The 115,343-nt window shown below is 49.2% G+C and carries 115 protein-coding genes, 3 pseudogenes, 1 CRISPR repeat array and 1 riboswitch (1 of these 120 cut by a window edge); of the genes and pseudogenes, 19 read left to right on the top strand and 99 right to left on the bottom strand.

What is annotated here, in order from left to right; translation table 11 throughout:
- On the top strand, positions 1 to 974 hold the 3' portion of the coding sequence (locus FD25_RS07385; protein ID WP_057803007.1) for an adenine deaminase C-terminal domain-containing protein. 799 nt of this gene lie to the left of the window's left edge; only the last 974 of its 1,773 coding nucleotides appear in the window; the start codon falls outside the window, past its left edge; the stop codon is at positions 972 to 974.
- 142 nt (positions 975 to 1,116) lie between these two features.
- Here the strand turns inward: FD25_RS07385 and FD25_RS07380 are convergent, their stop codons facing one another.
- From FD25_RS07380 to FD25_RS07345, 8 genes are all read right to left on the bottom strand, one after another.
- Positions 1,117 to 1,965, bottom strand: coding sequence for a hypothetical protein (locus tag FD25_RS07380; RefSeq protein ID WP_057803006.1), 849 nt, complete (start codon positions 1,963 to 1,965; stop codon positions 1,117 to 1,119).
- 191 nt (positions 1,966 to 2,156) lie between these two features.
- Positions 2,157 to 5,912, bottom strand: a complete 3,756-nt coding sequence (locus tag FD25_RS07375) for a MucBP domain-containing protein (RefSeq protein WP_225428581.1) — start codon at positions 5,910 to 5,912, stop codon at positions 2,157 to 2,159.
- Positions 5,913 to 6,386: 474 nt separating this feature from the next.
- Entirely contained in the window at positions 6,387 to 6,809 is a 423-nt protein-coding gene (locus tag FD25_RS07370) for a hypothetical protein (protein WP_057803004.1), read from the bottom strand.
- Between the two features lie 163 nt (positions 6,810 to 6,972).
- Positions 6,973 to 7,644, bottom strand: coding sequence for a Fic family protein (locus FD25_RS07365; protein WP_057803003.1), 672 nt, complete (start codon positions 7,642 to 7,644; stop codon positions 6,973 to 6,975).
- Positions 7,645 to 7,756: 112 nt separating this feature from the next.
- Positions 7,757 to 8,065: a nucleoside triphosphate pyrophosphohydrolase family protein gene (locus FD25_RS07360; RefSeq protein ID WP_225428582.1), complete on the bottom strand. Its 309-nt coding sequence runs from the start codon at positions 8,063 to 8,065 to the stop codon at positions 7,757 to 7,759.
- 78 nt (positions 8,066 to 8,143) lie between these two features.
- Positions 8,144 to 8,773: a DUF2812 domain-containing protein gene (locus FD25_RS07355; RefSeq protein ID WP_057803001.1), complete on the bottom strand. Its 630-nt coding sequence runs from the start codon at positions 8,771 to 8,773 to the stop codon at positions 8,144 to 8,146.
- A 14-nt stretch (positions 8,774 to 8,787) separates the two neighbouring features.
- Positions 8,788 to 9,099, bottom strand: coding sequence for a PadR family transcriptional regulator (locus tag FD25_RS07350; RefSeq protein WP_057803000.1), 312 nt, complete (start codon positions 9,097 to 9,099; stop codon positions 8,788 to 8,790).
- A gap of 188 nt (positions 9,100 to 9,287) precedes the next feature.
- Positions 9,288 to 9,677, bottom strand: coding sequence for a winged helix-turn-helix transcriptional regulator (locus FD25_RS07345; RefSeq protein ID WP_057802999.1), 390 nt, complete (start codon positions 9,675 to 9,677; stop codon positions 9,288 to 9,290).
- A 130-nt stretch (positions 9,678 to 9,807) separates the two neighbouring features.
- Here FD25_RS07345 and FD25_RS07340 point away from each other — a divergent pair, with 130 nt between their 5' ends.
- Entirely contained in the window at positions 9,808 to 10,098 is a 291-nt protein-coding gene (locus FD25_RS07340) for a hypothetical protein (protein ID WP_057802998.1), read from the top strand.
- Positions 10,099 to 10,238: 140 nt separating this feature from the next.
- On the opposite strand, the gene FD25_RS14390 is transcribed toward FD25_RS07340, so the two are convergent.
- From FD25_RS14390 to FD25_RS07320, 6 genes and pseudogenes are all read right to left on the bottom strand, one after another.
- Complete coding sequence (locus FD25_RS14390; protein ID WP_263862340.1) at positions 10,239 to 10,358, bottom strand: DUF3781 domain-containing protein; 120 nt, start codon at positions 10,356 to 10,358, stop codon at positions 10,239 to 10,241.
- Entirely contained in the window at positions 10,312 to 10,500 is a 189-nt protein-coding gene (locus tag FD25_RS07335) for a DUF3781 domain-containing protein (RefSeq protein WP_057802997.1), read from the bottom strand. Before FD25_RS07335 ends, FD25_RS14390 begins: the two co-directional genes overlap by 47 nt.
- A complete protein-coding gene (locus FD25_RS07330; RefSeq protein WP_057803037.1) occupies positions 10,490 to 10,747 on the bottom strand; it encodes a hypothetical protein in 258 nt (85 codons plus the stop codon). The genes FD25_RS07335 and FD25_RS07330 overlap by 11 nt, the downstream gene beginning before the upstream one ends.
- 47 nt (positions 10,748 to 10,794) lie before the next feature.
- Positions 10,795 to 11,004, bottom strand: a complete 210-nt coding sequence (locus FD25_RS07325) for a hypothetical protein (RefSeq protein WP_057802996.1) — start codon at positions 11,002 to 11,004, stop codon at positions 10,795 to 10,797.
- Between the two features lie 263 nt (positions 11,005 to 11,267).
- A pseudogene (locus FD25_RS13895) lies at positions 11,268 to 11,484 on the bottom strand (2,3-bisphosphoglycerate-dependent phosphoglycerate mutase); the annotation flags it as partial.
- Between the two features lie 105 nt (positions 11,485 to 11,589).
- The gene (locus FD25_RS07320; protein WP_162256265.1) at positions 11,590 to 12,165 is read right to left on the bottom strand and encodes a TetR/AcrR family transcriptional regulator; all 576 of its coding nucleotides are present in this window, start codon (positions 12,163 to 12,165) and stop codon (positions 11,590 to 11,592) included.
- Between the two features lie 230 nt (positions 12,166 to 12,395).
- Here FD25_RS07320 and FD25_RS07315 point away from each other — a divergent pair, with 230 nt between their 5' ends.
- Positions 12,396 to 14,306: an ABC transporter ATP-binding protein/permease gene (locus FD25_RS07315; protein ID WP_057802994.1), complete on the top strand. Its 1,911-nt coding sequence runs from the start codon at positions 12,396 to 12,398 to the stop codon at positions 14,304 to 14,306.
- A 102-nt stretch (positions 14,307 to 14,408) separates the two neighbouring features.
- On the opposite strand, the gene FD25_RS07310 is transcribed toward FD25_RS07315, so the two are convergent.
- From FD25_RS07310 to FD25_RS07170, 32 genes and pseudogenes are all read right to left on the bottom strand, one after another.
- Complete coding sequence (locus FD25_RS07310) at positions 14,409 to 14,819, bottom strand: hypothetical protein (protein WP_186811164.1); 411 nt, start codon at positions 14,817 to 14,819, stop codon at positions 14,409 to 14,411.
- Positions 14,770 to 15,144, bottom strand: coding sequence for a hypothetical protein (locus FD25_RS14085; RefSeq protein ID WP_146999958.1), 375 nt, complete (start codon positions 15,142 to 15,144; stop codon positions 14,770 to 14,772). Before FD25_RS14085 ends, FD25_RS07310 begins: the two co-directional genes overlap by 50 nt.
- A gap of 303 nt (positions 15,145 to 15,447) precedes the next feature.
- A complete protein-coding gene (locus tag FD25_RS07305; RefSeq protein WP_057802992.1) occupies positions 15,448 to 15,672 on the bottom strand; it encodes a DUF3781 domain-containing protein in 225 nt (74 codons plus the stop codon).
- Positions 15,662 to 15,919 (bottom strand): hypothetical protein, encoded by a 258-nt coding sequence (locus FD25_RS07300; RefSeq protein WP_057802991.1) that lies wholly within the window; start codon positions 15,917 to 15,919, stop codon positions 15,662 to 15,664. The genes FD25_RS07305 and FD25_RS07300 overlap by 11 nt, the downstream gene beginning before the upstream one ends.
- Positions 15,920 to 15,967: 48 nt before the next feature.
- Complete coding sequence (locus tag FD25_RS07295) at positions 15,968 to 16,186, bottom strand: hypothetical protein (protein WP_057802990.1); 219 nt, start codon at positions 16,184 to 16,186, stop codon at positions 15,968 to 15,970.
- 262 nt (positions 16,187 to 16,448) lie between these two features.
- A pseudogene (locus tag FD25_RS07290) lies at positions 16,449 to 16,661 on the bottom strand (2,3-bisphosphoglycerate-dependent phosphoglycerate mutase); the annotation flags it as partial.
- Between the two features lie 174 nt (positions 16,662 to 16,835).
- Entirely contained in the window at positions 16,836 to 17,930 is a 1,095-nt protein-coding gene (locus tag FD25_RS07285) for a hypothetical protein (protein WP_146999972.1), read from the bottom strand.
- A gap of 131 nt (positions 17,931 to 18,061) precedes the next feature.
- The gene (locus FD25_RS07280; protein ID WP_146999973.1) at positions 18,062 to 19,435 is read right to left on the bottom strand and encodes a hypothetical protein; all 1,374 of its coding nucleotides are present in this window, start codon (positions 19,433 to 19,435) and stop codon (positions 18,062 to 18,064) included.
- A 338-nt stretch (positions 19,436 to 19,773) separates the two neighbouring features.
- The gene (locus FD25_RS07275; protein WP_057802986.1) at positions 19,774 to 20,082 is read right to left on the bottom strand and encodes a hypothetical protein; all 309 of its coding nucleotides are present in this window, start codon (positions 20,080 to 20,082) and stop codon (positions 19,774 to 19,776) included.
- Positions 20,083 to 20,157: 75 nt separating this feature from the next.
- Positions 20,158 to 20,484 (bottom strand): hypothetical protein, encoded by a 327-nt coding sequence (locus tag FD25_RS07270; protein ID WP_057802985.1) that lies wholly within the window; start codon positions 20,482 to 20,484, stop codon positions 20,158 to 20,160.
- A gap of 74 nt (positions 20,485 to 20,558) precedes the next feature.
- A complete protein-coding gene (locus tag FD25_RS14315; RefSeq protein WP_225428589.1) occupies positions 20,559 to 20,822 on the bottom strand; it encodes a hypothetical protein in 264 nt (87 codons plus the stop codon).
- Positions 20,823 to 20,859: 37 nt separating this feature from the next.
- On the bottom strand, positions 20,860 to 21,156 hold the full coding sequence (locus FD25_RS14310; protein WP_225428590.1) for a hypothetical protein: 297 nt from the start codon (positions 21,154 to 21,156) through the stop codon (positions 20,860 to 20,862).
- 3 nt (positions 21,157 to 21,159) lie between these two features.
- Entirely contained in the window at positions 21,160 to 21,693 is a 534-nt protein-coding gene (locus FD25_RS07260) for a zinc-ribbon domain-containing protein (protein ID WP_057802984.1), read from the bottom strand.
- 19 nt (positions 21,694 to 21,712) lie between these two features.
- Positions 21,713 to 21,976: a Mor transcription activator family protein gene (locus tag FD25_RS07255; protein ID WP_015825998.1), complete on the bottom strand. Its 264-nt coding sequence runs from the start codon at positions 21,974 to 21,976 to the stop codon at positions 21,713 to 21,715.
- Between the two features lie 112 nt (positions 21,977 to 22,088).
- On the bottom strand, positions 22,089 to 23,222 hold the full coding sequence (locus FD25_RS07250; protein WP_057802983.1) for a tyrosine-type recombinase/integrase: 1,134 nt from the start codon (positions 23,220 to 23,222) through the stop codon (positions 22,089 to 22,091).
- A complete protein-coding gene (locus FD25_RS07245; protein ID WP_057802982.1) occupies positions 23,219 to 23,782 on the bottom strand; it encodes a DUF1643 domain-containing protein in 564 nt (187 codons plus the stop codon). The genes FD25_RS07250 and FD25_RS07245 overlap by 4 nt, the downstream gene beginning before the upstream one ends.
- Before the next feature lie 179 nt (positions 23,783 to 23,961).
- A complete protein-coding gene (locus FD25_RS07240; RefSeq protein WP_057802981.1) occupies positions 23,962 to 25,098 on the bottom strand; it encodes a tyrosine-type recombinase/integrase in 1,137 nt (378 codons plus the stop codon).
- A gap of 72 nt (positions 25,099 to 25,170) precedes the next feature.
- Positions 25,171 to 25,347, bottom strand: coding sequence for a MerR family transcriptional regulator (locus FD25_RS14080; protein WP_146999974.1), 177 nt, complete (start codon positions 25,345 to 25,347; stop codon positions 25,171 to 25,173).
- Complete coding sequence (locus tag FD25_RS07235; protein WP_057802980.1) at positions 25,325 to 26,941, bottom strand: DNA primase family protein; 1,617 nt, start codon at positions 26,939 to 26,941, stop codon at positions 25,325 to 25,327. Before FD25_RS07235 ends, FD25_RS14080 begins: the two co-directional genes overlap by 23 nt.
- Positions 26,942 to 26,957: 16 nt before the next feature.
- Positions 26,958 to 27,314 (bottom strand): hypothetical protein, encoded by a 357-nt coding sequence (locus FD25_RS07230; RefSeq protein ID WP_057802979.1) that lies wholly within the window; start codon positions 27,312 to 27,314, stop codon positions 26,958 to 26,960.
- Between the two features lie 2 nt (positions 27,315 to 27,316).
- Positions 27,317 to 28,519: a DNA polymerase gene (locus tag FD25_RS07225; protein ID WP_057802978.1), complete on the bottom strand. Its 1,203-nt coding sequence runs from the start codon at positions 28,517 to 28,519 to the stop codon at positions 27,317 to 27,319.
- Between the two features lie 552 nt (positions 28,520 to 29,071).
- A complete protein-coding gene (locus tag FD25_RS07220) occupies positions 29,072 to 29,977 on the bottom strand; it encodes a hypothetical protein (RefSeq protein WP_057802977.1) in 906 nt (301 codons plus the stop codon).
- A 126-nt stretch (positions 29,978 to 30,103) separates the two neighbouring features.
- Positions 30,104 to 31,579, bottom strand: a complete 1,476-nt coding sequence (locus FD25_RS07215) for a hypothetical protein (RefSeq protein WP_057802976.1) — start codon at positions 31,577 to 31,579, stop codon at positions 30,104 to 30,106.
- A 414-nt stretch (positions 31,580 to 31,993) separates the two neighbouring features.
- The gene (locus FD25_RS07210; protein ID WP_057802975.1) at positions 31,994 to 32,254 is read right to left on the bottom strand and encodes a DUF3781 domain-containing protein; all 261 of its coding nucleotides are present in this window, start codon (positions 32,252 to 32,254) and stop codon (positions 31,994 to 31,996) included.
- On the bottom strand, positions 32,244 to 32,501 hold the full coding sequence (locus FD25_RS07205) for a hypothetical protein (RefSeq protein ID WP_057802974.1): 258 nt from the start codon (positions 32,499 to 32,501) through the stop codon (positions 32,244 to 32,246). The genes FD25_RS07210 and FD25_RS07205 overlap by 11 nt, the downstream gene beginning before the upstream one ends.
- 48 nt (positions 32,502 to 32,549) lie before the next feature.
- Positions 32,550 to 32,771 (bottom strand): hypothetical protein, encoded by a 222-nt coding sequence (locus tag FD25_RS07200; protein WP_057802973.1) that lies wholly within the window; start codon positions 32,769 to 32,771, stop codon positions 32,550 to 32,552.
- Positions 32,772 to 32,907: 136 nt separating this feature from the next.
- Complete coding sequence (locus tag FD25_RS07195; RefSeq protein WP_057802972.1) at positions 32,908 to 33,600, bottom strand: 2,3-diphosphoglycerate-dependent phosphoglycerate mutase; 693 nt, start codon at positions 33,598 to 33,600, stop codon at positions 32,908 to 32,910.
- A 167-nt stretch (positions 33,601 to 33,767) separates the two neighbouring features.
- Entirely contained in the window at positions 33,768 to 35,402 is a 1,635-nt protein-coding gene (locus tag FD25_RS07190) for an LPXTG cell wall anchor domain-containing protein (RefSeq protein ID WP_083484114.1), read from the bottom strand.
- 245 nt (positions 35,403 to 35,647) lie between these two features.
- Positions 35,648 to 36,766: an AI-2E family transporter gene (locus FD25_RS07185; protein WP_057802970.1), complete on the bottom strand. Its 1,119-nt coding sequence runs from the start codon at positions 36,764 to 36,766 to the stop codon at positions 35,648 to 35,650.
- 85 nt (positions 36,767 to 36,851) lie between these two features.
- A complete protein-coding gene (locus tag FD25_RS07180) occupies positions 36,852 to 37,052 on the bottom strand; it encodes a hypothetical protein (protein WP_057802969.1) in 201 nt (66 codons plus the stop codon).
- Between the two features lie 246 nt (positions 37,053 to 37,298).
- Positions 37,299 to 38,462 carry an ROK family protein gene (locus FD25_RS07175; protein WP_235807920.1) on the bottom strand — a complete coding sequence of 388 codons (1,164 nt, stop codon included), beginning with the start codon at positions 38,460 to 38,462 and terminating at the stop codon, positions 37,299 to 37,301.
- A 522-nt stretch (positions 38,463 to 38,984) separates the two neighbouring features.
- A complete protein-coding gene (locus FD25_RS07170) occupies positions 38,985 to 39,911 on the bottom strand; it encodes a hypothetical protein (RefSeq protein WP_057802968.1) in 927 nt (308 codons plus the stop codon).
- A gap of 194 nt (positions 39,912 to 40,105) precedes the next feature.
- On the opposite strand from FD25_RS07170, the gene FD25_RS07165 reads away from it, so the two are divergent.
- The gene (locus FD25_RS07165; protein ID WP_057802967.1) at positions 40,106 to 41,299 is read left to right on the top strand and encodes a class I SAM-dependent methyltransferase; all 1,194 of its coding nucleotides are present in this window, start codon (positions 40,106 to 40,108) and stop codon (positions 41,297 to 41,299) included.
- A 177-nt stretch (positions 41,300 to 41,476) separates the two neighbouring features.
- Positions 41,477 to 42,360: a CRISPR direct-repeat array (repeat unit 29 nt; unit sequence GGAATCACCCCCACACGTGTGGGGAATAC).
- 201 nt (positions 42,361 to 42,561) lie between these two features.
- Here FD25_RS07165 and FD25_RS07160 read toward each other — a convergent pair.
- From FD25_RS07160 to croR, 6 genes are all read right to left on the bottom strand, one after another.
- The gene (locus FD25_RS07160; RefSeq protein WP_057802966.1) at positions 42,562 to 42,906 is read right to left on the bottom strand and encodes an AzlD domain-containing protein; all 345 of its coding nucleotides are present in this window, start codon (positions 42,904 to 42,906) and stop codon (positions 42,562 to 42,564) included.
- An 18-nt stretch (positions 42,907 to 42,924) separates the two neighbouring features.
- A complete protein-coding gene (locus FD25_RS07155; RefSeq protein WP_057802965.1) occupies positions 42,925 to 43,728 on the bottom strand; it encodes an AzlC family ABC transporter permease in 804 nt (267 codons plus the stop codon).
- Positions 43,729 to 43,980: 252 nt separating this feature from the next.
- Entirely contained in the window at positions 43,981 to 47,283 is a 3,303-nt protein-coding gene (locus FD25_RS07150; RefSeq protein WP_057802964.1) for a YhgE/Pip domain-containing protein, read from the bottom strand.
- A 330-nt stretch (positions 47,284 to 47,613) separates the two neighbouring features.
- The gene (locus FD25_RS07145; RefSeq protein WP_057802963.1) at positions 47,614 to 48,945 is read right to left on the bottom strand and encodes a D-alanyl-D-alanine carboxypeptidase family protein; all 1,332 of its coding nucleotides are present in this window, start codon (positions 48,943 to 48,945) and stop codon (positions 47,614 to 47,616) included.
- Between the two features lie 50 nt (positions 48,946 to 48,995).
- On the bottom strand, positions 48,996 to 50,171 hold the full coding sequence (locus FD25_RS07140) for a sensor histidine kinase (protein ID WP_057803035.1): 1,176 nt from the start codon (positions 50,169 to 50,171) through the stop codon (positions 48,996 to 48,998).
- Positions 50,172 to 50,181: 10 nt separating this feature from the next.
- The gene (croR, locus tag FD25_RS07135) at positions 50,182 to 50,871 is read right to left on the bottom strand and encodes a response regulator transcription factor CroR (RefSeq protein ID WP_057733546.1); all 690 of its coding nucleotides are present in this window, start codon (positions 50,869 to 50,871) and stop codon (positions 50,182 to 50,184) included.
- 695 nt (positions 50,872 to 51,566) lie between these two features.
- Here croR and FD25_RS07130 point away from each other — a divergent pair.
- Entirely contained in the window at positions 51,567 to 52,136 is a 570-nt protein-coding gene (locus FD25_RS07130; RefSeq protein WP_057802962.1) for a matrixin family metalloprotease, read from the top strand.
- A gap of 152 nt (positions 52,137 to 52,288) precedes the next feature.
- Here the strand turns inward: FD25_RS07130 and guaB are convergent, their stop codons facing one another.
- From guaB to FD25_RS07010, 24 genes are all read right to left on the bottom strand, one after another.
- Positions 52,289 to 53,428, bottom strand: coding sequence for an IMP dehydrogenase (guaB, locus tag FD25_RS07125; protein WP_057802961.1), 1,140 nt, complete (start codon positions 53,426 to 53,428; stop codon positions 52,289 to 52,291).
- A 254-nt stretch (positions 53,429 to 53,682) separates the two neighbouring features.
- Complete coding sequence (locus FD25_RS07120; protein ID WP_057802960.1) at positions 53,683 to 55,392, bottom strand: glycosyltransferase family protein; 1,710 nt, start codon at positions 55,390 to 55,392, stop codon at positions 53,683 to 53,685.
- Between the two features lie 45 nt (positions 55,393 to 55,437).
- Positions 55,438 to 57,090 (bottom strand): ArnT family glycosyltransferase, encoded by a 1,653-nt coding sequence (locus tag FD25_RS07115; RefSeq protein WP_057802959.1) that lies wholly within the window; start codon positions 57,088 to 57,090, stop codon positions 55,438 to 55,440.
- A gap of 167 nt (positions 57,091 to 57,257) precedes the next feature.
- The gene (locus FD25_RS07110) at positions 57,258 to 57,647 is read right to left on the bottom strand and encodes a hypothetical protein (protein WP_057802958.1); all 390 of its coding nucleotides are present in this window, start codon (positions 57,645 to 57,647) and stop codon (positions 57,258 to 57,260) included.
- A 189-nt stretch (positions 57,648 to 57,836) separates the two neighbouring features.
- Positions 57,837 to 58,421: a hypothetical protein gene (locus FD25_RS07105; protein WP_057802957.1), complete on the bottom strand. Its 585-nt coding sequence runs from the start codon at positions 58,419 to 58,421 to the stop codon at positions 57,837 to 57,839.
- 336 nt (positions 58,422 to 58,757) lie between these two features.
- Positions 58,758 to 59,132, bottom strand: coding sequence for a hypothetical protein (locus FD25_RS07100; protein ID WP_057802956.1), 375 nt, complete (start codon positions 59,130 to 59,132; stop codon positions 58,758 to 58,760).
- Between the two features lie 262 nt (positions 59,133 to 59,394).
- Positions 59,395 to 59,595 carry a hypothetical protein gene (locus FD25_RS07095; protein ID WP_057802955.1) on the bottom strand — a complete coding sequence of 67 codons (201 nt, stop codon included), beginning with the start codon at positions 59,593 to 59,595 and terminating at the stop codon, positions 59,395 to 59,397.
- 268 nt (positions 59,596 to 59,863) lie between these two features.
- Entirely contained in the window at positions 59,864 to 60,364 is a 501-nt protein-coding gene (locus FD25_RS07090; RefSeq protein WP_057802954.1) for a hypothetical protein, read from the bottom strand.
- A gap of 291 nt (positions 60,365 to 60,655) precedes the next feature.
- Positions 60,656 to 61,393 (bottom strand): DUF1129 domain-containing protein, encoded by a 738-nt coding sequence (locus tag FD25_RS07085; RefSeq protein WP_057802953.1) that lies wholly within the window; start codon positions 61,391 to 61,393, stop codon positions 60,656 to 60,658.
- 13 nt (positions 61,394 to 61,406) lie between these two features.
- Positions 61,407 to 62,507, bottom strand: a complete 1,101-nt coding sequence (gene ychF, locus FD25_RS07080) for a redox-regulated ATPase YchF (RefSeq protein WP_057802952.1) — start codon at positions 62,505 to 62,507, stop codon at positions 61,407 to 61,409.
- Between the two features lie 5 nt (positions 62,508 to 62,512).
- Entirely contained in the window at positions 62,513 to 62,722 is a 210-nt protein-coding gene (locus FD25_RS07075) for a DUF951 domain-containing protein (protein WP_024747235.1), read from the bottom strand.
- 12 nt (positions 62,723 to 62,734) lie between these two features.
- Positions 62,735 to 63,619, bottom strand: coding sequence for a ParB/RepB/Spo0J family partition protein (locus tag FD25_RS07070; protein ID WP_057802951.1), 885 nt, complete (start codon positions 63,617 to 63,619; stop codon positions 62,735 to 62,737).
- The gene (locus tag FD25_RS07065) at positions 63,609 to 64,376 is read right to left on the bottom strand and encodes a ParA family protein (RefSeq protein WP_057733520.1); all 768 of its coding nucleotides are present in this window, start codon (positions 64,374 to 64,376) and stop codon (positions 63,609 to 63,611) included. Before FD25_RS07065 ends, FD25_RS07070 begins: the two co-directional genes overlap by 11 nt.
- 14 nt (positions 64,377 to 64,390) lie before the next feature.
- A complete protein-coding gene (gene noc / locus FD25_RS07060) occupies positions 64,391 to 65,227 on the bottom strand; it encodes a nucleoid occlusion protein (protein ID WP_057802950.1) in 837 nt (278 codons plus the stop codon).
- 20 nt (positions 65,228 to 65,247) lie between these two features.
- Positions 65,248 to 65,976, bottom strand: coding sequence for a 16S rRNA (guanine(527)-N(7))-methyltransferase RsmG (gene rsmG / locus FD25_RS07055; protein WP_057802949.1), 729 nt, complete (start codon positions 65,974 to 65,976; stop codon positions 65,248 to 65,250).
- A 216-nt stretch (positions 65,977 to 66,192) separates the two neighbouring features.
- A complete protein-coding gene (locus FD25_RS07050) occupies positions 66,193 to 67,044 on the bottom strand; it encodes a metallophosphoesterase family protein (RefSeq protein WP_057802948.1) in 852 nt (283 codons plus the stop codon).
- Positions 67,045 to 67,489: 445 nt separating this feature from the next.
- Positions 67,490 to 68,026 (bottom strand): TetR/AcrR family transcriptional regulator, encoded by a 537-nt coding sequence (locus tag FD25_RS07045; RefSeq protein ID WP_225428559.1) that lies wholly within the window; start codon positions 68,024 to 68,026, stop codon positions 67,490 to 67,492.
- Positions 68,027 to 68,072: 46 nt separating this feature from the next.
- Positions 68,073 to 68,711 (bottom strand): nitroreductase, encoded by a 639-nt coding sequence (locus FD25_RS07040; RefSeq protein ID WP_057802947.1) that lies wholly within the window; start codon positions 68,709 to 68,711, stop codon positions 68,073 to 68,075.
- Between the two features lie 204 nt (positions 68,712 to 68,915).
- The gene (gene rihC, locus FD25_RS07035) at positions 68,916 to 69,830 is read right to left on the bottom strand and encodes a ribonucleoside hydrolase RihC (RefSeq protein WP_057802946.1); all 915 of its coding nucleotides are present in this window, start codon (positions 69,828 to 69,830) and stop codon (positions 68,916 to 68,918) included.
- Positions 69,831 to 69,905: 75 nt separating this feature from the next.
- The gene (locus tag FD25_RS07030) at positions 69,906 to 71,240 is read right to left on the bottom strand and encodes an NCS2 family permease (RefSeq protein ID WP_057802945.1); all 1,335 of its coding nucleotides are present in this window, start codon (positions 71,238 to 71,240) and stop codon (positions 69,906 to 69,908) included.
- Between the two features lie 243 nt (positions 71,241 to 71,483).
- Positions 71,484 to 72,755, bottom strand: coding sequence for a NupC/NupG family nucleoside CNT transporter (locus FD25_RS07025; protein WP_057802944.1), 1,272 nt, complete (start codon positions 72,753 to 72,755; stop codon positions 71,484 to 71,486).
- Positions 72,756 to 72,998: 243 nt separating this feature from the next.
- Positions 72,999 to 73,826 (bottom strand): alkaline phosphatase family protein, encoded by an 828-nt coding sequence (locus FD25_RS07020; RefSeq protein ID WP_057802943.1) that lies wholly within the window; start codon positions 73,824 to 73,826, stop codon positions 72,999 to 73,001.
- A 1,249-nt stretch (positions 73,827 to 75,075) separates the two neighbouring features.
- A complete protein-coding gene (locus tag FD25_RS07015; protein ID WP_057802942.1) occupies positions 75,076 to 75,717 on the bottom strand; it encodes an SDR family oxidoreductase in 642 nt (213 codons plus the stop codon).
- 171 nt (positions 75,718 to 75,888) lie between these two features.
- Positions 75,889 to 76,155, bottom strand: a complete 267-nt coding sequence (locus FD25_RS07010) for a hypothetical protein (RefSeq protein ID WP_057802941.1) — start codon at positions 76,153 to 76,155, stop codon at positions 75,889 to 75,891.
- A 328-nt stretch (positions 76,156 to 76,483) separates the two neighbouring features.
- Between FD25_RS07010 and FD25_RS07005 the strand changes: the two genes are divergently transcribed.
- Together FD25_RS07005 and FD25_RS07000 are read left to right on the top strand one after the other, a co-directional pair.
- Positions 76,484 to 77,050 carry a hypothetical protein gene (locus FD25_RS07005; RefSeq protein WP_057802940.1) on the top strand — a complete coding sequence of 189 codons (567 nt, stop codon included), beginning with the start codon at positions 76,484 to 76,486 and terminating at the stop codon, positions 77,048 to 77,050.
- Positions 77,051 to 77,181: 131 nt separating this feature from the next.
- On the top strand, positions 77,182 to 77,442 hold the full coding sequence (locus FD25_RS07000; protein WP_057802939.1) for a hypothetical protein: 261 nt from the start codon (positions 77,182 to 77,184) through the stop codon (positions 77,440 to 77,442).
- 62 nt (positions 77,443 to 77,504) lie between these two features.
- On the opposite strand, the gene FD25_RS06995 is transcribed toward FD25_RS07000, so the two are convergent.
- Both FD25_RS06995 and FD25_RS06990 read right to left on the bottom strand, forming a co-directional pair.
- Entirely contained in the window at positions 77,505 to 77,894 is a 390-nt protein-coding gene (locus tag FD25_RS06995) for a MarR family winged helix-turn-helix transcriptional regulator (protein WP_057733498.1), read from the bottom strand.
- Between the two features lie 185 nt (positions 77,895 to 78,079).
- Positions 78,080 to 78,910, bottom strand: a complete 831-nt coding sequence (locus tag FD25_RS06990) for a hypothetical protein (protein ID WP_057802938.1) — start codon at positions 78,908 to 78,910, stop codon at positions 78,080 to 78,082.
- 348 nt (positions 78,911 to 79,258) lie between these two features.
- Here FD25_RS06990 and FD25_RS06985 point away from each other — a divergent pair, with 348 nt between their 5' ends.
- The gene (locus FD25_RS06985) at positions 79,259 to 79,888 is read left to right on the top strand and encodes a hypothetical protein (protein WP_057802937.1); all 630 of its coding nucleotides are present in this window, start codon (positions 79,259 to 79,261) and stop codon (positions 79,886 to 79,888) included.
- A gap of 59 nt (positions 79,889 to 79,947) precedes the next feature.
- Here the strand turns inward: FD25_RS06985 and FD25_RS06980 are convergent, their stop codons facing one another.
- The 3 genes from FD25_RS06980 to FD25_RS06970 all read right to left on the bottom strand — a co-directional run bounded on the left by FD25_RS06980 (position 79,948) and on the right by FD25_RS06970 (position 83,891).
- Entirely contained in the window at positions 79,948 to 80,688 is a 741-nt protein-coding gene (locus FD25_RS06980) for a MucBP domain-containing protein (protein ID WP_057802936.1), read from the bottom strand.
- 256 nt (positions 80,689 to 80,944) lie between these two features.
- Positions 80,945 to 82,309, bottom strand: a complete 1,365-nt coding sequence (locus tag FD25_RS14450) for a hypothetical protein (RefSeq protein ID WP_057802935.1) — start codon at positions 82,307 to 82,309, stop codon at positions 80,945 to 80,947.
- A 178-nt stretch (positions 82,310 to 82,487) separates the two neighbouring features.
- Positions 82,488 to 83,891: a hypothetical protein gene (locus tag FD25_RS06970; protein WP_057802934.1), complete on the bottom strand. Its 1,404-nt coding sequence runs from the start codon at positions 83,889 to 83,891 to the stop codon at positions 82,488 to 82,490.
- A 374-nt stretch (positions 83,892 to 84,265) separates the two neighbouring features.
- Here FD25_RS06970 and FD25_RS06965 point away from each other — a divergent pair.
- Positions 84,266 to 85,488: pseudogene (locus tag FD25_RS06965) on the top strand (ISL3 family transposase).
- Positions 85,489 to 85,610: 122 nt separating this feature from the next.
- Here FD25_RS06965 and FD25_RS06960 read toward each other — a convergent pair.
- Positions 85,611 to 86,981: a hypothetical protein gene (locus tag FD25_RS06960; protein ID WP_057802933.1), complete on the bottom strand. Its 1,371-nt coding sequence runs from the start codon at positions 86,979 to 86,981 to the stop codon at positions 85,611 to 85,613.
- Positions 86,982 to 87,645: 664 nt separating this feature from the next.
- On the opposite strand from FD25_RS06960, the gene FD25_RS06955 reads away from it, so the two are divergent.
- Both FD25_RS06955 and FD25_RS06950 read left to right on the top strand, forming a co-directional pair.
- Positions 87,646 to 87,876, top strand: coding sequence for a hypothetical protein (locus tag FD25_RS06955; RefSeq protein ID WP_057802932.1), 231 nt, complete (start codon positions 87,646 to 87,648; stop codon positions 87,874 to 87,876).
- 346 nt (positions 87,877 to 88,222) lie between these two features.
- Positions 88,223 to 89,131, top strand: coding sequence for a LysR family transcriptional regulator (locus FD25_RS06950; RefSeq protein WP_057802931.1), 909 nt, complete (start codon positions 88,223 to 88,225; stop codon positions 89,129 to 89,131).
- Positions 89,132 to 89,206: 75 nt separating this feature from the next.
- Here the strand turns inward: FD25_RS06950 and FD25_RS06945 are convergent, their stop codons facing one another.
- From FD25_RS06945 to FD25_RS06935, 3 genes are all read right to left on the bottom strand, one after another.
- Positions 89,207 to 89,431: a DUF2922 domain-containing protein gene (locus FD25_RS06945; RefSeq protein WP_057802930.1), complete on the bottom strand. Its 225-nt coding sequence runs from the start codon at positions 89,429 to 89,431 to the stop codon at positions 89,207 to 89,209.
- Positions 89,432 to 89,456: 25 nt separating this feature from the next.
- On the bottom strand, positions 89,457 to 89,654 hold the full coding sequence (locus FD25_RS06940; RefSeq protein WP_057802929.1) for a hypothetical protein: 198 nt from the start codon (positions 89,652 to 89,654) through the stop codon (positions 89,457 to 89,459).
- Between the two features lie 93 nt (positions 89,655 to 89,747).
- On the bottom strand, positions 89,748 to 90,299 hold the full coding sequence (locus tag FD25_RS06935; protein ID WP_057802928.1) for an RNA polymerase sigma factor: 552 nt from the start codon (positions 90,297 to 90,299) through the stop codon (positions 89,748 to 89,750).
- 305 nt (positions 90,300 to 90,604) lie between these two features.
- On the opposite strand from FD25_RS06935, the gene FD25_RS06930 reads away from it, so the two are divergent.
- Positions 90,605 to 91,657 carry a hypothetical protein gene (locus FD25_RS06930; RefSeq protein WP_057802927.1) on the top strand — a complete coding sequence of 351 codons (1,053 nt, stop codon included), beginning with the start codon at positions 90,605 to 90,607 and terminating at the stop codon, positions 91,655 to 91,657.
- Positions 91,658 to 92,180: 523 nt separating this feature from the next.
- Here the strand turns inward: FD25_RS06930 and FD25_RS06925 are convergent.
- The 6 genes from FD25_RS06925 to FD25_RS06900 all read right to left on the bottom strand — a co-directional run bounded on the left by FD25_RS06925 (position 92,181) and on the right by FD25_RS06900 (position 100,245).
- On the bottom strand, positions 92,181 to 94,376 hold the full coding sequence (locus FD25_RS06925) for an amidase family protein (RefSeq protein WP_083484112.1): 2,196 nt from the start codon (positions 94,374 to 94,376) through the stop codon (positions 92,181 to 92,183).
- A 481-nt stretch (positions 94,377 to 94,857) separates the two neighbouring features.
- Positions 94,858 to 96,783: an ABC transporter ATP-binding protein/permease gene (locus FD25_RS06920; protein WP_057802926.1), complete on the bottom strand. Its 1,926-nt coding sequence runs from the start codon at positions 96,781 to 96,783 to the stop codon at positions 94,858 to 94,860.
- Positions 96,784 to 96,845: 62 nt separating this feature from the next.
- On the bottom strand, positions 96,846 to 97,508 hold the full coding sequence (gene thiE, locus FD25_RS06915; protein ID WP_057802925.1) for a thiamine phosphate synthase: 663 nt from the start codon (positions 97,506 to 97,508) through the stop codon (positions 96,846 to 96,848).
- Positions 97,508 to 98,323 (bottom strand): bifunctional hydroxymethylpyrimidine kinase/phosphomethylpyrimidine kinase, encoded by an 816-nt coding sequence (gene thiD, locus FD25_RS06910; RefSeq protein ID WP_057802924.1) that lies wholly within the window; start codon positions 98,321 to 98,323, stop codon positions 97,508 to 97,510. Before thiD ends, thiE begins: the two co-directional genes overlap by 1 nt.
- A gap of 20 nt (positions 98,324 to 98,343) precedes the next feature.
- Complete coding sequence (thiM, locus tag FD25_RS06905) at positions 98,344 to 99,132, bottom strand: hydroxyethylthiazole kinase (RefSeq protein WP_057802923.1); 789 nt, start codon at positions 99,130 to 99,132, stop codon at positions 98,344 to 98,346.
- A gap of 125 nt (positions 99,133 to 99,257) precedes the next feature.
- Positions 99,258 to 99,363: riboswitch (TPP riboswitch) on the bottom strand.
- A gap of 45 nt (positions 99,364 to 99,408) precedes the next feature.
- Entirely contained in the window at positions 99,409 to 100,245 is an 837-nt protein-coding gene (locus FD25_RS06900) for an oxidoreductase (RefSeq protein ID WP_057802922.1), read from the bottom strand.
- 527 nt (positions 100,246 to 100,772) lie between these two features.
- Between FD25_RS06900 and rlmD the strand changes: the two genes are divergently transcribed.
- From rlmD to FD25_RS06885, 3 genes are all read left to right on the top strand, one after another.
- Positions 100,773 to 102,218 (top strand): 23S rRNA (uracil(1939)-C(5))-methyltransferase RlmD, encoded by a 1,446-nt coding sequence (gene rlmD, locus FD25_RS06895; RefSeq protein WP_057802921.1) that lies wholly within the window; start codon positions 100,773 to 100,775, stop codon positions 102,216 to 102,218.
- Positions 102,219 to 102,289: 71 nt separating this feature from the next.
- Positions 102,290 to 102,730 carry a DUF2628 domain-containing protein gene (locus FD25_RS06890; RefSeq protein WP_057802920.1) on the top strand — a complete coding sequence of 147 codons (441 nt, stop codon included), beginning with the start codon at positions 102,290 to 102,292 and terminating at the stop codon, positions 102,728 to 102,730.
- A 157-nt stretch (positions 102,731 to 102,887) separates the two neighbouring features.
- Positions 102,888 to 103,742, top strand: coding sequence for a DUF368 domain-containing protein (locus tag FD25_RS06885; RefSeq protein WP_057802919.1), 855 nt, complete (start codon positions 102,888 to 102,890; stop codon positions 103,740 to 103,742).
- 49 nt (positions 103,743 to 103,791) lie between these two features.
- Here FD25_RS06885 and FD25_RS06880 read toward each other — a convergent pair whose 3' ends face one another.
- The 5 genes from FD25_RS06880 to FD25_RS06860 all read right to left on the bottom strand — a co-directional run bounded on the left by FD25_RS06880 (position 103,792) and on the right by FD25_RS06860 (position 108,119).
- Entirely contained in the window at positions 103,792 to 104,628 is an 837-nt protein-coding gene (locus tag FD25_RS06880) for a hypothetical protein (protein ID WP_057802918.1), read from the bottom strand.
- Between the two features lie 117 nt (positions 104,629 to 104,745).
- The gene (locus FD25_RS06875; RefSeq protein ID WP_057802917.1) at positions 104,746 to 105,024 is read right to left on the bottom strand and encodes a type II toxin-antitoxin system Phd/YefM family antitoxin; all 279 of its coding nucleotides are present in this window, start codon (positions 105,022 to 105,024) and stop codon (positions 104,746 to 104,748) included.
- Between the two features lie 36 nt (positions 105,025 to 105,060).
- Complete coding sequence (glpK, locus tag FD25_RS06870) at positions 105,061 to 106,566, bottom strand: glycerol kinase GlpK (protein ID WP_057802916.1); 1,506 nt, start codon at positions 106,564 to 106,566, stop codon at positions 105,061 to 105,063.
- 132 nt (positions 106,567 to 106,698) lie between these two features.
- Positions 106,699 to 107,346 carry an endonuclease III domain-containing protein gene (locus FD25_RS06865; RefSeq protein ID WP_057802915.1) on the bottom strand — a complete coding sequence of 216 codons (648 nt, stop codon included), beginning with the start codon at positions 107,344 to 107,346 and terminating at the stop codon, positions 106,699 to 106,701.
- Positions 107,347 to 107,873: 527 nt separating this feature from the next.
- The gene (locus tag FD25_RS06860; protein WP_057802914.1) at positions 107,874 to 108,119 is read right to left on the bottom strand and encodes a hypothetical protein; all 246 of its coding nucleotides are present in this window, start codon (positions 108,117 to 108,119) and stop codon (positions 107,874 to 107,876) included.
- Between the two features lie 183 nt (positions 108,120 to 108,302).
- Here FD25_RS06860 and FD25_RS06855 point away from each other — a divergent pair, with 183 nt between their 5' ends.
- Positions 108,303 to 108,959, top strand: a complete 657-nt coding sequence (locus tag FD25_RS06855; RefSeq protein WP_057802913.1) for a DUF6198 family protein — start codon at positions 108,303 to 108,305, stop codon at positions 108,957 to 108,959.
- 73 nt (positions 108,960 to 109,032) lie between these two features.
- Here the strand turns inward: FD25_RS06855 and FD25_RS06850 are convergent, their stop codons facing one another.
- The 3 genes from FD25_RS06850 to FD25_RS06840 all read right to left on the bottom strand — a co-directional run bounded on the left by FD25_RS06850 (position 109,033) and on the right by FD25_RS06840 (position 110,932).
- On the bottom strand, positions 109,033 to 109,320 hold the full coding sequence (locus tag FD25_RS06850; RefSeq protein WP_057802912.1) for a helix-turn-helix domain-containing protein: 288 nt from the start codon (positions 109,318 to 109,320) through the stop codon (positions 109,033 to 109,035).
- Complete coding sequence (locus FD25_RS06845; RefSeq protein WP_057802911.1) at positions 109,313 to 109,669, bottom strand: type II toxin-antitoxin system RelE/ParE family toxin; 357 nt, start codon at positions 109,667 to 109,669, stop codon at positions 109,313 to 109,315. The genes FD25_RS06850 and FD25_RS06845 overlap by 8 nt, the downstream gene beginning before the upstream one ends.
- 369 nt (positions 109,670 to 110,038) lie before the next feature.
- The gene (locus FD25_RS06840) at positions 110,039 to 110,932 is read right to left on the bottom strand and encodes an alpha/beta hydrolase fold domain-containing protein (protein ID WP_057802910.1); all 894 of its coding nucleotides are present in this window, start codon (positions 110,930 to 110,932) and stop codon (positions 110,039 to 110,041) included.
- Positions 110,933 to 111,098: 166 nt separating this feature from the next.
- Between FD25_RS06840 and FD25_RS06835 the strand changes: the two genes are divergently transcribed.
- The 3 genes from FD25_RS06835 to FD25_RS14235 form a co-directional block, all read left to right on the top strand.
- Positions 111,099 to 111,893, top strand: coding sequence for a tyrosine-protein phosphatase (locus tag FD25_RS06835; protein WP_057802909.1), 795 nt, complete (start codon positions 111,099 to 111,101; stop codon positions 111,891 to 111,893).
- Between the two features lie 118 nt (positions 111,894 to 112,011).
- Positions 112,012 to 112,959 carry an alpha/beta hydrolase gene (locus FD25_RS06830; protein ID WP_057802908.1) on the top strand — a complete coding sequence of 316 codons (948 nt, stop codon included), beginning with the start codon at positions 112,012 to 112,014 and terminating at the stop codon, positions 112,957 to 112,959.
- 467 nt (positions 112,960 to 113,426) lie between these two features.
- A partial coding sequence (locus FD25_RS14235) for a superantigen-like protein SSL4 (protein ID WP_202814013.1) occupies positions 113,427 to 115,343 on the top strand: 1,917 nt, incomplete at its 3' end.

Genomic DNA, 115,343 nt, shown 5'->3' with positions numbered 1-115,343 from the left:
GGGTGGCCCGCCACATCAGCTTCTGTACCGACGACGTGAACGCGCGCGACGTCTTGGCTCACGGTCACCTCGACCACATGGTCCGCTTGGCGATTCAAGCCGGCGTCGCCCCGATGACCGCCATCCAAATGGCGAGTCTCAACGGGGCGGAAGCCTACCACGTCGACGATACCGTGGGGTCCATCGCTCCCGGTAAGGACGCCGACATTTTGCTGGTCGACCGCCCCGGCGCTTTTCACGTCGAGACCGTCATCAGTAAGGGCCAACTGGTCACCGAAAACCAGCAACCAGTACTGACCTTCACGCCACCGCGGCGGAGTGCGGCTCTACAAGGACAGCTAAAACACCCCCTACTAAAGCCGGCCGACTTCGCTTATCCGGTCGATACGTCTGCTGGGACGGCGCGGGTCCGCACGATTCACAGCGTCGGACCGTTCGTTCGTAAGGCCAAGGACGTCACGTTGACCATTCACGACGGCCAGGTGCAACCGGACGCTGCTCAGGACGTTGCGGCCGTGTCGGTGATTGAACGGCACGGTGTCAACCAGAACCACGCCCGTGGCTTTATCTCGGGCTGGTCGATCACCCACGGGGCCATCGCCACGTCGGCGGCCCCCGATGACAATAACCTGGTGGTGGCTGGGGTCGATCTCGCGGATATGGCGTTAGCCGCCAATACGTTGATTGACTGTGGCGGCGGTCAGGTGGTCGTGGATCACGGTCAGGTCATCGCTCTGTTGAAGTTGCCGCTAGCCGGAATCGCGACGGACCTAACGCCGCAAGAATTGGCAGCTAAGGAAATTGAGCTGAAACACGCTGCGGAACAACTCGGTAGCACCTTGCCCGACCCGTTGTTCTACCTGTCCTTCCTGCCCATCACGGCCATCCCCGACCTGGCGATTACCGACGGGGGTAACGTGGACTACACGCAATTAACCTACTTTGATCCGATTTTGAAGCTTTCTAACTCATAAAAAGAAAACACCGCTACCGGAACTTTGCCTGTGCAAGGCCCCGGTAGCGGTGTTTTTCTTTCATTTTACTAATTTAAACGAGCCACCAAAAAGGGACAACCAGTCAAACTCTCCTGGTTATCCCGTTTCTAGTCAATTATCGTTAGTCTAACCCATTTTCCATGTTCCCGACAAAGTACGCCTTGCCGTTCACCTTGTAATTCTGCCAAGTTCCCTGTGAATCGTAGGTGTCATCAACGGGGAAGAAGCTCTGACTGCGTTTCTGGTTGAGGTCTTTGATGGTCAACCGGTAGTGGTGTTTGGCCACCTTTTTGTTCGGCAACCCCTGGACCGGCGTGCGGTAATCGACGGTCGTGGTCCGCCCCTTGACCGTCACCTTCGACACCTTCGCGGCGCTAGTCGGCTTCCAGACGCTGTTGGCCGTCATCCGCCACTCACCACCGTTTGGCGCAAACTTCGCCATCGCGTTGCCACTATAGGCCTGCAGGTAATTATCCAACGTCAGGTAAAAGGCCGCTGGCGTGGTCAAGCCCATGTCATTGGTTTTGAAGCCGGTACCCTTTTGGAATAGCAAGGTCCGCACGGGAGCCTTTAATTTGACGTTTTTGAAGTTTTTCTTGGTAAATGGCACGGAGATCATCCCGTGATAGGTCAGCTGCTTCAACCGTTGGTAATGCACGGCGCCCGAGGTAAAGGCCGCCCGAATCACGATGTTGCCCTTTTTATCCTTATCGGTTTGTGACCCGCCAACTCCGGCCACGGCCAACAGGGATCCCTTCTTCTTGATCAGCGGCTTAGACGTCTTGCCCGACTTTTGAGAGATTCCTACGTCCATGGTCTTTTTTAACCGCACGTAGCCGGTCGTGTTCCGTAAGTAATCGCTCTTCGCCGTTCCCGGTAGCACACTGGCTTGGGCGGCTTGTCCGTTGCCTAACGCTAGTCCCAGGACCCCCGCCGTAACGGCTAAGGCACCCATTACTACTTTTTGCATATGTCTTCATCCTCCTCTATCAATGAGCAATTTTACACTAGCAATAGTTAATTGCAGTTTTCAATTTGGTTACAAATGAATCCCCTTAGCTTTCTAGTGTCTCAAAAAGCGGTCACCACCGGCTCCTAGGAGTCGTCAATGATCGCTTTTTAACGCGTTTCACTTAAATCGTTTAGTGGTTGCCGTGAGGCTTACTTTTCCGTCTTTCGTTTCCACCCGACAACGCCGCCAAGTAAGGCCAGCAGGGCTAAGCCCCACCAATCATTGATCGTTGGCTCGTTAGTCTGGGGTAACTTGGCCGCCGTGGCCGCTGACTGTCCAGACTGCAAGTTAGCCGGTGCGGTCAACTTTGTCGGTGTCTTAGTGCTAGTGGTCGTCACCGTTGGCCGTTCCGTAGCGCTTTGGGTTGGCACGGCAGCGGCCGGTGCCTTGCTGGTTACCCGGTCGGCTTGGTTGCCTTGGGTAACTAGTTGCGGCTTAGTCACCGTTGGCTTAGGCGTTGGCGTGACCTTGTCCGGTTTAGTCGGTTCCGTGGTGCCTTGGTCGCCGCTATTGCCGCTTTCCGCCGTCTTCGCGTAAACGTAGGTCACCGTGCCATCAGTGTCGCCAAACGTGCCCGTGGCGTTCGCCGGTGTGGCCGTTAAGGTGTACCCGTCAACGGTGATTGGCGCCGTCGTGTAGGTGTCCCCCTGCTTCCCCGAAATCAGTACGTCGGGGCCTAACGGTTGGCCATCGGTGGTCTGATGATGAACCGTAATCGTCACCGTTGGCGTTGGCGTCACGATTGGTGGCGTGACGATGGCGTCCTTGGTGTAAACGTACGTAATGGTTTGCGGCGCGGTCGTAAACTGACCCGTGGCGTTCGTTGGCGTGCTGGTCAACGTGTAGCCATCAATGGTTTTGGCCTGAGTCGCATACGCGGTCCCCACTTGACCGGCCACCGTTTCGGCGGGCGCTAAAGTGTTGCCCTGGTCGTCTTGGTAGTTGACCACGATGGACGACATGTCCTTCGTGTAAACGTACGTGATGGTCTGGGGGGCTTCGGTAAAGTTCCCCGTTGCATTAGCGGGCGTCGTGGTTAATTTGTAACCTTTAAAAGTCTTGGCCCGGGTCGTGTAGGCGGTTCCTACTTGGCCCGGCACCGTTTCAGCAGGGGCTAAAGCGTTGCCCTGGTCATCCTGGTAATTGACCACGATGGACGACATCGCCTTGGTGTAAACGTACGTGATGGTTTGCGGGGCTTCCGTAAACTGTCCCGTGGCGTTCGTTGGCGTGGTCGTTAGCCGGTAACCCTTGACCGTTTTGGCCTGCGTCGTGTAGGTCGTACCGACTTGACCCGGCACCGTTTCGGCGGGCGCTAAGGTGTTCCCCTGATCATCCTGGTAACGAACCACGATGGACGACATGTCTTTCGTGTAAACGTACGTGATGGTCTGGGGGGCTTCGGTGAAGTTCCCCATCGCATTGGCGGGCGTTGCGGTTAATTTATATCCCTTGAAGGTCTTGGCTTGTGTCGTATAGGCGGTTCCGACTTGACCCGGTACCGTTTCGGCAGGCGCTAAAACGTTGCCTTGGTCGTCCTGGTAGTTGACTACGATGGACGACATCGACTTTTCGTAAATAAAGGTGATTGGTTGGGCGTTGGCGGCGAACTTGCCCGTAGCGTTAGCCGGAGTGGTAACCAGCTTATAGCCCGGAATGGTCTTTCCTTGAACCGTGTAGTCCTGGCCAACCTGCCCCGTCAGCGTTTCGGCAGGAAGCAGAGCGTTACCTTGGGCGTCTTGATAGTTGATCACGATGGCCGTCATGTCCTTAGCATAGACGAACGTCACCGTTTGGGGCGTTGCCGTAAACTGGCCCGTGGCATTGGCCGGCGTGGTCACTAATTTGTAACCCAGGAAGGTCTTGGTCGGTGCCGTGTAATCGGTCCCCACTTGACCCGGTACCGTTACAGCGGAAGTCAATGCATTCCCCTGCTCATCTTGATAGTGCACCGTAATCGACGACATCGCCTTTTCATAGACAAACATTACGGCTTGCGGTGCCAACGTGAAGGTCCCCTGGACGTTTCCTTGAACTTCCTTTAGTTGGTACCCGGTAATCGTCGGTTGAGGGACTGTGTAGGCGTCACCGTATTTCCCGGTTAGCGTGGTGCTAGGGCTCAATTCAGCCCCCGTCTCGTCCACGTAAGTTACGGTAATTGACACCCCGTCGGCCTGATTATACACGTAAGTAACCGTGATGGCGTCCTTGCCAAACGTCCCCGTGGCGTTTGTTGGTAACTGGGTTTGATCCAAATCATAGCCCGTAACCGACTTAGGCGTCGTGGTATACGTTTGACCCACGGCCCCCTGATCTAAGACATCGTCGGGCGCAATGGTGTTGCCCTTTTGATCCTGGTAGTGGACCGTTACCGCGGCGGCCGCTTCGGCATCCGTGATGTAGGGGGTGTAGTAGGTGGTAATTCGTATCCCATTCTGGTCGTAATAACCGGCTACTAAATAATAGGTATAGGCTTGCCGATGAACCCAAATTCCGGACCCGGCTGATGTACTGGTCGTTGGACCAGGCGTGACCTGCTTCTTAACAATCGTGTACTGAACCTGGGTGTCATTCAGTGCCGTTGCATTAGCTCCTCGGCGATAGACGTTTATTAAATTGGGATTACGTGAATACCAGCTCCAGTAATCGTCCCCACCAATCGACGTCCAGGATAGTTCTTTATAGGTTCCCTCTGTCGCGCCGTAGTTCTGCGGTAATTTCAAGCCCATGTTCGACAAGGTGACCGTATCCTCACCCGGCTTTAAATACACCGGATCACGGAAAATATCCTGGCCAGTGATGTTCAAACTATCCGTAAATTGCGCCACATTCAGCATTGAAAAATCACTAATCGAGTTATTAATGGCTGATAAGTACGTAAGTTTCTTCATATTTGCTAATGCACTAATGTCACTTACCCGGTTATTGGAAATCTGTAACGACGTTAGGTTCGTTAAGTTCTTAATTGGCGAAATATCCGTCAAATCACCGTGTTGATACCCCGGTGTTTTCCCATTATTCGTGGCGTTTAAGGTGTTTAATAGATCCAAGTCTTGTAGATTCGTTGCGTATTGTAACCCATCGATCGAATAAGACGTCTTACCGTCAATATACGTCGAAAATTGCGTTTGTAACGCAAATCCTTTGAGCAACAGCATGTCGCTCTTGGTAATATCCGCTACCGAATGCCAAACCTTGGCCCCCGGCTTAGAATCGTAATCTGCATCTAAAAAGTCTTGATTTCGTGCGGACCACCGCGTGTTCTGGAAGGTTGCTAACAAAGCGTTTTGCAGCGCCTTGTTCGGCATCCATTCATCAATTGGCGCGTCATCGTACACTAACTTATCATTCGTCTGGTCCGCCTTTACGGCCAACGCAGCTGGGGCGGCCTTCTTCGTCGATAATTGATCACTTTCCGTCTCGGCAGTCGGTTTCGTATCCTTGACCGTGGTGTCAACCGGAGCCTCTTTAGTTGTCGCATCCGTACCGACGACGGTGTCCGTTGTCGTGTCCCCCTTAGTGTTTGGCTGTGGCGTAGCAGCCGGGGTCGTCACCTTTTCTGAAGGTGCGGGAGCAGGCGTGGTGGTCGGTGCCGGAGTCGTGGTCTTCGGGACTTCAACTGAACTTTCCGCAGATTCAGGTGCCGGTTGGGACGTCGCAGTCGGTGCTGAAGATGACGCGGTTGGGGCCTTCGGTGCAGGCGTTGGCGTGGTAGTCGTCAATTTAACCGTTTTTTCCGTGGTCGTCGTTGATTCGGCCGTCGCCGTCGTTTCAGCATCGGACTGTGGGGTAGTATCCGCATGAGCCTGCTCCATCGTCCCAAACGTTAACGTCGCCGTAAAGATCCCGGCAGCAATCCAAAATTTTCCTTTTTTATACATTTTATAATGCGATTGTGAATTCATTGGTTTAAACATGATACCCATCCCTCCAAAACTAGGAATCCTGATTTCACTAAGCATCGTGACCCCTCAAAGACCCACTATGTAAACTAAAAAGTAAATATTATTTATAATTCTATTGTAATCTCAATATGTAGTAGTGTCCATCAATGCCTACCAAGAATAAGGGGATTGATTTTATGTAGCATCAAAGTAGGCATTGTCATATCAACGATTTGGGCTTGGCCAAAGATTAATTGAAATCGTTTCATAACAGCAATTTTTCGGATGACTAATCGCTATTATGAATAATTCATTAATTAGCGTTTCACCGTTGGCGTCATTATTGTAAATGTGTCCCAGTGTTTTTCATCAATTGAATTTCTTAACACGCAGACAAAAAGCCCCCCAGTCTGACCAACTGAGGGGTTTTTAAATTTGTTTAACTGATTGAACTTAATTTCCCCTGAACTTAGCAGCTACTAGGTAACTGCCGGCCTAGGCCCACCCGTTGTGACTCACCACCAGCTTACCGGTTTTTAGGTTCACGTAGGCCGTTTTACTATTGAAGGCCGCCTCAACGTATGCCGAGCGAAATCCGGCGTATGTGCCGTGAGCCGTGACGAACATGGGTAGCTTCGTTTCCCGCCGAATTGATGGGTTCCGCTGAATTCCCACGTATTGATTCCGAACGACGTGGTTAAAGACGTCCTTAGAAACCTTGAAGGTTTGGCGCTGATACGTCAAATGATACTTATACCGTATTTGACGAACAGTGTACTTGGACTGGTAGTGCTTTCCTTGGAACTTGATGATGGCGGCGTGGGCCGTGACCTCCTGAAACGGGTTAACTTGGCCGTTCACGGCTATTCCTAAGCCTAGACCGGTGGCGGCCACCGCTAAAATAATCCCCTTAGACATTTTCCTAGATCTCCCCTACATTCAATTAAATCATTGTCATAACAATTAACCATCATACCTTTATTGTTTTTGACTCGCAACCGTTTTTTGATCACCTCGCCACAACTGATCTAGCCAACTAAAAAATAACCGCCATTCATTACAGAACGACGGTTACTTCCGGTTACCCCTCATCACGGGTCAACGGACCATTTAACGGTGAGTACTTATTCTGATGAAAATGTTGTGGCTGTTCAACTGCCCGGTACCCCGGCGCCCCCCAAACCGCGTTGCGATATAACCACTGCTTGATGACCAAACCGCGACCAGTGCGCTGGTAATCTTCTAACTGAACGCGATACCAGTCTAGTCTCTCCGCCGGAATCGCCAGTACCCCCGCACCGGCGTCGATCATCAGGGCGTTGGCGGCCACCAGCGCCGTACGTTGATTTCCGGCCGTAAAAAGCTGGTAGCGTGACAGGTAAAGGGCGACTTCCATCGCCTTTTCCGTGGTCGATTTCTGAGTGGTTAGAATGGCGGTAAGGTCCCGCAAGTTTCGGTCAGTATCCGGAATCGGAGGCGTCCAACTAGTGGATGTCGCTGACGCCGCCGTGGACCGTAACCGACCGGCACCGGATGTTCCGGCACACACAATCTGGTTAAGGGTCACCACATCTGCCGCCACTAAGGGTGTGTTCCGGGATAGTAAGCCCTGGTAGGCTCGCTGAAGATTTTGTTCGGACGTCACCGGGGCCTCATCCAACTGGCTCGTCGCCGTGACTAACTGTGCTAAATGTTTCTCGACAAATTTACCGATTGCGGCTCGATCAAACACATATTGATTCGCAAAGTTCATCCTAAAACTCTCCTCACTCGTGGCATCCTCGGCATTTACGCGCCCAACGACTACCCCGTTTTTCTATCCTCGTCATCGTACGCGCCCCACCGGTCATCCACAAGTAAAACGGTTACTTTTTCAGTTGGATTTCTTTCGTTTCTAAGAAGTGAGCCGTGGCCTGTTCAATATCGATGCCATTTTCCTGTGCCAAAATTGTCAACCACCAAATAGACTCGCCAAGTTTATCTCTCAATAGTTGCCCATCACCATCTGCCGGCCAGCTTCCCGTACGGGCTATGATCTGACGCCCAACGAGACCGGCGTCCGTTAAGAAAGCTAAGGCATCCTGTTCCGTCGTCCAGGTATGCCCGTCTTGCTTAAGTTCCAGTTGGTGATAGCGTTCCCGAATCGCTTGTGATCGCCGTGCGACGTCTTTCATATCCAAAATAAGGTCTCCCATCATGATTTAACTAATCCGCTTAGTTTACCGCTTATTAACGCCTTAACACTCGGTTTGCTAACGTTTACGCCGTTTTTGCGGCCAGTTCACCATCACCCGAATTAGATAAAAGAGTCCTAATATCAAGAACACGTAGGCCGGCACTGCCCGGAGTACAGCCACCGGCGTTTCAATCAACATCGCCCGCCAGAATTGACCCCCGTGCATCTGCCAAATTCCCGGCGTCAGGTACCAACTCTTCACGTGCCACAGGCCGCTCCAACCAGCGGTCGAATTGTGCACACTAACCCCGGCGTACATAAAAAATAGAATCATAAACGTCAGACTAAACTGTAAATAGCGTTGCCGACTCTGGGCGCGCGACTGGCTATCCGAAAAAATGTCGTGATCCGCGGACGCCGTAGTTTGTTGAAAATACTGCGTTCCCCCGTGGCGACTGCCGGTGATCAAGCGCCAGCCGCTATCGGCAAACAATTGGCAATAATCCGCGTAATTACGTTGTGACATCGCCTTATTACGAAAATCGATGCGCGTATACGGATTGACCGGTGCCGTTTTCGTCAGCGGCGTAAACGTGTAGAGGGCTAACCACCGCGTCACGTGACTTAGCCGGTAACCGCCCGCCTGCACCGTGTTGATCCAGGATTCCTCAGCATCCAACGTAAAAAACAGATGAACCTTTTTCATGACCTTACTCCCCCTTAGTAACCAACCTGTGTCGCCAAGTTCCCCAACTGGCGTAACCGTTGAACCTCTTGTTGCAAAATATCTCGACCCTTGGCGGTTAATTCGTAGACCCGTCGGCGTTTATCCGCACTGGGCACCTCATGAATCCACTCCAATTTTAATAGATTCTCAATCGCCCCGTACATGGTCCCCGCCGCCACCTTCACGGCTCCGTTACTCAACTCAGCAATTCTTTGAATAGCGCCGTACCCGTGAAGGGGCTGGGTCAGCGCCAGCAAGACGTAGGTCGTGGTCTCGGTCAAGGGCAAATGACTGTTGCGTGTCATTCGACTCATTCCTTCTTTCCTTATATAGCATAACTATATATTGTTAAACTGTATATAGTCTAACTGCTTAGTTTTTGAAAAACAAGCGCTCGGGTAAAAGTTGGTATTACGATGCTTATAAAAGAGCAAAAGAATAGCGCCACCAAGCGATTAGACTTGATGACGCCATTTTGATCAATACCACTAATTTAATGGTTTTTCAAATCGAATAAACAGTTTGCGGTTCCACAACCACACTTAACTTGGCCCCATTCCGGATTAAACGTCTGCGTCCATTGACAAATCGCGCTTAACATTGGAATGGCCGCCCTGCCCTTTTTCGTTAAATTGTATTCCACTCGTAACGGGATTTCGTTATATTGAATCCGATTGATAATTTGGTCAGCCGTGAGCTCCTTCAGGGTCGTCGTTAAAACGGCGTCGGTAATGTTGCCCATTGCAGATTTTAACGCAGAATAACGCAAGTTCGGGGTCTGGGTCAACGCACAAATTACCCGCGTTTTCCACTTGCCCTCAAAACTAGCTAACCCAGCTTCCAGTGGATTTCTAATATCTTTTTCTAACTTTGGTACGTACATGGTCATCCTCCAATATCACGACTACGTCAAGTTCTATCAAATTTATGTGTGACTTATTAATTAGCAAGTATCTTTATTCTGTCAGCAAGCCCTCGTATCATAACACTTGTAATGAAGGAGGATACTAACGATGCAAGTTAAAGCATATTTACAAATCACCATGCAAATTGATGATCAAAACCGCCCGGCAGCGGCTAAAGTTTACACTGATTATAAAGCGCCATTTTTGGAAACCATCAAGGGCGCTTTAACCAAGGACCTGCTAATTCGTCAAGAGGACGTTCAGGTGTTGCACGGCTTCGACAGCGTTGCCAATGCACAGAACTATCTTAACACAGGACTATTCCAAAACAAGGTATTCAAGGGCTTACAGCCGTTATGGAATGCCGACCCCGAAGTTAGGATTTTTAGCGTTCAGTGAAGCTAAAAATGGGACTTATATTGGCCTGTAAAGTGACCCCCTGCGCTGGATTTACGCCGACACAGGGGGAGTCACTATAAAGAGGTCATTCAGCTATTTTTAGCCGAATGACCTCTTTTAATTTTCTAGCCCACTGCCTATTAAAGAAGGTCTACCGTAATCAATCGAAAATTAAACGAATTGATTGTTAGCCCAGTACCGTAGGCTAAACCACTAACGTAATAGTTCTTCCCCCGTTTTTTCAACGGTCGTCTGATCATCACCTAAGATACCCTGTACCAGTTTTTCAATCTCCGTCCGCGATAAATTGACCTTTAACTTCTTATTAACGCGCTCATAAACTAAATCCGTGTAACAAACTTGGTGCTTAATTGACGCGAGTAGTTCCAAATTAGCTGGCATCCGCGTCCTGTCCCTCTTGGACGAATGTATGCTTGTCATCCAACACATACTGGAACTGCACCGCATTCAACATCAGACTAGCCCGGAACAACGCCTTGATACCTTGTTCATTACTCATGACCACAAAGAATTCACGGTCGGTGCCACTGACCCGCTGGAAGTCCTCATATTCTCCCTTGAAACCTTCTTTACGGAACAGTGCGATAATCTTCATCATTTCAACTTGCGTAACTTCTTTAGTAGCCAAATTCAATCTCTTTTCTTCTCTTATAGTTGTGTTTAAACGGTGCCTGTTTAGTGGTCATTTTTCAACTCAATTAGTTTGTCTTCAATCAATTGGTTAGCTATCCCGAATGCCTTCAACCGTCGTTTAGCTAAGGTCAATTGAGACTTATACCGACTAGGGTTCTCTTTCGCTTCAAAGGTCTTAATAACCTCCCGAATCTTATGCAACGTTGAGTCAATCTGACGCTTAGCCTCTAATAATTCGTCAACATCATACATGAAAGGCGTCCTCCTTTGAACGGTCCCAAGCAACTCAAATCCAACGACCAGAAGTGACCAATTAGTGACCACTGGTGTCGAAACGTGCACCTACCGGGCAGCCAGCTCCGCTTAACCCCATTAGCCAAATAATCCAAGCCCAGGATTATCCGCCTAATGACGTTAATGCTCGCTGACTAACCGCCCTTCGGCGCACTCTTTTACATTTTTCCCCACGAAAAAGCCGACCCTGCGTAAGCCGGATCGGCCATGGTCACTGGGAATTACTTGCCCAACTTAACCTTGTTAGTCATGTTCAACTTATCATCGAAGTCGTCCACCACTGGTGATCCGCCAGCAGCCTTCAAGATCCATGATATCTTCATCAGAGATCCGTTCGATGTACTTGGAAAGTGCCCGGAGTGAGTTACCGTGGGCTGCGATGATGACGTTCTTGCCATCCAGCAACTTAGGAGCAATTTGGTCTTCCCAGAATGGCACGTTAATAGCTGAGTGAAGTTATATAAAACCATCAATACCAACGTTTACGCTAGTCTGCTCGGGTCATTCTAGTGACAAGATAATTCATTAAATCTAGTGATTCCATCACCCATTTTTAGATTGTACCCGAATCCCCGCAAAGATTAGATTCAATCCATATTGAAAAGAATCATCTGGATCTGCCATATTAATTGGACTCTTAAATTGGCTTTCATCGAATGTCGAGGAATCGACACGCGAAAAATATTGTTCGTCGGAAACAAACGATAAAACGTAATTATTTAATAGATTACCTGCCGTTGCCGTGAACTGCTGAGGAACCCCGAGTTGTTGCAGGTGGTCCAATGAAAACTGAATAAGTCGTGTTCGATACGGCGTGAATGGCGCCGTATTCGAAAAAATTTGTGGTGAATCCTGAATTCGTTTGAGCTCTGCCCGAAAAACATCCATTAAGCGCTGGAGATCTGGTTCATCCACCCGATTTAGTTTCTCAAAAACACGCTGAGAAATTCCTTCTGATATCTGTTCAAATAAATCATTTTTATTTTTAATATGGAAGTACAACGAGGCCGCTTTAACATCTAAATTCGCAGCAATTGCTCGCATTGACAAAGCAGCAATCCCCTTAGTATTCAAGATTTCCGTTGCGGCTTTCAAAATAGCTTGTTGATCTATTTTCATCATTAACCGCCTACTTTCTAACTTTGTTAGTTGCATCATACCACAGGAATTTATATTTTTAAATCTCTTGACACAAAAAACTAACGATGTTAGATTGTACATAATCTAACATCGTTAGCTTATACTAATAGAGCTCCTCTATCAGCGATAAACCGAACGCCTTTTCAGTAAGCTTTTATCGCCAAATTCTAACATCGTTAGTCTACTTAATTCAAAAGGAGATTTTTAATATGCCTGTTTTAGCAATCCATCAGTTACAAAAAAGCTACCAATTGGCTGAAGGTGGCCAATTAGCCGTTTTAAAGGGAATCAACGTTTCGTTTGACCGCGGTGATTTCGTCTCAATTCTTGGCGAATCCGGTGGCGGAAAAACCACCTTCATGAATATTATCGCCGGACTCGATAGTCAATACAGTGGCAATGTTGTTTTCAATAATCATGACTTACGCACGATGACGACTAAGCAACTTGATCAATACCGTCGGGAAAACATCGGCTTTATTTTTCAATCATTTAACCTCATCAGTCACCTCACGATTTTGGAAAACGTTTTGGTTGGGCTAGAAATGACCGATTTTCCCAAGTCACAGCAATTAGAGATTGCTAAACGACTCTTGCAACGGGTCGGCCTAGGACAAAAACTAAAAGCCTATCCTAACCAATTATCTGGTGGTCAGAAACAACGGGTCGCAATTGCCCGGGCCCTTGCGAACGATCCAGATATCATTATTGCCGACGAACCCACTGGCGCCCTAGATGCCGCCAATACCACCGAAATCCTTGAATTACTGGAAGAAATTGCTAAAGATGGTAAGTTGGTCATTGCCGTCACCCACTCCCAAACAGTGGCTGACTACGGGACCCGCGTTGTTCATCTGGACAATGGCATTCTTGACCGTGACGAACGGTTAAAACCAGCCTTCACAACGACACCGAATAAACTAGCCTATCATTCAAAACAACTGGGTTTTATGGCAACCTTCCATATGGCATTAAAGCATATGCGGCATAACCTAGGAAGCAACGCACTGATTATTTTTGGCGGAATTGTCGGCATCTTTAGTGTTTTGCTGATGCTCTCACTTGGGAGTGGTGTTAACGGCTTTATACAACACGAAATTGCCGGTAACTTAAATCCCACTTCAATTTCCGTTACCAAAAAAGTCAAAGATAATGATATTTCGTCAATTGCGATGAATCAATCAGATATCAAAAAGATGCGTGCCATTAAGCACGTTGCCCACGTTGAGAAAGCCTACTATGCGCCGAGTGTTCAGGTTAAATATCATCAAAAGAACGTGACGACTTCCTATTTTCAAACTCAAAATCGTAGCTTTTTAACGAAGAATCTCAGTGCTGGGCGCAATGCCACGGGCTTAAATGAGATCATTATCAGTAAGGACTTAGCTAAGAAGTATTCAAATCAAGCCCCCAAATCGATGATTGGTCGGCACGTTACCTTCTACATCAATACCTATGACAATCAGCATCGTCCCGTCTTATTATCACGATCACTTAAAGTTGTCGGTATTATGAAAACCGCTAAGAGTGCCACTGCTAGTTGGGCAACTGTAGCTAGCATGGCCCGCGCCAAAGGTATTAACTTGAAAGCCTCACTCCTGGTCGTGACCATTGACCGCTTAGCCAACGTTAAAACGGTTCAGAACAAAGTAAAGGCTGCCCACTATCAACTAACTGGTGTTGGTTCCATGCTCGACACGATTAACAACTACGTCAAATTAGCCTCGTACCTTTTAGCGGGAATTGCGGGCATTTCCTTATTAGTCTCGGCAATCATGATCATTGTGGTGTTATATATTGGTGTCGGCGCCCGGACTAAAGAAATTGGGATTCTCCGCGCATTAGGTGCCAGCCGTGCAGACATTCGATCTTTGTTCTTCTCAGAATCCCTGATTCTGGGGACGCTATTCAGCAGTTTAGGAGCACTTGTTGCTTGGGGTGCTACGTTAGGCATCAATGCGGCGTCATCCGGCTTCGTTCACTACGACATTGCTCACCTGAATATTGGATTTGTGGTTTTTGGCGTGACAGTTGGCATCTTAATTAGTCTAATTGCCGCTCTGGCGCCTTCTTGGAAGGCCGCTCGGTTGGACCCAGTGACCGCGTTAAGCGTTGAATAAATTCAAATCTTAAGACTAACAGGTGGTAAGTGAGACTGAGTGCTCACCTACCACCTTTTTTCTATAATCTTAAGTGTCATCGTCCCATCAACTTATACTGAACTAAGAAATGTTAGGACTTACAATTGTTTTCTCAAAACATGTCTGATAATCAGTTGCACTACGCTTATATGAAACTTCAAAACCCAGTTCCTTACAAATTTCCATATTCTGTTTTGGAGATACACACACTTTCTCTTCGTAATCATATTGAAAAACGTAGTATCTAACTTTATAAATTCCTATTTTCTTAGCAAACTTTACTACTTGTTGTAACAACATTAAATGAAATTTTTTGAGCTCCTCTGCTGTCGTATCAATTCGATTATTAATTACATCAAAGTTAATCAAATCCAGTTCAGAAAGGCCTCTAGTATAAATCCTAAAATTACCGTCCAAATACATACGTCTATTTTGTGCATATCTAGTGGTAACATTCATTGCGTGATTTTGTGAATAAACTTGATAGTTCAATTCCAATTGTTAACATTTCTTCACTTAATTTCTTAAGACAATCCTGTGTAAATCCTCGTGGATCATCATGCAGACATACCTCCATATTAGGACACCATGTTACCAACTCATCATGCGATACGTTTAACAATACTTGCAATATGTGTGAAGTACTTTCTTTCATGCCACCATAATGAGGATCAGCTGCAATCTTATATACTAATGCACGTGACAATCCCCGATTGACTGCATATTTAACAAAATCTTCAAGCCGAATGTGTTTTCTATTTAAAATTTCTTGTAAATGATTCGTAACGGTATCGTCTACAGATATCTTTCTTTGCATAACTTATCGCCCCTTGAACTCACTTTAGCAAGCCATATTACAGACTTCAATACTCATTTAGCAATCTAAAATAATAGATTGAATTAGGTAAAGAAACACTATGTAATCAGCATATATAAAACAACTGAAGGTATAGACCACCACAAAAATTATAAACCTACGTCATTTATTTTTTATATTCTCATCAATTATCACGTTATTGTACATATATAAAAAATCAACAATCAGGCAATTAAGCCTAGTCGTTGATTTCTAAATTACCATTTTTTAAATGTAATCTGCCGTAATCAGTCGAAAGTTAAACTAATTAATCGTCAGTCGGGTACTAAAATTTAAACCACTAACGTAGTAGTTCTTCCCCCGCTTTTCAACGGTCGTCTGGTCATCACTCAAGATATCCTGGACTAACTTTTTAATCTCAGGCAGTGCCAAATCGACCTTCAGCTTCTTATTAACCCGTTCATAGACTAAATTCGTATAACAAACTTGGTTCTTAATCGACGCAAGTAATTCCGGATTAGCTGGCATCGGCGCCCTGTCCCTCTTGGACGAACGTATGCTTGTCGTCCAACACATACTGAAACTGCACCGCATTCAGCATCAGACTAGCCCGGAACAAGGCCTTAACTCCCTGTTCGTTAGACATTACTACAAAGAACTCGCGATCAGTACCACTAACCCGTTGGAAGTCTTCGTACTCACCCTTGAACCCTTCCTTACGGAACAACGCGATAATCTTCATCATTTCAACTTGCGTAACTTCTTTAACTGCCAAATTCAATCTCTTTTCTGCTCTTATAGTTGTGTATAGCATAGTATCTGTTTAGTGCTCGTCATGGTCATTCTTTAGCTCGAACAGTTTATCCTCAATCAGCTGATTAGCTATCCCGAAAGCCTTCAATCGCCGTTTCGCTAAGGTCAGTTGGGACTTATACCGGCTAGGGTTCTCTTTAGCTTCAAAGGTCTTCACGACCTCCCGAATCTTATGCAACGTTGAGTCAATTTGACGCTTAGCTTCTAATAATTCGTCAACCTCATACATTAAAAGAATCCTCCTTCGAACGGTCCCAAGCAACTCAAATCCAACGACCAAAAGTGACCAATTAGTGACCACTGGTGTCGAAACGTGCACCTACCGGGCAGCCAGCTCCGCTTAACCCCATTAGGCCAATTAGCCAAGCCCCGGCTAATCACCCTAATGACGTTAATGCTCGCTGACTAACCGCCCTTCGGCACACTCTTTTACATTTTCCCCACGAAAAAGCCGACCCTGCCTAAGCCGGATCGGCCTTAACTAATTTGGACTACTTGCCCAACTTAGTCTTGTTAGTCATGTTTAACTTGTCATCGAAGTCGTAAACCACTGGTTCACCAGTAGCCATTTCAAGATTCATGATGTCGTCATCAGAAATCCGTTCGATGTACTTGCTTAAAGCACGTAATGAGTTACCGTGGGCTGCAATGATGACGTTCTTGCCATCCAGCAACTTAGGGGCGATTTGGTCTTCCCAGAATGGAGCCTTAATGCCCGCATGAAGATATATAAAGTCATCAATACCAAGGCTTATGCTAGTACGTTCGGGTCATCCTAGTGACAAAATAATTACCTAAATATCATTAGTTCTAACCAAACTCAGTTCACCCAAAACCGCATTTTTACTAGTCTTTACCCATATAAAATATTATGATTTTTACCTTTTGTTAAACTTAGTAGAAAAAATGCCATCGATTCCTTCAAAAAAGTTAACGACACTAAGAATGCATACCAAAACATGATTTACATCAACGTCATTTGAAAACTCATGATACTCAAAGTTATATCCCATAGGATATCGAAAAAAATCTCCCTTACGGTCTATGGAGTCCAATTCCACTATTACATTTTCAACATTATCCAACAGAACTGAATTACCCATACTGCCTTCAATGGCTGGCCTCAGTCGCATCCATAAATCTTTATACAATCTATGACTTTTACTTTTAATTCTCTTTACTAGAATATCAGAAAGATCGTACTCAGCAAATCGGGTTAGTTCTAGCTCCAACAAGTGTCTTAGAGAAAACATTACTGGAAATAAGAAGTAATCTTGCTTTCTTCGCTCCTCAACAGAAACCAGGAACTCGCTTACCTCAGAGTATCCTTCAATAACATTATAGAATCTTTCAGGGTTAAATCCCCATCCAATCCTAAAATTACCTATTCCAGTATCACTAAATGAAAAGAATTCAGTTGTCTGTTGTAATTCTGACAGATTATACTCTATTTTCTTTGCAGATTTAAATGAGTTATAAACGATTGAAAAAGCTAACAACATTCGATTTGCAATTTTACGAATATCCAAAAACGTACCTGAGTAAATTTTCAAGAATCCTGTATTGAGCGGGTATCTGAAGAACTCAGATTTTTCATCAATACGTTCCACACTAACGAAATATTCCTTTAGCCACTGTAACTCTGTAGCTGAAAATTCATTGCCGCCTTCTCGAAGAACTAGCTCTAAAACTTCAGTCAGGTTATGCGCGTTACTTCTAAACTCTGCTTGAATAAGCTGGTTCTCAGTAATTACTTCACATGCTTTTGCTTTAAGAATCAACTCAATGGACTGTCGTAACATAAAACTTCCAGCAAGAAACCAGGTATCTTCCTTACTATTGTCATGACCAGAATTAATAATTTCGTTTAAGACATCTACCCCAGCCATTTTGTATTGTAATGCTAAGTTAAGATAATCATTCCGATAATTATGCTCCCACTGAATCCCCCTTGTCGGGAAATCTGTAGACACTTTCCACAAATCAAGTTTTTCATCCGGCCATAGCATCTCTAAATCAATACCTTTCGTTTGTACCCTTTCTGCCTTCGCTAGTCCGGTTTAATTATATATACGCCAATGCTATTTCACAAACGCTCAATAGCCTAATTAGCGAACTGCATATCTTGATAAAAGTCATCTAATATTTCATCCTTAGACACCTTTGCTTGTTGAGCTAACAGAGTATCGGAGACCATAAATTTATGGCTCTCTAGTGTCCACATTCCAAACTGCTGCAACTCATCAACATTTAAATCCACATAGTAGTTCCCCACTTGATAAAACACCGATTTTCTAGCCTTACTTTCAAATCGCTTTTTCGAGACATGCGTTTTATCCGTCATTTGTCTTTCACGCTCTGAAATATACTTGGTTACTTCTCCTAAGCTAAAGTCATGCCTAGAGTAGTGAGACCTTTTGAATGACTCGAATGCTATCAGTTGTAGATTACGTCTAGTATCAGAATCATTCACTGTAGCTCCCCTATACGTCAAAACGTTCAGCAAATCTTGACTACTATTTACATCATTAAAACTACCTGGATATCCTAGTTTGCTAATCACTACTTCAGATGGTACGTCGATTACAAATGTTTTGTTATCAAACATTGTTGTAATGGTAATACCACTATTCCCTCTAACACCAAAGTGTAAATCATTCCATTTTGAATTCATCCCATTAACATATTGCACTAGAAACGGATGAAACTTTATACGTGAGGCAATATTTTTATCAATCTCTCCATTATTTTCAGAGATACTGTTAATAATCCTTTTACCACCTGCTTGTAAATTGATGATTTGTTTGGCCCAATCACTTGAAATATTTTTAACCGGATTTGATCTTTGAATGAAGTTTTTAATTCTGACTGAAACCTTATTTATCTCGGAATATATATCTTCCAATTTCGAGTTGGAATCAGAACCACTAATAACATGATATTTGACATATTTACGAATTTCAGAAAGAACGTTCGCTTCATGATCCATGATGTATTTTGGTAGGATATAAAGTGCATTATCTGATAACTTATCACTCACAAAAGAAATAATTTCTGGATTTTCGCGCTTAAATAATTCAAATTTTCTTGCCTGTTCTTGATTGTAGCCAGCCCCTAGTAGGCCTTCCACATTGTTGATAATTTTTTCAAAACAGTCAGCACCAATCCATAGTATCTCGTCAGTGTAACTATTCTTCACTCGATATTTTTTACTTGATAACTTTTGATGACACATTTGACAATGTGTTTCTGGATCATCCTTTTTTATTTTAACCGGATTATGACGCCCAAATTTAGACCATTCTTTTCGACATTGAGTAATCCACATCTCAAAATTATCATCAATTCGTGTATTTTCGTCAGTTGTCAATATTTTACGGTAATCATCTTTTAATAATTTTTTTCGGATGCACTCATTTTCCTTAGGCGACCTTAGGTAATTACTTTTTATGAAAAGTCCACGAGCACTACGATCCATCCTTTTTCTCATATGAACACCCTCTCGTAAAATACAGCTAGCTATTTAAGAAAACGATTATGTTTTTTGACCCAAATACTATAGAAAACCATCAATTAGGGTAAATCTTATGATCTCATAACTGATTTACAGCAGCACCATATATAGTACCTCACATCAAATTCATATACAACATAGATGAACCGCTAAAAAAAACACCGGAAGCATTATTGCTCCCAGTATTTTAGGTTATCCTTTCTTGGCTGCCTTGGCCCGTTGATCCACAACTCGCACCAGTTCAACAATAATAGCTGCGCCCATCTTCAACACAATTCGCTTCAGCAAGTATACATTCACCTTCATTCAGATTCACCACCAATCTGTGACCAGCGAAGTTCACCATCCACAACAACACCTGCCAAGTAGAGGACATCTAACTCGACACTACTAATCACGTATCCCAAAACATCCAGGCTCCCATTGCTGTAAGTGTAAACAACAACTTGTCGAGGCCAATCAGTCATATCCACTTCTTTGGGAAGTAATGTTGTATCTAGTTCGGACAACTCTAACAACGTGGCTTCACTACCTAATTGACCCAACTTCTGTCCACTGACTTTAGCCATCTGATGACGTATCCAGTCATACCACATCTTTTCATCAGTCATCGATAATAACCTCCCTACCGGATCATAGGAACATAGAAAAAGCCCACCAACTCTACTAAGAGTCAGTGAACTTTCTCAGTTCTTCACCAATACCGCCGATTCCCATACCCACTTTTTCAGGTTACTGTCCCAGCCAATCGCATCAATTTCATGCTTTTCCGGTGAAACAGTACCATACCAGATATGCCAAATTCGACAGTTCTTAAAGACTGCGGTGGTAATCGTAAATAGTTGTGGTTCGAGTTGTTCTAGCCAACTGGTACCCTCTTGTTCAACCACATCAATCTGGCTAACCTTATTAGGATACGAATTCTCAAAAATTCCAATCACCTTAGACGCTAACCACTCAGAATTATCATCATTCAGCGGAAAACTCTTAATCTTAACCTCTTGTAATTCCATGACACATCACCTCCAAATTAAAAAGAAGGGTATCAACCATCTCAGGCTGATACCCTTCTTTCATGCAATAAGTGCTAGTACTCTGTAACAGATAATTCAATTGGACCACCGTCACCGGCTACCCGTACCCAGTAACTCCCATCGTCGGCGCCACCAGAGGTAATATCAAAATCATATCGCCCTGGAAAGAGGCCACTGCTTAACTGACTCTTCGTGATGGTCTGGTTCTTACCACCACTCGTCATCTTGATGGTCATGTCATTCCCATACCCCGTATAATTTGTCACTTGGATTGGGGACTTCCGCGTCGTCAAATAGTAACTTGTAAAGAGACCCATGACCTTTTTGCTCTCAACCTTAAAAGTATAATCAACCTTAGTTCCAGCAACGACCATCAGTGATAATCTTACCGATCTCGCTAGTCGGGTCTGTCGCATTATCATGCATATCTTTGACAACACTCTGAGCCCCAATATCGCTAAACTTAATATCTTGATTATCCTTGGAGAATTGCTTGAGAAAGAGTGCGCCATCCTTATTTTGAACAGCCTTAGTGATGTTACTTGCCAACCGGTTCTCTGACACGGCGACCCGGGTCTTAATGAACAGACCACCACCTATCAGAACAACGACAACGGCAATTACTAAGGCAACAATATCCTTTTTCTTCATCTTCTATTCCGCCTTCTTATCAAAAAGCATTAACACCAACGGCCAAGCATAAATGGCTGGAACGACCATTAACCAACCTAATTTGGGATTTTGACCAATATAGGTTAATCGCCGCATGGTTGCTGAGATTAGTAACACATCGGCCGCCCAACCTAGTAACCACCCAATTCCAGGAATTAGAATAACCACACAATCAAAAATCATAACTGCCAAAGCTGCCCACCAGAAAACTGACTTTCGACTTTCTGGAACATCACCGTTGAACTCAAACGCGTGCTTTAAGACATACTGAACACTACCGACGAAACCTAACTGTTGTTGATTCACCTGGTCATTTTGAGATTCACGATGTTCTTCATAACTATTTTCAGTTTTGTTATCGTTGCTATCTACGGTAGTCTCAGCTGCTACCTCTGGTTGTTCAACTGATGCTTTCTTACTAGCTTGGTCGCTCTCTGTGGTTAGTTGAGCGCCACATGCTGGACAGAACTTCGCACCTTCCTCTAATTGATGACCACAATTTGGACAAAACTTCATACTAAACACTCCTCAAAAATTATTTTTTATTATGTTGATGAATGACCCGCTGAATCCATTTTTGCGAGTAACCGTACTTACGCGCTAAGGCCTGCTGATTACTACCGTTGTATTCAGTTAGAACTTTCTTAGCCGTTAACTCTCGATCATACAAATGCGTCGGAATCGTCATTTGCATCCCCTTATATTGCTGATAGATGGTTAACATCGCCTCCTCCCCAACTAATTCATCCAATTCTCGATAGAATCGGTGCAGCACCGTCACGTCCACCTTGCTATCCATCTCATCATCACCACCTTTAGTCTTAATATTAGTGAATACGCTTGCCATCCGGAACAGCACTAGAACTAGACCTTATAAAGGAATACGGGTGGACGTTTAACCATGAAATTATCTATTGGTTAATTACAGCTAATACCTGTTGGCGACCAACCGTCTCTTGTTCAGGCAAAAGTCCTATATAATATTTTTCGGTAATCATGGTACTTGCATGCCCAAGGTACCGGGAAATGTAACTGATTGAGATGTCCTTTTCAGTAATCATCATGCTCGCTAATGTGTGCCGGAGTGTGTGGGTACTGTACTTCGGTGTAATTCCCAGTCGAATTTGCAACTGATGGTACGACGTGTTCACATTGCCTGCGACTGGTAATCGACCACGGCGATTCAGTAACAGAAAGTGTTGGGGATTGGCTATCCCTAATTTGAATAGTGTCGCCCGATGATACCCAATCCACTGTCTTAAAATCGCTAAGGCCTTGGCCGATAACGGCAACGTCCTTTTAGCATGCTCCGTCTTGGGTTCCTTTAGGTACTGGTGCTTACTATCCCAGGACTCATCAACTCGGACAGTCCCGTGTAAGAAGTCAACGTCGTCATACTTTAGGGCTAAGCACTCTCCTACTCGTAATGCCGTCTGGGAAATAATCATTAAGGCTAGACGATTGACGTCGTTCATGTCGTAGTTATAGTCCAACAAGAAATCGCGAACTTTACGATAGTCCGCGATAGCCATAAATTTCTTATCATCTGATTTAGTCTTAGCGGGATCAGCAATGATTCGAATACTACCAGTCGCCGCATTACGCATAAGTACCCCGTCGCTGACCGCGTCGCGCAAACATGAACGAATATGGATTAGATCCTTACGCGATGTTTCGTGACTCATATCAAGCTGATTGAAGTACTTTTGAATAAGATTTCTAGTTAGGTCCTCTAGTCGAACGCCCGCGAAGAACTCCTGAAAGTGTTGGTAACTGATCGTGTAAGTGTACAGTGTATTCGGCGTTACAAATGGCTTCTTGTAGATTTCAACCCAGTGCTTGTAATAATCCAAAAACGTCCACCTCGCCATATCAAAAGTTGTTCCACGGTCGGAGGCTAATTCAAGTTCATGTAACCACGTCTTAGCCGACCGCAACTCTGAAAAGGTCTTCGACTTACGTAGTCGGTCTTTACCTGAGCCCATTGTAAAAATAGCCTTATAAGACTTCCCACTCTTCAGTCGATTAGTGACGATTTCACTCATTGCTTACTTTCTCCTTTCATCCAATCTGCATTCCATCCTGTAAATTGCCAGGGTTCATTACGAATCGCCAAGGGGTGGACTGCCTTACCCTTACCGTTCACCAAGATTGTTACTCGCTTTTCTAGGTGTTCCTGCTTACAATGATTCCAGAATTCACCCATTCGGGCCTGAGCGACTAACGAACGACTAGGTAACGATCCCGTTGCGATAATGATCCGGTCAGCCTCTTTTGCGGCCTTTACCAGTTCAACCATCCCATCTTCGGCATAGGCGACCGATAAGCTTTTGTCTGATGGATATTTCACTGGTCGGGTAAACAGATTAGCGATTATCAGACCACCAAATCGGCCCATCTCGACTACACTATTGCGAATCAACATTCCCGTCAGGTCACCCTTTAGTAGGTTCGCGTCTGTGGGGTAGTTGGCTAATACTAAGACTAACGGCTTCGATTCATCCCAGACCTGTTTGGACCAATAGGTGTCTTCACCCTTTAGCTTTACTTCCAATTGAACTTGCAACTTTTCAACGTGCTTTCTAACATCAACTTCGTTTGCCATAACTATCTAGCTCCTCTTCATTTCCATTTTTGAAATGGCCACTTTAGCCACCCAAGGTCACCCAAGACAAAAAATCCCCCATGATCATTACGACCATGAGGGATTCGTCTTCAAATTAATAATATATGCTTATGCTTTTGCAAATTTCGGTAGTGCTTGGGTGGCCTAAGTGACCGAAACTAGATATTTTCAATTGCCTGCCGAGCCGCTGTACGTTGTTCCTGCATCTCATCCGGGATAACTCCAAGGTAAAACTTCTGCGTAATCCCTGGATTACTGTGTCCGAGCATTTTTGACACGTACAGCATTGAAACTGCACCACTCACAATTAGCTGTGATCCAATGAAGTGCCGTAACTTATGCACACTGTAGACTTGCGTAAAGCCCAATCGTTCTTGTAATAACTGGAAGTACCGATTGACCCCCGTTGCGCGCGGTAACCGTCCCTTTTCATTCATGAACAGGTACCCTTTAGAGTTGACAACGTCTTTACTTATTAACGCCTTCTGCCGTTTGACCGACCAGGTCTGTAAGATGGCATTCACCTCTGGGGTGATGGGAACATCTCGAATGGCGTTTGGTGTCTTGGGTTGATGAACTTCATTGGCCACGGCATCGTAACTCTTATTTACGTGTACGGTACCGTTCTTCAAATCCGTGGCAGTCAACGCCAAGGCTTCGCCTACTCGTAATCCGGTCACCGCAATTAAAAGTAGCACCATATATTCAATCCGCTCAGCGCTGGGTGCCATCTTCATTAACTCATTAAACACAGCCTTATATTGCGTCTTAGGCATAAACTTTGCTGACCGCAATTGGGTGCGCTCTGGGGTGGCAGTTAATTGCAACCGTTGAGCCGGATTAACCCGGATAACCCCATCAAGAACAGCGTCCTTCAAGGCAGCCCTCAAATGGGTCAGATCTTTGCGTAGTGTTTCGGTCGAATGATCACGACCTAGACAGTTTAAATATGATTGAAGTATCGGTCGACTAAGGTCAGCCAATGTTGTTGCTGGTAAATACCGCTTCACGTGATTGTAAGTTGCTTGGTAGGTTATTGCAGTGGCTCGGGCGACCGTCTTTTGCTTGTACAAACGAAACCATAATTGATAGAAGTCGTAAAACTTCATCTGCGGGTTGTAATACAACGATGTCGAGTACGACAGGTTCATCTTGGCTAGCCATTCTTCGGCTGCTCGCTTGCTGTCAAAGTTCTTCTTGACCCGGTAACGAGACTTACCGCTACCACTACTAAACTGTGCCTGCCAGGGCATGGCTGTTTTACCTGTGTAATCGTTTCTAACGACCTTACTCATGTTCTCATCCTCCTAAAAAGGAACGGTTCCATAAAATAAGAACCGTTCCAACAACTAATCATTATCTGTGAATTAGTACTTGTACCAATTCAAGCTACGACCTTTCACGTAATCCAGAAGTAGGTCTTGGGGAATGCGGATGGTGCCGCCGTTGTTAAACACCATCCGTGGACAGCCAGGATCTTGCAATAGCTGATTGACCAGGTCTCGACTGATTCCCAGAAATTTAGCCGTTGTGGCTATCGTCATGAGCTTGTGGTTGCTCTGATTGGCCAGACTTTCCTTTGGATTCACTGCCGGACGGCTTTCCGAGGTGGTGGTCATCTTCTCCTTCCTCCTTCCAAGCTACATCTAGGACAAAGTCGTAGCCGTTAACCATGACTTTACTGTAACTAACGTTTAATGCCGATTGCCAATACTGCTGAGCGTCCTTCCAGAAGGCTCGTAACGGCTCCGTTGTATCTTCCTGCCGACACCAATCTGTAAAAACTTTGTAGATGTCCGATCGCCGAATCCGATTACCAGGTGATTGTTGCATTCGGTCCAACAGAAACCGCATTGCTTGGGAACGCCCCTTATTAAGGTATTCTTCTTTAGCCAGCTTCATAACGGGTGATTCGACAAAACGATACGAGTTATTCCGCAAAGATTGAAGCGCCTTAATTGCCTTAAAGGCCACACCACCAGCCTCTGACAACAACTGCTGAGGTAATTCCTTATTCGCCGTGTTTCCCAGAAAGACGTGCTTAAAGGGTAGGACTAGAAGCCGACGGGAAAAACCAATTGTAGCTTCCGCAGGTGGTAACGTGTTAACCGCAAAGGTCAGCTTAATGGGTAATTTCACTTCAACTTGCGGCTTATTTTTAATATCTACAGTCATTGGAGCCCCAGTGGTAAGAGCTTTTACGATATCAAATGGGAAGTCTTCCTCGCTACTCTCGTCTGCCAAAAGCGAGGTCTTCCCCAATAACGGTTGTCTTCCAAACTGGGAGCCTAATGATTGCAAGCGTTCACTAGTACAGTTACGTGGTCCAACAATCTGTCTAATGATATTAATAAGGCTGGATTTTCCACCAGCACCGCTTGAAACCATAAATAAGAAGGTCTCCCCGGCCACTTCCCGGTCGATTTGGTAGCCGACCCAACTAATCACAAATTCCCTGGTTACGTCGTCGTCAAAGGTCGACTGCATAAACTGGTCGAAGATTGGAGTGTCGATATCTACCGGATTGACAGGCGATTTTTTCGTTGTTAGCTGATCCGGCGAGAAGGGAACCAATTTCAAGGTATCCAAGTCTAAGGCCGAGTCCTTAAATGCATAAAACTTAGCATCAAGTTTATCATCATCAACAACTCGGGCTTTCCGCTCAAGCAACCCCAAAACAGACGTTTCCATTGATCTAGACCAGACGTTGCCACCAGCATAATTCAGCAAATGAGCCAAAATTCGGCCAAGAGTATTTTCTGCAGGTTCATAAACGCCGTCATCGTAATTAAAGATTAACAGTTCATTTGCGCTTTTAGTTACGATTAACTTTGTGTGGGCTAATAGAAAAGCATTAAGCCTTTCGTTATTAACGCTGCTATCTTTGATGCCTAAGAGATGGCACAATTCCTCTCTAAGACCCGTCTCATGGTCAGTTGCATCGATAGTAAACGATAGCTGAGGACCACGAAGACACTCCAGAATAATCTTGCCTAACTGGCCAAGACGAATGATTGGAAAGTTAAAATCACGTTCTGTGTGTCCACCCGAATAGTTGTTCGCAAATGTTTTGTTCACTCGTAGGTACGGATTCAATTCCTTACGAAGTGTATCTATTGACACCTCATCGATTTTCATCGTTTGTCTCCTCCTTTTACGGCTTCTGTGGGTTAGGTAAACTTGGTGCCGCTGCGAGTTTTCGGAAATTTTGCAAGTTAATGAAACCCTTTTTGTTACGATAGACGTTTACTCGACCATTAAACCCCACGAGGTCTTTTTCCTCACTAACCCCAGCGGCCTCAAAGAGTGATACGTAAGGCGAGTCAGCATCATATGAAACAAACAAGTTGACTGTTTCTACTTTTGTTAGCCCACGGGGGTCTGTAAGTTCTACAAACAGACGAAGCGTTTCATCTCCAGTACTTTCTAACTCGTCTGGGTCTGCCTTTAAGATTTTGCAGTTGACGTCTCCCCACTGAAAACGTTTAATTTTACTACGGTCAAATGACATAATTAAAATCCTCCTTTTAATGTAACGTTCAAAATACCTTCGGTTTCAAGGGCAGGCCAAACATGGTTAAGTGTCGCCTCAACTACTTGGGTCACTTCTTGTTCAAAAATGCTAGCCTCAGAATCCTTGACTTCAAAAATCAACTCGTCGTGTACCCCAAGGCGGATTTTTGCCGATTTAACCTGCTCATAACATGCAACTAAACACTGCTTGTAGAGGATTGCCCCACACATTTGCACCGGCAAGTTCACCATTTGGGTCTTTTTCAAGCCCACATTAATAGGCGCATCGCCAAAAGGAGTGTGCAACGTCTGTGAGTCATTTGGCATGAGCAAGGACACGAACTCGGGATATTGCTTCAAAAATAGTTGCTTAACATGCCAAGGACCATTCCAGTCAATTTCATGACCCACTAAATCCTCGATGGATTCTAATACCCGGCGTTCACTGCCACCGTACATCAACGTAAAGGCAACAATTTTGCCTAATTTATGACAGTCCCGTGGGTCTAAATCCAAGTGAAGCTCTTGGTTGAACATATCACCGTTGTATGAGTGAACGTCTACCCCACGTTTAAAAAACTCTTGCATTGCCCCACACCCAGTCAATGCGGCTGCCACACGCAATTCAAAGTTTGCCAAATCAGCTGAATAATACGAGTATCCATCTTCAAGTGGGGAAAGGTCTTCCCACATCAACTTTGGTAGAGCCATCATGGGCAGCTGTCGACAGTTGAATCGTCCTGAATTCGTGCCGTACATTTCCCAATTTCCAGTAATTCTAACCTTGTCAGCAGAACCTGGAATTGCTTGACTAAGGCGAAAAAGTTTATCACCAAACGTCAGAACCAGGCGTCTCTCCTCCTGGTATTCTTTGTAAAGATCCAGGGGTAAGGCCCCAGAGTCAAGCACGTGTTTGTATCCATCAGCAGACTTCTTATGGAAGGAGATTTCATTCTCCCAACTCGATTTATTAAGGATCAAGCCATTTCGCTCCATCTGTTGAACCACGGGGAGTGCCTGACACTCTAGCTTGAATAACATTTGAAAGAGTGGGAACTGTGAAAAGTATTCATTCGCCCGCCCCAAGCTCTGTTGGTTTAATACCGTGGGTACCACCCAGAGAAGCATGTGGCAGATGCTGTCCCACGAGAACGTATGACCTGCATCGTCTGTGACTGTGTTGGTGCTTTTGATTCGTAACATTGTAACTTACCTCCGTGTTCGTAATTTTCGACCTTCCTAGGTATCGAAAGCTGGATGCCCCATGACTGGCTTCCCTTGCGCTGACCAGAAACTCCTGGCAAACTTGATTAGCTTTACTGCCTCTCAAGCTATGTACACATCATAAGCCGAAATCAGACTTCTAAATACTGACTAAGTTTTGCAGACCCAACAAAAAGACATACTAAGATTGAGCCAAGTAATTAATACCGAACGTGGTACCTGAATTGTCCTACCAGTGGCTATTAGTTGAATCATCGTTCCAATTCGATGGATTCATTTGCAGGACGCTTACCTGCGTGGTTTCATAAGCGAACTTAGCTGTGCTCTTCGCCAAACGACAATGCTGATGTAGTACCGACAGCAGCAAGTGTTTCACTAGGCGCGCAACGCGCCTTAGGGCTTGAACTCATAATTGTGTTCCCAAGCCATTTGTGCTTTGCCATGTTAAATGACGTGTTAATTTTTCTGAAAAAAATGAAATTTAAATAAAAAAAGAGAACTCAGTATCGAGTTCTCTAAATGAATTTCTAATTACATGTCTTTATAGGCTTGGGCAAAGTCTGCCGGTACTTTTATTCCTTTGACCTTTGTCATATATTGCAAAGCTTGAGATCCGCCACCAGGAAGTGTGATATAAGTAACGCCACCGTCACCCTTCTTGGGATGAGAAAGTTGATTTGTTTTATTGATAGCGCTTACAGATACAGTTTTTCCACACGAGATGTTGAGCTCTGTTAAGTCCGTCCATTCTCCAAAATCATCAAAATATCGGATGATGCTTAGTTTTGTCGGTAAGTTCTTATAAGGCTTTTGATATAGAATCGCTCCTTTTGATTCGACCCCTGTGAATAAAGCTGGAATGATTTTACCTGTAGCAGTTTTAACTTTGAAAGGCACAACGTTATCATATTTTCCAAACCACCCATACATCCCTGCATATGTATGGTATACAGTTGCGCCGTATTCAGTTGCATATTTATTGTGGCCGTGATTCCAGGTATATATAACATCTGGATTGTCTTGTGACCCCATCGACACCTTAGAGAAATCAATCTGTTTTGGTACTTTAAGATATTTATTATTAGCCTTACTGGTTTTCCAAGTAGTTTTGGTTATTGTTTGCCATAGCGTTTCCCCGTTATACCAATGGCCTCTAATCTTTTTTGGATTGACTTTAATAGATTTATCTTTGTACTTACCAGCAGTATGTCCTACTAAATATTTTCCATTGTCGTCAGGGCCTTTAAATGTTTTTGATCCTATCTGCATTTCAGTTATTGTGTCATTGTCATAAGGGTGCTTCCAATTTAACTTCGCCACGCGAGATCGGTATAGTTTTGTTTTGCTTGATGCCGCGTTTGCAACTGTCGTTGAGCTGAAAACTAAGCCCGCACTTATTAAAGCGAGTCCAAAAATCAGACTAGTATGTAATTTCATAATGTCTCCTCCTTAACTGGTTTCAGTATACTTGATGGGATCATATAATCAATCAATGATTACTTATGACTGAATCCAAGTGTGATTGGTCATAGTTAACCCGCAGGCTTAAGCCAGCATCTTGTATCAATCGAGTAAAGTCGCTAAATCAACCTCGTAATCCTCCCACCAGATAGTGAAGCCCGTCTGACCCATTGATATAATATCACGTGTTTCTTCTATATTACATTCGATTTTCCGAATCATTTGGACATCATCTGAAGGTAGGTTACTCAAATCAAGCGATATTTGAATTCCCTTTTTTTCTACTTCCCCCCACTTCTTTCTCCATTTTCGCGTGTTAATGTTTATTGCCCTGAACTTATTCTTCAGAGATTTTAGGCTATCTACATCTTGTACATTATTACCTGCTGCACATCTGTGAAGCTCCCTTAGCCTCTTAACTAATTTACGTAGAGTGTCATCGTTGACCCTTGCTAGTTCAAGAGCACCGCCTTTATTTTCCAATGGCCGCGCCAAAGTGTTCAGCATACCATAAGAAATCTGATAATTTGGCCTAGCCTCAATATCAACCGAGGATATACCGCCGCGTAACATACAAATGTAACTTCTCATAAGGGGGCTTTCCAGTGCTAGTCGCTTAGAATGGTCCTTATAGTCTAACTCTAACTTGCGCCTCAATTTTTCCTGTGATTGTGGATACAGCATGGCAACGAGCTGGAACAACAAACTGGAAGAATCATTTACATTTTGAGTGTGCTTAAGAGAAACTTCACTCTCAATGCTAAACACTCCCTGTAAACTTTCAAAATCTTTCATGGTATCCTCAGTTATTTCTTTATTAAAAAGACTGTCCAACCAGACAAATTGTAGAAAGGGATTCGGGACACTTACTCTGTCCTCCTCTTTTGACATCCGTATAATATTATCGACACCGACCTGAGGATAGGTATTTACACTTAAACTAAAGAAATTTATTTTTTTGTCAAACCGTTTATGATCAACCGAAGAATATCCATATAGAAAATCAAAGAAATTACGCCACTCCAGTTCGATGTCACTTAATTCGTAATTTGCTCTTAACCGTCTGAGTGTTAAATCATTAACTTCCTTAATTGGAGTATTCGCCACTACTTTTTTCTCTGCAGTACAATTATCCAAATTATCATAAAACCCTGTAGCAAGTTTCCGCCGAGAGGTTCGCTTCCCATATTTTAGATTATCAGCCCCTAATAATGAAGATTTGCCACTCCATTTTGGGTATGTGGATGCAACCACTATTAATATCACAACATCCATGTACCAAAAATCAAATTCTTTTTTAAAATCTAGTTCATCATTTCCATCTAGTCCTTGATTCGGATACAAACTATTATAGCGTCTCCACGTTGTAGTCTTACTCAATAATCGAAGACTTTTTTGTAAGATATTCCGCTTCATTTTTAGTTGGGACACTTGGTTTAAAGGCGTGATATTCGGACGAAATTTATTATATTCAAACCCATCTGTCCAAACATACGGAACAATCCTAGCTATTTCATTAAAACTCGTTGTTACAGTTTCACAATTATCATAACTCACACCGCTAGTAGCCATTTTCATCTAAGTATTTCTCCTTCGTTTACACGCAATTCTATCATTAAATGTTCATTTCAAAAAGTAAATATACGAGCCCTTTTCTCCGTAATTAGATACTTTTCTTCTAGGTAGGTATAGATGACTGAGTGCGCATAAAAGTAGGGACAGCAAGACCAGATTACCTAGTTACTTTTATCTATAATTTCATTTGTAGACACCTCACTAATAATTACTCGCTTACAAATTAAGAGTATCCGAATACATCAGTTACTCAAGAGCCCTTGTACTGGACACTTTCCTTGTAAGTGGGTATGGGTGACTAAAGTGATTGTAAAAAAGTAGAGCATCCAGGCTTAATCGCTTGGATGCTCTATTTGGTATTCACATATTCAGTGAGTCTGAAACGAAATCCACCATTGTTCACTACCCATTGCCTTATTATAGACGATCTGCCGCAATCAATCGGAAGTTAAAAGAATTAATCGTCAGTCTCGTGCTATAAGCCAAACCACTAACGTAATAGTTCTTTCCCTGCTTTTCAACGGTTGTTTGATCATCACTCAAGATATCCTGGACTAGCTTTTCAATCTCAGACCGCGAAAAATCGACCTTTAACTTCTTATTAACTCGCTGATAGACTAAATCCGTATAACAAACTTGGTTCTTAATTGACGCAAGCAGCTCTGGATTAGCTGGCATCCGCGTCCTGCCCCTCTTGGACGAACGTATGCTTGTCATCTAGTACATACTGAAACTGCACGGCGTTCAACATCAGACTAGCCCGAAACAGGGCCTTCACACCTTGTTCATTAGCCATGACCACGAAGAACTCGCGATCCGTACCGCTGACTCGTTGGAAATCTTCATATTCTCCCTTGAAGCCCTCTTTACGGAACAACGCGATAATCTTCATCATTTCAACTTGCGTAACTTCTTTAGTCGCCAAATTCAAATCTCTTTTCTGCTCTTATAGTTGTGTTCAGATAATGCCCATTTAGTGTCCACTACGGTCACTCTCTAATTCAGATAGCTTATCCTCAATCAGTTGATTAGCTATCCCAAATGCCTTCAACCGTCGCTTAGCCAGGGTCAGTTGGGACTTGTACCGACTAGGATTCTCTTTAGCTTCAAAGGTCTTAATAACCTCCCGAATCTTATGCAACGTTGAGTCAATCTGACGCTTAGCTTCAAGTAGTTCGTCACCATCATACATCAAAAGAAGTCCTCCTTCGAACGGCCCCAAGCAACCTAAATCGAACGACCAGAAGTGACCAATTAGTGACCACTGGTGTCATTTTTTCCCACGAAAAAGCCGACCCTGCCTAAGCCGGATCGGCCTTAACTAATTTGGACTACTTGCCCAACTTAGTCTTGTTAGTCATGTTTAACTTGTCATCGAAGTCGTAAACCACTGGTTCACCAGTAGCCATTTCAAGATTCATGATGTCGTCATCAGAAATCCGTTCGATGTACTTGGAAAGTGCCCGGAGTGAGTTACCGTGGGCTGCGATGATGACGTTCTTGCCATCCAGCAACTTAGGAGCAATCTGGTCTTCCCAGAATGGCATAACCCGTTCCAAGGTAACCTTCAAGTTTTCCCCACCAGGAACGATGTTAGGGTCCAAGTCAGCGTAACGACGGTCGTTCACGGCGGAACCTTCGTCATCAGCACTCAGCAGTGGTGGCAAAACATCGTAGGACCGACGCCAGATGTGGACTTGGTCGTCACCGTACTTTTCAGCGGTTTCCTTCTTGTTCAAGCCTTGTAATGCGCCATAGTGCCGTTCGTTCAAACGCCACGTCTTAGTTTCTGGAATCCAAAGTTGGTCGGATTCTTCCAAAACGTAGTGTAACGTCTTGATGGCCCGCGTGAGGACAGAAGTGTAAGCGTAGTCGAATTCCAAGCCGGCTTCCTTAACTTTCTTCCCAGCAGCCTTTGCTTCTTCAACACCCTTTTCACTCAAGTCAACGTCAACCCAGCCGGTGAACTTGTTTGCAAGGTTCCATTCACTTTGACCGTGGCGAATCAGTACTAATTTTGCCATTATTTAGACCTCTTTCTTCATAGTTTTACCTTGTTATTTTACACCATCTCCCCGGAAATTTCAGCATTATTCACGTTTTAACCCCCGTGATCATTAGGTAACCGTTTTCTTAATGAACCCGAAAAAAAAGCCGGATTGACATCGCCAATCCAGCTTATTTTTCTAAATCATGGTTGTTTACGACTGATGAATGCTAGGCCTAACCCAATTAACATCAATCCCCCAAAGATAACGCCGGCATAATCCGCCTGCTCGTTCGTTTGAGGTAACCGTTGGGCCCCCGTCGCCGTGACGGGTAAGGCCGCGTTAACCGCCGACTCACTCGCCAAAGTAGCTGGCATCGTCGTGGTCGGTTGGGTTCCGGCCATTACCGGTTGAGTTTCGGCTTGTGGCAACTCAGACGTTCCGTTAGCGGAAGTACCGTTAACCGTTGGCGTCGTCGTTGCGGCCATCCCACCGGTCAATAACGGATTCGGTGTTGAACTTGCCGAATTAACTGGCACCGTAATGTTCTGCCCGGACGTTGTGGATTGTCCCACCGTTGAACCTGGCATTACGCTACTGGAGCTCATCCCCGGCTGGCTGGTAACCGCGCTACTGTTAGTGTTCGCCGTACTCGATGAGCTCGAAGCTTCACCCGGCACCGTCACACTCGGCGTTGTCGCTGATTGATTCGCCGACGAACTACTCGACGAACTCGGCAACGTTACCGAACTAGAAACACTGGCTGAGCTAGAAGAACTCGCCATACTAGAGTCACTCGATTGACTACTGGATTCTTCAGAATCTACCGAAGAATCGTCCGTTGGGTGACTACTCGATGAGCTATCCACCACGTTAGACGAACTGTCGCTATCGGTTCCAGTGCCCGCACCATCCGTGGCGTGACTACTCGATGAACTATCCACCGCGTTAGATGAACTGTCGCTATCAGTATCATTAGTCCCTGCGCCATCCGTGGCGTGTGAACTCGATGAACTATCCACTGCGTTAGATGAACTATCGTTATCGGTATCATTAGTCCCCGCACCATCCGTGGCGTGTGAACTCGATGAATTCGAAACCACGCTGGACGAACTGTCATCCTCCGTATCAGTGGTGCCTGAACCGTCAGTGGCGTGACCGCCCGTGGTTACCGTGCTATTTGCATGACTGGTAGCCGTCGAAGACGTCGTTGACTGGCCAGTCGTCGCTTGGCTACTTGATGAATTTGTCGTCGAACTAGTCGACCCGGCCGTGTTAGACGAATTCGTGGTGATCGGGTTATCGTCGGTCAAGCCATTCCAAGTCACTTGATTGGCGTTGGCGTGACCAGCAACTTCTGCCGTATCCTGCCAATTCCCGGTATAGCCACTAACCGTTGGTATCGCTTGGTAGTACACCGTTACGGGCGTGGTCACGTTCTTAAAGGCAAACGTGACCTGCTGGCCTAACGTGATGTTGCCGTTTAACGTGACCGTCGGCGTCAACTCGTGGCCGGTCGCGCTACTAAACGTGCCGTCCGGGTTAAACGTCCCGGTCGTTGCCACGACGCTCCCCGGGACGTAGGCTTGTCCCGCACTTAACGTGTTGACCAAGCTGACGTTGCCTAGCTTTTGCCCGATGGCGTTAAAGCCAACGTTCCAAGTCAACTGGGTCGGATACTTTTCGGCATTCCGGCCGGTCACCCCACCGTTAACTTCAACTGCCCAATTAGCCGTAGGGGTAGTGGCCGCCTGTGTCGCCACTGGGATAGCTAACGGGATAATTCCCATAATCATGGCAGATAAACCCGTCATGATTATCTGACGTAATCTGCGCATTAAAACTCCCCCTTTTTAGTCCACCGCTTTTCCCCTTAAAAGTCACGACATTCCCGTTCGAGGGTGCTAAAAAAGTGGTTGACCTAACTGCTTCATCTTCAGCGTAGGGCTAAACTTACCGTTATTATAATTTTTCTGATAGATTACCCCCTGGTTAGACAACTGAGGGGGCCTAACTAGTTGATAATTAAATTGGCCACTAAAAAAGCGGTGATTTTCCGAAGAAATCACCGCCACCTGATCGTTTACTTGGATGAATCGGGTCCCTGGTCCTGATCATCATCGTTATGGTGTCGTCGAATACTGTGTGTTTGTCGGTATTGGCGAATCTTCTCCACGTCAACGCCGGGATGTAACCCGTGGACCGGGCGGACGCCCAAGATATCCAGGAAGAAGGTGAAGATTGGCACCCCGACAATCAACCCCCAAACGCCGAAGAGCTGCTCACCCGCCAACAACACCACGAAGGTGTAGAAGATGGGGAGCTCCGTGCGACTGGACATGAACTTCGGGTTCAAGACGTAAGCTTCTAACGCGTGCACCACCACGATCATCACCAGGATGTAGATGATATAGCGGTAACCGCCAACCGAGTACCCCAGAACGGCCAACGGAATCACCGACACGATAACCCCGGCTACCGGAATCAGGCTCAGGATAAAAATCATAATCGCCAGCGTGGGTAACTGGGGCATCTTCATGATGGCCAGAATCACCGTGGTAATCACGGTGTTGCAGACCGCGATGAAAAATTGAGCTTCCAGCACCACACCAAAGGTATTGATGAATTTATCGGCAAAAAACTTGATATCCTGGAAGACCCAGCCGTAGGTACTGGTTAAGAACCGCTGGGAAAAGGCCGTCATCTGTTTACTTTCAATCGTAAAGAAGAAACTGAGGATCATCGACATGAACAAGGTTAACCCGAACGAGCCAATCGTCGAAACGTAGTTCAAAACCACCTTGGCGCCGCTCTGGACCTGTCCCAACAGATCTGAAGTACTAATGTAGTTGGTCACCCAACGGGCAATCTGGTTGGTGTCGTTATCCGGATTTTGATAAAACTTGTACAACTTTTCAATTCCCCGAACCGACGACGTCACAATCTGGGGCAAATACGTGGTTACGGCCCAGTACAGGCCGCCCAGAATAATCACGTAGGTCAGGACCACAATTAGCTGCGTCGGGACCTTCACGTGGCGCCGGACAAATTTAACTAGCTGCAGCACCAGAAAGGTAAAAATAAAGGTCAGTAGAATCGTGTTCATTTCGCTGCGGACCAGCCACAAAATCAGGATGATGCAGGCCAACACCACGAAGCGGCGTAAGCGAATGTTCGTTGTAAACCGTTCCCATAAACTCAAAGTCGAATCCCCCCACTCTTTTAGTCAGCTCTTATTATACCGCAATGCCCCCATTTCCCTAAGGATTTCCCCACCGTCAGAGGACTTACCGTCGCCAAATCTTCAAGACAAAGTAACGGGCCGTCTCGTAACCGGCGATTACCATTCCCCCAAGAATCACGAGACTCGCTAACAGTCCCGGTCCGGAACCAACCAGATAAACTGCCGCGATCAACCAGGAACCGACCTGAAAAATCACATACAAACTCCCCACCAGTGCTAGGAACAATTGAATCTTCACACGCATTTTTCTCCTCCTCACCCTTCATTTTCCCTAGATTACCCGAACACTCCAGAAAAAGCCAGACGTCAACGCCCGTCATGACGCCGAAACGTCACGGTGGCCATTCCACCCCCGTTACACCAGGGAATGGCCCGCTGCTCGCCAACGCAACTGGCGGCGTGAGGTGTCTCAAAACTTGCGTTCCTGCGCCCAATAAAAAAGACCCGCCAACATTGACGGATCACCGTTGTTAAACACAACGTTCTAGGGTTAAGATTCAATTTGTTCGAGGACCACTGGCCGCTCGTTTCTAAACGTCAATTGGAGATCATCCAGGGCTAAGACCCGGTGAATGATGGCTGAGGCCCCGCCCATTAAGGAAGCTTCCTTGGCATTTTTGGTCAGGAGCAACGGCGCCTTGCGCGGAATTGCCAACTTATCGACGTAACCACGGACACCATCCATGAGTTCGGGCAACAATTCCAGAATCGGCGCGTTCAGGAGAATGGCATCCGGCGCGAAACTACTGGAAATGTTGGCCAACACCTTCGCCAGGTAATAGGAAAACTCGTCTAGAATCGCCAACAATTCAGGTTGGTGACCCAGGTAGTCCCGCCGAATCCGGTTCACATCGACCCGGTCAAGTTTTTGATAGGCCATAATCCGTTTCAGCACACTGGTTTCGGAAACGTAATGGTTCACCGTTTCGTGGTTCTGTTCTTGGTACCGGTCGGCCAACGGACACTTCCCGATGACACCAGCTTCACCCCGGTGCCCGCGATACAGGTGGCCGTTCGTTATGATACCGGCACTGACCTGATCACGGATGGTAACCGAAATTAAGTTCTCGTAGACCCCTTCACCGGAGAAGTCCCGCTCGAAGATGGCCGATTCGTTGGCCAGGTTTTCGAGCACCACCGGTACGTTGAACTTATCACCGAAGTACTTGGCTAAGTCAAAGTCCTTTAACCCGTTCAATCCGGCGCCTAAGATTTGATTTTCATAAATGACGCCGTCCAGGCCAAAGGACAGACCCAGGAGCCGGGTATCCCGGTCGCCCATCATCTGCCGAATATGATCTTCAATCATGTCGAGCACGGACGTTAAATCCACGTTACGCGTCGACACACTGGTATAATCTTCCGACTTTCCATCTAACCGACAAGCCAACATGGTGAACCGTTGCCGTAAAATATTGATGCTGAGGACGTACCCATAGTCCACGTTGAGTAACGCCATCACCGGTTTTCGGCCACCATTTCGCGTACTAACGCCATGACCAACCTCACGAATGAGACCTTCGTGAAGTAATTCACTGTAGATGTCCGACACGGTTACCTTATTCAAGCTCAGGTTCCGTGAAATCTGACTCCGCGAAATTGGTCCAGCATTGACAATTTGTTGTAATACTTGCTTTTCGTTCGTCGTCCGCATGATATGTTTGTTAATAATCATAATATGGTAGTGATGTTGAGCCCCCGACAAGCCGCGACGCAACGCCGTTTATCGACGCAGTAGAACCGCTTGACCCCCCAAGATCATCACGGTTCTGGTTAGCCGGTGCCACACCACCTTACCCCCCTTACAGTGTAATTGGTTTGTGGACCTATTACTATAGTAAACCTGCCTTACCAATAGTGGGCAAATAATGACTCACCGGAAAATTGGCTTTTTAGGGGGTAAAATAACCCCCAAACCACTGCCAGTATTGACGTTTTGTGCGTCAAATCACGTTAAGTGCCGTCAGAAAACTTTCAAACTGCTCGTAAGCTATCTTTACAAACTACATTACCCATCAATTAGTTAATCAAAAGCAAATGCTTACTAGTAAATAATCCAGTTACCTATCAAATCAGGAACTAGTTTAACATGCTTCTTCCGAGCGGTCCGTCACCAACGGGTGGTTGATTAGGTGACTAACAAAAACGCCACCCCGTAGGATGACGTCGTTAGGTTCTATTTCAAATATTGTTGCGTGTACTTGGTCAAGGACACGCCTTTTTTGTTCGCCTGCTGTAAGGCCACGCGAACATCCTGATCACTCATCGCATCGGCTTGGCCCCCGGCCGCACTGATGGTTTGACGGGCGGAACTGATTTGGCCGGCCGTAATGACCTTCCCGTTCAATTCCTTTTGTTTCTTAGTGACCGTGTACTCGTTGGAGCCCTGGTAGTTTTGCGCGGCAGCAGATTCTGACGACGTCAACGACGCGCCGTTACTACTGCTATTGCTGGTCGTGCCCGAATTGCTGCTACTGGTCCCCGCGCCCGTAGTGGGACTCGTGGACGTGGTCGCTGCGGAACTACTATTAGTGACCACACTAGTCTGCCCCGCGTTGTTGGCCTTCCGTAAAGCCAACGCCTGGGTATACAGATTCTTGTAGTAGACCTGTTGGAATTTACTATTATTGAACAGCTCGTCCAGAGTTGTGTTGGACGTACCGTAATTTAAGGCCTGGTTCTGATCCTGGGCCCGGCTAAGGATTTGTTTGAATTGCGTCACGTTGGCCCGAATTACCTTAACCTGCTTCAGGCGTTTGGTGGCCCGGTTCACCAATACGGTCGACCCACTCTTCGTGGTCTTAACCGTCTGGTAACGGGCTTGGGCGTGCCCAAACTTACGCGCGTCCATCGCATTTTCTCCGGACACGAACCGTTGCGTTTGCGTTAAGTACGTTTGCGCGGTCTCATCGTTCAACCGCCGCTTTAAAGCGTTCTGGAAGTAACTCTCGGCTTGTGTATAATCTTTGTTCTTCAAGGCTGTTCGCCCGTTCGTCATTGCCGCTTGGTATTCCTTCGCGGTTGCGTGATGGTTGGAGTAAGCATAACCACCGATGAGCAATGCGACCACGATTGTCGCGACGACCCATACCCATTTTTTCAAAGTGAAGACCTCCGCTGGTTTTTATAGCTTCATTATACCATGCCATTTGGTAAATCCGGTAAATTTGCAAACTTCGCTCAAGGTTAAGCGGTTACACTGAGTCGCGACCCTTACGTTCCCGCCGGGTAAAGGCGTATAATGGCGTAGTAATTCTGTTTTCCTGATTGGAAGACAAACGAGAAAGGACCCCTGACATGCTTGAAAAAACTTTTTACAAAACGTTTCTTAGTCACACCTTCAACATCCCCGTCCGCGTAAACTACTGGGACGGTTCCAGCGACGTTTACGGGACCGGCACTCCCGCTAACACGATTACCATCCACCGGGCAATTCCAATCAAGGAAATCTCCCGTAACGCGTCCATCGCGTTAGGGGAAGCCATCATGGATGGCACGATTGAAATCGATGGCAGCATCGAAGATCTTTTGACGGCTGCGTACGAAAATGCGGACAGCTTCTTCCATAATAAGAAGTACATTCACTTCTTACCGAAGCAGAAGCACACCGAAAAGGAAAGTAAAGCCGACGTTCAAAACCATTACGACATCGGCAATAACTTCTACCAACTCTGGCTGGACAGCACCATGACCTACTCGTGTGCCTACTTCGAGACGCCCGACGATGACCTGGAGACCGCTCAAGTCAACAAGGTCCACCACATCATCAAGAAGTTGAACCCACAACCGGGTAAAACGCTCCTGGACATCGGGTGTGGCTGGGGCACGTTAATGCTCACGGCCGCTAAGGAATACGGCTTACACGTGACCGGGATCACCTTGAGCCAGGAACAATACGACTACGTGACCCAACGGATTAACGACGAAGGTCTTCAAGACGTTGCTGAGGTCCGGTTGGAAGACTACCGGGAATTGGGCAACGAACAGTGGGACTACATCACCTCCGTGGGGATGTTCGAACACGTCGGCGCCGAAAACTTGGGTGAATACTTCAACTGCGTGCAAAAGTACCTGATGAACGACGGTGTGGCCCTGATTCACGGGATCACCCGGCAACAGGGTGGTGCTAACAACGGCTGGTTGAACAAGTGGATCTTCCCCGGTGGCTATGTACCTGGCCTGGTGGAAAACACGACCCACATCATCGAAAACGGCTTACAAATCGATGACATGGAACCCCTGCGCCGCCACTACCAAAAGACGGTGGAAATTTGGGATCAAAACTTCAACCAACACCGTGAAGAAGTCACTAAGATGTTCGACGACAAGTTTGTCCGCATGTGGGACCTGTACTTACAGGCCTGCGCGGCATCCTTCAAGTCTGGGAACATCGATGTGATTCAATACTTGATTTCCAAGGGCCCTTCTGCCCGGATGTTACCGATGACGCGAGACTACATGTACGCTGAAACGGATAAAGTAACTGACTAACTTGCTTCAATGGTTGCGGCCGCGGACCGTAACGCCATAAAAAGGCTCACCCACTACGTCTGATCAGCGTAGTGGGTGAGTCTTTTTAGTGACCGGTCAGTACGGAAAACGCCATGTACAGCAGGCATAGACCGATGATGATCTCGGCTAGTGCAATCGTGATAACTACCCCCTCGAAGAATTATCCTCACACGTGTGAGGAATACAAGACAAGCATGGAAGAAAAGGATTTAGGCACGGAATCACCCCCACACGTGTGGGGAATACTGAGGTAACGAGGGTTAATGTAAGACAGCGTAAGAATCACCCCCACACGTGTGGGGAATACTTATAGATATGACAATCAAAACGGTGTTAAATGGAATCACCCCCACACGTGTGGGGAATACCGTGAAACGCGACCAACCCGTCGTGAACGTCATGGAATCACCCCCACACGTGTGGGGAATACACAAAACGTTCACGGAAACGGGCCGGGTGAGCGGAATCACCCCCACACGTGTGGGGAATACCAATTTTTGTCACTCCCTATTTTGTCACGCTAGGAATCACCCCCACACGTGTGGGGAATACAGGCCACGTAGCTCCCTAACCTTTTGGATTTGGGAATCACCCCCACACGTGTGGGGAATACCCCGACTCGCTTGTACTTGGTCTTGAATAGCTGGAATCACCCCCACACGTGTGGGGAATACCCAGGGGGCCGTGGTCTACGCCACCGAGCACTAGAATCACCCCCACATGTGTGGGGAATACACTAAAAAAGGGCATCCCCTTAAGGTGCCCCAGGAATCACCCCCACACGTGTGGGGAATACTTACTAAAGGGGTCGAACCCGTCTAGGCTCTCGGAATCACCCCCACACGTGTGGGGAATACCCAAAACTAGCGGCACGCCGGACGGGTACGCGGGAATCACCCCCACACGTGTGGGGAATACCTTCAAGTAGTGGACACTAGGCAAGTCGATAAGGAATCACCCCCACACGTGTGGGGAATACGTGCTGGCGGTGCCTGAAAGGGGATGCCCGTGGGAATCACCCCCACACGTGTGGGGAATACACTAAACAAATCCCGACAGATCAGCATTCTTAATCTCACTAATTACCGTTTTACATTAACTTGTTTTTCTTATTATACCTATTAAGAGGCTTTCACTCAACAATAATTAGATACATCCTATTAACTAATATTTTTATAAAAAAACAGGGTCACCCTTCTTGGGTGGCCCCACCATTTAACGATTTACTAGATTTATTTTATTCAGATTACCATCGACAGCAGGAACACGCCAATCAGTCCCGTAATCACAGAAATTGCCATCGAACGCGTCCGATACGCGATGATGATGACGATCACCGCGGCCAACATTTCTGGCACCTGCGTGAACATCAGCTGGTAACTCTTACTATCAATAAACACATCTTTGACCACCAGAGCCGTGAAAAGCGACACGGGGACAAACTTCATCCATTCGTTAAACCACTCCGGAATTTCTCGCTTGGTAAACAGCATCAGCGGGATAAACCGCGGCAGGAAGGCAACGAAAAAGCCGAGAATAATTAACCAAAAATGTTGCGTACTAGTCCACGTATTAACTGTACTCATAAACTTCTCCCTGCATCCTTATTTTTCATCCGAACTTTCTACCGCCGACTGTTTAGCCCCCGGCCCCCGTAACTTCCAGAGCCAGTGACTATCCGGTAGCCGCTTACGTAACGTCGTCTCCAACCCGAACCCAATCAGTGAAGAGATGATGGTCGAAATGACCAGGCCAAGTGTCGACTTGGTCAGCATCATGCAGACCGCCGCGAGTACCCCCGAAATCAGGCAAATAACGACCGTTAAACGGTTCTTAATCTGCATCACGATCATGTAGAGGAACAGGGCCGTCAACGCAAAATTGACGATGCCAAGATCAATTTTAAGTGCGCTCCCGATCAAACTCCCGATGACGTTACTCATCGCCCAAAACAGCAACGAGTAATGCTCCACCATCAAGGCTTCCTTACCCGTCCACTTCTTATCCGTGGCAAACTTCAGGTAGTTGATGGCATAATTTTCGTCATTAAGTGAGATGGCAAAAATAAATAGAAAGCGGTTGGACTGACCTTTTAAGTAAGGAGATAGACTCGAACTTAAAAGGGCGTACCGTAATTCCAAGAAAAACAGCATCAAGACAATTGAAAGTAGTGGGGAATTAATGGTCAACATCGTGGCAATTAAAAATTGCGCCCCACCGGAGAAAATCAATAAAGAAACTAATCCGGTCAATAGGGTATTGAACCCTGCCGCGTGGAGCAAAATCCCACAAGCCAGCCCGATAGGAATGTAACTCAAGTTAAGGGGCATGGCTACCCGCAGTGTCGACCGCCATAAGGGTTCGTTGGGGTCGGGCACTCGCTTGGGGTTTGGCCTTCGTTTATTCAAGAATGTTTGCCTCCGTCGAATACTCTGAGATATGAAATGCGTTATAAAACCACACGAGGATATTTTACCATGTTTCACAAGATTTTCATACCGTAACCCGAACATTATCAAGGGTCAAAACCACTTTTTCGGGGTTGGCCCCCCCGCCTTTGTGAAAATTCTCGGTGACTTTTCATCATAAAATAATGCGACCTAAACGCGAAAACGGCGGCGGACCAGAGCGATCCACCGCCGTTTTATACAGGTTACTTTTTAAGAATGCCGCCGACTGGTTGGATCTTCAACCGCCTGCAACTTCTGATTATCGTCTAACTGGGAAACACCCATCAGGTGCTTCTTTTGTAACCAATGCATGGTTGGGTACAGCAAGGCCAAACTAATGACCGTGAAGAGGGCTAAGACAAAGACCGCTTGCCACTCGACACCGCTACCCATCCCATCCGTAATGGCTTGCCGGAATCCGAGGATTGAGTAAGTCATTGGTAAGAACGGATGAACCACGTTGTAGAAGTGATTAGTGACTTCCATTGGGAAGGTCCCACCGGAACCCCCTAATTGAAGCATCAGGAGAATCATGGCGATAAACCGCCCTGGGTTGTCCAGGAGCATCGACAGGAACATAACGATGAACATCGACGCTTCCGAGAACGCTATTGAAAGGATGATCAGTTGACCTGGATGTTCAACTGACAGCCCCCCTAACATCATCAGGGACGGTTCAATGACGGCCATGGCCAGAGCTTCAACGGCCCCAATCGAGACCTTACTGAAGAACCAGCCAGTCGCCGTGCCGCCTTCTAACGACACCTTCCGAATTGGGAAGGCAAAGTTGAAGACCAAGGCCCCCACGTAAAGCGCCACAGACAGCACGTAAGGTGCTAAGGCGTGCCCGTAGTTAGGCACGTAACTGTAGTTCTTGTGGGCTAACTTAGTTGGCGAGGAGAACATATCCGCCGTCTTGCTAGTCAGTGGTTGGTTGTTGATCTGGTCGGCCCCAGACTTCAGGGACTTAGCCAACTTACCACTCCCGGCATTCAGCTTCTTGGCCCCGGCGACTAACTTCGGACTGTTTTCGTTCAATTGAGCTGAGCCATCGGCTAATTGGTTTACCCCACTAGTCAACGTTGGCACGTTGCTAGCTAATTGGGCGGTCCCACTAGCCAGTTGACTGGCCCCACTGTTCAATTGTGGCGAGGCCTGGTTTAACTTGTTACCAGCTGCGGTCAATTGACCCGTGCTGGAATTCAACTTGTTCCCGGCAGCCGTTAATTTCCCGGTGCTCGAGTTCAGCTTACTCCCAGCTGCGGTTAATTGACCCGTGCTGGAATTCAGCTTGTTCCCGGCGGCCGTCAGCTTACCCGTGTTGGCGTTCAACTTGTTGACCCCGGCTGCGGCCGTTTGCAGACCACTGTTCAGAGTGGCGGCCCCACTGGCGACTTGGCTGGACCCAGACTTCAAGGCCTTACCATTCTTGGCCAGTTCGGCAGTCCCGTTCAAAATCTGCGTGATCCCGTCGCTTAAGGTTGGCACTTGTGCATCTAAGCTAGTCAACCCGTTCTTCAAGGTCGTGGACCCGTCAAAAGCCGAGTCAACGCCGGAAGTGTAGGTCTTCACCCCGTTAGTTAAGGTGTCGACCCCTTGGGCTAAGGAGGTCCCTGACGAAGGGTTCACAGCCGCGTTCAACTGTGAAACGGCGCCGGCGAATTGTTTCAATTCTGCCACTTGAGTTTCTAAGCCTTTAGTATCAGGTAGGTTTGAGATTGCTTCCGTTAACTGTGAATTAATTGCACTTAACCCACTCGTAATGCTAGCACTATAGGTCACAATTGCCGTAGCATCCTTGGCAATGGCTTCCATGTTACTTGAATCGGAGGAACTAGCAGTCGTGTCACTGCCAGTCGTTTTAGTTTCTTCCGTCGTTGATGTCCCACTATTAGAAATGGCACCCGTCTTATCGTTAGCGGCAGCCGTTTCCGACGCTAACTTAGACGCTAACGCACTCACTTCTTCACTGTTATCTTCCTTAGCGGCTGCCGCTTTTAAACTGGCAGCTGTGGCAGCGGCTTCTGACGTCGCGTCCTTAGCGGCGGTCACCGAAGAGCTATCCGCACCATTACTGGTTGTCTTCGTCACCGTCGTCGCTGGAGTAGCCGCTGAAGTCGTAGCCCCGCTCGTCGCACGCTTCTGAATGTCACCAGCGTACTGGCTAATTCCAGCAACCCCTTTGCTGACTTGGGACAGCCCAGAATCTAAGGCTGCAACTTTATCGGACACCCCATTTAACCCAGAAAGGTCAAGTTGGCCTAACTGATTAGTAACTGCATCGGCAGCTGTCCCTAACTTGCCCACACTGCTAGAAAGTTCCGTTGCCTTAGAGGCTAAGCTTGAAGCCCCATCGTTCAAGGTCCCCGAGTTATTGCTTAATTGTGATAAACCAGAGTTCAGTTCACTACTCCCGGCAGACAATTGGGAAACCCCACTCTTCAGTGGTCCCACGCCAGCGCCCAGCTTTTGAACCCCGTCGTTCAACGTGTAGACCCCATCGACGTACTTGTAAACGCCGCTGTTCAGGGAACTAGCCCCGGTACTCAGTTGCTTAGTTCCGGCGGTCAGCTTAGGCATCCCCGCACTCAGTTGGCTCACACCGCTGGTAAACTGGTTCACGCCAGACGTGTACTGCCCCACACCGGACGTGTATTGGTTAACCCCAGACGTGTATTGCCCCACACCAGACGTGTATTGGTTGACCCCGGCGGAGTATTGCCCCACACCAGATGTGTATTGACCGACACCCGACGTATATTGCCCCACGCCAGACGTGTACTGGGTCAGGCCGGATTTCAACGTCGCGGCCCCATCGTTTAGCTTTTGAATCCCCGTGGCCAACGGCTTCACGGAGGTTTGCATTTGCTGTAACCCGTTATTGAGCTTCTTCACCCCAGTGGTGTAGGTGTTCAACCCATCCGTCAACGTGGTGGTCCCGTCCTTCAATTGAGCGGAGCCCGTGGCGGCCTTGTCCATCCCCTTGCCGACCTGGTAAACCAGCTTAAAGGTGGCCTGGGCGTAAGCCTTCGTCACCTTAGCGCTGATTTCGTTCTGCAGCTTGGTGGCCCCAACTTCACTCATGACTTCGGCGATGTAGTTGGCCGACGCGTTGGTGTTATAGGTCAACGTCATCTTCTTAGGATGTTCGTCTAACGCCGTGGCTGCGTGGGCCGAGAAGTTCTTAGGAATCGTGATGACCGTGTAATACTTACGATCTTTCAGTCCCTGGGCGGCCTGTTGTTTGGACACAAACTTCCAGCCCAGTTGATGATTCTTCTTCAGGTTGGTGACGGTCTGGTCACCCACGTTTAACTTCTGGCCCTGATAGGTCACCGGTTTGTCCAAGTTAACTATCGCGACCGGTAGCTTACTGGTTTCTCCGTACGGGTCCCAAACGGACCGCAGGAAGAAAATACTATAGAGGAATGGAATAAACATAATTGCTAAAACGGAAATCAGAATTAACCGATTATGCCGAATATAGCTCCATTCGCCTTTTACCATTTTCAAAAGTTCCAACTCCCTTTATCCTCAAAATATCCTTAAAAATTGCGCGTTTTCAGCTAATCATAAAAGTATACTCGCACACTAATACTTGACTTGTCAAAAAAGCAACAGGTCGTCAACTATCTTTCAATTACTGAAAACACTTGGTACATCAACGTTTTCAAACGGTTTACCCGATTATAAAAAAAGTCATTGTTTCATTAATCCAAGTTAGTTTTTCACTCCGGTTTTCTGACCGTTTCGCAGTCCACATGCTTGCAATAACTTGGCACCATAAAAAACGTGCGCCCAGGATCAGCTCCCGAGCGCACGTTTCGTTTTCGCGTGAATGATTTAGAACAGCGCAACCACCCAACGCCACATCCGGACAAAGACGTTAGCCTTTTCCACGGATTGAGTCACCTTCAGTGGCACTTTAACCGTCTTGGTATTGCCCAAGAAACCGAGTTGATCACCCTTCAGTGACAGGTTGGCGGTCCCGATTTGTTGGTTCTTGGTCACGGGTGCCTCCAAGGCGTGATCCTTGGTCAGGCTAGCCTTCAACTGCGGCTTAGCCGTGATGTTGCTGGCCACCTGGTCGTTACGGAGCCACAGCTTAACGTCATCGGCCAAGGCCGTCTTGGCGGTCTTTTCCTTGGCGTCGTGGGTCGTGACCGTCTTGGCACCGGTCACCGCTTGACCAGCGTGATAAGTCACCGTCTTAAAGTTGTTATAGACGTACGACATCATTTTTTGGGTCTGTTGGAACCGCGACGGGTCCGTTTCGGACTTGTGCGCGGCGTGCAGGACCACCGTGATAATCCGGTTACCGTTGTTGTGCGCGGTCCCGGTAAAGTTAGCCCCGGCCGCGTCGGACGTCCCGGTCTTCAACCCGTCCACGTGCAACTTAGTGTACGAAGCGGTCAGCCCCTTCAACATCCAGTTCCAATTCTCCATCTTGGTGGCGTCCTTGGTCCCCTTTTCAAACCACATTTTGGCAATCTTAGTGGTCTGCAGGACTTCCGGATACTTGTTCAGTAAGGCCACGGCCAACTTAGCTTGGTCGGCGGCCGACCATTCGTTTTCGGCCTTGCCAGCAACGTTACTGTACCCCAGCGCGCCCACTTGCTTGTTGGTCAACCCACAGGCGTTATAGATCTTGACGTTGGTCATTCCCAACTTCTTAGCCTGAGCCTTCATCTGGGTGACAAACGCGTGCGGTGATCCCGCCACGGCACTTCCCAAGGCTTCAATCGCCCCGTTGGCGGAGTAAATCAGTGAGGCCTGGTACAGAGACTTGACCGTGTAGCTGTGACCCGCCCGTAGTGGTACGTTGGATAAATCGGTGTTCTCGGCCACCTTAGCAATCGGCTTACTGATGGTAATCTTCTGATCCCACTTGAGCTTACCGGCGTGAACCGCCTGCAAGACCAGGTAAATGGATAGCAGCTTAGACATCGAGGCGACCGGTAAAGTCTGGTCGCCATTTTTTTCGTACAGAATCTGACCGGTCTGCGCATCAACGGCGATACCGGCCTTAGCTTTCAGGTTAACCGTCGAACTTGTGGTACTCGTGGTTGCGGCGTGGGCCGTGACCGTGGGCGTCACTGCCCCGGTACTCAGGCCACCCGTCAGTAACGTGACGGCCGTAACGACCCCCACCATCAATTGGCGTAAACGTTTCAATGCAAAACTCTCCTGTTCTTATGTAACCGTGGTCGAGACCACGGTTGAATTTAATTGGCCGTTCCCGCAGTTTTTAACCGTTGGGGAACCGCTAAGGGGTGCGCGTGTTCCGTTGGCAGATGAATCACAAAACTGGTCAGGGCGTCATCGGATTCGACGTAAATGTACCCGCCGTGTAGGGCCACGATGCTTTGCGCAATCGCCAAGCCCAACCCGGTTCCGCCGGTCTCCTTGGAACGTGATTCCTCGACGCGGTAAAACCGTTCAAAAATCAGTGCCAAGGACTTCTTGGGAATCTTCGGTCCGTCGTTAGTCACCCGAACCTCCAGCTCGGCGGCAGAAATACGTTTGGCGACCAGATTGATGTGCTTGCCACCATCCCCGTACTTCAGTGCGTTGCTGACCAGGTTGTTAAAGATGCGGACCAACTTCTCGGGGTCGGCCTCCATCATGAGCGGCGTCGCCCCCACGTTAGCCCCGATATCCATGCCCTTCTTCTGGGCCTCCAGTTCGAAGCTGGCCGCCAGTTGTTCCAGCATGGCCCCCAGGTCGATCTTGGTCAGACTTAACGGCGTATCGGTCTGACGCACCTTGGTGTATTCAAACAGATCATCAACTAACGACTTCATCTGCTTAGATTTTAAAAAGGCCGTGTGGGTGTATTTCAACAGGTCGTCTTCCGAATGGTATTGCTTGTCTTCAATCAATCCCAAGTAGCCGATGATCGACGTCAACGGCGTGCGAATGTCGTGACTGACGTTGGTAATCAATTCGTCCTTGGACTTCTCAATCGCCCGTTCCTCATCCATCGAATGGATGACCGAATCCACCAGCGCGTTAACCGAATCCACCACCCGTTGCACGTCACCACTGACCCGAAACGGAATCCGATGGTCGAAGTGCCCGTTGGCAATGAAGTGTAATTCTTCAATAATATGGTGCAGCTGCATTTGTTTGTAGCGACGAATCAACCGCCACCACACGACTAACGCATCGGCGACCATCATCAGACCAATAAAGAGGTTTTCCCAACTCCACAACTGATAGTGATGGGGACCTAACACCACGGAGCGTTTAATGATGAAGATCCCGTCGCGCAGTCCGGGATTACTCTCGATGGCCTGAACGATTAAGACGAGTAAAGCTAAGTTCAACATGAGCAACAGGATCACCGTGACCACGCCCTCCATAAACAGGGCGCTTTTCTCGCGGGTCGTGAGCTTCATGCTGGTGGGATTAGTGGGATTCAATCTTGTACCCCACGCCCCAGACCGTTTGGATCACCTTTTCGCCGTTCGTGGCTTCTTCAATCTTATCGCGCAAGTGACTCACGTGAACCATGACGGTCTTGGCCGACACGATGCTTTCCTGCCGCCAGACCCGTTCGAAAATCTCATCGGCCGAGAAAACCCGGTTGGGATGACTGGCTAATAGGTAGAGAATCCCAAATTCTAGGGCGGTCAACGACACCGTCTTCCCGGCAATCGTCTTGACCTCGTGGGAATCCTTGTTAATGGTCAACGTCCCAATATCCAAAACGTCGGGACTGTCATCGGTCACCTGGTCTTGACTCCGCCGCAACAGCGACTTGACTCTGGCCATGACTTCCAGCGGGTTGAACGGCTTGGTCACGTAATCGTCGGCCCCGGTAATCAGCCCCTGGATCTTATCCATGTCACCGGTCTTGGCCGACAAGATCAGAATCGGGATTTGGGAGTCTTTCCGGACTTCCTTAATCACCTCAATCCCGCTCATTTCAGGCATCATCACGTCTAGGATCATCAAGGCGATGTCCGGCGTCGTGTGCAACTTAGTGAGCGCTTCCTTACCATTATATGCGGTTAAGGGTTCGTAGCCTTCGTTTTTAATGTAGATTTCAAGTAATTGAGCGATTTCCTTGTCGTCGTCGACAACTAAAATTTTCATCTTTACGTTCTCCTTCACAACAACCGCTCGTCTACGAACGGTCAGTTTCGGCATTTATGACTAGTGTATCAAAAAGTCTGTCAGCAAATCGGCCTTCGCTTGAACCTTTACCGAGGTGTAAGGCCTTTTAACAGTTCTTAATTTTACACTAATTGCCAACGTCTAGCTACCACGGACCATTTTCCCAAGAACCACCCTCACTGGTCAAAAATGGTCAGACAAATTTCAGCCCCGTAAACCTTCCCCTCTCCCAAACGGTCACGTGGCGGTGGCTTTCCTAGTCGCCAATGGCACACCCCTTTAACCAATTTACGCCTATCTGGCGATAAGTCGCTCGCAAACGTTCGTTATTTTCTCCTCGGCATTTTGTTAATTGATGGCAAAAATCAAGACTCCCCCGAACCGTTTGGGGGAGTCTTGATTCGATTGGATTTTAAACAACCTAAATTTGTATGGTAAACAATCGGTTTTTAAGTTTGGCCACAATCCCTTATGTGTAACCATTTTAGGATTACTTTACCCCATAAAATAATGGTTTATACCCACTTCGTAAAAAATGTCCCCTTGAAACTATCCACACTCGCCAAGTTGTGCGAACAATTCAAAGCGGTTTCAAGGCATACTAACATTGTTCAAAGGGAAGAGCAATTTAGAAATTCAAAACATTCGGAATTTTAGAAAGTGGGTTAAAAATCATGTTCGCCAAAATCATCAAACAAATCGCCATCGTCTCTGCAACCTGTGCCTTAGCCTTCACCACGTTAGGTGGGTCCGTTAACGCCGCTGAAAATGCTAAAACCCCAACCTGGGGCGCTTGGAAGACCACGACGATTACCTACAAAACCGATGTTTCGTCTAACTACTACAAGGGTGTTTGGAAGAACGCCGTTAAGTCCTGGAACAAGGTTGGCGTTGTTGAATTAGTTCCCGCCAAGAGCGGTGCCAAAGCCGACATCACGTTGACGTCTTCTAACTCTTTAAAGACCAAGGGCGACGACCTCGCCGGTTACACCAACTACTCTTACTACCAAAAGGGTGGCGATGATAACCAAATCGTTTCCGCCACCTCGACGTTAAACAAAAAATTATTGACTAAGTACAACTACACTAAGACGCAACGGACTAACGTAGCCACCCACGAAATCGGCCATGCCTTAGGCTTAAGCCACTCCAAGTCCGAAGCTAGTGTAATGTACGCCAGCGAACGGTACGCTTCAATCGACCAACAAGACAAGGTCGCTTTACAACAAGCTTACAACAACTAAACTTCATCCCACTTTCTAAAATCCCGAATATCAACCCCCGCCAGGACCGAATGCCTGCCGGGGGTTTTTAATACGCTATTTTTACCTGTCCATAAAAAACGCACCACCCCTGGCTAAAAACCCTAGGAGTCGGTGCGTTTCGTTACATTTATTTACTTGTAGTTCGGTGCCGCCTTGGTAATTTGAACGTCGTGCGGGTGAGATTCCCGTAAACCGGCGTTGGAAATCTTGACGAACTGGGCGTTATCAATCAGTGCTTGAATGTTGGCACTGCCGGTATAACCCATCCCGGAACGCAGGCCGCCGATCATCTGGAAGATGATGTCGTTGACGCTACCCTTGTAGGCCACCCGGGCTTCGATACCTTCTGGCACCAACTTGTTGGCTTCGTTGACACTGCCTTGGAAGTAACGGTCCTTAGACCCCTTCTCCATGGCTGCCAAGCTCCCCATGCCCCGGTAGGACTTGTATTTCTTCCCACCGTCTTCGATCACGTCGCCAGGGGCTTCGTCGGTCCCGGCAAACATGGACCCGAACATCACGGCGTTCCCGCCGGCGGCCATGGCCTTGACGATGTCGCCGGAGTACTTCATACCCCCGTCGGCAATGATTGGCTTACCGAATTCACGAGCCACGTTCGCGGCATCATAAACGGCCGTAATTTGTGGGACGCCGACCCCGGCAACCACGCGGGTGGTACAAATGGACCCGGGACCGATGCCGACCTTCACAACGTCGACGCCGGCTTCGAACAGAGCACGGGTGCCTTCACCCGTGGCGACGTTCCCCGCAATCAACGTGGCGTCCGGCAATTCTTCGCGAATTTGGGCGACCTTGCGTAACACCCCAGCGGAGTGACCGTGGGCCGTGTCGATGATGATGGCGTCGGCACCAGCGGCTAACAACGCGTGGGCCCGTTCGGACGTGTCGGACGTCACTCCGACCGCAGCGGCGACCAACAAGTGATTGTTAGCGTCAACGGCGGCGTTCGGGTGCTTAGCGGCGTCGTTTTCGATGGCCTTCACATCGGCCACCATTTGGGCTTGTTTATCGGTGGTCATGTTCTTGTGAATGACCCCTAACCCACCGTTGTAGGCCATGGCCGTGGCCATCTTCGTCTCGGTGACCGTATCCATCGAGGCACTCAGGAACGGAATATTCAACTTTAAGTTTGGCGCTAATTGGACACTTAAATCGACTTCATCCGGCAAAACGTGACTTTCCGCGGGAATTAATAGTACATCATCAAACGTGATTCCTTCTTTAGCAAACTTCGTGTCCCAATTAGACATAATAGTTGATCGCTCCTCTGTGATTTAGTCTCAGGCTCGGTTAGGAATCCTGGGAGATATTGTTTTCTAATTTACCAGCCAAACCCCGGGCGGTCAAGGCTTCTCATCGAACTTTCATGGTTTTTCAGCAAAAACACCATCGGTCACGAGATTTTCACGGTCATTATGAAGAAACTAGTGATGGCATTATTAAACTTATTTCAAACTCAAAAGACCGTTCCCTACAGAACGGTCCAAGTATTAAGCTTTAAGCCTTAATTTTTAGCGGTTAACCGACGTTGTCGCTGGAGCCACCGCCAACAGCCAACGCCAATCAAACTTATCCAGGCCAACCAGGTTAGCCCACTGGTCAAGTACTGCACAGTCGTACGCTGATAGACGTAGCGAATCTGACTGGTCCCGGTATTCACGTGAATGTGGACCACACCATTACTGTCGAGGCGTGGTGTCTGTTCGCGACCATTAACGAAGACGTGGTACCCGTAATAATCCAGTTGCGGTAACTTAATCTCTTGCGCCGTCGTACTCTTCACCGTGTAGACCAGTCCGTTGGCTACGGGGCGCACGGCTAGCTGTTGTAATGACGCCGGCTGTTGCCCGTTAGGTTGGGTGTTCATGACCGGAATCGAGTGTGTCCGGACCGCCGCCATGGAAACCAGTCCCCGTTGCGCCACATAATCGGTCGTAGTGTCCCGCGTAGCGTTGGCCAGATAGGTCGCGTTGGTGACCACTTTAGCGTTATTCGGCCCGACCGAACGGTAAAGGGTGGCACTTGCGCTAAAGGACAAACCCACGGCAATGGCTGTCACCACCGGAACCACCATCAGCGTTCGTTGGAAGGTCTTGGCTCGGGTAACCACCATCACGGCCCTGGCGCCAACCAACGCTAACGGGAAGTCGGCCATGGCCAAAAACCGCCATGGAAATTGAATGGTTCCCAGTAAGCCTTGAAAGAGGGGCCACGGAAAGAGGTTCGTGGCCAGAAACACGAAGATGCCCCCCAGGACTAAGCAATAGCGGTCAAACGGTCGCAACTGCCGCCAAACGATGATGGCCAGCACGCTGGTAACCAATAGTAAGACCCCGAAATTGATTGCGTTGGAGGCGACCGCATCGTTTAACGAGTTCCAAAGCAGATCACCTAAGTGGGTGGCACTGTCCGCCAACGTGTACTGGGCGATTCCCAGCTTACCCACGTGACGGAGTTGCTCTACCAGCGGTCCCAGAAAGCTTAGTGACAGCAAAACGGCCAATCCCGCGGCGGCGCCGAAACGTAACCCCCGTACTCGGAGTTCCTTACGCCGCAAGCCCCAAAGGCTCAGCATAATGATGACCCCGACACTACTAAGGACTAGTGAAATCACGTGGGTCAGCGCAATCAACGCCATCCCCACGGCCAACCATGGCCACTTGTGGTAATCACCGATCGTTATACTGTAGACCCCATAGAAAATCAGTGGTAGAAAGGTAAAGACGATGCCTTCCGCTAATGATCCCCGCACGAAGAAGTCCAGGAATCGGTATTGCGCAAACCCGTAGATTACGGCGGCTAAGAAGGCCTGGGCCCGACTCGGAAGTAAGCGCGCTGCGACCATGGCCGCCACCCACAAGGTCAAGACGTTCAATAAAACCAAGAAAACGTAATACCCACCGACGCCGCTAGCAATGGTTTGCAACCAAGCCGCCGGTAATAAAGCGGCGGCCGGGTAGAACAGATTGATGGGATAGCCCCACCCGCTAAAGGCCGCGGTTGAGACCGCCGGGATCTGCCACCAATTGCCGCTCAGCTGGATAGCCTTGGCTAAGCCCTGAATCCGGTTCAGATGAAACCCCAGGTCATCGCCCAAATAAATTTTGCCGGAAAAGCCCCAGGGTAAGATCCAAATCAGGCTGAGCACAACAAAACTCAGTAGCTCTAACTGCCACCAATACTTGGTAACTACTCGTCGCATCAATTGCGTCATTCTACCAGACTCCCCCACTGACGCCTCATAACATTCGTGCCTTCATTAATTTCCTTTCCGTTGGAATAGCCAATACGTCACGTTCATGTTTTCAAAACTCTGTGTATGTTGCGCAACATACCGGTAATTGCGGTAGAGCGACTTACTCATCTGAGCGGTCCCCGGATTCAAGTTGCCGTCCGTGATTTGCCCCGGTTTATACGATAGCCCCTTCCAAGCTTGTGGTGACTTCCCCGCAGGCGTGTTAAAGACCACCCATTCCACCTGCTTATGGCGAATTGCGTTGACCTGTGAATTCAGGATTGTGGGATCGCTTCGGGCCGGAATGTTGTAATTCTGGAAGTAATACTGGGTCGGCACGGCCCCCGAAGCGGTGTAAAAGCCCATATCAATTGAGCCATAGTTCAGTAAGGTCATTTTCCCGGTCGTTTGGGCCCGCATCAAATCACCAAACTCGGTCTGTGCGGGTGCCTGGGGCACCTTGGTGTGCCGATCCGTCACGGACGCGTTGTTAGGAAACAACCGGGAACTGGTGAAGTTGTTGTTGACGCCCAGCACCAGGAATAAGCTGACCAGAATCGTTGCCAGAATGGTCAAGACATCGTCGTCACTGCGAATCGTTTGCCGGTCGAAGAAGAGCTTGCAGAAGTAAATCAGCGGCAAGACAAAGAATGGAAAATAAACCAATTGATAGTATTGAAAAACGTTCCCGCTACTGTACCCGTACAGCGCAAAGATGTCGTTCCCCAAAAAGACTAACAGATATAGGCTCTTGGCGAAGGTCCCCGGTAAGATATCCGTCCGGAAGGTGATAGCCAGTGTCCCCACCAGGCCCAACATGAAGAAGACCACGCTGGACAAGAAGAACTGGGACAAGAGGCTGGTCGATTGTACCAGATTGGCGAAAAACGACACGGACGACGTCATGTAGACCTGCGTGTTAAACAGAAAATACACAGCGATAAAGCTCTTTAACCCGTGGACCACCGCAAAGTAGACAATCCACGGCACCGTTGCAAGCAGAAAACCGGCGCCACTCCAGAGAATCAGCTGCTTTAACATCAACCAATTCTTCCGCCGCAACAAATAAACGCCCATGAACAAGTAAAAGACAATCCAGCCCCCCAACAGCGTGTACTTTGAGAAAAATTCAATCCCAACGAATAAACCCTGAGCGAAGAACCACCAAGGACTGACCCGTAAGTGGTGCACCACTAGTAACATGATTAGATAAATCAACGATAGAATCAGTGGCAGGGCGAAAAATTCCGCCGTGTCCCCATAATCGTAGTACGGGTGGTACAAAAACAACGCGGGCGATAGAATGCCGACCAGTAAAGCTTGCGGCGTGGTCAACACCAGTTTAGCGATTCGGTACGTCAGATACATCGACGCAATCAGGGTCAGCGACTCGTAGAAGTAAATGAACACGAAACTCCGTTGCGCCACTAAGTACGCGATGACGTGCAGCAGGTAAATGTACGGTCCCTTTTGTTCAAAGATATCTTTATATAAGACCTGACCGTGCGCCATGGCCTTTCCCACCGTGAAAAAGGCGTTGTTATCCGGCGAATAATCAAAGTAAAACGCCGGAGACGTATACGAACAGATCAACATGATAAAGAAGCCCAGTAGCGTAAACAATGCCAGGTACTGGCACTCCCGACTATTCAATTTTGCTTTTAATTTAGCCAACACACACGGTCACCCATTCTCCCCCTGAGATCAAGTCCTCACCGTGGCAACGAGGGTTGTTCTCGCCGCTATTCGGTTCGCATTATGGGGCAGCTAACGGGTGGCTTCAACCATTTCATCGTGAAAAAAAGCCGATCACTAGATCACCTTACAATTAATTTAGTTATTGATTAACCGGCTACCACGTACTTCACGGTCGTTGCCGGGTGTTGAGCAACTAGCACCGTCACGTAAAACGGTCCGGCCGTCAGGGTCCGTAATTGTTGCTTGGAAAGGGACACCGTGAGCTTCCCCCGCCGAGTGACTCGCACCACCCGCACGACCTGATGGGCCTGGTCGCGTAGAATCACCGTCATCCCCCGCTGCCCGTGATGAAAACGCAGTTGTCGTTTCTTCGGTCGAATCGCCTTGAGCCGTAAAGTCGGCCTAACTAGCTGCGACTGGGTCGTTAACGGCCCCTTGACCACCGGTAAATGTTTCTTCCGAGGCACAATCACAATCGTTTCTTGATCCGCACGTGGGTCCACACTAGCCGTCGTCATCTGAATCAATTCCCCCAATTCTTCCAACTCCCTTTCAAGTTAACTTACGCTGTATTATACGAGTCGTCATTCTCCCCCACCAAGTCGAAACCCTTCGCTGCTCGCAATTTGCTATGAATCTGCTTGTGGAAAGGGTTTCGCTTGCATTGGGCCGAAAAAAAACGCCGGAGACTAGCATCCCCTGCGTTTTTTAAACTCAACTTCGAGTTACTTGAAGATCACATACTTAACGGTGTAGGTCTTGTAACCTTTTTCGGCAACCGTAAAGGTAAAGTACTTGCCGTACTTAGCAATCTTTTCGGCTTCCTTCTTGCTCAACTTGATGCTGAACTTACCGTCGTGCTTGACGTCAAACTTCAGCACAGTTTGGCCCTTGCGGTTCCGCAACGTTACCTTAGCGCCCTTGCGGCCCTTTTGGAAAAGCACAACACGACTACCTTTACGATAACGCAAACGACCCCGCATCTTCTTGGCACTCGTTACGACCTTGGCTGGCTTCTTGGCTGGCTTTTCGGGCTTGCTAGATTCCGCTGAGGAACTGGAACTAGCCGCTGAACTGGAACTGGCTGCTGAGCTAGAACTTACGGCCGAACTAGAATCAGCCGTTGGTGTGGCCGTGTTGCCGCCCCCATCAAAACTAAACGAGGCATTGTAAGTGTCCGACGATGTACTGCTGCTGACCCCACTAGCCGCATTGGCTGACGCACCGTCCGCATGTGCGGAAGTTGCCGCAACACCAGCAAGTGACAACGCAGCGACTAAAGCAGCAGCGTATCCTAAAACCTTTTTCATGAAAACTCCCCCTCAGAGTTTAAGATTATAGTCAGTCGTCGCAGGCATTGGCTATCTACAATCCATTTTAGAAGGGCCCCTACCAGAGTCAAGCATTCGTCATTTTCGGGATCATTTCTTAACGGCTTAATTCGGCAAAACGCACGTCACTTCAGCGATTAGGCCCCCTTTTATTAAAGCCGCCAAGCAAAGGTTAATTAATTATATCGTCAAGTCTTTCATCAAATTTCTTACTAAACGGATAAAATGTAAGCACGCGTCATGATTTTTCCTGCACACCATTAAATACAAAAAAGTCGGCACGTGGCCGACTCTCGATAACCGTGTTTACCTAGGTTATTTCGTCACTGGATTAGTGACCGTATACGTCTTGTAACCCTTTTGGGCGACGGAATACTTGAAGGTGGAACATTGACTCAGCTTCTTAGCTTGCGCCTTAGTCAGCTTCAATGTGAAGTTCCCCTTCTTAGCCACGTTAGACTTCTTCACGCACTGCTTCTTGCCATTTAAGACCGTTAACTTAGCGGATTTACGTCCGTTCGTAAAGTCGAGCTGACGAGCGTTCTTCTTATAGGGCGTCCGTAACTTCATCTGCTTAGTTGTTGATAAAGTCTTAACGGATGACTTACTCCCTTGGGCACTCGTTGACGCACACCCACCTAAAGCTAAAATCGCAGCGACACCAGCAACATAACCTAAAATCTTTTTCATAAAGAACTCCCCCTAGAAATAGATCGGTAGTCACCTCTGGCTATCTGCAACCCAGTCTAGTGGCCCGGTGATTTAGAGTCAAGATAGCCGTTCGACTCAGATTTTAAGGTGGTCACTGACGGGGCCCCGTCACCGTTAAACGCCTTCGTCACGGCTTTTAGCCACCAGTGTGGTTAGGGTGACTAGTTAGCCATACTCACCGTGTAATCACCCGCCGACACCAAAAAAGACCACCCAACAGGCGGTCTCACAATTGGTTAGATTACTTCGTTGCCGCAGTCGACACGTGCGGGAAGTAGACGGAATCGTTGGCGGATAAGCCGGCGTTCACGTGCGTTAAGTTCTTGACGTTTTCACTCCGGTAGACGGGCTTGATGGTGGTATCGGCACTAGCCGTGGCCGCCACGCCAGCTAATCCTAAAACAACAACGACACCAGTTACAATTCCAAAAACTTTTTCCATGAAAGTATCTCCTAATCAAATGATTTCTCTATATTCTCTATGCAAGTTTCATTCTATAAAGTCCTGAAACGTCTGTCAAGGGCGGATGCGCTTTCAATTTATAAGAAGCCGTTTTTATTTTTGTGAAGGCCGCTTTACTGCTATTAGTGCATTTAGCGACCACCTTCACAAGCTTCTGAAATGTTTCCAAAATTAGTTATTCATTTTGAAATCGTCCTGAAAATCAAGCATTAAAAAAGAGTTATCATCACTGATAACTCCCCTAACCTTATTTCAAAATAACACATTTAACGGTGTACGGCCGCATACCGGTTGTCGTCACGGTATAGTCAAAGGTCCGCTGGGCACCTAATTGCTGGGCTTGAGCCCGGGTCAGCTTAACCGTTAACCGACCATCCCGCGCAATAGTCAGACGCTTAACGCACTGTTGCTTCCCGTTATGCAGAGTCAAAACGGTCCCACGCTGAGCCTTCAAGAAGGTCAACGTTCGCCCGTTTTGGTGATAGCGCGCACTCAGCCGCAGTTGGCGCGTGGCCGGCACCCGGGATTGAGCCGCCGCATGGGCAGTTACCGTGTGACCACTCGCAATTTGCGGAAAGTAAACCGAATCATCGTCGGCTAATTGACCATTAGTGGTCGCCGTAGCCGTTAATTGAGCATTATTGATACCCGGATTACCCGTGGTCCCATCGGCATTGGCCGTGGCCGCAACCCCGACTAACGCTAACGCCGCAACTAAACCCGTTGCACTAGTTAAAATCTTATTCATGATAACTCCCCCAATCATGATTTTTTGGACTTCAGTTCGCCGGTCCCCAACCGGCTATCCGACCCCCATAGTAGAAAGGTACCGGGGTAAGGTCAACTGCTCTGCTCACCGGTACCCCCAAAATCTTCGGGAGTATTTTTAACGCCTACCTGTTGCTGATAGGTCGGCAAATAAAGCGGTTACGTCCGATCGATGATTTAGGCAGGTAACCAACCTTACATGACGCCCAAACAAAAACTGCCAGTCCCCATTGTCTGGGGCGCTGACAGCTAATAGTTATCAAATTGAGTTTTAACCGAAGAACCCACCACGAATAGTGTAACGACGGCGTAACCAGACCATTCCGGCAATCGATAATAAGCCGACGATGATGCTTGGCCACGGCATCAACACGGGGTTGATGGCCTTAGGCAATAATTGGGCGAAGTAGAAGAAGATCATCCACACCGCGAACCCGACCAGGGTCAAGAGGAACCGAATCCACCCGTTGAACCGGTGCTTGATCTTCGGGTCAAACAGCTTGGGCATGACCGGCAACAGGAACCCGGCAATCAGGGCACTGACCAGAATGGCCGTGATTCCCACGGGGCTACTGGTTTGCATCAGCTTCGGCGAGAAGAGATACATCACCCCAAACAACAACGTGAAGATCATGAAGAACGTCAACGTGTTGTAGGCCATATTGGGCCAGTAGTCGGGACCACCAAAGATCTTGGTTTCGGCCTCGCGCTTCGGTCCGTCGACCACGTAGGCCACCCGGTCCGCGATATCGCCGTAGAGGTTCTTCGCGGTCTTCCCACTCTTCTGCCCCTCGACGAGTTCGGTGACCATCTCTTGGACGGCCGCGGCCTTCTTCTCGGGCGTCAGCTTGGTCCCTTCCAAGGCCTTGTTGAAGCGGAACATGTAATCGGCGTTTCGCTTGGTCAACCCCAGGTTATCAAACGCCGTCCGTTCATTGGTGGCAACGGTGTTGCGGTTCTGATGCACGTCCGCATTCCGCGGCCGTGACTTTGGCTTGTTTTCACTCATAGTTGAATCCCTTCTAAACGTTGAAGCGGAATTCGACAATGTCGCCGTCCGTCATCACGTAATCCTTACCTTCGACCCGCAGCTTACCGGCTTCCTTAACGGCCGCTTCGGTCTCGTACTTGTCTAAATCGTCAAACGCCATAACTTCGGCCCGGATAAACCCGCGTTCGAAGTCGGAGTGAATGATCCCCGCAGCTTGGGGCGCCTTGGTTCCGGTCTTGTAGGTCCACGCCCGCGTTTCCTTCCCACCGGCCGTGAAGAACGTTTCCAGGCCTAAGAGGTGGTAGGACGCCCGAATCAACCGGTTCAAGCCGGGTTCTTCGACGCCTTCCGCTTCCAGAAAGTCCTTCTTTTCGTCATCGTCGAGTTCGGCAATTTCTTCTTCGGCTTCGGCGGCCACGGCAATGGCTTCGGCGCCTTCCTTGGCGGCGTAGTCTTGAATGACCTTGAAGTACTTGGAGTTCTCAGGATCGGCCATGTCGTCTTCGGCAATGTTGGCCACGTACAGTACCGGCTTCGAGGTCAACAAGAACAGGCCCTTGACGATCTTTTGTTCGTCTTCGTCAAAGTCTAGTGTCCGCACGGCGCCCCCATTTTCGAGGACCGGTTGAATCTTTTCGAGAACCGCTAGTTCGGCCTTGGCTTCCTTATCACTACCCTTGGCGGCGCGTTGGACCTTAGCCAAGCGCTTGTTCACGGCGTCCAAGTCGGACAAGCCTAGTTCCAAGTTAATGGTTTCGATATCGTCGATGGGGTCGACTTTCCCGGTCACGTGGGTGATGTTGTCGTCGTCAAACGCCCGTACCACGTGCACGATGGCGTCCACCTGGCGAATGTTTTCCAGAAATTGGTTTCCCAGGCCTTCACCCTTGCTAGCACCCTTGACGATCCCGGCGATGTCGGTAAATTCAAACGTCGTGGGGACGACCTTCTTGGCGGGAATCAATTCTTGAATCCGGTCCAAGCGGGCGTCTGGCACTTCGACCATGCCGACGTTAGGGTCGATCGTGGCGAACGGATAGTTGGCCATTTCGGCCCCGGCATTGGTAATCGCGTTAAATAAGGTTGACTTCCCCACGTTAGGCAAGCCAACGATCCCTGCAGTTAATGACATAACTCTTATTCACTCTTTTCTGAATTTTCGGCATCGGCCTTACGAACCAATACCTTCTTTAGTTTCTTTTCAAACTCACGCCGTGACAGCATCACCACGTGGCCGCAGTTAGTACACTTAATCTTGATATCCGCACCCATCCGGGTAATTTCCCAGCGGTTGGCACCGCACGGATGAGGCTTCTTCATTTCAACCACATCGCCTAAGTCGTACATCGTATCCCTCCGTTAGTTCGATTGAATGTTCAGCAACGTCAAAATGCGGTTCAGATCATCGTTAGACAGGTATTCGATTTCGATGTGTCCCGTGTGATCCTGTTGGTTATTTTCGTTGATCGACACCTGCGTGCCGAAGTGTTCCTGGAGTTGGTTCTCCGTGGAACGCAAGAACGGTGACTTCTTCTTGGCGGGTTTCTTAGCCGCCTTCTTCGCCGCGCCGTTGAGCTTGCTGACTTCGGCCTCTAAGGCCCGCACGGTCATTCCCTCGGAAACGGCCCGCTTAGCCAGCGCCACCAACTTACTCTTATCCTTTAAGGATAGTAGCGTCCGGGCTTGCCCCATCGATAATTGGTTATGTTGCAACATATCCTTAACGGCCTTGGGCAACCCCAATAACCGTAAGTAGTTGGCGATGTAGGGCCGACTCTTGCCCAACCGTTCGGAAACTTGCGCCTGCGTCAAGGTGAGCTTGGTCATCAAGGTATCGTAGGCTTCGGCCTCTTCCAGGGGGGTCAGGTCTTCACGTTGGAGGTTTTCCAGCACCGCGATTTCCATCATCTGTTCTTCGGTCACGTCGCGGATAATGCCGGGAATCGTGACTTTGCCCGCCATCTTAGACGCCCGAAAACGGCGTTCGCCAGCGAGAATTTCGTAGCGGTTGGCCCGCTTATCCGGTTGGCGGACGATGATGGGTTGGAACACCCCGGTTTTTTCGATGGAGGCGGCGAGATCCGCCAAGCCCTTGTGATCGAATTTTTGCCGGGGTTGGTACGGGTTGGGCACGATATCCGCTAAGGTCAGATCTACCACGGTCTCTTCGCCGGTGTCGACGCCGTTTTCAGCGAACAGCGCGTCAATCCCGCGCCCTAAACTTTTCTCTTTCTTACTTGCCATGGGCAGCTAGCACTTCCTTTGCGAGTTCAGTGTACACCTCTGCCCCCTTAGACTTCGGGGCGTAATCAATAATCGGCATCCCGTGACTCGGAGCCTCGGCCAGTTGCACGTTCCGGGGAATAATCGTGTCGTAGACCTTGTTTTGGAAATACTTTTTCACTTCGGCATTAACCTGTTTTCCCAGATTGGTCCGGGCATCGTACAAGGTCAAGAGCACCCCTTCGATCTTCAAGTTACGGTTGAAGTGCTTTTGGACCAACTTGACCGTGTTCAGTAACTGGGTCAGCCCTTCCAACGCGTAATACTCGCTTTGCACCGGAATCAAAATAGAATCCGCTGCGGTAAACGCGTTGATGGTCAACAACCCTAACGACGGCGGACAATCGATTAAAATATAATCGTAATCGTCACGGACTTCGTCGAGGGCGGCCTTGAGGCGGGTTTCTCTGGCCATCATGGGGGTCAACTCAATTTCGGCCCCCGAAAGCTGGATGGTCGCCGGAACGACGTCTAATCCCGCATGTTGCGTCGGCAAAATGGCGTCACGAATTGGAATCTCATCGACCAGTACGTTATAAATTTCTCGTTGAATCGACGCCTTCTGAATACCAACCCCGCTGGTAGCGTTCCCCTGGGCATCCGTATCGACCAACAGGACTTTCTTTCCGTCCGTGGCCAAAGCGGCACCTAAGTTCACCCCGGTGGTCGTCTTGCCGACGCCCCCCTTTTGGTTGGCTAACGCGATGATATAGCCCATACTTCGTCCCACCTCTAGCTTTCTTTTGGAATATCAATGATAATGCGGTAACGGTCCGCCGTTTCTTCTTCTTTGGTGGTCAGCGGTAACCCCGCGTCGGTCACCATCTTCACCGATTGGCGAATGGTGTTGACCGCCACTCGAGTGTCCCCGTTGACGCCTTGCTTGGTGACCTTCCGACGACGCTTGGTCTTTTGCGGCGCCAAATCGGCGATCAACGCCTCGGTTTCCTTGACCGTCAATTGCCGATCGATGATTTGATGTAACACGGTCACCTGTTGTTCGGGAGCCACGGCCAACAACGCCCGACCGTGACGCTCGGTGATCTGCCGATTCAAGATGGCCTGACGAACGGGCTCACTGAGTTTTAATAGCCGTAATTTATTGGCAACAAACCCCTGACTCTTCCCAATGCCCTGGGCCAATTGCACTTGCGTCAACTGGTTCAACGTCATCAATTGTTGGTAGGCCGTTGCCTCTTCGATGGCGGTGAGTTCCTCCCGTTGCAAGTTTTCAATCAACGCCATCGAGGCGGTCTCGTCATCGTCGAGATCTTCGATGATGGCCGGGACCTCAGTCCACTTGAGCTTAGACACCGCCCGAAAACGCCGTTCACCGGCGATAATCTCGTAGTGGTTCGGCTCGTACTGCCGTAAGACGATAGGTTGAAGTAACCCGTGATCTTGAATGGTCTGGGCTAGCTCACCGATGGCCGTTGGGTCAAAGCGCTGACGGGGTTGAAACCGATTCGCCACAATCTGGTCGATCGGAATCATCACCACGTTTTGTTTGACGGGATGGCTCGGGCGGGCGGCCTTATCCCGGTTATTTCCAAATAATGAAAATGGCAAATTATCTTACCTCCACTCCATTAATCTTCCAACGGTTCTCGGTTGGGCGTCCCCGCCTTCCGAGGGTACCGCTTCGGCGTGTGCTTCACCTTGTCGATCACCACGATGTGCCGGGGATCTTGAGATTCCGGCAATTGAAACTCGTGATCGGCGGTCAATTGGCCGCCTAACGTGGTAATAGCCTGATGACTAACCGCCAATTCGTCGGCCGTCTTCGCCGCCTTTAGGGCGACAAACTGGCCGCCCACCTTAGTCAACGGTAAGCAGAGTTCACTTAGCACGGACATCCGGGCCACGGCCCGCGCCGTTACCAAATCGAAGGCTTCCCGATAATCTGAGCGCTTGCCACCGAATTCCTCGGCCCTGGCGTGGTGGAATGCCACGCCGCTGAGGTTCAACTTCGCCGCCAATTCGTTTAAAAAGTTGATCCGCTTATTCAACGAATCCACGATGGTCACCCGTAACTGCGGGAAAACGATTTTCAACGGTAAGGACGGAAACCCCGCCCCGGCCCCGACGTCGCATAACGTCAAGGGTTGGTCCCGCAGCGCCGACAGATAAAAGGCCGGGGTCAGCGAGTCATAGAAGTGCTTCAAGTAAACTTCTGGAGCGGCCGTGATTGTCGTCAAATTTACGTGTTCGTTGGTCGCCACTAAAAATTGATAGTACGTCGCAAACTGCTGCTCTTGTTCGGGGGTCAGGTCGATCCCCTTAGCGGCCAGTGCGGCCCGAAATTCTTCTGGATTCATGTTTAATCTCCCAGTCCACTTCTGTGAAACAATTGTTTCACGTTTGCTTATACTTTACCTTACTTATGAGGGAAACGCAACCGCGTCCCCCACCACATCGTTTCCTATTATACCGAAAACCGGGGCCACATGAAACGGCTACCCCCATAAAAAAATCAGGGAAACGCTTGGGGAGTTACTCCCGGCGTTTTCCTGATTTTTCGATTATTTCCCCGGTTATGCTCGTCGGGGCCGCAATAGTCGTGGTCGATGTTTAGTAAACCCAGTATTCCCCACCGGAATCACCGCCTGAACCTGAGAATCAAAGCGTAACGGCCGCACCGTCACACTGGCAATTCCCCGTTCAATGGTGATGACATTGTAGCTTACAGCCCGATGCACCGCATGTTGGTGTGGATTACGACAGTCGATGTAGGTCGACGCCGCCCCCGCCACGGTGACCGGCAACGCGTTATCCACCAAATAGTTGGCTGCAAAGTGTAAATGCCCCGCAAAGATCCCCCCAACGTTATGCCCGTGGAGGATGGCCAACAATTCTCGGTTATTCTGCAGGAGCGTGTAGCGCATGTTCCGTAGGGCCGGCGCGTCCAACGGGTGGTGCAGAAAAATAAAGGCTCGTCGCCGGGGAGCAAGGTGCAAACTTTTATTTAACCAGTCGAGCTGATCTCGAGCCAGCCATCCGGCCGAGCGCCGGGTTTCCCATTTAGAATCCAAGAAATAAAAATCCATGTTTTGGCGGTTCTGTTTATACGCATAATACGGGCGGGCGGCTTGGCCTAAGTACCCCGCATTAAAGGCGTCCCGATTATCTTGGTCGCCCAAGATGACCTGAATCGGCGCACCCAGTCGCTCGCTTTGCTGCGTCAAGTATGTCCGTAACCACCGATAATCCGCCTCACTGCCCCGCTGAATCAGGTCGCCACCAATTACGATGAGGTCCGGTTGTGTCGCCCGACTCGCGACATCATCAAAAATCAGTTGCAGATTCGCGACCGCCGCGGTCCCCGCCGTCGGTAGTGGTGGTGTGAGTTGCACATCGGACACGTGAATCACTGTATATTTGTTCATCCCACGTTGCCCCTATCGCACTGAAAATTGTGGTCGTCAAACTCCGATTAACGACCACCCCTAGTAACTGAAGTCTCCTCTTAGCATACCGGCTTGATGTAAATTATCGGTATGTTCTGTGTCAACATCGTGTAAAGTTTTCGCAAACCCGTTCGCAACGCGGAAACCAAAAAATCGCGCTAATTCCGCTCTCATGGCGGCATTAACACGATTCAACGGAAAGACTATCGACGATGATGGGCTGGCTTGGAAAGCCATAACATCGGTAACCAGGTCAAAATTAGTAAGATTAAGGTTTCGGTATCCATCACAGACATGCAAACCATCTTCTTTCTCTCCTGATTCACCTTTATCATAGCAAGCTTTTATCGCGTTTTCGTATCGTTAGGTTTTCGTTTGTGTAAAGGTTACTGTTTTTAATTTGTTTCGCTTAAACTTGCATCCGCTAAGGCTGCTTCACACCAAGCGCTCTTTGAAGACAACTCGCCATCACGGTATCGAAGTACGCAACATCCTGTTGATTCCGTGACACCAACTGTCCCCCCTGCACACACGCAAAGAACTCAGCCGCAGTCACCTGACTGTGAAAGTCACCTAATTGTTGCTCTAACCAGTCTAAGTTTCGCTGAAAGAAGGCGCCAACTTCGGCGTTGATGTTAGCATCCAGATTATTCACATCCATGGCAAGGTCTGAACAAAGACAGATTTTTCCTTCGATCAGGTTCGCCCTATACAAAGAGACGTAATGGGTCAGTCTACCGCTAAGGTCTTGACTGTGATCAGCCGCCAACGCTGTAAAAAAGTTGTCCGAATACCGGTCGAGTACGGCCTTTACCAACGCCTGCTTACCAGAGAAATAATAATAGATACTGGCCTTTTGGATAGCCACTCCCGCTGCGATGTCGGCAAAGCTGAAGCCATTAACGCCCTTGGCTTGAATTAACGTCATCCCGAAGTCTAGAATTTTATCTTTCGTGTTCATTATCATCCTGCCATTCATGATCAGTCTTGACGCCTAGTATAGCAGATTACAAAATGGTCAACATCTTGGCCGTCGCCAACCGCGCATTCTTGAAATCATTGATTTTGTCATCGGAGCGGTAGCCCATCGCAATTCCTTCAACGATGAGTTCATCAGCGGGAACGCCGGCAAATTCACGAATCTCGTCGGCATACTTCACGTTCTCATAAGCGACCATCGTATCCAGGCCGTGGCTGGCTGCCGACAGCATCAGCGTTTGGGCGAAGGACCCCGCATCATAGATGGACCAGACCGGCGCAGTCTTAGGAATCGTAATGTAGGCCATCGCCGGCGCATTCCACAAACGCCCATTCGCCGCCGTAAAATCGGTCATGGTTGGATCGGAACCCACTTTATCCAGCCACTCACTCATATTAGACCAAGGCAAATTTCCCCAGTCGTGAATGTCCTTAACGGGTAGATCCGCATTGCCCTTAATCCCCGCGCGCGTCTTTTCAAGATGGGATTTTTGGATCTTTTTCATGGTCTCGCCCGTCGCAATATAAACCTTCCACGGCTGCGAGTTCGCCCACGATGGCGCCTGTTGCGCGTCAGCGACGACACTGGTCAAAAGGGTTCTAGTCACCTGGGTCGGTTGATAGTCTCGGATAGAAACCCGATGCTTGAGTACTTCAGAAAAATCCATGATATTAGCCTTCTTCTTTACTAATTTTCGATGCAAATACATTCTACCTACCAATAGGTAGAATGTCAAGATTAAGCTTTCCTACCCGGTGAAAGTACGTTCACCTCAAACGGCAGATCCTCAGCTACGTTAAAAAGGGCCACAACCTCAGCTAATGAGATTGTGGCCCTACCTAACGTCAGTTTTAACTAATCGCGTTAAAGCTTACATCTTAATGTTCTTAACTTCTTCCATGAACCAGTCGTTGAAGGCTTGGTCGTCGATGTCCACGGACACCTTAGCGTTGGTCTTGCCGTTGTGGTAAGCCCCACGGATGTCGCCGACAGTTTCCCCAATGGCTGGGCCTTGGGTCACCACGTCAACCCACATGTCTTCGGTCTTGATGGCTTCTGGGTGCAAGAGGTAGAAGATGGTGTTGACATCGTGCATCGCACTCCCCTTGTCGTTGTGGTCCCCATCGTTGATGATGATGTCGTGCAACATTTGCCCGGCTTCATTCAAGTGTTGGAGCTTTTCGATGTTTTCGTTGGTCAATAAGGCCTTCATGGTGATGTCCAAGCCCACCATGACGATCGGAATACCAGACTTGTAGACGATGGCGGCGGCATCTGGGTCGGTGAAGACGTTGAATTCGGCCGCACTGGTCATGTTCCCCTTACCTAAGGCACCACCCATGGCCACAATCCGGTCGATGTGGCTCTTCACTTCTGGATATTCGGAGAAGAGTAAAGCGATGTTGGTGTACGATCCGGTTGGCACTAAGGTAATCGGGTCGTTGCTAGCCATGATGGCGTCGTGTAAGGCTTCCACGGCCGTCTTGTTCAATGGCTTCGGCAGGTCTTCTGGGAAGTCGTAACCAGGCATCCCGGATTCCCCGTGAATCCGCGCAGCATCTTCGAAGTCCTTGAACAAAGGTTGTTCGGCACCAGCCGCAACTGGAATATCTTGGTTAAAGAACCGCATAATCTTCAAAGCGTTCTTGGTGGTCTTGTCGACCGTCACGTTACCCGCCACCGTGGTGACCAACTTCAAGTCAATCTTGGGGTCGTTAATCGCCATGGTTAAGGCAGCAGCATCGTCAATTCCGGGGTCGGTATCCATTAAAATCTTAATCGTCATTTTTATTTCCTCCTAAAAAGTACTCAAATTTAACAGCTCGTAACCGCTTACGTTTTACCGGGAAAGCACGCCCTACTAGAGCATGGCACTAAAGACCAAGTCCAGTAGGAACAGTACTCCCAGCAGGTAAACTGGCCAGGTCAGGGTTTTACCCTTGCCGATGGCGAGTTTCATAATCGGGTAAGCCACAAATCCAAAGGCCAATCCGGTCGAAATACTATTGGTGAATGGAATCAACACGATGATTAAAAACGCGGGGAACCATTCAGAGAAGTCCGCCATCTGAATGTTGCCAATCGCGGCCATCATGAGCGCCCCCGTAATGATAATCACGGGCGCAATTGCGGCGGATGGCACGTAGGCCAATAGCGGCACAAAGATCAGTGATAGGGCAAACAGCACCGCGGCGACTAACGCCATGATCCCGGTCCGGCCCCCACTTTCGATCCCCGAAGCACTTTCGGCGGCCGCCACAGTTGGGCTGGTCCCCATAAAGCCGGAGAGGAAGGTGGTGACGGAACTGCCTTCGAAGGTCTTCTTAAACTTCTTTTTGTTCGGGAGTAACCCTTGCAAGAGTCCCATGGATTCGAACACCAGAATCATGGTCATCGAAAAGGCGGCCAAGATAAACGGCGTGCTAATCAAATGGGAGAAGTCGTTTTGGAACACGATCTTGTGGTATTGCCCCAACCGTGCGAGGTCCACGTTGGGCGTATCACTGTCTTTGACGCCCAAGAAGAACGCCAGCAGACTCGTGGCAATGATGGCAATGAAGAAGTTCCCTTTAATCTTCCGTAAGAACAGAATTAAACTCAAGACCAACCCGAACAACGCGAGTAACGGCGTAGGCTTGGTCAAGTCACCCAACACGATCAGTGACGACTTACCGGCGACAATCAGGCCCGCTTTTTCCAGGCCAATTTCGACCAGAAAGAGCCCAATTCCTGCGGTAATCCCACTCTTCAGCGATTCGGGAATCGCCTCCGAGAGAATGGTCGACACCTTGGTGAAGGCAATCAGCATGTACGCAAAACTGGCGACAGCCGCGATTCCCAAGGCTTCCTGCCAACTGAGGCCCATGTTGACCACAATCGTGTAGGTGAAGAAGGCGTTGACTCCCATTCCTGGCGTCAAGATGATTGGGGCGTTGGACCAGAAGGCCATAATCAGACACCCAATCACGGACGAGAAGATCGTCGCAAAGACGCTCAGGTCAGTGGGAATCCCCGCGTCCTTTAGAATCAGCGGGTTCACAATAATAATGTAGGAGATGGCAAAGAAGCCCGTCACGCCCGCAATGATTTCGTTGCGAACGACCTCCTTATCTCGCAAAGCTTCGCGCAGCGTCATGTTGTTGGCCCGTTCGATGGCCGATTCCGCTTGCTTAGCTTGCGCTTGTTGCTTATCCATAGATTTCCCTATCTTTCAATACGCCACATTCCGACGTACAGACTTCACGGGCTTTGCAACCGAATGGTCTCACGCACCCGGCTGGGTTTCACTCCCCTGCTAGGGAGGTCGGCACCCGTACGGCCGATGACGCGCATCAGCCGAGACCCCGTATAACCCTAACCGCGAGGTCACCTGACACAGATAGCCCAGTGGCCAGGCCCCTGGGCTATCTTTTGTTGATACTCATTAAAGCTTATCTGATTACCAAACGAAGAGTCCAACGATCCCGGCAGAAAGCAGAGAAACCAGAATCCCAGAAAGTAACATGTAACCAACGTTCTTGGAAATCAAATCGTTCTTTTCTTGGTCAACCATACCCTTGAAGGCACCGATGATCATCCCAGTCGTCGAGAAGTTGGCGAAGGAAGTGATGAAGACGGTCAAGATGGCACGGTAGTGAGGTGAGAAGTAGTGAGGGTTGTTGATAATAGTGGTCAACTTACCCATAACAACGAATTCGTTCGTAACTAACTTGGTCCCCATGTATTGGGCAAAGCCGAAGGCGTCGTGGACGTTCAGACCCATTAACCAAGCAAATGGGAACATGATGATCCCTAAGATGTGTTCCAAACTCAACCATGGGTTGAACAGAGCCAAGATCTTATCGATCATAGCGGCTAAGGCCACGAAGGCGATAACGTTAGCGGCGATGATCAAGATCAGACGGCCGGCACCCAAGATGGAGTCACCCAAGAAGGAGAAGAATGGTTCGCGAGGCGTCTTAGCATCAGCAGCTTCATCGGCAACTGAGGCTTCAGCGTTACTGCTTGAGCCACCCATCTTAGCGATGGTATCTTCTTCAGGACCCACTTTAACGGGGTTCAGGATGTTGGTAACAATAATCGCGTTTAAAATGTTCAATGGAACGGCGGTCAAAACAAATTGGCCAGGAACCATTTGCGTGTACGCCCCTAAAATTGAAGCGGTGACACAGGACATGGACATCATGGCTAACGTGACGTCACGTTCCTTACGCATGGTTTGTAATTGTAACTTGGAAACGGCTAAGGCTTCAGTGTTCCCTAAGAACATCATTTCAACGGAGAAGAATGATTCAAACTTCGGTTGACCAGTGATGAAGGAAAGTCCACGACCAACCCACTTGATGATCCATGGCAATACCCCGATGTAAGTCAAGATATCGAACAATGGGACAATCATCAAGATTGGTAGCAGCGCGCTGGTCACGAAGTTCATGGCCTTGGCAGTCCCACCAAATTCTGGGGTAACCCAGTTTGGTAAGGCGAACACAATCCCTTGATAGGAAACTTGAACTAACCAGTTGAATCCGTCGGCGGCACCCTTAACGATGTCACGCCCAAACGCGAAACTGGTCAGAACCCAAGCGAGTAACAGGTTAATTACTAAAACAATAATAGTTGAACGCCAGTTGACGTTTTTCTTGTCCTTAGAGAACAGAAAAGCGATGGCAAGGTACACAAGTACCCCAATGATGTTGATTACGACTAACATTGGTCAAAATACCTCTTTCCGATATATTTAACGTGTGGTGGCGCCCCACTCGACACGTTACGACGCGATGTTACGGCAGAAACTATGTACGCATAATTTCTGTTACGAACGACACTGCCTTAACGAGAAAGCCTAACGGGATTGGTAATTTTGAATAAGTGATATAGCTGCCGTTAGTCCTTGCGCTTTCAACCGTTAATACAGACTGTTGCTCTCCCTCACCTCCTTTCAAGGATTTGTTCGTCAGATTTGCGTAATTTCATTTAATAAACTATGTCCGGCACTGGTCGCGGCCACCCCGTAGTTCTCGAGGATGGTGGCACCGACGTCGGCTAAGGTCCGCCGGATTCCCAACGCGAACCCGTTCGCCCGTGATGGGGAGTATACCAGTAATGGCAAATACTCCCGGGTCGGCGTTAACCCGAAGGTCGGGTCCGCGGCGTGGGTCGCCGTGACGATCAACAGGTCGTTGGCACCCATGTCATGGACCACCTGTTCCAGGTAATGGTCGGCCGCGCTTAACGCGGTGCCAAACCCCATCAGGTCTTGGTGCTCACCGGCAAACCGCATCTCCGGTAGACAAATGTAAGTCAACCCGGAAGCTGGATCGTTCAGCCGCTCGTAAAGGATGCGGAAGCTGGCTTGGTTACTGCCCACCTGATACCGACTCGCCGGTGTCTGGGTGGCGAGGTAGCTGAGAAACGGACCGGCCAAGGTGACGGGATAACCCGCAGCCGTCAACGTGGTAAACACGTTTTCCGTGCGAATCTCGCCGGTATAGTCCCACATCTCCCGTAGCCCCGTGGGTCGCCGGTTACCCTGCGCCGCCATGTGAAGGCGGCCGTAGAACCCTAAGGGGTGTTCGACCGGTTCAACACCAGCGACGGGATGGTCAATCCGAATATTGCCGAGGCCGAGTTGCTGTAATGTTGGGAGCTTTAGTTGACCGGGCCAACTAACGGCGACGTGACCAAGCGTGTCGGCACCTACGGATTGAAAGCGGTTGGCATCGGACGCCTCGCCCAATCCCAAGCCAGCAAAATCAACAACGAAAATGCGATGAAAGGCCACGTTTGCTCACTCCCTCTTTCCATAAACGGTTTCTCACAACTCAATTCGTTGTGGGCCTTAGTAATAATATACCTTTTCAATAAAGCGCTGTAAATCCCCGATTTAAGAAAATCGTAAAAAACAGTTTTTTCCGAACATTGTGCCCATTAACCAATTAACGGATAAGGGCGCCAAATCAGCGTTTCGTAACCGCTGTCATTCGAGTTAAAAGGATTTACGTGGGGCAATTTTCCCTTAAATTCCGACTCAAATGGCTAACTAAAGTCTGAACGTTTGTTTAAGTCATATTCTTAACTACTGGTTTCCCCGTCTAATTCTAGGAGTCAAAAATAGACTTCAAGTTAGATAAAGAATCAACTTGAAGTCTACTCGGTAGTAGAAAGGTAGGCGTGATCCCGGAATTTCCGTCTTGTAATCTTAATAATTCTTAATCGCCTCATACACTATATTTTTCCGACTGAACTGACGCAACCATTTTTCATTTATTTAATTTCCGGCTACCGTTTTCAGTATTTCCTTAATTCCTTCATCAACTCGTCCAGTCAACGCTCTAACGATTCTTCTTGAAATCCTCGCATGATCCTGACTAAGCTGACCTCCGAGCTCTAGGTGTAACTTTGTTTATCCATCTCAGAACAATTTTCACGGTGTTACTAAAACCCTATTCAATTCTTGTGAAGTGCCTAAACCCTGAAGCTTTACAGTTGTTTCTCCTAGAGTTCGTTAGAAGGTTTACTTGTTGGTTCTGACGCATCGTACTAAATCTTGAAGCTGTAACTGATGTTGCCTGATACCTGTTGCTTGGTACTGGTGTTCGTACTTCTAAACCAGACTTACGTCAAAACGGAAATCGGCTTTACGAAACTGACACGTTGTATCAACTAGATCAAGTGGTACTTGTTACTTAATTGACCACCCCTGATCCTTTCTACGCCTATAATATACCACGACTTGTAAGCGGTTGCAACTAAAACATTCAAAAAATTATCGCCCGCTAAATTGGCCCCTTTGAACAAAAAAAGTACCGGCACCACCAGGATGTCGGTACTTGGTTCGCATAGCCCATAACCAACGGCCACAAAATTTATAGGTTCTTGTTTGGAGGAAAGGTTCTATAATGCGGACTCGGTCTGATTATAAGTTATCCGTTAAGTAAGGTACTTACTGCTATGCGCTATCTTTAAACGCACACTTTAGTTATACAGCGTATTGTCTTAAATTGCACACTTTTTGCCTGCTTAGTGGTCAATTAGTACCAGGCAGGCTTGTCCCCGTCAGTATTGGGCTTGTTAACCCCCAACGAGTCGTGGACGTGTTGACTAGGATCCTGAACCAATTTAGTAACGACCGCCGCAATACTCTTCCGGGAGACCTCAGTTCCCTTGAAGGGGTCCCCCTTCTGGGTCGTTTCGTAGGCCACCTCGTCGTGGTTCGACAGCCAGGCTGGCCGAATAATGGTGTAATCCAGCGTTGAGCCTTCAATCACCTTAGCAGCTGCCGCATAGGTCTCCAGGTACCCACCATCGAGCATTTGATGGTTCCATTGGCCAAAGGCCCCGGGAACTTCATCGTAAATGCCTAACGTGGAAATCCAAATCAGCCGTTTGACCCCCGCCTGCTTCATCGCGGTCACGACCGCCTGGGCTTGGGCTTCGATGTTGTGGCCCGCTAAGTTGGCGTACACCACGTCCATGTCGTCCATGGCGTGGGCCAGGTCGTTCACGTTAGCGGCGTCGCCGTCGACCACCGTGACCCGGTCACTCGCCGCAGCCGCTAACCGTTGTGCGTTGCGAAGAAACAAAGTCAACTGTGCGTCGGTATCGGCCAGCAACATTGGTGTCGCTAGCTGGGCAATCTTACCGTAAGCCCCAAGAACTAATACGTTTGTCATGAGAACAGAACCCCTTTATCATTGATTTGTTGTCTATACTGTAACTCCTATAATTACATTATGCAACCCAACCGACTTGCCCACAGCCCTAATTTCTTCCCAACATTTATAGAAATTAAGTAAAAAAACCGCCACCTAATTTAATTAGGCAGCGGTTGGGTTGTATCTAAACTAGATTAACATCAGGGTCACGCCATCAATCGGGGTCAAGCTATCGCCCAAGTCCCCGAAGACCAGTTCCTGTTGAAAAACTGGGGCTGCGAGTTCCGTGAGGTTCGTTTTCTCAATCACTAGATGATAACGTCCCCGCTTATCCTTGCTTAGTTCGTAGTTGATGAACTCCTGCTCTGGCGCATAGTCTGCGAAGCGTGCCGCAAAGTGGCCCAGTTGATGGGAAACCACCAGGCGAATTCCGTTTTCATCTCTAAAAATATGCAAAATTGTTCACTCCTATATTCAATAAACTGACTACTGGACGCGCAGATGGCCAAATGGCCCCCGCCGTCGGGACTTCCGATCGGCAGTCGCATTCTCGTCCTGCGGCCAATCACGTGGAAGCTGAGGGGGATTGTCGCCCCTAAAATTTCACCATGTACGTCGATTGTACCATATTTAACTGAGAAATTTGCAGGGGCCCCGAAAAATGACCCGTAATTCACGAAAAACCGCGCCTAGTGCTTGCATCGCCCCCGTAAAAAATGGTCTAATATTAATAATAATTCCGACAATAATTAATCATTAACTGCCGGTTGGAGGGTGACATATATTGGCGAATACCAAGAATAGTCAGGCGGCCAAGATCCGTAAACAGATCATCGCCTGGCTACAAGATGAGGATAAGATTGAAGTGGTGTCTGAACAGCGGTTCCCCGGCATCCGGGGGATTCGGGCCGTGCAATTACGACAGATGTTAGGCGAACAGGGCTACCCGCAAACCGCCGTCATGGGGGCGGTCTCCGCGGCCCCATCCATCGACCACCGGATTCAAAAAGCGGCCCTCAAGCCCCGTGAAGTCTACTACTATTTCGTGGCCGACGCGGACGTCAAACCAGCTAAGGATCACCCAGCGACCGGACCGGTGGCTAAGTCGGCCCGGCCAGCGAGACCCGGCGTTGGTCTGACCGCCACCCCGGCGTTCACCGCCCTCCATACGGCCAACGACCAGTTGGACCAGGCCGTCGACGACCTGTTGACCGCGGCCCAGTCGCAAGCCCCGTTAAGTGACCTGGAGATCGACTTTCTGACGGATCTGGCGACCCAAACGGCGAAACAAAGTGAACTCTTACAAAAGTTCGCCACCCAAGAACGGATTGCCCAATTACGCCATCATTAAAGTTTTTTAACGATTCATAAGGTAATTCCCTTAATAATTATCTTAAATAAAAAAATATTCCGATTTTTCTTGACTTTTTGGCCAGTTGCCTTTACCCTGTTATAAATTACTTTTATGGGGGACGATCATTCATGACTTTACACGAAAATGACCGGGTTTATTGCAAGGAAACGGAACTGTTTTCAACGTCATTTTACGGCTCCATCACCAAGGTTTACGAACACTCTGTCTTGGTTAAGGTGGAACCTGAACAACTGAAGAAAAAAGAAACGGATAAGATTGATTCTTTTGGTGATCTCGTGGTCATCCGCCAAACGGAACTCCAATTGGTGAACGACGCTGGCGAGGCAATCGCCGAACCCGTCGAAGAAAAAATCGAAGCTGCCGAATAATTAGCGCACAAAAGGGTCGAGACATTGCTGTCTCGGCCCTTTTGTTTGACTTTAAGTCGTGATTAGCCTTGAGCTGGCTTCACGTAGGTGGCTAATTTAGCCATTAATTGCGGGAGCTCGTGGGCTAAGACCAGACTCACGTGTTCGTGAATGGCCTCACCCTGTGGCGTAATTTGAAAGACGTGATACCGCCGATCAGTCGGCAAGGTCTCGTCTTGGATGTATCCGCCTTTAAGTAATCGGCTGATTTGAATCGAAATCATGGATTGGCCGACGTGTAACCGTCGAGATAATTCACTGGTGCTGGTCTTTTCGTGAACCAGCTCGTGTAAAATTCGGTATTGTTCAAACGTGACCGCGTCCCCACTGCTCGGTCGTTTGATAAAGGGTCGTAGGATAGAATTCAGTTGGTGAATCCGCTCAATATCCATGGCCATTTCATCTTCTGTCATGCTGCTCTTCCTCCTCATGCCGCTCATTTCCAGGTGACAAACCTCGAAATGGTCGTCGTAAACATTAGTCATCGCGAATCAGCTCAGCCCGCAAATTGCTGATTGACTAAGCTGATACTCTTCGTATTGTAACATAGAACAAATGACTATACTGTAAACAGGTCACGACCGTGTTAAATATTTTATTATTTATGAGTCGTCGGAGGTAACCGCTCTGCCCGATTACCCCAACTAGTCGGGCCCGGTTCATCTAGTGGCCAAGGGCGATTGTGCCGGGCCGCATCAACGACTTTATTCATCTCGGCCGTCGTCAAATTTAACGGTAAATGCCGTTCAACGTACGCCATTAGCAAGGCCTGAACGCGGATCCTAAATTTCTTAAGATCCGGTGGAAGTTGCACATTTGCTAAATAGTGTGAACCGTACAATTTGTCATTATATTCCTTATTCATTTGTTGAACACGTCTTATTTTATCGGCCGTGCGCCACTTCCCAATCAACCGTTCGGCAGAATCTTGAATCAAGATCTCATTAGTGGTCTTGAGCATAATCAGCGACTGACGCACCGCCTGTTTCGAGTTATAGGGGTTGACGGTTTGTAGGTAACGCCCGTTCAACCAGCTATAATGATTCTGCTTATTTTCAATCGGAATCAATTGCAACCGACCTAAGACGTACGATAACGGTCCCCGTCCGCCACTGACGTCCGTATACGCTTGCATATCCAGCCAGGTTACCGGACTGTCCCGTTCAATGCCATCGATCAGCGTTCGTGGTGCGACGTCGGTCCGGACGAAGCCCGCGTACGCGGTCCAAACGATGGTCGTCCCGCGACGCTGCGGGCTACCTCCACAATACTTCAGCAAGATCACGTGATCCCAATCAATCGCTAACTGCTTACTAGGAACCTGATGGGTCACCACGTTAGGCGTTAGTTGCGCTAACACCAGACAATTTCGGGTTTCCACTTGACGGCGAAACTCCGCCGTCAAATTGTTCCAGGCAGGTTGTTGCATGAACTGCCACCCCCTCCCTTCATCGGGTGTACCGGCTCAATCCCTTGAACCTTAAGGACTCCGGTAATTGGCGGCCTTAGCCGTTGCTCTTACCATGGCTACCATGCCATAAATCACGAACATTAGCAAGAAATTAGCTCACCCTATAGATAAACGTCATACCAAACCATTATTGATATTGACGGTGTTTAACCGTGTTTGGCCATAACATTTTAAAGGTAAAAGAATGAATGATAATTAAAATTATATTGAAATCATTCGTAATTCTCGTCAAATTCTTAGACTCGTCACAGTAAAGCGATGGGGTTCGCTTGGTATACTCACTTTATAACCAAGGAGATGATGGATGTGCACCACACGATCGGTGAAATCTTACGAACGATTCGCTACAGTTCTTATCAGGACGACCTTCGGGGGTTAAAACACGATCTGATGATGTTCGACATCCCCGACTGGTATTACCTTAACCTCGAGCACAGTCAGGCCGATCACCTTCCCCCAGAGAAGGAAGACCTGTTATTACGGTTCTTCGCCCTCGATCCCGCTATTCTCCCCCAATTGCGGACGGCACCGGACCTCCAACAAGCGGTCAATGACGCCATGCTGACGCTGCTCGACAAACACGCTTGGCAGTTTCGACGGCTACAGCTCCCCTGGCCCGACAGCGCCCAGGTCGCTCAACACTTTGATAGTCCGCAGAACCCCGACCCCGACGCTAAGTTTCGTTATGCGGATCTGCTGCGGTTCCTGCGGGTCACCATTTTAAAGAAACCCGTGGTCACGTTGGCCGATTATTTCGACCTGCCCCCGCTCATTTATTGGCAGATGGAAACTGCACAGAAGCCGCTGACGGCCGACATGGTCGCGTGGCTCAAGGAAGTTTTGAACACGGACGACCTGCGGCAATACACGCACGCCGACGACCTGATGACGGCGGTTGATCAAGCCCACGACGGCGGGTTCGTGATGGACCTCTAGCCAAACAAAAACGCCAATCATCACCATTTTTTAATACGGTGATGTTTGGCGTTTTTTAGTTAATCTGACCAAGATAATCGGCGTTTCAGTGCGTAGGTCCCGGTTAGTGTGGCCAAAAATAAGCAGCCACCCGTAAGTTCCCATAACTTATTCGCCGGTTGTTCACCGGTCTGTGGGAGCCGCTTAACTGGCGTTGCTGCCTGGTGGACCGGATACTTTCCGAGAACGACTACACCTTTAGCTGGCGTAGTCGTTCGAGCTTTGGTTGCTTGTGGGGCCTCGTCCCGAACGGCCGCCCGAGTCGAGACGACTTTCCGTGGGGTCACTTGACGAGCGGTTGGCGTTGCCGTCTTCGTCGCAGTCGCCCGCGGCTGTTCGGCTGTGGCCGCCCGTTGCGACTTAGTCGGCGTTACGGTTGATTTAGCAGGTCGTTGTCGTTGATAGACGAGTTTGACCGTCACGGGTGTGGTTGAAAAGTCCCCCTTGGCGGCCCCGGACGTCTTCACTAACAGATAACCGTCGCGTTTTAATAGTGGTACCTGATAGTGGTCACCCACCGGTCCCGTCAAAACTTTCTTCGGGGCTAACGTTTCTCCCGTTGGTGTCAGATAGTAGACGGTAACGGTCCCCGTCTGCGTCTCTGGCGACCGCTCTGGTACCGTAGCGGTCGCCGTGGTTTGAAGACTCGTCGTCCCCGTTGGTGTTGGGTCACTGGCCGCCTGAGCGGTCGTGGTCAGACCGCCGCTCCCCACGACGATCCCCGCCAACACCGTTAATTTAATCCAATTTTGTGTTGTCATGATGCACACCCCCATGAGCATCTTTAATGGTTCTATTCCTGAATCTACCCTAATACTAACATCTGTGAGATTAAGAGAACTGGTTCAGCGGGTGAAGGGGTTGAGAAACGACGGTTAGTTTATTAAGAGGCACCTTTAGTCGATCAGGTCGAATCCTTCTGCTCCGTTAATCAGCCCTACGCTACAGGATAATTTTAGATATAGTAAAAGCCCGGTCACCCAGGCTTTTACTATCATACTCTTTAGTTATGAACGATTAACCCACATAGTTTTGGTTCGCATTCGTGGTCGTCGTTGCTGGCGTATCTACAGGGGAGGTCCCAGTTCCTTGGGTAGCCGTGTAGAAAGCCTTAGCGTTCGTCTTCGTGCTGTAGTTACCAGCTAAGGCACTGTTGAACGTGTACTTCATGTAAACGGTGTTAGAACCGTCTTTGTAGCTAGGCGTGTACAACGTGTTCAGATTATTGCTCGTCAGGTAAGCTTGCACGTCATTAGCCGCATAAGCCGCTCCATCAGCTCCCGTGAACATGGTTGTTAAGTTAGGAAAGACCACCGTTGTTGCTGTTGCAGTCCCAGACTTGTAAGCCGTTAATGGCGTGCCCTTTTGGGACAAGTCACTCGTTACGCTGTAGAAGCTAATCTTCGTATCAGCGTTGGCGTTCTTGGTTACATATAACGTAATCGTGTCGCCAGACTTAGCAGCGGATAAGGCTGAAACGTTAACGGAGTCACTTGCCTTGTAGGTGTAGCCAGTCTCGTTTAACAAGGAAGCACCCCAGGCGTTAGTTGCTTGTTTAGCCGCATCAGTCCCAACGGCAGTACCCGTCGCCGTTGCAACGGTCGTCTTACCATTTTCGTTCAACTTAGATAAAGTCGTTGCCTTAACTAACGTCCCATCAGTCGTCTTGAAATCAACCTTAACGTCAGATTTAGCATCGAAAGTATCTTGCGTTGCCGTAACGGCGCCACTGTAAATCCAACCGTTAATGGATGGATTCTTAGCGTCCTCTACGTAATAGTACAAGGAACCTTCACGGGTCTTAGTAGCAGCCTTGGTGATGGTCAAAGTGTCCTTAGCAAAGGGGGTGGTATCCTTCACTTGCTTGGAAGCCTTGTATTGGGTGTACTTAGGCGCGTTCCACGTCACGTTAGCCTTACCTGGCTTGGTAAAGTAAACAGTCGTGCTAGCTGGCTTGTTAGCGTCCGTCATGGTGTTGGCAGACTTGATCCCGCCAGCAAAGGTAGAAGCGCTCTTCCCGCCGTAGATGTAACCACGGTACTTGCCGTTCATGGTAACGACCTTGTAGTACACGGAACCCTTGTTAGTCGTAGCGACAGCATAAGCGCGGAAATAGTCAGCAGACTTCTTGGAATTGGCTAATTTTTTCATCGTCGCCTTGGAAGCAACGACCTTAGCCCCCTTAACCGTCCCCGGCTTGGAGTAGATTGCGTTAGTCCCTACTGACTCAACATTTCGAGTTTCACCGGCAGTCTTTAAGGCCTTAGTCGAAGTAACCTTAGCGTAGCTCTTAGCACTAGCAGTCGTTGATACCGAAGCAACGGCACCTAAACTCAGCGCAGCTAAACCAAGGTACAACGTCTTAGTTAAACGTGATTGCATGATGTATTTTCTCCTCTGAAATTGTAAATTTATTGAACGGTCTTTAGTATAGCAGAGTTAGCTAGTAGGTTAGCAAAAAAATTAATAATAATTAATTAACAGCTACGTCATCTAAAAAGGACCAACTCATCTCTGAGTTAGTCCCTTTAAAAGTTAGCTATATAACTATAGCAACGAATTACTTAGCGTAGTTCCCGTTAGTAGGGTCTGACACATTAGTTTTAGCTGCAGAACCTGCAACTAACTTTTCTTGTGTTAAACCAACCTTGATGCTATCACCATATTTTGCATTAGCATTAGCAGCTTTGGTAGAGTCCTTAGCAATGCTATAAACTACGTGGTAAGTTTCACCCTTTTTAACCGTAACCATCTTGCCAGTAGCGTCAACCGCGTTAGCAATATCAGACGTAGCTACCTTGTCAGTAGAGGCAATAGTTACATCTTTAAACATAGCAGTAAGATTATCAATATTGAAGACCGCAGTAGCGTCGCCTTGTAAGGCTGCTTCTTGCTTGCTTGTAGCAATCGCCGGGTATACACCGCCAGCAAAGTTAGCGGCTGTCATAGCAGCCCCACCAGTGATACCGTTAGCATTAGTAGTATCGTAGAAGGAAAGCTTAGACGTTGCTTGCTTATTAATATTAATAACAATGGTAGTCCCATAATTAATAGTAGTGGATGCTGGATCAGAGCCATTGTTAGTAGCAGATGCAACATACCCTGTAGGGACGGACTTGGCAACGAAGTCCTTTAAGCCCACTTTAGAAGAGTTTTCATCCGTAGCCTTAACAGCCACAGCAGCACCATTAGCTGCAGCCTTAGCATGAGGATTTACCCATGAAACAGTAGATACAGTTGAACCATCAGCAGCTTGGTACTTAATTGTTACACTGTTATGAGCCGTAGCTGCAGTACTGTTAGTAGACGTCCCACTAGCGAGGACCCATCCCTTGATGGTAGGCGTTTTAGCATTTTGAACATAATAGTAAAGTGCACCACCGCGCGTTCCCGTTTTAGCAGCCAAAATAGTCCAAGCATCAACGCTCGTCGTGTTTTGCAAGTTGATCTTAGTTGCTTTATATTGGGTATACTTTGGTGAAGTCCAAAGTGCATCTTTATTGGTATCCGCTAAATAAACGATCTTGTTTAGTGGCATCGGGGCATCGATTAACGTGTTAACAGACTTGATACCACCTTCAAAAGCGGTCGCAACCGTACCACCGTAAACATAGCCGCGATATTTACCATCCATCGTCACAACACGGTAGTAAACAGAACCACGGTTAGTAGTTTTAACACCGTAAGCACGGAAGTAATCAGAGGGCTTTTGAGATGATGCCAATTTAGCCATAGTAGCCTTAGAAGCAACAACTTTAGCACCCTTAACCGTTCCTGGCTTGGTATAAAGTGCGTTAGTTCCCGTAGATTCAACGTTACGAGTGGTAGCATCTGTCTTCAAGGCCTGATATGCGCCTGCCGTAGCATATGATTTTGCGGATGCAGATGTAGCAGATAATGACGCTGCGCCTAAACTAATTGCAGCTAAACTTAAATACAATGTTTTCTTCAAACGAGATTGCATTTTATTTCTCCCCTAAGTAAATTAGATTTTGTTACGGGACAAGTATACCAAGAGTCGCCATCTTTCAAAAGAGTTTCCTAGATAATGGGTCAAATCTAGTATAAAATTCTAAATAAAATGTCGTTTCAAGCCCATTAATACGCGTTCTTGATAAATATGTCGTAAATCCCTAGTATGACGTTAAAGGGAAATAAGCCACTTTATATAGCAAGAGAATATTAATACGAATATAGATTATCCTTAATTTATGGTTCTATGATATTTGGTGTTGATGGATGAAATCCATCAACACCATTTTTCTGTACAACAAAAGGGCATACCGCCCTTGTGCTACAATCAAGTCGACCAAAACCAATTGAAAGCGAGTGTTCGGTATGTCCCAAGACCAGTCTACTAGAGTTTTACTTCAAATAAAAGATGAAAACATCAAAAACTTAAGCACTAAAGTCTTATCAGATGGTGTTATGCGAGTAATGGGCGAATTGACTTACGATTCTATCCTTTGCCCACGTTGTGGCAAAGATACGATGAACCATAATGGCCATAAGACCGTCGTAGTCCGGTTACCACGAATTAGCGAACGTACAAACCCTACTTGTGCTTAAAAAGCAGCGATTTCGTTGTCAAAACTGTGGTAAGACGCTTTTAGCTCAGACGCCATTGATCTAACCCTAACCGAAGACCGTACGATGAGTAGTATTACGACGCAATACAACGTCTCTACTAACACGGTATGTCGGCGTTTAACTCTACTAGGCAAAGAAATTCAGCCTGCCTACAATGGTTTACCAAGACAACTGTGCATCGATGAATTTCGATCGACGGGTAATCAAATGAGCTTCATTGCGATTAATGCGAAAACTCATGACATCGTTACCATCCTTCCAGGTCGTAAGAACGCCGATATTAAGCACTTTTTCAGGAGTCATTACTCGAATAAAAATCGAAAGCACGTTAAGTCCGTTGTCATGGACTTTAATTCGCAATATGAATCGGCTATTAGGACGCTTTTCCCTAACGCTAAGCTAGTTGCGGATAACTTTCATCTGGTCCAAATGACGCTTAGGTCCTTAAACCAGACGCGAGTTCAGCTGATGAAACAGTTCAAACCCGACACACGTGAATACCGAATTTTAAAGTTCTACTGGCGTTTCTATCTAAAGAGCTATGACAGTCTAGAAGCCACAAAAGTATGGTGGTTCTCACACTTAAAGGACCGCCAGACTCAAGAACAACACAACTGGTCCAGGAGGGACTGGGTCTTAGCGAACAATTTATGCATACTTACTTTTCGACACACCAGCTCGTTAAAGCCTTTCAAGACCGCGACTATACTGGATTTCTTAAAGCCCTCGGTAGAGTTGAGAACGTAAGTCCTCAACTCATGACAACCGTAAAAACTTTTATTCATCGAAAACGAATCATCAAAAATATGACCCATGGAACTCTCTCAAACGGCCCAATAGAAGGTATCAACCGTAAGATCAAACAAATTAAACGAACAGCTTACGGTTACAAAAACTGGAAACATTTCATCTATCGAATCCGTATTGAATTTCTAATCAACGTCGAAAAAAAGAATCCAATTCGTAAATGAATTGGATTCTCATATTAGTCTTCATCAACACCGGTTGACAAAGAGCCTAACTTATTTCATAAAAAAGCTCAATCCCGTAGGATTGAGCTTTTTCGCAGAACTTAGGCATCAATAATCAAAGATTACTTAGCGTAGTTGCTGTTAGTTGGGTCGGAAACACTAGTGTTAGTTGCAGAACCTGCAACAATGCTGGTAACCTTCAAACCAACCTTGATGTTGTCACCATACTTAGCGTTCGTGTTAGCAGCCTTAGTAGAAGTAGTATCTAATTCGTATACTTCATGGTAGACAGTACCAGCCTTGATAGTAGTACCATCAGAAGCCTTTACATCGGTAGTAGAAGTCTTGTCTGCAGAGTTGAAGGCAACACCCTTGAACATAGTAGCAAGGTTGTCAGTATTGAAGGCAACAGTAGAGTCACCCTGTAAAGCAGCTTGTTGTGCACTAGCAGTAACAGCTGGGTATACACCACCAACAAAGTTAGCAGCAGTCATGGCAGTCCCACCAGTGATACCATTGGAGTTAGTAGTATCAAAGAAGGAAAGCGTAGAAGTAGCTTGCTTGTTAACGTTGATAACAACCGTAGTACCGTACTTAACACCAGTTAAGTCGTTATTGATGGAAGAAGCAACGTAGCCAGTAGGTGCAGCGCTCTTAACAAAGTCAGCTAATTTAGCATTTGAACTGTTTACATCAGTATCCGCAACAGCTTGGCCAGCGTTAGCAGTCGTAGCCTTTGGATTTACCCATGAAGCAGTAGATACAGTTGAACCATCAGCAGCTTGGTACTTGATAGTTACACTGTTGTAAGCAGTAGCTGCAGTACTGTTAGTGGAAGTACCACCAGCGTAAATCCAGCCCTTGATAGTAGGAGTCGTGGCGTTTTGTACGTAGTAGTACAATGAACCTTCACGAGTCTTAGTCTTAGCAGCAAGAACAGTCCAAGCGTCAGTGCTCGTAGTGTTTTGCAGGTTTACCTTGGAAGCCTTGTATTGAGTGTACTTAGGCGAAGTCCAAAGAGTGTTCTTGTTAGTGTTCGTCAAGTAAACAGTCTTGTTTACAGGCATAGTTGCGTCAGTTAACGTGTTAGCTAACTTGATCCCACCAGCAAAGGCAGTGTCAGAGTTACCACCGTAAACATAACCACGATACTTGCCATCCATCGTTACAACACGGTAGTAAACGGAACCACGGTTAGTAGTCTTAACACCGTAAGCACGGAAGTAGTTAGCGGACTTCTTAGAAGTAGCTAATTCAGCCATAGTAGCCTTAGAAGCAACAACCTTAGCACCCTTAACAGTACCTGGCTTAGTGTAAAGTGCGTTAGTACCAGTAGCTTCAACGTTACGAGTAGTAGCGTCGGTCTTCAGGGCAGTATATGCACCTGCGGTTGCATAGGACTTAGCTGAAGCAGTGGTTGAGACCGTAGCAACGGCACCAAAGCTTAATGCAGCAAGGCCCAAGTAAAGAGATTTCTTTAAACTTGATTGCATAATCTTTTTTCCTCCAAACATATTGTATGTAATTTATCAAGCAGGAATAGTATATCATGATATTAGTGATTTTGTTAAGAATTTTATTCTTTAATCAATAAACCACGACTTCTACTCCTCAACTACAAGTTCGATTATAGCGATTTCACGCTCTATAAACAAGGAAATTGCTTTCTTTGTCGTTCGAATGAAATATTTTTATGGGTTTTGTAATATTACTGTTACTTATAACGAATTCATTACTATTATGTTGCATTCTATTTTTTAGTTAAATTTAATTCACCATTAAGGTTAAGTTAGTCGCTTGCATTTCCGTCTCAGAGGTTCTAAACTACGTGTATCAAATGAAAGGGGGTGATGCTTTTTGGCAACGCAATGTAGCCTTAAAGTGATCGCTTCCGCGGAGAACGGAAACGACTAATCTCTTTAAGGGATGACCGGCGAAATGATCTCGCCGGTCTTTTATTTTGCCTTCAACGCCCCTCCTTCACCGTTGTGCCCCGTGTTTCACGAGAACCTCTTAGCGAGTAACTGCCAGCCCTAGGCGTTGCTTTTGCCATTACCCTTACTAGCCAACAAAAAGTTAAAGCATCCCTAATATAATCCTTTAAATCGTTGTAACTCCTGAGGGGACCGGCTATACTTCAAGGTGGAGGTGAGAGAGATGCTCACGATTTATGTTGATCCTAAGCAACAAGATCAAACCGTTCAGTTGTCCGATCAAGACCGTGGTTACTTAACCGTTTCTAAGCAAGCCAACACGGCACGTTATACCTTCTACTTTGTTGGTCACCAGCACCCGAGCTTCTGGCGCGACGGGAAGTTAACCGACGGGGCCGAGGAGACTGTCCGCACGATTGACGGCGTCCAGCAATACCGCATCGCCTTTCGTTGATGGTTTGATCTGTCAGGGTATGTGTTCTTCACATCGTTTGAGATATCAGGCCACCAGCGACCACCAAAAACCACGTTCACCCGTTTTACGGTTGAACGTGGTTTTTGGTTGGGGGAAATCCTGCACTGTCACGGGGATGTGGACTGATTGGAAAGAAGTTTTGAATAAATCTTTTCCTATTAATTAGGATTCGTCACGTTGCGGTCGGTTCTGCCACTCACCCAACCCCCGACTCTCCCTATCCCCCGCCCCGGCGATATGATAGAATGGCCTTAACGAAAAGAACAATTCATGTATTGACTATTTACGTGAAAATTCTTCATTTTAGCCAAGGAGGTGGCCGGGCATGCTACCGTTTGCCTATCGTGTCTTTCAAGCCATCATTCAAGAACACACTTTTTACCGGGCGGCCCAGATTCTAAACGTCACGCCGTCCGCCATTAGTCACTCGGTCAACCAGTTAGAAAAGGAACTCGGCTTCAGCCTGTTCATTCGTAACCGATCGGGCGTCGAACTGACCCCCGACGGCAAGTCCGTCCAACCCCTGATTCAGGCGATCATCAACTCCGAAGAGCGTCTCGAACAGGCCGCCGCCAATATCAAGGGGCTTAACGCCGGCTCCGTCCGGCTCGGTGCCTTTTCGTCCGTGTGTATCAACTGGCTGCCGCCTATCATCCAAAACTTCAAGCAGGATTACCCGGATATCGCCATCAACGTTGAACAAGCCGACTTTACCGAGATTGCGGCGGCCGTTAAGACCGGGCGTCTCGACCTAGGCTTCTCCGCACTACCGGTCAACGAGAAGTTAACGGTGCTCCCGTTAATTAAGGATGAAATCTACTGCATCACCCCGACGGACTTCATCCCCGCCAACCGGACCACGGTGACCGCGGCCGACCTGGTCAAGCAGAATTTCATCCTGCAACGGGGGGACTACGACAAGGACACCAAGGCCGCGCTGGACCACTATCAAATCCAGCCCAACGCCCTACGTTTCTCCATCGACGACCAGTCCATCCTAGCCATGGTTGAGGCCGGCATGGGCATGGGGATCTTGCCAGAACTGGCACTCGAACGCATCAGCGGCGACGTCAACGTTTACCCGTTCGACACCCGCTTCTACCGTACCATCTGCTTGGTAGTCAACAGTGCGCAGGCCAAGGCCCCGTCGACCGCCAAGATGATCGACGCCATCACCACCTACGTCACCACCAAGTATCCCGCCAAGGTGCTCCAACACCCGGGTGCCGTTTAACTCGAAACGAAAAACGCAGGCCCCCGAACAGGGACCTGCGTTTTTGATTGATCACCCGGTGGTTTCAGTGACTGGTTAGGCGGCGCCTCCCGGCAGCGGCGTCTTCGTGGTTTCCACCACGGTCGCACTCACCGGTGTGGCGTAAAGTTCGACGTCCTGCTTCACGAACAACTTGCTGGCCGCCATCTTGAGCATCACGGCTTCTGCTTCTTCCGCCGTCAGGTCGGCGTTCACGTACTTCAACCGCAAGTTCTTGATCCGGTGGTCCGTGCCTTTAAAGCTTAATTCTAAAGTTTTCATCGTTTAAATTCCTCCTCTTAGCGCGTTAGGCCACAGCGTTTTGCGTTGTCACGTTCGCCCGGATGAAAGGTAACCCCGTCAAACTGGCTAAGTAGCCCCCAAACGCTTCAATCTGTTCGGGCTCTGGTGCGGTGACCCCGTTATTCAAAACGATGCGTACGGGGTGCGCGGCATCGGTCCCCATCAGAAAAGTGATTGACGTCTTTAACCAAGTCTTAGTCATAAGTTGAAACTCCTCTCAAAGTTGTGGTGGTGTAAGTGAGCTGGCCAACCCTTACACTCTTACTAACGAAATGGCGACCGAATTTATCACCCCTTAGGGCCACATTAGCCAAAAATTATTTTGCCGCAGCCGTTTGATCAGCGTTCGCCGCCAACGATACACAGTTTGTCGGCTGACGCCACACTGCCGCGCAATCTCGGCCGGAGTTAGCTGATTAACTACCGTCCCGCTCAGGTAGGTCCATTCCCCCAAAGTGCCTTGTGCGTGGATGGCCTGCAAAAGACGTTCCTGAGAAAGGCGCCCCTCCACGTCGGTTTGGGGCAGTCGCGCCGCGGGTAATTCCGCTAATAACGTCTCGTGATCGCCTTCGGCCAGGTATTGTGCCCGGCGTCGCTCCTTGCGCAAGTGATCGAGTAAGGTCCAGTAAATTTTCTGTTGGGCGTACGCCAGAAACTGATGCGGTTTTTCCAACGGATTATCTGGAAACCGTTGGTAAACCTTGAGAAATAGGAGTCGGCTTTCTTGTAGGTAATCGTCATAGTCGGCGTGGATCGGCGACAAATGCAGTCGTTTCAACGCCGCATGGAGAATGCGCTCGTGGTCACCCGTGAATAAGAAATTAAATGCTTCTTCTTGATCTCTCAATAGAAAAAATCCTCATTTCCAGTTAAATTTTGTTCTCCGGAGAACAGAATCTAGCATACCGGGTCGGTCTAGACCCGTCTAACCCCTAATTTACGCGGCATTCCCCCTAATTAGGCGCTACCAAACCATATTCAGTCATTATAAGAACGCTCCCATTGCGCTGTTTTCCCGGTTATGCTTGCGCCCCCCAAACCCCAAGAAACCGGTTGCTTTTGAATAATTGAGTCTAAGAAAATTTTCTTTTTCGGATTGTTCGTGTTATAAATAACTTGTGACAAATTTCGCATATAAGGAGTGGGTCTTCGATGCACAAAGCAACTTGGGGTTGGCTGACCGCCACGGCAGCCGCTTTATTTTTCCTGGGAGGTACCAGTCTTAACGCCTCCGCCAAGACGTACACCCAACACGGTAACGCCCTGGCCAATTACAACGTGGCGCACTATAAAACGGTAAATAACCGGAACCTCTTCGTTCCGCGTTATAGTTTTACCGGTTACGGGTCAGTCATGACCAGCACTAAGGGCACCAAGGTCGGGTTCAAGACCGATATCCTGTTACCCGATCAAATCGGTTGGCAGAATCCCCAGAGTCTGGTGATGGACCGTACCGGTCATACCATGTACGTCCTGAGTACCCACCACAACGACCGGGGCTTCATCGCCAAGTACAACCTGGCCGCCCTGCGGAAAATGGGCGCGACCTCATCCGCGTTAGCCCAGGCCGACAAGGATCGCGCCAACCACGCCCTGACGGCTAAGGATAAGGCCATCCTGAAAAACGTTAAGGTGGGACCAGACTTCGCTTGCGGTCACGGCCAATCGTTAGCCCGTAATCCCAAGAACGGTCAGCTCTGGTTCGTAGGCGCCACCGCGATACATAGTAACGTCCAGCAGGTCAGCACCAAGACCTTAAAGCCCGTCAAGCGGATCAACTTCATGTTGAAGAACACGGTGCCGATGGGCGAAAACCTAACTTTCGACAAGCACGGCAACGCCTACTTCTACACCTATTCCAACGGTGGTTGGGCGCCTAAGGGTACCGTCAAGATCTACCAGGGAAAGATCCACAGTAAGTTCGTGAACTTCCACCTGATCATGCAGGGCCTGCGCCACAACCCCGGGACCAAAAGTCAGTCGCTGGCGTACAACGCTAAACGGAACCGGCTGTACTTCATCAGTGACGGCAGTATCTCGTCCGTGCCCGTCAGCAAGCTTGGCCACCTCAAGGAAAGTGACGTTGAGGCCACGAACCTGAACGGCAAGCGCGAGTTTGAAGGCCTACAATTCACCAATAACGGGACGGGTTACCTGTTGACCAACCGGCCGGCTCAGGTCATGAAGACCACCCGCGCCTTCTAACGATAACTCCGTTAAATTAGTTTATTTTGACGCAAAAAAAGGAACCAAGTTTTCGTATCCCCACGAAAACTTGGTTCCTTTATTGATAGACGCGACGACCACGAGGATTTCGCTCGCCGGTAAGGTCTTCCCGGCCACCATCCCGGTGATGATGACCCATTGCTAGTCAGACGACAAAAGTTGACCGTGCAAAAATTAGACGTTGCACCCGGGGGTCGCCCCAGATGAGGGGAATACTACCCTAAAAAGCCGCGATGGTCTCGCTTCTCATTATACGAACATACGTTCAGAATGGCAAGCCTTGTTTTTCCCCGAAGCTGTGACCAACTCCGGTCACCTCGCCATCGGCGTAGACGGTGATCCGGTTCTCTCCCGCATCACGGTGGGCAAATTCTCGATGCCCACTGCGCCCACTTTACCGCCTGAAACGTTATTCGTCAATTCAACTTGCGGCCGTTAATTAATCGACCCCCGCTAAACGTTGGCCAGTCACGCTTTGACCGTTCTCAGCAAATTCTTAGGATTACCGCCACTGAATCAACTGGCGGTTAGCCGTGATGTAGTGGCCGTTGGTCAGTTGATACCGGGTAACGTGCCCCTGAAAGACGATCTTCTTCACCTTTAACGTGGTCTTCGGCTTGATCAGCTTGACGCGCTGGCCGGCCTTTAACGTCGCGTGGCGGTATTCGTAGATGCCGTGCTTGGCAATCACCTTGACTTGCTTCGTCGTCCGTTGGTAATACAGATTATGGGCTGCCACGGTGGTGCGAATGTAGCCACCCTTGACCCGGTAGAACTCTTGTCCGTTCTTTAGGGTCACGATTCCCGTTACCTTAAAGTGTGGCGCCGTGGCCCGACTGTGGGTGCCATAACTGTGCTTAACGGTCAAGTCGGTCACGTTACGATACAGCTTAAAGGCCTTCGTCACGTAAATATTTTTGGCATAACGCTTAGTTTGCATCGTGGGGACTACCGTGGGTTCCGTCACGCTAGGTTGGGTTGCCGTTGGCGCGGTAGTTGCTGATGACTCCTGAGATGGTGCCGGCGTTGCGCTTGGCGTCGTCGGGGTTGTCGTGGTGGATTGATCTTGAAGTAATTTGAATTGGTGGTGTTGTTCGAACAGCTCGCCGACCTTCATCAGCAAAGGATCTTGCCCCTTAGCGGCGTTAAATTGCACGCCTAACGGCAGACCACTGGCTGAAACGTAGGTCGGTAAACTGATAGCCGGTTCGCCCGTCAGGTTAGCCTGCTGGGTGAACGGCGTCTTACTAAGGCCGTGTAGCCAAGCATCGTAAATCACCTGCATCTGCTGGTCAGCCGGAATATTTTCCATGTTTTCCAACTTGGCCACGTCCGCCGGCAAGACCGCCGGATCACTGACTAACGGCGCCGTGGTGGCCGTCGTTGGCGTCAGCAGAAGTGGATAGGTCTGATGGAACGTCGCCATCTTCTCGGCCGCGGCCGCAATCTCGGCGTTGGCCGCCGCTCTTCGTTCCGTAGTCACATTTTTACTAGCTTGATACAGGCCCCAGTTCATGGGACTCACGTCATCCTTGGTCATCGCCCGTTTCTGGTAGAACTGGGTTAAGTAATTTGACAGGCTCCCTACCGACGTATCCAATAAGTAATAGTCCTTCATCAGGGCCACGCCGTCGACAGGTGGGTCGACTTCCTTGACCTGGAGCCCCTGCTGCTTCAAAAAGCTGACCGCTTGTTGAACGGCCCGCACCGCGTCAGCGCTGACTGGCGTGCCGACCGGCGACTTGGTGGTGTACGCCACCGTCAGCCCCTTTAAACTTTCGGGGGCCGCCGTGGTAGCCGTCTTAGGATTCTTCAAGGCCGTAAATAGGGCTTCGGTATCCGCCATAGTCTTAGTTTCGGCGAAGTTCACCCCGTGCGCCGTAGCCGAGGAACTATCACCTAAGATCACACCTTGGGTGGGCTTTAACCCAATCAGTCCCGACCAGGACGCGGGAATCCGAATCGACCCCCCGGCGTCATTCCCGGTCGCCAACGGTACCATGCCGTCGGCCACGCTGGTCGCGGAGCCCCCCGACGACCCACCGGGCTGGTAGGCCGTGTTCCAGGCGCTATGCGCAGCGCCGTAAAGCTTGGAATCCGTAATATTTAATAAGCCCATTTCCGGAAAATTCGTTTGACCAATTACGATGAACCCGGCCGTCTGGAGGTTACGGACCAACGTTCCGGTAACTCCGGAGATGACATCCTTATTGGTCAGTAGGCCCTGGGTGTTTTGGCCACCCTTGATGATCTGGCCTAGCCCCTTAATCAGGATGGGCACGCCCAGAAACGGCTGGCCGGTGTCCTTGAGGGCGGCCGCTTCTTGCAACGCCGCGTCCTCACGTAACGAGATGACCCCGTTTAATTGGGGATTATCCGCCTTGACCTTCGCGATGGCTTGCTTGACCAACGCCGTACTGGTCACCTTGCCCGTGCGAACCTCCTGGGCAAGATCCAGCGCTGAACTCTTGTGGTACACCTCGGCAGCTAAGCCCGCCTGAGTCGTGGTCGGTGTTGCCACCGTCCCCGTAGACCCAACTGCCTGCTGGAGTTGACCTGCTGTGACGTTACTGCTGGTCGTCGTGGCGTGGGCTGGAACCGCCAGCCCGCCAACCATGCCGACCGTAACCGTGGTCAGCGCGAGGAGTAACCAGCTCCTAAAGCGCCGCCGCGAGTGTTGCCGTCTATTCGTTACCATAACCTAATGAACTCCTTTCATTTTCACCACATTTCATAGTTTACGTGTTTGGCCGGTATTTGAAAAGCGCTTTCACTTAAAAACCGGCTAAAAATTTTAGTGGCCGCCTTAAAGTCGTTGCCACCACCTCTTTACTTGAAAGTTCCAACGAAAAAGATCGTTTAATCTATCAACGACCACCCTGCTTTCGAGTCCCAGCAACTATTAGTAAATTGTTAAATCAGCACCCCAATTAGTGAGCTTACGGTTGGCTTGTCCCAAGAACCATGTTAGAATGAAGACTGTAAAGTTAGGTCTTAGTCAGCTTAACTTCTCAAATTTATGACGAATTCAGCTCGCCTACCGCACCAATCTCGTGGACGGGCTGTTTCCGATTTAACCGTCTTTTACGATGGTGACATTAAATTAAAAGTGTTACATAATTCTATAAAAAAATAGCCACCGACGATCAATTCGTCGGTGGCTATTTTACGCTTTTAAATTATTCGTAAGCTAAGGCTTCAATTGGATCCAGCTTAGCGGCCCGGCTCGATGGCGCTAAGGCAGCTAACAGGCTAATCACAATCGCGACGACCACCCCAAAGATCAGGTAGTTGCCAGTAATGCCAATGATACTGTAACCGATATACTTAGTCGCCACGTTGTTGGCGAGGACCGCCACCAGTTCGGTGAAGGCCAACGCCAAGACGCTGGAGAACAGTCCCAAGAAGAAGGCTTCCGACAAGAACAGGTTCTTAATATCCCGGCGCCGAACCCCTAAGGCCCGCAGAATCCCAATTTCCTTGGTTCGTTCCGACACGCTGATGTAGAGCACCACAATAATCATAATCGCGGAAACTAACAGCGAGATGCCGGCAATCGCGGCTAACACGTAGAAGGCCAACTGAATGTAGGTATTCAACGTCGACACGATGGCGCCGGCCCCGGTCAATTGATACTGGGCCTTGCCGTTGCTAGCCTTCATCGCCTTGATCTTATCCTGAACGCTAGTGACGTGACTGAACCCGGCGATGTCGACCGTCGCAAAGTTGGCCCGGAAGGTCAGGTTTTTGTTCTGGTACATTTGCTTGATGGTGTTCAGGTTGGTCTGTAACTGACCACCACTACCATCGGTAATCCCGCTGACCGTCAATTTCTTGGTCATGACGGTCGGAATATTGTTCTTATCCATCGCCGTCAGGGACACCTTAACCGTCTTGCCAACCAGCTTATACGGGTGTTTTTTATTGAACTTCTTGGCGAAGTCCTTACCCAACATCACCTCACCGGTCTTCGGCGTGTGACCCTTCTTAACACTCTTGGCCAGCATCTGGTCGGTCACCGTTTGGACGATCTGAGCCGTCGAACTGGTTCCGTTGTGCTGGACCTGCGCGCCTTGCGTGTAGAACCCTAATTGGACCTTTTTGACGTGGTCGAGCTTCTTCAAGCGTTGCACGTCGGCGGCCTTCATTTCAAGCTTCTTGGGACTCTCACTGCTGGTCTTCTGGGCCACCTGCACCGCGGTCGGTTTAATCTGCGAATAAATTTCGTGATTAATGTACCCCTTAACCCCGCGGCCTAAACCTAGCATCAGAATCACACTGAAAATCCCGATCGATGCCCCGAAGATAATCAACAGGTTGCGTCCCAGGTTATAGCGCATGTGTTGCAGCGCCATACGGACCATCGCCATGAAGCCCAGGTGCTTAGCGGGCATTTCGGCGTGGTCGTTAACCGGGAACGGATCCTTTAAGTTTTCGTCGCGGTCGATCAAGCCATCCGCCATGTGCACGATTCGCGTCCCGTGGTCGGCCACCTCTTGCGAGTGGGTCACACAGATGACCAGCTTGCCACTGGCCGCGATGTCGTCCATCAACGCCAGGATTTCTTGGGTGTTCTGCGAATCCAGGGCACCGGTCGGTTCGTCGGCAATGATGATGTCGGGGTCCGATGCCAAGGCCCGCGCAATGGCGACCCGTTGCTTTTGCCCCCCAGACAACTGGTTCGGGTGCTTATGGCGGTGTTCCTTTAACCCCACCTGATCCAGCAATTCGGTCGCCCGGTCGCGCTGTTCCTTACGGCTAAGCTTGGTCATCTGCAACGACACCATCACGTTATCCAGGATGCTCAGGTGACTGATCAGGTTGAAGTTTTGGAAGATAAACCCAATCGTTTGTCGCCGGAACGTGTCTAGTTGCTTCACGGACGCATGGTGTAGCGATTCGCCGTTTAACAACACGTCACCCTCGTACTGGGCGTCCAACCCACCGATGATGTTCATCAGCGTGGTCTTCCCCCCACCGGACTCACCTAGAATCGACACGAACTCGCCGCGGTCGAACTTCAGACTAATCCCCTTCAAGACGGGAAACGGCGTCTTATTCATGTAGTAAGATTTATGAATATTTTTTAGCTCTAAAAAGCTCATAGGTAATCCCCTTTTGATCCAGTAATAGTCTGAACGATAACCTATTTTTGCTTAAAACGCAATTATTTTGCCGGTTTGGTAAACGCCATGCGCATGGCGTCAACCGCGACCTGTGGGCGATCGTGCCGAGTCAGCAAGGTGATCACCGCCACCCCGGCCGCCCCCGTCTGGGCGATAGCCGGTAACGATTCGAGGGTCACCCCACCGATGGCCACCACGGGAACCCGTGACTGCTGAACCAACTGGGCTAAACCGGCCGTGCCAATCACGGGATCGGCGTCGTCCTTGGAAACCGTCGGGTAAATCGGCCCGCTGCCCAGATAGGCGATGCCCTCAATCTGGTTGGCCGTAGCAACCTCGGCCGCCGTCGAACATGACAGGCCCACAAACATCTGCCGGTCGTTAGTCGCTGCTAAGACCTGCTGAATCCGTTCGTCGCTTTGTCCCACGTGAATCCCGTCGGCGTCCAATTTTAGGGCCAACTCGACGTCATCATCGACGATAAACGGCACACTGGCCGCCCGGCATTGCTCGCGTAAGTCGCGGCCTAGTTCTAATCGTTGGTCGGGCGTCAAGTTACTGGCGCCCTTGTCACGAAACTGGTAGGCCGTGATGCCGGCCGTCAACATGGTGGCTAAGACGTCCCGTAAATCACGACCGGGCACGTCCTGACTGCCCGCCACAAAATAGGCCCGGAGTAAGCCGGGTTCAAAGGTTACTGACATTATAGCGTCCCTCCTTGATTGTAAGCCCAATGGTTCAACGGTCCGTGCCCGTGGCCGACTTCAATCGGGTGGGCAATGGCCGCCGTGACGTAATCTTTCCCCAAACGAATGGCCGTTTCAAAATCGGCGCCCTTCGCCAGTTCAGCCGTGATACACGACGACAGAGTGTCGCCCGTGCCGTGGGTCCGCACCGTATCGATCCGCGGGGCGGTCAGCCAGAACGACCGGCCGTCTTCGAGCAATACAAAGTCGCTGGCCTGGTCCGGGATGGCTTCGTGCCCCCCCTTGATGACCACGTTTTTGGCCCCCAGATTCTGGAGTTCGACCGCCGCGGCCTCCATCTCTTCCTTGCTATCGAGCGGTAAGCCCGTCAAGCGTTGGGCTTCCGGTAAGTTAGGCGTTAACACGTCGGCCAACGGTAACAGTTCGTCACGCACCGTCGCCACGGCGTCGTCGGCTAGTAAGGCCGCCCCGCCCTTGGCAATCATGACGGGGTCGACCGTCAGTGGGCCGAAATTATAGCGTTTCAGGTTCTCAACGACGATGTGCACGTGTTCGGCGTCGGCTAACATCCCCGTCTTGCAGGCGCGAATCTTGAAATCGTCGGCTAATGACGCGAACTGTTCGTCGATCAACTGTTGGGGCAGGGCCATGAAGTCCTGCACGCCCTTGGTGTTTTGCGCCGTCACCGCCACAATCACCGCCGTGCTAAAAACGTGGCGTTCTTGCATGGTCTTCAGATCGGCCATGACTCCGGCGCCACCCCCGCTGTCGGTCCCCGCAATGGTTAGCGTTTGGGGAAATTCATTCGTCATTTGTTCGTCATCCTTTCAACCTATTCGTAGGCCGCGACCGCTTCAATCTGGGCCACAGTGGTCTGCTGCAAGGCGTCCATTAATTTAATAATAAAGGTACCGGCTCCCATCTGGGGATCGGCCTGGGCGACCCGTTGCCCGATGGCCGCGAAGACCAGGCAGGCGGTTTGAGCCGCTTCAAAATAATCGTTCTCAATCGCACAGAACGCCGCCACGATACTGGATAGCATGTCGCCGGACCCCACGTGCGTCTGAAACAGCGTCGTCCCGTTGATGACCTGCACGGTTCGGGTGCCGTCGGTGATCACGTCGGTTGGCCCGGACAAAATTACCGTGCACTCGCGCTTCTTCGCGCAGGTCTCGGCAATCGTGACCAGGTCGCCCGCCCCTTCGCCGGCGTCGATACCCTTGGCTTGCCAATCGATCCCGGCTAAGGCCGCAATCTCCCCGGCGTTGCCGCGCAGCACGTCCGGGTGAAAGGCCTTAAACAGGTCTTCGGCCACCTTGGCCCGGTATTTGACGGCCCCCACCGCCACCGGGTCGACGACTAACGGCTTGTGGTACTGGTTGGCCAGCTGGCCGGTCACCTTGATCTGGTGAACCTGTGGCGTGGTAAAGGCGCCCAAGTTCAAGCAAACCGCTTGGGACAGCTGGACCATTTCGTCGGCCTCGTCGACTTCTTCGGACATGATGGGTGACGCGCCAATCGCGTTAATCCCGTTGGCCACGTCTTGGACCGTCACGAAGTTGGAAATGTTAAACACAATCGGATTTTGACGCCGTAGATCGTCCAGTAAACTGACTTTCATTTTGCAAAGACCCCCAAAAATAGTTGTGCTAATCCTAGAATGGTCCGGTCAGGCCACCGAATCTGTCACTTACCGGTCAAAAAAACGGCAAAACGGCCACCCATTCTTACAATGAACGGGTGGCCGTTGCCAGTCAAACACGTTCCCTTCGCAAGCATGGACTTGACAGGTTCAAAGGAATTGCGACAAGGTCACATCTCAGCCCGCACACGGACACTCCTAGTGTTAGTTATATTTAGCATAGCATGTTCACGCGGCACGTCAACGATTCTTAGATTATCGGGTAATCCGTTGGGCTGCTTCACCAGTCAACCGCCAGATGCGGTCCATTGTCTTGTCGGACAAGAAACGTCGCGCGAAGAGAATCTGACTACCGGTTCCGGCGTGATACCGGGTCTTCGGTCGCCGAGCCAACGCCGCTCTATCCACTAACCGGGCAATCACCTGTGGCTCACTGGCGTAACGTTTTGCTGCCACCAGAATTGCCGCGGCCATGGTCGCCGTCTTGGCGTATGGGCCGTCACCCGAGGTATCGTGCAGGTGGGTCGCCGCGATGTCGGCCCATTCGGATTGAATGCTGCCGGGTTCGACCACGGCCACCTGAATTCCATGAGGTTGCAGCTCTAGGCGTAACGTGTCGGAGAGGCCTTCCAAGGCAAACTTAGACGCTACGTACCAACTAGCCATGGGTTGTGCCACCTTACCGTCGATCGAGGTGATGTTGATGATCCGGCCACTATGTTGCTGACGCATCATTGGTAAGACCGACTTGATCAATCGCGCCGCCCCGAAGAGGTTAACGTCAAATTGACCCAATGCTTGTTTGATGGGCACGTCTTCTAAGGCCCCCAACAGGCCAAAGCCCGCGTTATTCACTAAGATATCGATACGGCCGGTCTCGCTAACGATCCGGTCAACCACTTGTTCCACGCTATCGGCGTCCGTCACGTCCAACGCCACCGTGGTGATGCCTAAATCGTCCAAATCATTCATGCGGTCCACCCGCCGAGCCCCGGCATATACCGTGACCCCGTTACGGTGCAGGCTGCGGGCAATGGCGTTGCCAATTCCTGACGATGCGCCGGTTACCAGCGCAACTTTACGATGATGCATGGTCAAGCCCCCTTAAATTTTTCGGTACCTGTGTGTTGGGAAAGACTAAACTAGTGAGCCAAGCGCTTCCAGGACAGTCAGCAACGGGCTGGAACGGAGCGGGCACGGCTTTGAGCCCAAAATTCGGGTCTCAAAGTCCGGCCTTTGTCTAAGCCGGCTATGACCCACCGGCTAAGACAAATTTCGCTCCTGAGCCCATTACTGACTGTCCCTCCAGCTCACACTGGAATTGATAGTAACCTTAATGTGTGATTGCAGTCATTTAATTTTAGACAAGCAAATAATCCTCTCGTTTTACTCAATTAGATGATTGGCCGCGCCGTTGTAAACTACTTACTCACTAATCATCTCAGCCTTCCACACAGGTAACTCAATTGTACCCAAAAGCACAAAGACTGGCTATGAAAGCGGCCTCATTTTAATAATTTTTTTTAGCGGTCAGGCGTCCCACCCCGTCTAACGGCAATCTTTGGTATAATGGTCAAGATTAAGAGGATTCAACTGTCAGTATATAGGAGAAAAAATTCATGAGAAATTATCAAAACCGCGACGATTACCGGAACAACTACCGGCGCAACCGTCGTACCGACCGGCAAGATGCTCCCCAGGTCGAAGTTGAAGAGGGCCAACGCTTCCCGCTAACCATCAAGAAGATGGGCATTAACGGCGAAGGCATCGGCTACTACAAACGCATGGCCGTCTTCGTCCCCGGCGCGTTGACCGGCGAAGAGGCCGTGGTGGAAGTCACCAGCATTTCCCACCGCTACCTGCGCGCTAAGGTCCACCGGATTCGCAAAGCCAGCCCGTACCGCGTCGAACCACGCGATAGCTACGCCGATCAAGTCGGTGGCTTCGAACTCGAACATTTAGCTTACCCGCAACAACTTGAATTTAAACGCGACATCGTCCGTCAATCTCTGGAACGCTACCACCCTTACGGCTTCAAGGACTACGACGTCCGGCCAACGCTGGGCATGGCTGACCCGTACGCCTACCGCAACAAGGCCCAGTTTCAGGTGCGTCAGACCGACGATGGCACGGTTCAAGCCGGTTTGTACGCCGAACGTAGCCATGATTTAATCGACCTGCCCACCTGCTCCGTACAGATGCCCGTCACCATGACCGTGATGCGCGCCTTAGTTGGGATGCTGCAGGATTTAGAAGTGCCCATCTACGACGAAGACCACAACTCCGGCATCGTCAAGACGCTGGTGGTCCGTGCGGCCGCTAACACCGACGACGTGCAGGTCACTTTCATTACCAACTCGCCTAAGCTCCCGCACAAGCACCAACTCCTGTTGCGGATGGCCGACGAACTGCCCCAAGTGACCTCCGTGATGCAAAACATCAACCCGGGTAAAACGTCGCTGGTCTGGGGCGACAAGACCCAACGCCTCGCTGGTGAAGAAACCATCACCGAAAAACTAGGCGGACTGGCTTTTAAGCTCTCCGCACGGGCCTTCCTGCAACTTAACCCGGCGCAGACTGAAGTCCTATACGACCAAGCCAAAAAGGCGCTGGACCTGCAACCCGGCCAAACCGTGGTCGACGCCTACTCTGGGGTCGGGACCATCGGGCTGTCATTAGCCGACGTGGCCGCCGAAGTCCGGGGGATGGACGTCATCCCCGAAGCCGTGGCCGATGCCAACGCTAACGCCGAACTTAACGGCATCACCAACGCCCACTACGAAGTCGGCACCGCCGAAGACCTCTTACCTAAATGGGCCGTGGCCGGGTTCCGGCCGGACGCCATTGTGGTCGACCCGCCCCGCACCGGTTTAGACGGCCACTTGATGGACACCATCCTGGCCATCCATCCCGAAAAATTAGTCTACATCTCCTGCAACCCGTCGACGCTGGCCAAGGACTTAGACACGTTAACCGACGACTACCACGTCGACTACATCCAGTCCGTGGACATGATGCCGCAAACGGCCCGGTGTGAAGCGGTCGTGAAGTTGTCCCAGCGATAGAATAATAGGCAACGCACGGCTTTCGTGTTAGACTTTTAATAACGAATTTTGTTAGAAAGTTGGCTAATCTCATGCAAGATCCTTTTAAGGGCTTTAACGATGATGACAATAACAACAACGGTAACGGCCCTCAAGGACTGCCGTTACCCCCGAATTACGCCACCGTCGTCAACCCGGAAACCGGTAACCTCCGCATCGCGAAGGTTGGATTCTCGTGGACCATGTTTTTATTCCACCCGTTTCCCACCATTTTCCGTGCGGATTGGTATAACCTGCTATGTATCGTGGGGGTAGAACTCGCGTTGCAGATGCTGTTCAACATGTTCGTTCCCGGTGATCAACGGGTCGCTGCCACCGGGAGCGTTGAGTTAGGCATTGCCTTGCTCTGGGGCGCCATCTACAACATGATGTACTACAAGCACCTGTTCAACCTGGGCTTCGTACCGGCCGATGACCGGTCACGCGACCTGCTTACGCGGGCGCACTACTGGAAACCCAAATCAACCGATTAATAACGAACCGCTCCTGTGAAGGGAGCGGTTTTTGTTTTGCGCGTGATTTCCCAAATTTTACTTAAGTCCCCTATAAGGATTTGATAAACACCGTGAACCTTGATATGCTATATAAAAAATTCAGTTGCCCGCTTCGCTGACAAGGAGGACCCTTCCCATGTTGACCCAACGGACGTTCAGTCTACTCACCCGTACTTTTAAAGGCATCATCATCGCGCTTGGCTTCATTTTCCCCGGTGTTTCCGGTGGCGTGCTCGCCGCCATTTTAGGTCTCTACGAACGCCTACTGGGTTTCATGGCCCATCCCCGCCAGCGGTGGCGGCAAGACCTCCCGTTCTTCTTGCCGGTCGGCCTCGGTGGTATTTTAGGCGTCGCGCTGCTTTCCGCGCCGTTGGCCTATTTGCTGACCCACGCGCAAGTCATCGTCCTGTGGGGCTTTGCCGGCGCCATCATTGGTACCCTGCCCGCCCTCCTAGCGACCGCCACGCAACATTCGCGCCGTGACCTAGTCGACTGGCTATGGTTCGGCGGAACGCTTCTGGTGGGAGGCCTGGGCCTGTATAACGTTAGTCACCTGGGCACGCTACCCGCCAACTTCATCGGCTTCGTGGTGGCTGGTAATTTGATTGCCTTAGGCGTGTTGGTGCCCGGTCTCAGTCCGTCGAACCTCCTGTTGATTTTGGGCCTATTTTCCCCGATGCTCCTGGGGTTCAAGAACCTCGACCTGCTGGGCGTCTTCCTGCCCATCGCCATCGGTGGACTGATCACCATGGCCCTGCTGGCGAAGGGCATCGAATACCTGATCGACCATCACCATTCGCGGGTCTACCACTTCATCATTGGTCTGGTGGTCGCTAGCACCGCGCTGATTCTGATTCCCAACGCCCACGCGGCCGAAGGCATTTCTTACGCCGGTACCACACCGCTGACCTGGGGCGCAAGTCTCCTGGCGGCCGGGGCCGGGATTGCCCTGGGCTGGTGGATGAGTCGCTTGGAAGCTAAATATAAATAACCTTAAAACGGACGTGATCCTCAGCTGAGGATCACGTCCGTTTCGTGCTTTACTGGTTCGGTAAGGCTAAGACCAACTCACACGCTTCATCTTCACTGGCGACGACACCCACGTGCCAATCGTCGCCCAGACTAGCTAACTTAGCTGGCGTCCACCCCGCCGTGGCCAACGCTTCGTGCAATTTAGCCACTCGTAAGGCGACCGGGCCACCATATGAGGCCAACCAGTAATAATTCAGATTATGACTGTAGCCAAAATCATAACCTTCCGGGAAGCCCTGAATCTGCGTGAAGTCCGTCTTCGCGATTGGCAACGCCCCCACGTCGATCACGTCATGATATTCCGGATAACCCCGCGGCACGTTATAGAGGTGCAATGCTTCTTGGGACAACCGCAGATCGAGTTTCGCTTGCGGAAAAGCCTGGAGAATGCCCCGGGCTAACTTTTGTTCGGGTGCCGTGCGGATATATTGCGCATAGGCCGCCGTCGTCTTAAATTTATCCGGTAGCCTGGTGACATACGGCGCTAAATAGCCGTGCCAGATTAATCCCGTGATCGACTTATCATAGGTCGTGACCTCGTCGTAAACACCCGAACCGGGTTTTTCAATCTTCTTCGTGACGTACCAGGTCGTTTTCGGAAAGTTCTTCAAATCGTGTAACTTCTCCGTATGCCGCAAATTCCACAGGTAGACGTTGCGCGTCGTGGCCGTGGACGCCAACGGCGGGTCCGTGAAATCACCGTTCGGATTGGCCGTGCGGTAGTTCCACGTAACGGTGGTCCCCCGCTGCCAAGTCGACGGCCGTTGTTGGGCAAACGCCGGCCTGGAGAATCCCCCGATGCTACCGGCAACTAACGCGGTTAAGAGCAACTGTGTGACTTTCATTCTGACTCCCCCTTACACCTCCCAGTATAGGGCCAACCGGATGGGGTGAATCCTCAACGATTGGTCCCCACACCGACTAAAAAACCGCTGCCCCACGGCAACGGTTTTCCCTTAAGTTTACTTATTCGTCGGTGTTGATGACGTCGGTTGGTCACTCAAGTCGGCATCGTTGGTCAACCGGTCCATCTTGCGTTGTAGATCTTCGTTCTTAGTCAACGTCGACCAGGCCTCCAACGTCTGTTGCCAGGCCTCGTATTCGGCCTTCGAGACCATCACCACGTTGGGATGGTGCTGCCGCTGCACAACCACCGCACCGTTATGCTGATTAACCCAATCGGCATAGTGGGCAAAGTGTTTGCGTAGTTTCTTAGTCGTGGTGTCCTTCATTTGTGTCATGGTTACTCCCCCTTCAACGGAATTCCCCCAAAGTCGTTAGGGCTTAAACGTCCGGGTCGCTTTGACGGCTTGTTGCCACCCAGCGTACAGACGTTGCCGGCGTGCTTCCCCCATATCGGGCACGAACAGGCGGCCATCGGCGTGAATCTGTTCGATCTCGTCGAGACTATCCCAGTAGCCGACCGCGAGCCCGGCGGCAATTGCGGCCCCCGTCGCCGTGGTTTCTTCGTCGGCCGCCCGTTGGACCGGTGTATTTAAGATGTCGGCCTGAAACTGCATCAGGTAGCGGTTTCGCGAGGCCCCCCCGTCGGCCATCAATTCGGAAATGGTAATCCCGGTGTCCTGTGTCATGGTGGTCAAGACGTCACGGGTCTGGTAGGCGATCGACTGTAAGGTCGCCTTGACGAAGTCGTTTCGGTTACTCCCCCGCGTCAGGCCAAAGACCGCCCCGCGCGCATCCGGGTCCCAGTACGGTGCCCCCAGCCCGTTAAAGGCTGGCACCACGTAGACTTCGTCGTCATCGGTCGAGGCCATGGCGGCCTGCCGCGACTCGGGGACGTTGTCGATAATCTTCAGGCTTTCGTGTAACCAGCCCAGCGCAGTCCCGGCCACCAGGATCGACCCTTCAAGGGCGTAGGTGACCTTGCCGTCGAGCTGGTAGGCAATCGTAGTCAGCAGGTTGTGCTGAGACGTTTGCGGCTCGTGGCCCGTGTTCATCATGGCGAAGGCCCCGTCACCGTAAGTGTTCTTGACCATCCCCGGCTTGATCGCCAGTTGGCCCAGTAAGGCGGCCGATTGGTCCCCCATCAACCCCGCAATTGGCACTTCGACCCCGTAGAACTGGAAGTTCTGGGTCACGCCGTAAACCTCGGAACTGGATTTCACGGCCGGCAACATCGCCGCTGGAATGTTCAACCAATCTAAGACGTCGGTATCCCATTTTAACTCGTGGATGTTAAACAGCATGGTCCGGCTGGCGTTACTGTAGTCGGTCACGTGAATCTTACCGCCCGACAGCTTCCAGGCTAACCAACTATCGACGGTCCCGAAGGCCAGTTCCCCTTTCTCGGCGCGCTCCTGGGCCCCGTCAACGTGATCTAAGATCCACCGAATCTTGGTGGCACTAAAGTAGGCGTCGACCACCAGTCCGGTCTTGGCCTGAATTTCGGCTCCGTGATCGACGGCGAGTTGTTTGGCCAACGCGGCGGTTTGTTGACTCTGCCACCCCACGGCCGGATAAATCGGCTCGCCGGTCGCCTTATCCCAGACAATCGTGGTTTCCCGTTGACTACTGATCCCAATCGCCTGAATGTTTTCCGGGTGAATCGAGGCGTCAATCAACGCGCTGGCAATCACCGACAGGACACTGTTCCAGATTTCGTTGGCGTCGGATTCGACCCAACCGGCGTGCGGATAGGATTGATGAACTTCCTTGTACCCCTCAATCACCTTGCGTCCGCTGTGGTCAAAGATAAAGGCCCGCGTACTACTGGTCCCTTGGTCAATCGCTAACACGTAGTTTTCCGGCTGCTTTAGTGCCATATGTAAAACTCCCTCCAGTTTCCCGTTCGTTGTTTCGGAAACGGTTTCAAATTCGCTGCACTTATCATATCACGAAGTGTGCGCGACTCGGGAAAATTTGTTTTTTCCGGCGCCGCCAGCCCACTGACCAAACTAAACGGTTAGGTGTTGCCCCGCCAGAAACGATGCGGCAAAGTCGCTGTCGGTCTTGACCTGCTTGCCAAACTCGTCGATGAGCGCGTGGAATTCCTGACAATCACGTAGCCCCAACGGAAACTGGGCCAACACTTGTTTTTGAAACGCCGGGTAGGTCTTGGGCATCGTGGCGCCCAGCCAACTGAACAACCGCCGCGCGTAGGTGTCGACCATAAACGTCCCGTGATCTAGCGTGTACATTAAAATGTAGTCGGCGGTTTCGTTACCGATCCCGGTGATAGCCAAAAGTTCGGCGCGTTCCTGGCCCCCGTCGCCGTGCTTCAACGCACTCAGGTCATCATCGTGATCACCTAACCACGCCGCAAGGCTCAAGATAGCGGCGGCCTTGCGCCGGTAAAACCCGCTGCTTTGAATCAACGGTGTGATGGATTCTGGCGTTAATGCGCGTAACCGGGTCGGCTCAAAACCCGTTTCCCGTTTAAGGTTCCGCAGGGCCGGTTCAACGTTGCGCCAGTTGGTATTTTGCACCAAAATGGCCCCCAGCATGATTTCGACTGGTGTCTCGGCCCAGGGCGTTCCCGGCTTCAGCCAGGGCTGCGGCCCCATGGCCCGGGCCATGGTGTGATACAGTTCTTCAATGGTCATGATGTTCCTCCAATCTGTTTTACGTCATATTAGTTAGGATAAAGTTGATAGTCTCCAGTTTCCCCTCCGGTAGCATGATGCGGCCCTTAATTAAACGACAACTACAATCCGGACGAAACGTTTCTTTCCTCATAACTAAAAACACCAGTTTACACTACACATGGCACCTACTTTGATACTCGACTATTATCGTTCATTGACTGCTGATTACGTACTAAGAGTGCCCTCATGATCAGTGTGAGCTGGAGGAGCAGTCAGAAATGGGCTCAGGGGTGTCGTTTGACTTAGCCGACGTTTTTCAGTCGGCTTAGACAAAGGTCGGTCTTCAAGACCTGGTTTGTGGGCTTGAAGCCGTGCCCACCCCGTTCCAGCCCGTTTCTGACTGGTCCGGAAGCGCTGAATTAACCTCTTCAAGACTGGCTCTCCTTTTTACGCTAACGCAAAAAGGAGGCCCAGGTAGGTCTCCTTTCCGTGAACCCTCTAACGATTGGTGTCGGTAACCGCTAACAATCCCCGGCAATCAACGATTACCGCTTGATGGTTAAGCGAATGTCGGCATCCACGTCTTTAGGATGGAGTTCTTCGTTGTAATCAAAATCAGCACTCTTAAAGTAGTGCTTAATTTCCTCGTTGAGTTCTTCAACGGGCCGCACGTCCTTATCCAAGCGTTTTAATAAAAGCGTGTATTCCTTAGAATCTTCATCGACGTTTTCGAAGTGGTATTCAATCGCTTCGGAATTCAAAATTTCTTGAATCAATTGCCGTTCAGTCATCATTTCTACCTCGCTTATATTTAATTTCGTTACACCTACTATTCTACTATAGTTTTTAGTCAATCATTTGTTAATTATTTTATCGCCCCGAATATTTTCGTCCGCTAAATGCCGTCAGGCCCTTTCCCTTTCGTTATCTTTAGGTTAGACTAACAAATAGACTAACTTGAGGAGATGACATTGGTGGCAAAAATGAAGGATTTTGGACAACGAATGCGCTTTTTGGGCTTTTCCATCTTCCTTAACTCCGCCGCTAACGCGTTAACCATCTCCACCAACCTCGGGAGTGCCGTGTGGACCGGGTCATCGGTCAACCTGGCCAGCTGGATTCACGTGCCGCTAGGGACCACGATGTTCATCTACGGCATCGTGATCACCATCATGAACCAATTATTTCTGGGGCGATTCGACCGGCGCCGGTTCGTCTCCAACATCCTCTACATCATCCCGTTTAGCTACCTAGTCGAATGGATCGGCTACTTCTGGAACTGGCTGGGCGTCGGCCAACTGGGACTCCCCGCCCGTATTATCATCGACATCATCGGGCTGACCGGTGTGGCGTTTGCCGTGTCGATCTATCAACGTTGCAACATTATCATGCACCCCAATGACGACCTGTCCTACATCATCCGTTTTCGGTTTCTCCACGGGTCGTCCATCATCGCACAGTGGGCCAGCTACTTGCCACCCGTTACGATTATCGTGCTGTCCTATCTGGCGACCGGCCAACTGCACGCCATCGGCTTCGGGACCATCTGGGCACTCGTCACGCAAGGCGCCGTGATGGGCTGGGCCGACGTCCACGTCTTTCCGCGGTTGAAGCACCACGTGGACATTTAACTATAATTCAAACAAAAGCACCCGCTGATCAACTTGGGCCTTAGGGCCGCGGTGATCAGCGGGTGCTTTTGTTTTACTCGTGAACCGGGATGAATTGAATCTGCAACCGCTGACCGGTCGCCGAGGCAATCTCCGCTAATAGTTTCGTTGAGACATTCATGGAGCCATTTTCGATACGAGCCACTGTCGACTGTGGTTTACCAATTTGCTGCGCAAACGCTCGCTGACTGAGCTGCAAACTATCACGTAACTGCCGGACGGCAACCGCAGCGTCTAAATTCAAATCTTCCTGCTTAACCGCTTGTGCAAACGCTGGCGATGTTTGACCGCGTCGAGTGACATAATCATCCAGTTTATTCATGATGATTCATCCCCCTTTTTAAATAGTGTGTACGCCTTCGCCGAGCCTTTTTAATCTCCGCCATCGGCGTTTTTTGTGTTTTCTTGGTAAAACCTTGCGTAATGACATACTTTGATTCAATAAATCTAAAATATATGGCACGTTGAATATTCGATGCATGTTTTGAACGAATCTCATATAAGTTTTCATCTAACTTCTTAACCCATTTTTGACGTTCCGCAATTAATAAACCATACTCCTCAATTTTTTTAATAGTTTCAACTAACTTAGCAGCATCTTTATCCGATAAGATATCCAAATAGCTTTCAAATTCAGGCCAGTCATAATAACTAAATTCAAGAGTTTTCATAGCTTTATGATAGCGAATTCGCTATCATAAAGCCACTATAACATACTTTTTTCGTTTTAACGATCAATTGGATATTTAAATGATTAAATTCATCATTAAGAAAAATATCTTCTAAACGTTTTATAACAGAATTCAATCAATAAGATATTAATTTATGCTTTACATTATTATTCAATTCAAAAAAGCCCACTCAAGTTGCTAGCATTCTAGTGTAGACCAGAGCAGCAATTAAAAATGGGCAGATGTTAATCGGTATTTTGAATTTACCAAGGCAAAGAACCGTTTGAAAGACCTGATTCACAAATTTCCAGTCGATTTCGTCCGTAACTGGACTAATCCTAAAATGCTATTAGTCTTTTAAGACGATTTTTAATCTTCCGGTAACGTGCCGGTTAAAATAAACTGTTTTATTTCCTTCAACGTCCGTTTGGCTTCCGGGAGTTTGAGCCACAAAATGTAGTCATGGAGCATCGAACGCACCGCGTGGACCGTAAAATCGGTGCCGGTCGCCTGTTCTAACTTCTGAACCAGCCGTTGATCATCGGCCGCCAAGAGTTCGTTGGTGCCGTAATACAACAGAATCGGGCCCAAGTCATCAAAGTTACCGTAGATCGGACTGACTTTGGGATCGGTCACCGGATGATCGCCGGCATACTGATACCCAATCTTCTTTAAGGTCGCCAGCGTCAGATACGGGTCGCGTTTAGCCGCCGCGGTCAGGTCCGGATTCATCATACTCAGGTCGGTCCACGGCGAGATCAGAATCGTCCCGGCCGGCAGATCTTCCTGATGATACTTCAGTTGTTGCAACAGGGTAAGGGCCAAGCCGCCCCCCGCCGAGTCCCCCATCAAAAAGAACTGATCGTCGGGATACTGGGCGTGCAGGTACGCGTAGGCGTTGCCCACAAACGTCAACGTGTCGTCGACCGTCGCCTCGGGGACCAGCGGATAATCCACGTACGAGATGCGCAGATTAGCTTCGTGAATCAACGACGTCATGATCTCGCGGTGACTTGCGGTCCCCTGCATAGTGTAGGCGCCGCCGTGCAATAAGATGATGTGTTGGGGCAACGGGGCCCCGGTCGCGGCGGTCAAGATCCGCCCGCCAAAGATTTCTCGCTCCTTCGTCACGATGTCGGCCGGAAATTTGGCCGGCACCACGGCGAGGTTTCGCCGGCTCGGTTGTAAAAAGGCCTGTTGAATCTGTTGCTTGAGTTGACTATGCTGGGTCTTGAAAAGTAACCATTTCCCACGCAAGCTCACGACTATCACCCTATCTTTTCCTTCGTCAATTTCTCGCACTCTTAGGGATAGTATACAGCGTTTCGGCGCAAAACGCTTGAACTCTCGAAAGGAATCACTAGGCTATTCCCGTGAAAACCGTTAGAATAGAGCCAGGATAACGCTGATTGAAAGGGTGGTAAAACGAATGACAAATAGTCGGATTTTAAAGGTGACGGGCGGCCTCAACTTCCGCGAACTGGGGGGATACCCCACCGTCGACGGGCACACCGTCAAATGGCACAAGCTGGTGCGTACGGCGGGCTTAGATAAGCTTACCGCTGAGGATCAGGATAACTTAGCGCACTACGGGGTCGTCACCGACGTGGACTTCCGGTCCAAAGACGAACGGACCCAGTCGCCCGACAAGGTCCCGACCGGCGCGACCTACCGCTTTTTACCGGTCTTCCCGGACGGCGATGAGACCGACGCCTCGGCTAGCCAGGCCGACCTGGAACGGCGCTTTTCTAGTGACGCCACGGCGGGCTACGAGCACATGCTCGACGTCTACCGTAACATGGTCACCTTAGAAACCGCCCAACACGCCTACCACGACTTTCTGGCGACGTTACTAGCTAACGACCAACCCGACCAGGCCGTGCTGTTTCACTGTACGGCCGGGAAAGATCGCACCGGGATTGGTGCATTCCTCGCATTGAGCGCGTTAGGTGTCGACCCACAAGTCATTCGCCACGACTACCTGTTGACCAACGAAAACGTGGTCCCCGTAGTTGATAAGATGTTAAAGCAGGCACAAGATGCTGGTAAGGGTGACGCCTTTGTCGCCAACATTCGAGCTCTCTCCACGGTCAGTCCAGACTACTTTGACACCGCGATGAAGGTGATCAACACGCAGTATGGCGGCGCACAAGATTACCTCCGTGACGTGCTAGGCATTTCTCACAAAGAGATTGAAACCTTAAAAGAAATTTACCTCGATTAATTCAGCTCGCCAGCGGACGCCCATCTGCTGGCGGCTTTTTTGTCACACTTGGCTTGTGCCGTCTCACCGCTTCTTCTATAATGACTGGGTATTTGCATAAGAAGAAAGGACGATTCCCGTGAAGAAAAAACTAACCTTAGCCCTCCCGTTACTGGGAGCGGCAGCGACCGCCTTACTGGCCAGTGAGCACCTGTTTAATTTCGCGTTCAAACGGGTCAACTACGTCCCCGAAACCTCCGCGGATAAGCAAAAATATGCGGACGCCTATTACGCCTACGTCGACTGGTATCAGGCCATCGACAAGCAGACCTGGTACCTTCACGAACACGACGCGCGTAACCGGATGGTCGCCGAGTACATCCCCGCCGAAACACCCAGTGACCGCACGGTGATCATCGGCCACGGTTACAAGGGGAACGGTGAAACCATGGCAAACTTTGCCCAGATGTACCACAACTTAGGCTTTAACGTGTTATTGCCCGACGACCGGGGGCACGGCGAAAGCGCCGGCAAGTACATCAGCTTCGGGTGGTTGGACCGGTTGGACTACCTCCAGTGGATTCAACAGGTCATCGACCGTAGTGACGGGGCCGTAAAGATTCTGCTGTTCGGTGTCTCGATGGGTGGCGCCACCATGGAAATGTTGTCGGGCGAAAGTTTACCGCCACAGGTCAAGGCCATCATCGCCGACTGCGGTTACTCCAGTGTCGAAGCCGAACTGGTCTATTTACTGAAGCGCCAGTACCATTTACCCAAGTACCCGATTGAGCCACTAGTGTCCACCATTTCCAAACGCCGCCTAGGGTACTACCTAAACGACGTGACGGCGACCGGTCAACTCAAGAAAAATACGCGACCCATCCTGTTCATCCACGGCGAACAAGACGTGTACGTGCCGGTGGGGATGGCTTACGAGAACTACGCGGCGACCCACGCGCCTAAGCAGTTGTGGATCGTGAAGAACGCGTCGCACGCGGAGAGTTTCTGGATCAATCCACAGCGTTACCAACAACGCGTCGTCCATTTCTTGAACACGTATTTTGACCCGCAGCAACCGTTGGCATAGGTCTTAACCAGAATCTAAGGACTTTAGACTTACTTTAAAAAATCGTCAAAAAGTCGTCACGGCTTACCCCATTTTCTATTCACAACTCCCGGGTATAGTTATCATCATAGTAATTCGCCAGTAACGGTTACTAGTCAAAATCTATATCCAATCCCTTTTTGACAGTTTCTCCCCCTAAGAGACTGTCATATCATCACCAGGTCCTCCTCAAACCTGATGAACTCCTCAAATTTGAGTTTCTCCCCCTCATAAGAAACTCACTCCTCATAAAACGTCCCTTCGGCTTCCTCGGCTGAAGGGATTTTTTGTGGGGACTTTTTTCAACTACTATCTGGTCTTTATTATGATATTTATAAGTAGTTTAGCTTGCCATTGACCACAATAATTCTATAATGGAATCGCAAACGTTACATATAATAAACTATCTGTCGATATGATTTCATGTTTTACAAGGAGGAGCCCGTTGTATGTCTGCTAAACGTCCTACTAGTCATTATTTTTTATTCTCTAATGCTGAAGAAAAGTGGATTGAAGCCTCAACTTTATTTCTCAGTCTCAGTATTAGCACCCTAACAGGCACCTCATCTGCTCAGGCCGCCGATCAACTTGCCATTCCCCCCATCACCACTGAATCAAGTTCCGTAGTTTCCGCCACCAGTCACCCATCTCCCGCCGACCACCCCGACGGACCAACCCCTGACTCTTCGACCACCCCGCCTAGTCACGCCAATCAGTTAGGCGCTAAAACTGATAACGTCTCAAGAAAGGCCGCGTCCAAGTCTAACCCTGGCTCCACCGTCGCCCCCAAACTTTCCGAACCAGAGTTACAGACCCGCGTTGTGACTCCTCGTTCAACCCCAACAAACGACGCCACCTCAACCCCATCATCACCAACCCCGACGACTACGGCCCCCACCCCAAAACTCGGTAACGCTAAAACCTGGATTCACGATGACACCCTGCGCGTTTGGCTGGAACGGGTCGCTCAGGACCAACTCCGCCAGATTAAAGTCGGTGATGAAGACGAAGAAGAACCCCTGTATCCGAACATCACGATTACGGACGACAACCTCGCGGACTATGTCGATAAGGTGCCCGCCCTAACCGATGCTAACACGCAAATTCTAACCCCCGATATCCCCCTACCGCCAGCCCCCGTCCCACCGGCAAATGACCATCCCGATGAGAATAGCGTCTGGCCCCACGTTGACATTCCGGATTATCCCGAAATGAAGACGGGCGTCATTCACGATTTGACCGGGATCGAACAGTTTAAAAATATTACTGAGTTTAACATCCAAGATGCTGACCGCATCGACCTCACGCAGCTTAAACATCTATCGCTAGCGTTCGCCCCCCATCTCCAGAAGGTTGTCATTCAGTACAGTCCCATGACGGACGACGGGCAACCCCTAGTAGGCCCGGAACTCGGCCTAAACGTCAATGCACAAGCCTTCATTGACCAACTTCTTCCCCAGAATCCAGAGCTAACCGGTTTATCACTAAGCGGGTTGGGCTTAACGGGTGGCCTGCCCCACTTTGACCAATACCCTAAATTAATGTACGCCAACCTCGTCAGCAATCATCTCAGCGGTCCCATCAACTTTTACCCGAGTTTCATTAAAGACAAGGCGGACATCACCGACGTGCATAACGTCACTTGGGCTCACAGACTAGCCGTCACAAACAACGATTTCACCGGTTATTTACCGGGTGGCAACCTCAAAGGCCAATTCGACTATGCCCAAAACCACATTCTAACAGCCCTCAAAGACACCGGCATCGACGACGATCAGTCCTTTGACATCGGAACGCTTACCACGTCAGCCACCCACCCCATGCTAAATCTCACGCAACTGATCACGCACAACCTCACCGGTGAGCTCAGAGACCATTCGGCAGATACGGTGGGCGAATCTCAAACCTTGACCTTAGCTCCCGCCGCCGGTTTTCCGTTAACGATTTATCGGCTGTCTGGCACTAAACCGAACGACGATGCGGATGATGACGCCACGGCCGACTTTAAGGTGACCCAGACGAACGGTGAGTACATCGTGACGGCGACGTCCACTACCCCCAATGGGACCTACTGGTTTTCTGCCATCCCCAACGGTGATCCGTGGTCTGGGTCCAGCTACTCGGCCGACTTTGTGTTCCATTTAAATAATCAATTAATTCCCCCGAAACCGATGCCTAAACCTAAGCCGCAACCAGAGCCCAAGCCGCAACCTGAACCTAAACCAAAGCCAGATCCCAAACCGCAACCTGAACCTAAGCCACAACCTGAACCTAAACCACAACCTGAACCTAAGCCGCAGCCAGAACCTAAACCACAACCTGAACCTAAACCACAACCTGAACCTAAGCCACAACCTGAACCTAAG

It is taken from the genome of Levilactobacillus acidifarinae DSM 19394 = JCM 15949, assembly GCF_001434835.1.
Taxonomy (GTDB): Bacteria; Bacillota; Bacilli; order Lactobacillales; family Lactobacillaceae; genus Levilactobacillus; species Levilactobacillus acidifarinae.
Note: the sequence above shows the minus strand (reverse complement) of the source record. Positions and strands in the feature narration are given on the sequence as shown.

Excerpts from the sequence above, each read along its gene's own strand:
- FD25_RS07260 (WP_057802984.1), bottom strand. The coding sequence starts at position 21,693 with ATGAAGTTTTGTCCAAATTGTGGTCATCAATTAGAGGAAGGTGCGAAG.
- FD25_RS06960 (WP_057802933.1), bottom strand. The coding sequence starts at position 86,981 with ATGCAATCAAGTTTAAAGAAATCTCTTTACTTGGGCCTTGCTGCATTA.
- FD25_RS14450 (WP_057802935.1), bottom strand. The coding sequence starts at position 82,309 with ATGCAATCACGTTTAACTAAGACGTTGTACCTTGGTTTAGCTGCGCTG.
- FD25_RS06845 (WP_057802911.1), bottom strand. The coding sequence starts at position 109,669 with ATGAAAACTCTTGAATTTAGTTATTATGACTGGCCTGAATTTGAAAGC.
- FD25_RS07340 (WP_057802998.1), top strand. The coding sequence starts at position 9,808 with ATGCAAGTTAAAGCATATTTACAAATCACCATGCAAATTGATGATCAA.
- FD25_RS07360 (WP_225428582.1), bottom strand. The coding sequence starts at position 8,065 with ATGAAAGACGTCGCACGGCGATCACAAGCGATTCGGGAACGCTATCAC.
- FD25_RS06875 (WP_057802917.1), bottom strand. The coding sequence starts at position 105,024 with ATGACACAAATGAAGGACACCACGACTAAGAAACTACGCAAACACTTT.
- FD25_RS07240 (WP_057802981.1), bottom strand. The coding sequence starts at position 25,098 with ATGAGTAAGGTCGTTAGAAACGATTACACAGGTAAAACAGCCATGCCC.
- thiE (WP_057802925.1), bottom strand. The coding sequence starts at position 97,508 with ATGTCAGTAACCTTTGAACCCGGCTTACTCCGGGCCTATTTTGTGGCG.
- FD25_RS07375 (WP_225428581.1), bottom strand. The coding sequence starts at position 5,912 with ATGAATTCACAATCGCATTATAAAATGTATAAAAAAGGAAAATTTTGG.
- FD25_RS07085 (WP_057802953.1), bottom strand. The coding sequence starts at position 61,393 with ATGAGTGAAAACAAGCCAAAGTCACGGCCGCGGAATGCGGACGTGCAT.
- FD25_RS06885 (WP_057802919.1), top strand. The coding sequence starts at position 102,888 with ATGTTGACCCAACGGACGTTCAGTCTACTCACCCGTACTTTTAAAGGC.
- FD25_RS07100 (WP_057802956.1), bottom strand. The coding sequence starts at position 59,132 with ATGAAAAAGATTTTAGGTTATGTTGCTGGTGTCGCTGCGATTTTAGCT.
- FD25_RS07105 (WP_057802957.1), bottom strand. The coding sequence starts at position 58,421 with ATGAAAAAGGTTTTAGGATACGCTGCTGCTTTAGTCGCTGCGTTGTCA.
- FD25_RS07040 (WP_057802947.1), bottom strand. The coding sequence starts at position 68,711 with ATGGATTTTTCTGAAGTACTCAAGCATCGGGTTTCTATCCGAGACTAT.
- FD25_RS07180 (WP_057802969.1), bottom strand. The coding sequence starts at position 37,052 with ATGCGTGTGAAGATTCAATTGTTCCTAGCACTGGTGGGGAGTTTGTAT.
- FD25_RS07050 (WP_057802948.1), bottom strand. The coding sequence starts at position 67,044 with ATGAACAAATATACAGTGATTCACGTGTCCGATGTGCAACTCACACCA.
- FD25_RS07350 (WP_057803000.1), bottom strand. The coding sequence starts at position 9,099 with ATGACACGCAACAGTCATTTGCCCTTGACCGAGACCACGACCTACGTC.
- FD25_RS07220 (WP_057802977.1), bottom strand. The coding sequence starts at position 29,977 with ATGAAATTACATACTAGTCTGATTTTTGGACTCGCTTTAATAAGTGCG.
- rlmD (WP_057802921.1), top strand. The coding sequence starts at position 100,773 with ATGAGAAATTATCAAAACCGCGACGATTACCGGAACAACTACCGGCGC.
- FD25_RS07000 (WP_057802939.1), top strand. The coding sequence starts at position 77,182 with ATGACTTTACACGAAAATGACCGGGTTTATTGCAAGGAAACGGAACTG.
- FD25_RS06945 (WP_057802930.1), bottom strand. The coding sequence starts at position 89,431 with ATGAAAACTTTAGAATTAAGCTTTAAAGGCACGGACCACCGGATCAAG.
- FD25_RS07335 (WP_057802997.1), bottom strand. The coding sequence starts at position 10,500 with ATGCCAGCTAATTTGGAACTACTCGCGTCAATTAAGCACCAAGTTTGT.
- FD25_RS07370 (WP_057803004.1), bottom strand. The coding sequence starts at position 6,809 with ATGTCTAAGGGGATTATTTTAGCGGTGGCCGCCACCGGTCTAGGCTTA.
- FD25_RS07320 (WP_162256265.1), bottom strand. The coding sequence starts at position 12,165 with ATGAAAATAGATCAACAAGCTATTTTGAAAGCCGCAACGGAAATCTTG.
- FD25_RS07280 (WP_146999973.1), bottom strand. The coding sequence starts at position 19,435 with ATGGATCGTAGTGCTCGTGGACTTTTCATAAAAAGTAATTACCTAAGG.
- FD25_RS07225 (WP_057802978.1), bottom strand. The coding sequence starts at position 28,519 with ATGTTACGAATCAAAAGCACCAACACAGTCACAGACGATGCAGGTCAT.
- FD25_RS06970 (WP_057802934.1), bottom strand. The coding sequence starts at position 83,891 with ATGCAATCTCGTTTGAAGAAAACATTGTATTTAAGTTTAGCTGCAATT.
- FD25_RS14080 (WP_146999974.1), bottom strand. The coding sequence starts at position 25,347 with ATGACGATAGCCACAACGGCTAAATTTCTGGGAATCAGTCGAGACCTG.
- FD25_RS06920 (WP_057802926.1), bottom strand. The coding sequence starts at position 96,783 with ATGAGCTTTTTAGAGCTAAAAAATATTCATAAATCTTACTACATGAAT.
- FD25_RS06835 (WP_057802909.1), top strand. The coding sequence starts at position 111,099 with ATGACAAATAGTCGGATTTTAAAGGTGACGGGCGGCCTCAACTTCCGC.
- FD25_RS06860 (WP_057802914.1), bottom strand. The coding sequence starts at position 108,119 with ATGACTGAACGGCAATTGATTCAAGAAATTTTGAATTCCGAAGCGATT.
- FD25_RS07165 (WP_057802967.1), top strand. The coding sequence starts at position 40,106 with ATGCTTGAAAAAACTTTTTACAAAACGTTTCTTAGTCACACCTTCAAC.
- FD25_RS07090 (WP_057802954.1), bottom strand. The coding sequence starts at position 60,364 with ATGAATAAGATTTTAACTAGTGCAACGGGTTTAGTTGCGGCGTTAGCG.
- FD25_RS07095 (WP_057802955.1), bottom strand. The coding sequence starts at position 59,595 with ATGGAAAAAGTTTTTGGAATTGTAACTGGTGTCGTTGTTGTTTTAGGA.
- FD25_RS07365 (WP_057803003.1), bottom strand. The coding sequence starts at position 7,644 with ATGAACTTTGCGAATCAATATGTGTTTGATCGAGCCGCAATCGGTAAA.
- rihC (WP_057802946.1), bottom strand. The coding sequence starts at position 69,830 with ATGACGATTAAGATTTTAATGGATACCGACCCCGGAATTGACGATGCT.
- FD25_RS07255 (WP_015825998.1), bottom strand. The coding sequence starts at position 21,976 with ATGGATAGCAAGGTGGACGTGACGGTGCTGCACCGATTCTATCGAGAA.
- FD25_RS06865 (WP_057802915.1), bottom strand. The coding sequence starts at position 107,346 with ATGACCATTGAAGAACTGTATCACACCATGGCCCGGGCCATGGGGCCG.
- guaB (WP_057802961.1), bottom strand. The coding sequence starts at position 53,428 with ATGTCTAATTGGGACACGAAGTTTGCTAAAGAAGGAATCACGTTTGAT.
- FD25_RS07355 (WP_057803001.1), bottom strand. The coding sequence starts at position 8,773 with ATGAAAAAGGTTCATCTGTTTTTTACGTTGGATGCTGAGGAATCCTGG.
- FD25_RS07380 (WP_057803006.1), bottom strand. The coding sequence starts at position 1,965 with ATGCAAAAAGTAGTAATGGGTGCCTTAGCCGTTACGGCGGGGGTCCTG.
- FD25_RS07065 (WP_057733520.1), bottom strand. The coding sequence starts at position 64,376 with ATGGGCTATATCATCGCGTTAGCCAACCAAAAGGGGGGCGTCGGCAAG.
- FD25_RS06925 (WP_083484112.1), bottom strand. The coding sequence starts at position 94,376 with ATGGTAACGAATAGACGGCAACACTCGCGGCGGCGCTTTAGGAGCTGG.
- FD25_RS14310 (WP_225428590.1), bottom strand. The coding sequence starts at position 21,156 with ATGAAGAAAAAGGATATTGTTGCCTTAGTAATTGCCGTTGTCGTTGTT.
- FD25_RS06940 (WP_057802929.1), bottom strand. The coding sequence starts at position 89,654 with ATGACTAAGACTTGGTTAAAGACGTCAATCACTTTTCTGATGGGGACC.
- FD25_RS07075 (WP_024747235.1), bottom strand. The coding sequence starts at position 62,722 with ATGTACGACTTAGGCGATGTGGTTGAAATGAAGAAGCCTCATCCGTGC.
- FD25_RS07250 (WP_057802983.1), bottom strand. The coding sequence starts at position 23,222 with ATGAGTGAAATCGTCACTAATCGACTGAAGAGTGGGAAGTCTTATAAG.
- FD25_RS07025 (WP_057802944.1), bottom strand. The coding sequence starts at position 72,755 with ATGTTAGTCGTAATCAACATCATTGGGGTACTTGTGTACCTTGCCATC.
- FD25_RS07160 (WP_057802966.1), bottom strand. The coding sequence starts at position 42,906 with ATGAGTACAGTTAATACGTGGACTAGTACGCAACATTTTTGGTTAATT.
- thiD (WP_057802924.1), bottom strand. The coding sequence starts at position 98,323 with ATGACGAATGAATTTCCCCAAACGCTAACCATTGCGGGGACCGACAGC.
- FD25_RS07210 (WP_057802975.1), bottom strand. The coding sequence starts at position 32,254 with ATGCCAGCTAATCCAGAGCTGCTTGCGTCAATTAAGAACCAAGTTTGT.
- FD25_RS06950 (WP_057802931.1), top strand. The coding sequence starts at position 88,223 with ATGCTACCGTTTGCCTATCGTGTCTTTCAAGCCATCATTCAAGAACAC.
- FD25_RS14390 (WP_263862340.1), bottom strand. The coding sequence starts at position 10,358 with ATGATCAGACGACCGTTGAAAAAACGGGGGAAGAACTATTACGTTAGT.
- FD25_RS07230 (WP_057802979.1), bottom strand. The coding sequence starts at position 27,314 with ATGTCATTTGACCGTAGTAAAATTAAACGTTTTCAGTGGGGAGACGTC.
- FD25_RS07045 (WP_225428559.1), bottom strand. The coding sequence starts at position 68,026 with ATGAACACGAAAGATAAAATTCTAGACTTCGGGATGACGTTAATTCAA.
- FD25_RS07030 (WP_057802945.1), bottom strand. The coding sequence starts at position 71,240 with ATGGATAAGCAACAAGCGCAAGCTAAGCAAGCGGAATCGGCCATCGAA.
- rsmG (WP_057802949.1), bottom strand. The coding sequence starts at position 65,976 with ATGAATCCAGAAGAATTTCGGGCCGCACTGGCCGCTAAGGGGATCGAC.
- FD25_RS06930 (WP_057802927.1), top strand. The coding sequence starts at position 90,605 with ATGCACAAAGCAACTTGGGGTTGGCTGACCGCCACGGCAGCCGCTTTA.
- FD25_RS06890 (WP_057802920.1), top strand. The coding sequence starts at position 102,290 with ATGCAAGATCCTTTTAAGGGCTTTAACGATGATGACAATAACAACAAC.
- FD25_RS06990 (WP_057802938.1), bottom strand. The coding sequence starts at position 78,910 with ATGCAACAACCTGCCTGGAACAATTTGACGGCGGAGTTTCGCCGTCAA.
- FD25_RS07120 (WP_057802960.1), bottom strand. The coding sequence starts at position 55,392 with ATGACGCAATTGATGCGACGAGTAGTTACCAAGTATTGGTGGCAGTTA.
- FD25_RS07190 (WP_083484114.1), bottom strand. The coding sequence starts at position 35,402 with ATGCGCAGATTACGTCAGATAATCATGACGGGTTTATCTGCCATGATT.
- FD25_RS07175 (WP_235807920.1), bottom strand. The coding sequence starts at position 38,462 with ATGCGGACGACGAACGAAAAGCAAGTATTACAACAAATTGTCAATGCT.
- FD25_RS07130 (WP_057802962.1), top strand. The coding sequence starts at position 51,567 with ATGTTCGCCAAAATCATCAAACAAATCGCCATCGTCTCTGCAACCTGT.
- FD25_RS07245 (WP_057802982.1), bottom strand. The coding sequence starts at position 23,782 with ATGGCAAACGAAGTTGATGTTAGAAAGCACGTTGAAAAGTTGCAAGTT.
- FD25_RS07215 (WP_057802976.1), bottom strand. The coding sequence starts at position 31,579 with ATGAAAATGGCTACTAGCGGTGTGAGTTATGATAATTGTGAAACTGTA.
- FD25_RS07015 (WP_057802942.1), bottom strand. The coding sequence starts at position 75,717 with ATGACAAACGTATTAGTTCTTGGGGCTTACGGTAAGATTGCCCAGCTA.
- thiM (WP_057802923.1), bottom strand. The coding sequence starts at position 99,132 with ATGAAAGTCAGTTTACTGGACGATCTACGGCGTCAAAATCCGATTGTG.
- FD25_RS07305 (WP_057802992.1), bottom strand. The coding sequence starts at position 15,672 with ATGCCAGCTAATCCGGAATTACTTGCGTCGATTAAGAACCAAGTTTGT.
- FD25_RS07140 (WP_057803035.1), bottom strand. The coding sequence starts at position 50,171 with ATGAAGCTCACGACCCGCGAGAAAAGCGCCCTGTTTATGGAGGGCGTG.
- FD25_RS06980 (WP_057802936.1), bottom strand. The coding sequence starts at position 80,688 with ATGACAACACAAAATTGGATTAAATTAACGGTGTTGGCGGGGATCGTC.
- FD25_RS14085 (WP_146999958.1), bottom strand. The coding sequence starts at position 15,144 with ATGCAAAGAAAGATATCTGTAGACGATACCGTTACGAATCATTTACAA.
- FD25_RS07275 (WP_057802986.1), bottom strand. The coding sequence starts at position 20,082 with ATGACTGATGAAAAGATGTGGTATGACTGGATACGTCATCAGATGGCT.
- FD25_RS06955 (WP_057802932.1), top strand. The coding sequence starts at position 87,646 with ATGCTCACGATTTATGTTGATCCTAAGCAACAAGATCAAACCGTTCAG.
- FD25_RS06995 (WP_057733498.1), bottom strand. The coding sequence starts at position 77,894 with ATGACAGAAGATGAAATGGCCATGGATATTGAGCGGATTCACCAACTG.
- FD25_RS14315 (WP_225428589.1), bottom strand. The coding sequence starts at position 20,822 with ATGGGTCTCTTTACAAGTTACTATTTGACGACGCGGAAGTCCCCAATC.
- FD25_RS07325 (WP_057802996.1), bottom strand. The coding sequence starts at position 11,004 with ATGTATGATGTTGACGAATTATTAGAGGCTAAGCGTCAGATTGACTCA.
- FD25_RS06850 (WP_057802912.1), bottom strand. The coding sequence starts at position 109,320 with ATGAATAAACTGGATGATTATGTCACTCGACGCGGTCAAACATCGCCA.
- FD25_RS06880 (WP_057802918.1), bottom strand. The coding sequence starts at position 104,628 with ATGAAAGTCACACAGTTGCTCTTAACCGCGTTAGTTGCCGGTAGCATC.
- FD25_RS07235 (WP_057802980.1), bottom strand. The coding sequence starts at position 26,941 with ATGAAAATCGATGAGGTGTCAATAGATACACTTCGTAAGGAATTGAAT.
- croR (WP_057733546.1), bottom strand. The coding sequence starts at position 50,871 with ATGAAAATTTTAGTTGTCGACGACGACAAGGAAATCGCTCAATTACTT.
- FD25_RS07345 (WP_057802999.1), bottom strand. The coding sequence starts at position 9,677 with ATGTACGTACCAAAGTTAGAAAAAGATATTAGAAATCCACTGGAAGCT.
- glpK (WP_057802916.1), bottom strand. The coding sequence starts at position 106,566 with ATGGCACTAAAGCAGCCGGAAAACTACGTGTTAGCGATTGACCAAGGG.
- FD25_RS07315 (WP_057802994.1), top strand. The coding sequence starts at position 12,396 with ATGCCTGTTTTAGCAATCCATCAGTTACAAAAAAGCTACCAATTGGCT.
- FD25_RS07270 (WP_057802985.1), bottom strand. The coding sequence starts at position 20,484 with ATGGAATTACAAGAGGTTAAGATTAAGAGTTTTCCGCTGAATGATGAT.
- FD25_RS07295 (WP_057802990.1), bottom strand. The coding sequence starts at position 16,186 with ATGTATGAGGTTGACGAATTATTAGAAGCTAAGCGTCAAATTGACTCA.
- FD25_RS07070 (WP_057802951.1), bottom strand. The coding sequence starts at position 63,619 with ATGGCAAGTAAGAAAGAGAAAAGTTTAGGGCGCGGGATTGACGCGCTG.
- ychF (WP_057802952.1), bottom strand. The coding sequence starts at position 62,507 with ATGTCATTAACTGCAGGGATCGTTGGCTTGCCTAACGTGGGGAAGTCA.
- FD25_RS07195 (WP_057802972.1), bottom strand. The coding sequence starts at position 33,600 with ATGGCAAAATTAGTACTGATTCGCCACGGTCAAAGTGAATGGAACCTT.
- FD25_RS06900 (WP_057802922.1), bottom strand. The coding sequence starts at position 100,245 with ATGCATCATCGTAAAGTTGCGCTGGTAACCGGCGCATCGTCAGGAATT.